The organism is Alteromonas gracilis (genome assembly GCF_043642145.1).
GTDB lineage: Bacteria > Pseudomonadota > Gammaproteobacteria > Enterobacterales > Alteromonadaceae > Alteromonas > Alteromonas gracilis_B.
This window is the reverse complement of the sequence record NZ_JBHZRZ010000004.1, coordinates 288,358-403,700: the sequence shown is the minus strand read 5'-3', so window position 1 is coordinate 403,700 and position 115,343 is coordinate 288,358. Positions and strand designations below refer to the sequence as shown.

General features: G+C 45.5%; 99 protein-coding genes (2 of these 99 only partly in view). 39 read left to right on the top strand and 60 right to left on the bottom strand.

What is annotated here, in order from left to right:
* Window positions 1-1,374, bottom strand: partial view of a ligase-associated DNA damage response DEXH box helicase gene (locus tag ACHUFN_RS11180; RefSeq protein WP_394222459.1) — the 5' portion only. The gene continues 1,119 nt to the left of window position 1, outside the view; the window shows 1,374 of its 2,493 coding nt (coding positions 1-1,374); its start codon is at window positions 1,372-1,374; its stop codon lies beyond the left edge, outside the window.
* A gap of 278 nt (window positions 1,375-1,652) precedes the next feature.
* Between ACHUFN_RS11180 and ACHUFN_RS11175 the strand changes: the two genes are divergently transcribed.
* The 3 genes from ACHUFN_RS11175 (at window position 1,653) to ACHUFN_RS11165 (ending at window position 5,414) form a co-directional block, all read left to right on the top strand.
* Entirely contained in the window at window positions 1,653-2,582 is a 930-nt protein-coding gene (locus tag ACHUFN_RS11175; protein ID WP_394222458.1) for a hypothetical protein, read from the top strand.
* Between the two features lie 157 nt (window positions 2,583-2,739).
* Window positions 2,740-3,747 (top strand): ligase-associated DNA damage response exonuclease, encoded by a 1,008-nt coding sequence (locus tag ACHUFN_RS11170; RefSeq protein WP_394222457.1) that lies wholly within the window; start codon window positions 2,740-2,742, stop codon window positions 3,745-3,747.
* Between the two features lie 26 nt (window positions 3,748-3,773).
* Window positions 3,774-5,414 (top strand): cisplatin damage response ATP-dependent DNA ligase, encoded by a 1,641-nt coding sequence (locus ACHUFN_RS11165; protein ID WP_394222456.1) that lies wholly within the window; start codon window positions 3,774-3,776, stop codon window positions 5,412-5,414.
* A 77-nt stretch (window positions 5,415-5,491) separates the two neighbouring features.
* Here ACHUFN_RS11165 and ACHUFN_RS11160 read toward each other — a convergent pair whose 3' ends face one another.
* A complete protein-coding gene (locus ACHUFN_RS11160; RefSeq protein WP_394222455.1) occupies window positions 5,492-6,460 on the bottom strand; it encodes a carbohydrate kinase family protein in 969 nt (322 codons plus the stop codon).
* Between the two features lie 272 nt (window positions 6,461-6,732).
* Between ACHUFN_RS11160 and ACHUFN_RS11155 the strand changes: the two genes are divergently transcribed.
* Window positions 6,733-7,905 carry an ROK family transcriptional regulator gene (locus ACHUFN_RS11155; protein WP_394222454.1) on the top strand — a complete coding sequence of 391 codons (1,173 nt, stop codon included), beginning with the start codon at window positions 6,733-6,735 and terminating at the stop codon, window positions 7,903-7,905.
* Window positions 7,906-7,949: 44 nt separating this feature from the next.
* Here the strand turns inward: ACHUFN_RS11155 and ACHUFN_RS11150 are convergent, their stop codons facing one another.
* A complete protein-coding gene (locus ACHUFN_RS11150; RefSeq protein WP_394222453.1) occupies window positions 7,950-8,741 on the bottom strand; it encodes a hypothetical protein in 792 nt (263 codons plus the stop codon).
* A gap of 125 nt (window positions 8,742-8,866) precedes the next feature.
* On the opposite strand from ACHUFN_RS11150, the gene ACHUFN_RS11145 reads away from it, so the two are divergent.
* Window positions 8,867-9,766: a LysR family transcriptional regulator gene (locus ACHUFN_RS11145; protein ID WP_394222452.1), complete on the top strand. Its 900-nt coding sequence runs from the start codon at window positions 8,867-8,869 to the stop codon at window positions 9,764-9,766.
* A 6-nt stretch (window positions 9,767-9,772) separates the two neighbouring features.
* On the opposite strand, the gene ACHUFN_RS11140 is transcribed toward ACHUFN_RS11145, so the two are convergent.
* The 6 genes from ACHUFN_RS11140 to ubiG form a co-directional block, all read right to left on the bottom strand.
* A complete protein-coding gene (locus ACHUFN_RS11140) occupies window positions 9,773-11,752 on the bottom strand; it encodes an alpha/beta hydrolase family protein (protein ID WP_394222451.1) in 1,980 nt (659 codons plus the stop codon).
* A gap of 102 nt (window positions 11,753-11,854) precedes the next feature.
* On the bottom strand, window positions 11,855-12,514 hold the full coding sequence (locus ACHUFN_RS11135; RefSeq protein WP_394222450.1) for a glutathione S-transferase family protein: 660 nt from the start codon (window positions 12,512-12,514) through the stop codon (window positions 11,855-11,857).
* Window positions 12,514-13,122: a glutathione S-transferase family protein gene (locus ACHUFN_RS11130; protein WP_394222449.1), complete on the bottom strand. Its 609-nt coding sequence runs from the start codon at window positions 13,120-13,122 to the stop codon at window positions 12,514-12,516. The genes ACHUFN_RS11135 and ACHUFN_RS11130 overlap by 1 nt, the downstream gene beginning before the upstream one ends.
* 136 nt (window positions 13,123-13,258) lie before the next feature.
* The gene (locus ACHUFN_RS11125) at window positions 13,259-14,236 is read right to left on the bottom strand and encodes a lipase secretion chaperone (protein ID WP_394222448.1); all 978 of its coding nucleotides are present in this window, start codon (window positions 14,234-14,236) and stop codon (window positions 13,259-13,261) included.
* Window positions 14,236-15,135, bottom strand: coding sequence for an esterase/lipase family protein (locus ACHUFN_RS11120; protein WP_394222492.1), 900 nt, complete (start codon window positions 15,133-15,135; stop codon window positions 14,236-14,238). Before ACHUFN_RS11120 ends, ACHUFN_RS11125 begins: the two co-directional genes overlap by 1 nt.
* A gap of 369 nt (window positions 15,136-15,504) precedes the next feature.
* Window positions 15,505-16,257 (bottom strand): bifunctional 2-polyprenyl-6-hydroxyphenol methylase/3-demethylubiquinol 3-O-methyltransferase UbiG, encoded by a 753-nt coding sequence (gene ubiG, locus ACHUFN_RS11115; RefSeq protein WP_394222447.1) that lies wholly within the window; start codon window positions 16,255-16,257, stop codon window positions 15,505-15,507.
* A gap of 178 nt (window positions 16,258-16,435) precedes the next feature.
* Here ubiG and ACHUFN_RS11110 point away from each other — a divergent pair, with 178 nt between their 5' ends.
* Window positions 16,436-16,795, top strand: coding sequence for a DUF2237 family protein (locus ACHUFN_RS11110; RefSeq protein WP_394222446.1), 360 nt, complete (start codon window positions 16,436-16,438; stop codon window positions 16,793-16,795).
* 168 nt (window positions 16,796-16,963) lie between these two features.
* Here the strand turns inward: ACHUFN_RS11110 and ACHUFN_RS11105 are convergent, their stop codons facing one another.
* From ACHUFN_RS11105 to ACHUFN_RS11040, 14 genes are all read right to left on the bottom strand, one after another.
* Window positions 16,964-18,397, bottom strand: a complete 1,434-nt coding sequence (locus ACHUFN_RS11105; RefSeq protein ID WP_394222444.1) for an aldehyde dehydrogenase family protein — start codon at window positions 18,395-18,397, stop codon at window positions 16,964-16,966.
* Between the two features lie 31 nt (window positions 18,398-18,428).
* Window positions 18,429-20,069, bottom strand: coding sequence for an acetolactate synthase large subunit (locus tag ACHUFN_RS11100; protein WP_394222443.1), 1,641 nt, complete (start codon window positions 20,067-20,069; stop codon window positions 18,429-18,431).
* Window positions 20,070-20,293: 224 nt separating this feature from the next.
* Window positions 20,294-20,701, bottom strand: a complete 408-nt coding sequence (locus ACHUFN_RS11095) for a DUF4112 domain-containing protein (RefSeq protein ID WP_394222442.1) — start codon at window positions 20,699-20,701, stop codon at window positions 20,294-20,296.
* Window positions 20,702-20,835: 134 nt separating this feature from the next.
* The gene (gene hemH, locus ACHUFN_RS11090) at window positions 20,836-21,915 is read right to left on the bottom strand and encodes a ferrochelatase (RefSeq protein ID WP_394222441.1); all 1,080 of its coding nucleotides are present in this window, start codon (window positions 21,913-21,915) and stop codon (window positions 20,836-20,838) included.
* 237 nt (window positions 21,916-22,152) lie between these two features.
* On the bottom strand, window positions 22,153-23,754 hold the full coding sequence (locus tag ACHUFN_RS11085; protein WP_394222440.1) for an AbgT family transporter: 1,602 nt from the start codon (window positions 23,752-23,754) through the stop codon (window positions 22,153-22,155).
* A 293-nt stretch (window positions 23,755-24,047) separates the two neighbouring features.
* Window positions 24,048-24,929, bottom strand: a complete 882-nt coding sequence (hflC, locus tag ACHUFN_RS11080) for a protease modulator HflC (RefSeq protein WP_394222439.1) — start codon at window positions 24,927-24,929, stop codon at window positions 24,048-24,050.
* Window positions 24,930-24,934: 5 nt separating this feature from the next.
* Window positions 24,935-26,086 carry an FtsH protease activity modulator HflK gene (gene hflK / locus ACHUFN_RS11075; protein ID WP_394222438.1) on the bottom strand — a complete coding sequence of 384 codons (1,152 nt, stop codon included), beginning with the start codon at window positions 26,084-26,086 and terminating at the stop codon, window positions 24,935-24,937.
* Between the two features lie 67 nt (window positions 26,087-26,153).
* Entirely contained in the window at window positions 26,154-27,443 is a 1,290-nt protein-coding gene (gene hflX / locus ACHUFN_RS11070) for a ribosome rescue GTPase HflX (RefSeq protein ID WP_394222437.1), read from the bottom strand.
* A 17-nt stretch (window positions 27,444-27,460) separates the two neighbouring features.
* On the bottom strand, window positions 27,461-27,709 hold the full coding sequence (gene hfq / locus ACHUFN_RS11065) for an RNA chaperone Hfq (protein ID WP_014951092.1): 249 nt from the start codon (window positions 27,707-27,709) through the stop codon (window positions 27,461-27,463).
* A 78-nt stretch (window positions 27,710-27,787) separates the two neighbouring features.
* On the bottom strand, window positions 27,788-28,681 hold the full coding sequence (gene miaA, locus ACHUFN_RS11060) for a tRNA (adenosine(37)-N6)-dimethylallyltransferase MiaA (protein ID WP_394222491.1): 894 nt from the start codon (window positions 28,679-28,681) through the stop codon (window positions 27,788-27,790).
* A gap of 43 nt (window positions 28,682-28,724) precedes the next feature.
* Window positions 28,725-30,578: a DNA mismatch repair endonuclease MutL gene (mutL, locus tag ACHUFN_RS11055; protein ID WP_394222436.1), complete on the bottom strand. Its 1,854-nt coding sequence runs from the start codon at window positions 30,576-30,578 to the stop codon at window positions 28,725-28,727.
* A gap of 95 nt (window positions 30,579-30,673) precedes the next feature.
* Window positions 30,674-32,023, bottom strand: coding sequence for an N-acetylmuramoyl-L-alanine amidase (locus tag ACHUFN_RS11050; RefSeq protein WP_394222435.1), 1,350 nt, complete (start codon window positions 32,021-32,023; stop codon window positions 30,674-30,676).
* Between the two features lie 85 nt (window positions 32,024-32,108).
* A complete protein-coding gene (gene tsaE / locus ACHUFN_RS11045; protein WP_394222434.1) occupies window positions 32,109-32,591 on the bottom strand; it encodes a tRNA (adenosine(37)-N6)-threonylcarbamoyltransferase complex ATPase subunit type 1 TsaE in 483 nt (160 codons plus the stop codon).
* 73 nt (window positions 32,592-32,664) lie between these two features.
* Window positions 32,665-34,164 carry an NAD(P)H-hydrate dehydratase gene (locus ACHUFN_RS11040; protein WP_394222433.1) on the bottom strand — a complete coding sequence of 500 codons (1,500 nt, stop codon included), beginning with the start codon at window positions 34,162-34,164 and terminating at the stop codon, window positions 32,665-32,667.
* A 6-nt stretch (window positions 34,165-34,170) separates the two neighbouring features.
* Here ACHUFN_RS11040 and queG point away from each other — a divergent pair, with 6 nt between their 5' ends.
* Window positions 34,171-35,313, top strand: coding sequence for a tRNA epoxyqueuosine(34) reductase QueG (gene queG / locus ACHUFN_RS11035; protein WP_394222432.1), 1,143 nt, complete (start codon window positions 34,171-34,173; stop codon window positions 35,311-35,313).
* Here the strand turns inward: queG and ACHUFN_RS11030 are convergent.
* The 3 genes from ACHUFN_RS11030 to nudC form a co-directional block, all read right to left on the bottom strand.
* Complete coding sequence (locus tag ACHUFN_RS11030; RefSeq protein WP_394222431.1) at window positions 35,310-35,921, bottom strand: hypothetical protein; 612 nt, start codon at window positions 35,919-35,921, stop codon at window positions 35,310-35,312. The two genes, queG and ACHUFN_RS11030, sit on opposite strands and share 4 nt — an antisense overlap.
* 24 nt (window positions 35,922-35,945) lie before the next feature.
* A complete protein-coding gene (gene hemE, locus ACHUFN_RS11025) occupies window positions 35,946-37,037 on the bottom strand; it encodes a uroporphyrinogen decarboxylase (RefSeq protein WP_394222430.1) in 1,092 nt (363 codons plus the stop codon).
* Window positions 37,038-37,305: 268 nt separating this feature from the next.
* Window positions 37,306-38,139, bottom strand: coding sequence for an NAD(+) diphosphatase (nudC, locus tag ACHUFN_RS11020; RefSeq protein WP_394222429.1), 834 nt, complete (start codon window positions 38,137-38,139; stop codon window positions 37,306-37,308).
* A gap of 160 nt (window positions 38,140-38,299) precedes the next feature.
* On the opposite strand from nudC, the gene rsd reads away from it, so the two are divergent.
* The 5 genes from rsd (at window position 38,300) to ACHUFN_RS10995 (ending at window position 41,456) form a co-directional block, all read left to right on the top strand.
* Window positions 38,300-38,764, top strand: a complete 465-nt coding sequence (gene rsd / locus ACHUFN_RS11015) for a sigma D regulator (protein WP_394222428.1) — start codon at window positions 38,300-38,302, stop codon at window positions 38,762-38,764.
* A 34-nt stretch (window positions 38,765-38,798) separates the two neighbouring features.
* Window positions 38,799-39,272, top strand: a complete 474-nt coding sequence (locus ACHUFN_RS11010) for a transcriptional repressor (protein ID WP_394222427.1) — start codon at window positions 38,799-38,801, stop codon at window positions 39,270-39,272.
* Window positions 39,262-39,726 carry a chemotaxis protein CheX gene (locus tag ACHUFN_RS11005; RefSeq protein WP_014951104.1) on the top strand — a complete coding sequence of 155 codons (465 nt, stop codon included), beginning with the start codon at window positions 39,262-39,264 and terminating at the stop codon, window positions 39,724-39,726. Before ACHUFN_RS11010 ends, ACHUFN_RS11005 begins: the two co-directional genes overlap by 11 nt.
* Window positions 39,716-40,153, top strand: coding sequence for a secondary thiamine-phosphate synthase enzyme YjbQ (locus ACHUFN_RS11000; protein ID WP_394222426.1), 438 nt, complete (start codon window positions 39,716-39,718; stop codon window positions 40,151-40,153). The genes ACHUFN_RS11005 and ACHUFN_RS11000 overlap by 11 nt, the downstream gene beginning before the upstream one ends.
* A 100-nt stretch (window positions 40,154-40,253) precedes the next feature.
* Window positions 40,254-41,456, top strand: coding sequence for an OmpA family protein (locus ACHUFN_RS10995; protein ID WP_394222425.1), 1,203 nt, complete (start codon window positions 40,254-40,256; stop codon window positions 41,454-41,456).
* A gap of 165 nt (window positions 41,457-41,621) precedes the next feature.
* Here the strand turns inward: ACHUFN_RS10995 and dnaB are convergent, their stop codons facing one another.
* The 5 genes from dnaB to ACHUFN_RS10970 all read right to left on the bottom strand — a co-directional run bounded on the left by dnaB (window position 41,622) and on the right by ACHUFN_RS10970 (window position 45,957).
* A complete protein-coding gene (dnaB, locus tag ACHUFN_RS10990; RefSeq protein WP_014999870.1) occupies window positions 41,622-43,007 on the bottom strand; it encodes a replicative DNA helicase in 1,386 nt (461 codons plus the stop codon).
* Window positions 43,008-43,121: 114 nt separating this feature from the next.
* The gene (locus tag ACHUFN_RS10985) at window positions 43,122-43,592 is read right to left on the bottom strand and encodes a hypothetical protein (protein ID WP_394222424.1); all 471 of its coding nucleotides are present in this window, start codon (window positions 43,590-43,592) and stop codon (window positions 43,122-43,124) included.
* A gap of 269 nt (window positions 43,593-43,861) precedes the next feature.
* A complete protein-coding gene (locus ACHUFN_RS10980) occupies window positions 43,862-44,863 on the bottom strand; it encodes a DUF4097 family beta strand repeat-containing protein (RefSeq protein WP_394222423.1) in 1,002 nt (333 codons plus the stop codon).
* Window positions 44,864-44,876: 13 nt separating this feature from the next.
* Window positions 44,877-45,389 carry a hypothetical protein gene (locus ACHUFN_RS10975; protein WP_394222490.1) on the bottom strand — a complete coding sequence of 171 codons (513 nt, stop codon included), beginning with the start codon at window positions 45,387-45,389 and terminating at the stop codon, window positions 44,877-44,879.
* Window positions 45,382-45,957 (bottom strand): RNA polymerase sigma factor, encoded by a 576-nt coding sequence (locus ACHUFN_RS10970; protein WP_394222422.1) that lies wholly within the window; start codon window positions 45,955-45,957, stop codon window positions 45,382-45,384. Before ACHUFN_RS10970 ends, ACHUFN_RS10975 begins: the two co-directional genes overlap by 8 nt.
* A gap of 111 nt (window positions 45,958-46,068) precedes the next feature.
* Between ACHUFN_RS10970 and ACHUFN_RS10965 the strand changes: the two genes are divergently transcribed.
* A complete protein-coding gene (locus tag ACHUFN_RS10965) occupies window positions 46,069-46,725 on the top strand; it encodes an MOSC domain-containing protein (RefSeq protein WP_394222421.1) in 657 nt (218 codons plus the stop codon).
* A 524-nt stretch (window positions 46,726-47,249) separates the two neighbouring features.
* Here ACHUFN_RS10965 and ACHUFN_RS10960 read toward each other — a convergent pair.
* From ACHUFN_RS10960 to rpsF, 6 genes are all read right to left on the bottom strand, one after another.
* Window positions 47,250-48,377 (bottom strand): MBL fold metallo-hydrolase, encoded by a 1,128-nt coding sequence (locus ACHUFN_RS10960; protein ID WP_394222420.1) that lies wholly within the window; start codon window positions 48,375-48,377, stop codon window positions 47,250-47,252.
* A gap of 303 nt (window positions 48,378-48,680) precedes the next feature.
* The gene (locus tag ACHUFN_RS10955; protein WP_394222419.1) at window positions 48,681-49,769 is read right to left on the bottom strand and encodes an efflux RND transporter periplasmic adaptor subunit; all 1,089 of its coding nucleotides are present in this window, start codon (window positions 49,767-49,769) and stop codon (window positions 48,681-48,683) included.
* Between the two features lie 13 nt (window positions 49,770-49,782).
* Window positions 49,783-52,935 (bottom strand): efflux RND transporter permease subunit, encoded by a 3,153-nt coding sequence (locus tag ACHUFN_RS10950; RefSeq protein WP_394222418.1) that lies wholly within the window; start codon window positions 52,933-52,935, stop codon window positions 49,783-49,785.
* 371 nt (window positions 52,936-53,306) lie between these two features.
* On the bottom strand, window positions 53,307-53,759 hold the full coding sequence (gene rplI, locus ACHUFN_RS10945) for a 50S ribosomal protein L9 (protein ID WP_394222417.1): 453 nt from the start codon (window positions 53,757-53,759) through the stop codon (window positions 53,307-53,309).
* A gap of 26 nt (window positions 53,760-53,785) precedes the next feature.
* Window positions 53,786-54,013: a 30S ribosomal protein S18 gene (gene rpsR, locus ACHUFN_RS10940; protein WP_012519954.1), complete on the bottom strand. Its 228-nt coding sequence runs from the start codon at window positions 54,011-54,013 to the stop codon at window positions 53,786-53,788.
* 11 nt (window positions 54,014-54,024) lie between these two features.
* On the bottom strand, window positions 54,025-54,426 hold the full coding sequence (rpsF, locus tag ACHUFN_RS10935) for a 30S ribosomal protein S6 (RefSeq protein WP_014951120.1): 402 nt from the start codon (window positions 54,424-54,426) through the stop codon (window positions 54,025-54,027).
* A 246-nt stretch (window positions 54,427-54,672) separates the two neighbouring features.
* Here rpsF and ACHUFN_RS10930 point away from each other — a divergent pair, with 246 nt between their 5' ends.
* The 3 genes from ACHUFN_RS10930 (at window position 54,673) to ACHUFN_RS10920 (ending at window position 57,279) form a co-directional block, all read left to right on the top strand.
* Window positions 54,673-54,960: a YebG family protein gene (locus ACHUFN_RS10930; protein WP_394222416.1), complete on the top strand. Its 288-nt coding sequence runs from the start codon at window positions 54,673-54,675 to the stop codon at window positions 54,958-54,960.
* Between the two features lie 223 nt (window positions 54,961-55,183).
* Window positions 55,184-55,948, top strand: coding sequence for an ABC transporter ATP-binding protein (locus tag ACHUFN_RS10925; protein ID WP_394222415.1), 765 nt, complete (start codon window positions 55,184-55,186; stop codon window positions 55,946-55,948).
* Window positions 55,948-57,279: an ABC transporter permease gene (locus tag ACHUFN_RS10920; protein WP_394222414.1), complete on the top strand. Its 1,332-nt coding sequence runs from the start codon at window positions 55,948-55,950 to the stop codon at window positions 57,277-57,279. Before ACHUFN_RS10925 ends, ACHUFN_RS10920 begins: the two co-directional genes overlap by 1 nt.
* 102 nt (window positions 57,280-57,381) lie before the next feature.
* Here ACHUFN_RS10920 and ACHUFN_RS10915 read toward each other — a convergent pair whose 3' ends face one another.
* The 3 genes from ACHUFN_RS10915 to ACHUFN_RS10905 all read right to left on the bottom strand — a co-directional run bounded on the left by ACHUFN_RS10915 (window position 57,382) and on the right by ACHUFN_RS10905 (window position 61,873).
* The gene (locus ACHUFN_RS10915; protein WP_394222413.1) at window positions 57,382-58,965 is read right to left on the bottom strand and encodes a methyl-accepting chemotaxis protein; all 1,584 of its coding nucleotides are present in this window, start codon (window positions 58,963-58,965) and stop codon (window positions 57,382-57,384) included.
* A gap of 587 nt (window positions 58,966-59,552) precedes the next feature.
* Window positions 59,553-60,635 (bottom strand): methyl-accepting chemotaxis protein, encoded by a 1,083-nt coding sequence (locus ACHUFN_RS10910; protein ID WP_394222412.1) that lies wholly within the window; start codon window positions 60,633-60,635, stop codon window positions 59,553-59,555.
* A 233-nt stretch (window positions 60,636-60,868) separates the two neighbouring features.
* Window positions 60,869-61,873, bottom strand: coding sequence for a YeiH family protein (locus ACHUFN_RS10905; protein ID WP_394222411.1), 1,005 nt, complete (start codon window positions 61,871-61,873; stop codon window positions 60,869-60,871).
* Between the two features lie 258 nt (window positions 61,874-62,131).
* On the opposite strand from ACHUFN_RS10905, the gene ACHUFN_RS10900 reads away from it, so the two are divergent.
* Window positions 62,132-62,884, top strand: a complete 753-nt coding sequence (locus ACHUFN_RS10900; protein ID WP_394222409.1) for a TSUP family transporter — start codon at window positions 62,132-62,134, stop codon at window positions 62,882-62,884.
* A 211-nt stretch (window positions 62,885-63,095) separates the two neighbouring features.
* Here ACHUFN_RS10900 and ACHUFN_RS10895 read toward each other — a convergent pair whose 3' ends face one another.
* From ACHUFN_RS10895 to ACHUFN_RS10870, 6 genes are all read right to left on the bottom strand, one after another.
* A complete protein-coding gene (locus ACHUFN_RS10895; RefSeq protein WP_394222408.1) occupies window positions 63,096-64,073 on the bottom strand; it encodes a cation diffusion facilitator family transporter in 978 nt (325 codons plus the stop codon).
* Between the two features lie 98 nt (window positions 64,074-64,171).
* The gene (locus tag ACHUFN_RS10890; RefSeq protein ID WP_394222407.1) at window positions 64,172-65,656 is read right to left on the bottom strand and encodes a tryptophan halogenase family protein; all 1,485 of its coding nucleotides are present in this window, start codon (window positions 65,654-65,656) and stop codon (window positions 64,172-64,174) included.
* Window positions 65,657-65,670: 14 nt separating this feature from the next.
* Window positions 65,671-66,699: a cupin-like domain-containing protein gene (locus tag ACHUFN_RS10885; protein ID WP_394222406.1), complete on the bottom strand. Its 1,029-nt coding sequence runs from the start codon at window positions 66,697-66,699 to the stop codon at window positions 65,671-65,673.
* Window positions 66,700-66,757: 58 nt separating this feature from the next.
* The gene (locus ACHUFN_RS10880; protein WP_394222405.1) at window positions 66,758-67,474 is read right to left on the bottom strand and encodes a SapC family protein; all 717 of its coding nucleotides are present in this window, start codon (window positions 67,472-67,474) and stop codon (window positions 66,758-66,760) included.
* A gap of 9 nt (window positions 67,475-67,483) precedes the next feature.
* Window positions 67,484-69,064, bottom strand: a complete 1,581-nt coding sequence (locus tag ACHUFN_RS10875) for a tryptophan halogenase family protein (RefSeq protein ID WP_394222404.1) — start codon at window positions 69,062-69,064, stop codon at window positions 67,484-67,486.
* A gap of 117 nt (window positions 69,065-69,181) precedes the next feature.
* Window positions 69,182-72,133 carry a TonB-dependent receptor gene (locus ACHUFN_RS10870; protein ID WP_394222403.1) on the bottom strand — a complete coding sequence of 984 codons (2,952 nt, stop codon included), beginning with the start codon at window positions 72,131-72,133 and terminating at the stop codon, window positions 69,182-69,184.
* A 608-nt stretch (window positions 72,134-72,741) separates the two neighbouring features.
* On the opposite strand from ACHUFN_RS10870, the gene ACHUFN_RS10865 reads away from it, so the two are divergent.
* The 5 genes from ACHUFN_RS10865 to ACHUFN_RS10845 all read left to right on the top strand — a co-directional run bounded on the left by ACHUFN_RS10865 (window position 72,742) and on the right by ACHUFN_RS10845 (window position 80,588).
* A complete protein-coding gene (locus ACHUFN_RS10865; protein ID WP_394222402.1) occupies window positions 72,742-75,423 on the top strand; it encodes a family 16 glycosylhydrolase in 2,682 nt (893 codons plus the stop codon).
* Between the two features lie 67 nt (window positions 75,424-75,490).
* Entirely contained in the window at window positions 75,491-78,442 is a 2,952-nt protein-coding gene (locus ACHUFN_RS10860; protein ID WP_394222401.1) for a TonB-dependent receptor, read from the top strand.
* 446 nt (window positions 78,443-78,888) lie between these two features.
* The gene (locus ACHUFN_RS10855) at window positions 78,889-79,563 is read left to right on the top strand and encodes a CsgG/HfaB family protein (protein ID WP_394222400.1); all 675 of its coding nucleotides are present in this window, start codon (window positions 78,889-78,891) and stop codon (window positions 79,561-79,563) included.
* A gap of 2 nt (window positions 79,564-79,565) precedes the next feature.
* A complete protein-coding gene (locus tag ACHUFN_RS10850; protein ID WP_394222398.1) occupies window positions 79,566-79,910 on the top strand; it encodes a DUF4810 domain-containing protein in 345 nt (114 codons plus the stop codon).
* Window positions 79,911-79,913: 3 nt separating this feature from the next.
* Window positions 79,914-80,588 (top strand): DUF799 domain-containing protein, encoded by a 675-nt coding sequence (locus tag ACHUFN_RS10845; RefSeq protein WP_394222397.1) that lies wholly within the window; start codon window positions 79,914-79,916, stop codon window positions 80,586-80,588.
* A gap of 91 nt (window positions 80,589-80,679) precedes the next feature.
* Here ACHUFN_RS10845 and ACHUFN_RS10840 read toward each other — a convergent pair whose 3' ends face one another.
* The gene (locus ACHUFN_RS10840) at window positions 80,680-83,232 is read right to left on the bottom strand and encodes a glycoside hydrolase family 3 protein (protein ID WP_394222396.1); all 2,553 of its coding nucleotides are present in this window, start codon (window positions 83,230-83,232) and stop codon (window positions 80,680-80,682) included.
* 12 nt (window positions 83,233-83,244) lie between these two features.
* Entirely contained in the window at window positions 83,245-84,507 is a 1,263-nt protein-coding gene (locus ACHUFN_RS10835) for a sugar MFS transporter (protein ID WP_394222395.1), read from the bottom strand.
* Window positions 84,508-84,713: 206 nt separating this feature from the next.
* Between ACHUFN_RS10835 and ACHUFN_RS10830 the strand changes: the two genes are divergently transcribed.
* Genes ACHUFN_RS10830 through ACHUFN_RS10820 form a run of 3 tightly spaced genes read left to right on the top strand, consistent with a single transcriptional unit; the run spans window position 84,714 to window position 88,668 of the window.
* Complete coding sequence (locus ACHUFN_RS10830) at window positions 84,714-86,072, top strand: GH1 family beta-glucosidase (protein ID WP_394222394.1); 1,359 nt, start codon at window positions 84,714-84,716, stop codon at window positions 86,070-86,072.
* A gap of 18 nt (window positions 86,073-86,090) precedes the next feature.
* Window positions 86,091-87,092, top strand: a complete 1,002-nt coding sequence (locus tag ACHUFN_RS10825; RefSeq protein ID WP_394222392.1) for a LacI family DNA-binding transcriptional regulator — start codon at window positions 86,091-86,093, stop codon at window positions 87,090-87,092.
* Between the two features lies 1 nt (window position 87,093).
* Window positions 87,094-88,668, top strand: coding sequence for a sugar porter family MFS transporter (locus ACHUFN_RS10820; RefSeq protein WP_394222391.1), 1,575 nt, complete (start codon window positions 87,094-87,096; stop codon window positions 88,666-88,668).
* Between the two features lie 80 nt (window positions 88,669-88,748).
* Here the strand turns inward: ACHUFN_RS10820 and ACHUFN_RS10815 are convergent, their stop codons facing one another.
* From ACHUFN_RS10815 to ACHUFN_RS10790, 6 genes are all read right to left on the bottom strand, one after another.
* The gene (locus ACHUFN_RS10815; RefSeq protein ID WP_394222390.1) at window positions 88,749-90,362 is read right to left on the bottom strand and encodes an ATP-binding cassette domain-containing protein; all 1,614 of its coding nucleotides are present in this window, start codon (window positions 90,360-90,362) and stop codon (window positions 88,749-88,751) included.
* Window positions 90,363-90,378: 16 nt separating this feature from the next.
* A complete protein-coding gene (locus ACHUFN_RS10810; RefSeq protein ID WP_394222389.1) occupies window positions 90,379-92,223 on the bottom strand; it encodes an ABC transporter ATP-binding protein/permease in 1,845 nt (614 codons plus the stop codon).
* 164 nt (window positions 92,224-92,387) lie between these two features.
* Window positions 92,388-92,501, bottom strand: coding sequence for a cytochrome bd-I oxidase subunit CydX (gene cydX, locus ACHUFN_RS10805; RefSeq protein WP_394222388.1), 114 nt, complete (start codon window positions 92,499-92,501; stop codon window positions 92,388-92,390).
* Between the two features lie 10 nt (window positions 92,502-92,511).
* Complete coding sequence (gene cydB, locus ACHUFN_RS10800; RefSeq protein WP_394222387.1) at window positions 92,512-93,648, bottom strand: cytochrome d ubiquinol oxidase subunit II; 1,137 nt, start codon at window positions 93,646-93,648, stop codon at window positions 92,512-92,514.
* Window positions 93,645-95,225 carry a cytochrome ubiquinol oxidase subunit I gene (locus tag ACHUFN_RS10795; protein WP_394222386.1) on the bottom strand — a complete coding sequence of 527 codons (1,581 nt, stop codon included), beginning with the start codon at window positions 95,223-95,225 and terminating at the stop codon, window positions 93,645-93,647. The genes cydB and ACHUFN_RS10795 overlap by 4 nt, the downstream gene beginning before the upstream one ends.
* 312 nt (window positions 95,226-95,537) lie before the next feature.
* Entirely contained in the window at window positions 95,538-96,200 is a 663-nt protein-coding gene (locus ACHUFN_RS10790; protein ID WP_394222385.1) for a Tll0287-like domain-containing protein, read from the bottom strand.
* Between the two features lie 154 nt (window positions 96,201-96,354).
* Between ACHUFN_RS10790 and ACHUFN_RS10785 the strand changes: the two genes are divergently transcribed.
* The 3 genes from ACHUFN_RS10785 to ACHUFN_RS10775 all read left to right on the top strand — a co-directional run bounded on the left by ACHUFN_RS10785 (window position 96,355) and on the right by ACHUFN_RS10775 (window position 100,332).
* Window positions 96,355-97,641: a sigma-54 interaction domain-containing protein gene (locus ACHUFN_RS10785; RefSeq protein WP_394222489.1), complete on the top strand. Its 1,287-nt coding sequence runs from the start codon at window positions 96,355-96,357 to the stop codon at window positions 97,639-97,641.
* A gap of 75 nt (window positions 97,642-97,716) precedes the next feature.
* Window positions 97,717-98,127 (top strand): hypothetical protein, encoded by a 411-nt coding sequence (locus tag ACHUFN_RS10780; protein ID WP_394222384.1) that lies wholly within the window; start codon window positions 97,717-97,719, stop codon window positions 98,125-98,127.
* 72 nt (window positions 98,128-98,199) lie between these two features.
* Window positions 98,200-100,332, top strand: a complete 2,133-nt coding sequence (locus ACHUFN_RS10775; RefSeq protein WP_394222383.1) for a TonB-dependent receptor plug domain-containing protein — start codon at window positions 98,200-98,202, stop codon at window positions 100,330-100,332.
* Between the two features lie 24 nt (window positions 100,333-100,356).
* Here the strand turns inward: ACHUFN_RS10775 and ACHUFN_RS10770 are convergent, their stop codons facing one another.
* Window positions 100,357-101,124: a sulfite exporter TauE/SafE family protein gene (locus tag ACHUFN_RS10770; protein WP_394222382.1), complete on the bottom strand. Its 768-nt coding sequence runs from the start codon at window positions 101,122-101,124 to the stop codon at window positions 100,357-100,359.
* Window positions 101,125-101,281: 157 nt separating this feature from the next.
* On the opposite strand from ACHUFN_RS10770, the gene ACHUFN_RS10765 reads away from it, so the two are divergent.
* The 7 genes from ACHUFN_RS10765 (at window position 101,282) to ACHUFN_RS10735 (ending at window position 106,706) form a co-directional block, all read left to right on the top strand.
* The gene (locus ACHUFN_RS10765; RefSeq protein WP_394222381.1) at window positions 101,282-101,728 is read left to right on the top strand and encodes a hypothetical protein; all 447 of its coding nucleotides are present in this window, start codon (window positions 101,282-101,284) and stop codon (window positions 101,726-101,728) included.
* A gap of 157 nt (window positions 101,729-101,885) precedes the next feature.
* A complete protein-coding gene (locus ACHUFN_RS10760; protein WP_394222380.1) occupies window positions 101,886-102,062 on the top strand; it encodes a hypothetical protein in 177 nt (58 codons plus the stop codon).
* Between the two features lie 299 nt (window positions 102,063-102,361).
* Window positions 102,362-102,784, top strand: coding sequence for a YybH family protein (locus ACHUFN_RS10755; protein WP_394222379.1), 423 nt, complete (start codon window positions 102,362-102,364; stop codon window positions 102,782-102,784).
* A gap of 140 nt (window positions 102,785-102,924) precedes the next feature.
* Complete coding sequence (locus tag ACHUFN_RS10750; RefSeq protein ID WP_394222378.1) at window positions 102,925-103,635, top strand: hydrolase; 711 nt, start codon at window positions 102,925-102,927, stop codon at window positions 103,633-103,635.
* Between the two features lie 64 nt (window positions 103,636-103,699).
* Entirely contained in the window at window positions 103,700-104,068 is a 369-nt protein-coding gene (locus ACHUFN_RS10745; protein ID WP_394222377.1) for a c-type cytochrome, read from the top strand.
* 10 nt (window positions 104,069-104,078) lie between these two features.
* A complete protein-coding gene (locus ACHUFN_RS10740; RefSeq protein ID WP_394222376.1) occupies window positions 104,079-105,839 on the top strand; it encodes an amidohydrolase in 1,761 nt (586 codons plus the stop codon).
* Between the two features lie 12 nt (window positions 105,840-105,851).
* Window positions 105,852-106,706 carry a pirin family protein gene (locus tag ACHUFN_RS10735; RefSeq protein ID WP_394222375.1) on the top strand — a complete coding sequence of 285 codons (855 nt, stop codon included), beginning with the start codon at window positions 105,852-105,854 and terminating at the stop codon, window positions 106,704-106,706.
* A 64-nt stretch (window positions 106,707-106,770) separates the two neighbouring features.
* Here the strand turns inward: ACHUFN_RS10735 and ACHUFN_RS10730 are convergent, their stop codons facing one another.
* Entirely contained in the window at window positions 106,771-108,165 is a 1,395-nt protein-coding gene (locus tag ACHUFN_RS10730; protein WP_394222374.1) for a 5-methyltetrahydrofolate--homocysteine methyltransferase, read from the bottom strand.
* Between the two features lie 45 nt (window positions 108,166-108,210).
* Window positions 108,211-110,631 carry a TonB-dependent receptor gene (locus ACHUFN_RS10725; RefSeq protein WP_394222373.1) on the bottom strand — a complete coding sequence of 807 codons (2,421 nt, stop codon included), beginning with the start codon at window positions 110,629-110,631 and terminating at the stop codon, window positions 108,211-108,213.
* A gap of 92 nt (window positions 110,632-110,723) precedes the next feature.
* Between ACHUFN_RS10725 and ACHUFN_RS10720 the strand changes: the two genes are divergently transcribed.
* The 4 genes from ACHUFN_RS10720 (at window position 110,724) to ACHUFN_RS10705 (ending at window position 113,762) form a co-directional block, all read left to right on the top strand.
* Window positions 110,724-111,362, top strand: a complete 639-nt coding sequence (locus ACHUFN_RS10720; RefSeq protein ID WP_394222372.1) for a ZrgA family zinc uptake protein — start codon at window positions 110,724-110,726, stop codon at window positions 111,360-111,362.
* Window positions 111,363-111,423: 61 nt separating this feature from the next.
* Entirely contained in the window at window positions 111,424-111,897 is a 474-nt protein-coding gene (locus tag ACHUFN_RS10715; protein ID WP_394222371.1) for a MerC domain-containing protein, read from the top strand.
* Between the two features lie 64 nt (window positions 111,898-111,961).
* Window positions 111,962-112,912, top strand: coding sequence for a GTP cyclohydrolase FolE2 (gene folE2 / locus ACHUFN_RS10710; protein WP_394222370.1), 951 nt, complete (start codon window positions 111,962-111,964; stop codon window positions 112,910-112,912).
* Window positions 112,913-112,964: 52 nt separating this feature from the next.
* The gene (locus ACHUFN_RS10705) at window positions 112,965-113,762 is read left to right on the top strand and encodes a 5'-nucleotidase, lipoprotein e(P4) family (RefSeq protein WP_394222369.1); all 798 of its coding nucleotides are present in this window, start codon (window positions 112,965-112,967) and stop codon (window positions 113,760-113,762) included.
* A gap of 20 nt (window positions 113,763-113,782) precedes the next feature.
* On the opposite strand, the gene ACHUFN_RS10700 is transcribed toward ACHUFN_RS10705, so the two are convergent.
* The 3 genes from ACHUFN_RS10700 to ACHUFN_RS10690 all read right to left on the bottom strand — a co-directional run.
* Window positions 113,783-114,481, bottom strand: coding sequence for a DUF3299 domain-containing protein (locus ACHUFN_RS10700; RefSeq protein ID WP_394222368.1), 699 nt, complete (start codon window positions 114,479-114,481; stop codon window positions 113,783-113,785).
* A gap of 119 nt (window positions 114,482-114,600) precedes the next feature.
* Window positions 114,601-115,047 carry a hypothetical protein gene (locus tag ACHUFN_RS10695; RefSeq protein WP_394222366.1) on the bottom strand — a complete coding sequence of 149 codons (447 nt, stop codon included), beginning with the start codon at window positions 115,045-115,047 and terminating at the stop codon, window positions 114,601-114,603.
* A 5-nt stretch (window positions 115,048-115,052) separates the two neighbouring features.
* Window positions 115,053-115,343, bottom strand: partial view of a DUF3299 domain-containing protein gene (locus ACHUFN_RS10690; protein WP_394222365.1) — the end only. The gene runs 291 nt beyond the window's last position; only the last 291 of its 582 coding nucleotides appear in the window; the start codon falls outside the window, past its right edge; the stop codon is at window positions 115,053-115,055.

Sequence of the window (115,343 nt, the reverse complement as noted above, 5' to 3'; positions counted from 1 at the left end):
CTGATAACGCTCGTAAGCATTAAGTGCACTGCCACCGTCTTGGGTAAACTGCCATAACTTATTAAAGTCACTTCTATCTAAGCCTTGGTAGGGCGTTGCTGTCAGTATCTCGCGATAAATATTATCTGGGCTGTCTGCTTTGCTACATAAGCAGTTTAAAATAAATTGAGGAACAATATCTAAAGCCCCAGGTTGAGGGCTTTCACCGTCTAATTCACCTTTATTGATGGCAGTTATTGCCGCTTGGCACTCCAATGCCTCAAATCGGTTTGCTGGCACCAGTAGTGCTTCACTGGGCTCATCTAGCCTATGGTTTGCTCGGCCTATGCGTTGCAATAAACGGCTCACGCCTTTTGGTGCGCCAACCTGAATGACTTTGTCTACATCTCCCCAGTCAATGCCCAGTTCTAACGCAGAGGTACATACAATTGCCCTTAGCATTCCACTTGCCATCATAGCTTCTGTTTTGCGGCGCTGCTCTTTACTTAAGCTGCCGTGATAAAGGGCAATAGGCAATGCCGCTTTATTCGCTTCCCAAAGCATTTGAAATAGAAGCTCTGACTGCGCGCGGGTGTTAACAAAAACCAAGGTGGTTTTCGCTTTTTCAATGGCGTGGTAGATATCGTCAATGGCATAGCGAGCCATAAACCCGCCAAAAGGCATACGGGCTTTCGAGTGCAGCATTTCAACTTTCGGTTTTTCGCCCGCTTTTACTTTAACAATATTCGCTTCACCGTCACTGCCAGCAAGCCATGCGCCCAAAGTTTCAGGAAACGCCACGGTGGCAGACAAACCAATGCGTTTGCAGATGGGCGAAAGCATGCTTAAACGGGCCAAAGCTAACGATAAAAAATCGCCTCGCTTATTGGCCATAAGGCTGTGAGTCTCGTCTATGATCACGCGCTTTAGCTTGCCAAATAACTTATCTGCATCAGCGTAGCTTAACATCAGCATCAGTGATTCTGGGGTGGTGAGCAGTATGTTGGGCGGCTTTTTACGCTGGCGCTGACGTTTGTGAGATGGCGTATCCCCGGTTCTTGTCTCGGCAGTAATTGGCAACCCCATTTCTTCTATTGGCTGTAGAAGGTTGCGATGAATATCCTGCGTTAATGCCTTAAGAGGTGAAATGTAAAGGGTATGAAGGCCAGTAAACCCGCCCTTTTTTTCTGTTCCTGAGTCACTATTCGCACTCAGCTCGCTAAGCTCTACAAGGCTAGGCAAGAAACCTGACAGCGTTTTACCCGCCCCTGTCGGCGCAATCAGTAACGTACAGCTGTGTTGGTCTTTTTCTACCAACATGGTGTGCTGATAGTCGCGCAGTTGCCAGCCCTTTAGCTCAAACCACTTAGCAAAGACCGAAGGAAGTGAAGTCATTTACCGTTCTTGTTGAAACTTTTAGCGTTTATACGGCAAAGCCATGGTTAGGTTTACAAAAGGCCCGTATGAAGTGCTGTGAAGGAAGATGTACCCGCGTAGTTTTTATGAAAAGAACAAATCAGACGAGGTGAATTACAGTTGCTCACCTAATACTAATTTACTAAGAACGTTGAATGCTTACTGACATTTACTTTTAAAAATTATGTCTATACTCAAAGCAATGTAAATCCAAATTGCTTGGAAATTCTTTAGGCAATACACGGGGTTTTGACACTTTGAAAAGAAGCTTCTTCCTAACGCTATTTTCTAAAATAACGACACTCGCTATTTTGACATTTTTAGTCGACGATGCCAGTGCCCTCACGCCATTTACTAAGACAAATCTCAATGCTGAAGCAATTAAAATAGTCAAAAGAAGCGAACTAGACTACCAATCACATGCATACTATTCCCAGCTTCTTGAACTCGCGTTAAGTAAAGCCAGTGGAGACCGCGAATCCTTCGCGTTAGTAGAGACTGAAGGAAACTTAGTTCAAGAGCGCGTGTTGAGGGAGTTAAGCCAGGGAGGGGAAATCGACGTATTCTGGACTGTGACATCTAAACTTCGCGAACAGCAAGCGATACCCGTAAGAGTTCCTTTGTTAAATGGCATTATGGGTTATCGCGTCTCTTTAATTCGCCAAGCCTCACTTGCAACCTTTAATAACATTCGCATTGGTCAACAGTTTAAGCGCCTCGTAGGGGGCCAAGGGCACGATTGGCCAGACTTTAAAATTCTAGAGCACAATGGGTTTCTTACATTAGGTACGAGCAACTACGACGTTATTATTGAGCTATTGAAAGTGGGACGAGTTGACTACTTTCCTCGCGCTTTACACGAAGCTGTCGTAGAGGCGGAGGCATTGAACAACAAAGCGATAATCATTGAGCCGAAATTTATAATGTACTACCCATCTTATATTTTCTTTTTTGTCTCTACATCCAAACCCGAACTAGCCCAGCGGATTGAAAAAGGCCTTCGAATCGCCAAACAAGACGGTAGTTTTGATTTGCTATTTGAAAGGTACATGGATTTCGATCGAATTAGCAATTATTTAAACCTATCCAACAGAGAGTTGATCATGCTTCATAATCCTCTGCTCTCTGAAGAAACACTCAATATACAATATTCAGAAATATTGGAACGGCTGCTACATAAGAAGTAACAATAGCCTTTGCCATTGCTGGTAGAGTGGAAATAGCTAGAAAGAGCGTGCTGAAACGCATATTGAGCAACATCCTTATCATAGCAAAAAGAAGTAAGTGGTCGCTTTTAGTAGGTAAATACGTAGTAGCACTATTATTGAATTGAAAGTAAGAGTAATGGCGCACCCATCAACGTGGCTAAAAGCTGACGATACAGGCCTTTATTGCGAACCGGGCGAATTCTATATTGACCCCATGAATGAAGTTGCTACGGCGCTGGTGACCCATGGTCATGCAGACCATGCGCGAGCCGGGCATCAACATGTTTATGCCAGTGCAGAAACGCTTGCCATCATGCAAACTCGCTACGGAAATGATATGGCGACGCATCAGCATCAGGTTGTCATTGGCGAGCCGTTAACATTCAATGATGTTACCGTTACCTTCTACCCTGCTGGGCACATTTTAGGCTCTACGCAAATCTTAATTGAATATGGCGGCTATAAAGTTGTGGTGTCTGGCGATTACAAACGCCGCCACGACCCTACTTGCCCCCCTTTTAAAATAGTGCCGTGCGACGTACTTATTACTGAAGCCACCTTCGGTCTACCCGTTTTTAAACATCCGCCCATTGAGCACGAGATTGACAAGCTACTTCATTCACTTCGGGTGTTTCCCGAGCGCTGTCATTTGGTTGGCGCATACGCGCTAGGTAAATGTCAACGCGTCATACTTGCATTACGCGAAGCAGGTTACAGCAAACCAATTTATTTGCATGGTGCACAGCTTAAACTTTGCGAGCTGTATCAGCGGCTAGGTATAGACTTAGGCAACCTTATTCCCGTTGCCGACGTTGCCGATAAAAAGTCGCTAGCTGGTGAAATTGTTATTGCACCGCCTTCAGCGCTGGCCGATAGGTGGTCGCGTAGCTTGCCAAACGTACGCCCCGTTATGGCATCTGGCTGGATGCAAATTCGCGCCCGAGCCAAACAGAGAAACGCCGAGCTGCCCCTAATCATTTCTGATCATTGTGATTGGCCTGAACTACTTCAAACGATAAAAGAAGTAAACCCAAAAGAAGTATGGGTAACCCACGGCAGAGAAGATGCCTTAATGTACCAAGCAGAAAAAATGGGCTTTAAAGCAAGAGCGTTGTCACTCGTAGGTTATGAAGAGGATGACTAGTTACTTCATAAGAGGGAATCAATAGTATGGAGGCATTTAGCCACCTGTTAGAGCAGCTGTACTATACCGCAGGTACAAAAGCCAAAGCGCAGCTTATCGCCGACTATATCGCGAACACGCCAGACCCAGACCGAGGTTGGGCGATTGCGGCTATGTCTGGCACTTTGCGCTTTGATTTTTTCAAGCGCAATACCGTGAAAAAGCTGATCACTGACCACACCGACCCTGCATTATTTTCTATGAGTTACGATTATGTGGGTGAAGTAAGCGAAACAGTTGCACACCTTTGGCCTTACAGCGAACCCGCACAGACGCTTCCCAGCCTTACGGAAATTGTGGAAACCTTTGCGTCGGTGAGCAAGCAAAAAGTATCGGAAACACTGGCCAATTACCTCACTATTATGACACCTGCTCAGCGCTGGGCTTTACTTAAGCTGGGAACACGAGGCTTGCGCATTGGCGTATCGGCCCGCTCAATTAAACAAATTCTGGCCGACTATGGCAATAAAGACATCAAAGAAATCGAAAAGCTGTGGCACGCGGTAACACCGCCTTATGTCGACATGCTCAGCTGGCTAGAAGGAACTGCTGAAAAACCAGATATCGAGAATGCGGTAACGTTTCATCCGGTTATGCTGTCGCACCCGATCGAAGATAGCGATATCGAGTCATTTAGCAGTAACGAATGGCAAATTGAAAACAAATACGACGGCATTCGTGTTCAGCTTGCACTAAACACCCAGGATGAAGATGTTGCTGAAAAATCGCTATTCTCTCGCACAGGTGACGATATTAGTCACTCATTTCCTGACTTGCTGGAATCGGTAGAAGGCAACATGGTGCTTGATGGCGAATTGTTGGTTATTCACAATGTGGCTAGCACGAGTGAAAGCACTGAAACAGCAGCAATCTCACACAAAAGCACACCGAATGTAGATACGTTTAATGCCCTTCAACAACGGCTGAATAAGAAAAAACCCAGTAAGGCACTGCAGGCTTCTTTGCCTGTAGGCTTAATTGTTTACGATGCACTCGTGCTTGAAGGTGAAAACTTAACGGAAAAAACGCTTGAGGAACGTCGCAGTAAACTCATCGCATGGTTCAGTCGTCATTCCCTTGGGCGCCTGTTTTTATCCGAAACGCTCTTTGCCTCATCACCTGAGAGCCTGCGCGCGCTGCATAAAACGGTGTGTCAAAATAGGGCGGTAGAAGGGTTGATGATTAAACGCCTAAACAGCAAATATGTACCGGGCAGGCCGAAAGGCCAATGGTTTAAATGGAAACGCGACCCGCTTGTAGTAGATGCCGTGATGATGTACGCACAACGAGGGCACGGCAAGCGCTCGAGCTTTTATTCCGACTACACATTTGGGGCATGGGAAGACAATCAACTGCTTCCTATTGGAAAAGCATATTCTGGGTTTACCGACGAAGAATTGAAGAAATTAGACAACTGGGTAAGACGCAATGCAATTGGCCGCTTTGGGCCTGTAAGAGAAGTAAAAAAAGAGTTGGTGCTTGAAGTCGCTTTCGATGCCGTACACCCTTCATCTCGGCACAAATCTGGTGTGGCACTGCGCTTTCCGCGTATTCACCGTATTCGCTGGGACAAACCAGCGAACCAGGCAGACACTCTCGAAAACGTTAAAAACTTAATAGAAAGCTAGCTCATGTTAAAGCTGAGCAATACCAGTCCGCATAGGTAAGCAAGCCCAGCGTCTTTAAACGAGGCGGGCATACTTCGCTATTGGTTTAGATCGGCATGTGTTGGCAGCGCACTAAATGCACCATATTGCGTAACGGTATGAGCGCCACAGCGAATGGCAAACGCTGTCGCTTCGCGCACATTGTCGGCATTATTTATCCAAGCGTTAAACTTGTCTGCGTTTTTAACGGCTGTTGAAAGAAAATAAAGGAAACCACCAATAAACGCGTCTCCTGCTGCGGTAGTGTCTACAACTTTCACTTTTGGTGACGTTAGCGTGCCTTCGAACGATTGAGTGACGTATTGAACCGGGCCGCCGCCATCAGTCACCAATACAATCTTAACACCGGCACTTAACCACTCCTGTATTTTCGCATCTGCATGCTCTTCGCCGTAAAGCGCATTCAGCTCCTCGCGACTTGCTTTTAAAACTGCGACACGCTTAGCTGCCTCATCTATTCGCGAAGGTGCATTTGCGGTGTCATCCCAAAACGCTGGGCGATAATTAATATCTAAACAAACTACGGCTCCGTTTTCTCTAGCCTTCTCTAAAATAAACATTGTGCCTGAAAGAAGGTCGGACTCAGACAAAGAGCCAGAACAAAAGTGAAGGGCAGAATCACTAGTAAACGAGATAGACGATAAGTCTTGCTGAGAAATGTGTTTATGAGCGGCATTGTCCACATAGAAGTCAAAAGAACGTTCGCCATCTTCATCTAAGTTTACAAAGGCTAACGCAGTATTTGCGTGAGGTGCGGTCCATACAAAATCAGTATTTACTTGGTAATGCGCAAGCATAGATTTCAGAAACGCTCCAAAGGTGTCGCCACCCACTTTAGATACCATAGCGCTATCGCCACCAAGTTGTGCAACAGCCACTGCAACGTTAGCAGGCGCACCACCAGCAAAAGGCTGGAAGGGTTTCATAGCTGGCATGTCGCCATCGTTAGGCATAGCACCTTGGCTCAACATATCAATAAGTACTTCACCTAAACATAGAATTTTCATAGCTGCCTCGCCTAACTAAGTTAAAAGATTGCGGTTTACACAGGTACACAACATTGTCGATAAATAAAATATCACCTGATTGATAGTAGTATTGTTTAAAGCACACATTAAATCAACTTAATTGATTTAATGTGTGCTTAGCGCTTTTTTCAAGGCTTACCATGCACTACAATCACAAAACCCTGCTTGCGCACAACGCCTCTTCTCAGATTTGCTACACAACGGGCATGTGATTACACTCAAGCTTCTGATAACCAAGAACTGACATTGCTTTGAATACTGAATTGGCCCATGCGTTGCCTTCTAAAGAGTCACCTACCTTGCTTGATAATCGCTCGGCAAATGAACGCGATATTCTTTCGCTTATTCGACAACACACTGCTCTACCCAAAGCCGAGATAGCGAAGCTAACTCGCTTATCAGCCCAATCCGCAACGGTAATAATCAATAAATTAGAAGCGGACGGTTTAGTAAAAAGGCTCACACCGATTAGAGGCGGTGCTGGCCAGCCAAAGGTGCCCTTTGGCCTAAATGAAAACGGCGCATTAAGTGTGGGCCTTAAGGTGGGGCGTCGCGGTTTCGATATGACCCTTATTGACTTAGCAGGTACTGTGCGTAACGCCGTACACGAAAAGTGCGCCTACCCTACCGTAACGAATTTACTCGCTTTTACGCAGCATGCCTTTACTCACCTAGTGGAGGGCTTAAGTAACGCGCAACAACAGCGCATAAGAGGGCTAGGTGTAGCAATGCCATTTGAAATATGGGGCTGGGCCGAAGAAGCCGGCGCGCCTTTAGAAGAACTCGAAAAGTGGAAAGCATTCAACCCCAAGCACACGTTTGGGCACCTGCTTAATCTTCCTGTATTTATGATAAACGATGGCGGTGCTGCCTGTAGCGGAGAAATGTGCTTTGGTAACACAAATGGCTACAACAGCTTTCTTTACTTATTTGTAGGGACGTTTTTAGGTGGCGGCCTTGTGATTAATAACCAATTGATTAATGGCAAGTCGGGCAACGCGGGGGCTGTTGGCTCGCTTCCCTTTTTTAACGGCAGCGTGCAGACGCAGTTAATTGAGCAATCTTCACTTTATCTGTTGGAGCGAAAGCTAAATGAAGCTGGGCTTGATGGAAAACAAATCTATGCATCACCCTCTCACTGGCTCTTTGATGAGCAACTCGTATTAGACTGGGTTAATGATACAGCTAAAGGCCTCGCATTTGCAGTACACTGCGCATCATGTCTACTCGACTTAGAGGGCGTGATTATAGACGGTGCAATACCACAGAAAACTAAACGCTTGCTAGTTGATAAAACGCTAAATGCGTTAACGCATTTAGACGGGCGAGGCATGGCCCCCGTAAGTGTGAGTGAAGGGCATGTTGGCGAAAAAGCGCAGTCTATCGGCAGTGCAAACTTGCCGCTTCAAGCCAACTATTATTAATTGCACTTGAAACGGCCGTATTTTTTTGTGCGCTTTTTGAAGCGTTATTGGGCGAAATCCTGCGTTTCGAAATAGACAAGATTGTGCGAGTCGCAATGAGTAAACTGGGCTTCAAGCGCCTGTGCGCTGGGCACAGCGTCTGCGTTCTTGCCCGTTTCTACACTTTCACAACCTTTTGCTATCACTAACGCATCAAATGACGGTCGCTCGGCAATGTGATGAATGAACAGGTGCGCATTTTCTAGCGCAATTTTATCCCATTGTTGGCTAGTGTTGATTTCAATGTACCCCGAGTCTTCATTTGATGGCTTGTACTGTTTAGCAAGGTGCCGCTTAAAACGCTGCTTTTTGAAAACGAAGGCGTCGTCATGCAACCATTTGCTTCCGCCTCGTTCGAAATGCCCTTTAAAAAATTGCGTTGCAACAGAAAAAGACTCGCCATCCACTAGCTTATTGAGATCAAACTGGGCTGGAAGCAAGGTCACCGTGTTTTTATGAAACGACGCGCCAGCATGATTGGAGGTTAAAAATTCAATCAAGGCATCGTTGTGTAAGCTCTCTACTTCATAAACAAGTTGGTAGTCGTGGGGTGAGTAGTATAGCGGTAGATGACTTGCAAAAAGCGCTTCGCCATCGGTAAACAGCACCATACCGTGCAGGCCTACGCGGCTGTGCGAAGTATGAGACAGACCGCTGTGCGCAACTGTATTGCCGCTATCGGCACTACCCGTGTCACTTTGCGTAATCGTGTTATCTGCGTGAGTTGTGCTTACTTCCGGCGCAGCGCTGATGGCGAACGCACTTAAACTAAACAAAACGAGAAAAGCGAACTTCATTAATTTTACCGTTTGTACTTACAAAAATAACCTCATCAATATTGGCATTTAAACCACCTACTTTTAAGCTACAATTAATAATCAATCATTTCCATTTAAGAAACAATAAAGCCTGCGGCCGACTTATGGACATTGAAGACGTAAGAAAATTTCTTGTGGTTGCAAAGTATGAAAATTTGCACCTTGCCTCGCAACACCTAGCGCTCACCACAGGCGCGTTATCGAAGGTGATAAAGCGCCTTGAAAACAAGCTTCAAACCCAGCTTTTTGATCGCGTTGGCAGGCACATACACCTAAACTTGCACGGTGAGAAATTTCAAACATATGCTACGCATATCGTTTACGAGGCTGACCAAGCAATCAGTGAGTTTAGAGGCGCTGCGGCACTGTCTAACGTATCTATTGCAGGGCCATCACTGCTGCTTAAGCGCTATTTACCATTGTTGTTACAGCAATTTAAAAACTCGAACTTTCATTTTCAAACTGATGCATGCTGGGAAGGGAAGGCACTTGAGAATGTCAGTAAAGGTCATAGCGATTTAGCTATCGTAACCTCGTTCGCTATGAGTGAACACGACACTAATGAAACACTCAACAGCATGCGGTTGGGCAAAACGAAGTATGTAGTTGTTGCCGCAGAAGCTCATCCTTTGTTTAACGCGTTTCCTACAGGAAAAGTCACAATCAACGCGCTTAAAACGTATGGGTTTGCATGCCCTGATGTATCGCCGTTTTGCGGAATTAAAAGAGGCGTGGGGTCAGATGGTTGGAGAGATAATGAAGCGCCACGCACTATCCGTTATAGGTGCAATGACTTCAGCACCCTTTTGGCGATTGTGGAAAGCGGGCTGGCGCTTGCTTATGTGCCTGACTTCGTGGCAACGAAATATAACCTTAAACCAATACAGGTCACAGACTACAAGGTTGAATACGAAGAAGCCTTTGAGCTTGTCTACAAACCCAGCATCGCATTTGGATGGCTTAATAGGTTTGTAGACGAGCTTGCCCGCTCTATTTCAAATTAGTACGCTCTACTTCAAGTTTGTACTGAGGAAGTCTAAAAGACCTTGATACAATTCTTGTCTATTACCTTCGTCATACACACCGTGACCCGCTTGGGAGTATTGTAGATATACAGGTGCATTTCTAAGACTGGTTAGTTTCTCAGATAGCGCTTCGGCGTTAATTTCTGGAACACGGCGGTCTTTTGAGCCATGTATAAGCATTACGTTTGCTTTAATTTCATCTGCATGGTTGATAGGTGAAAATTCGGCAAGCGCGGCTGGGTCAGAGCCAATCACTTTCTCAAGGTACGATTCACCGCCCCAAATTGTTGGAATATCACTTTCTGAGTGCATGTAGTTCAAATCGTAAATACCAACATAACCAACCGTGCATTGATACAGCTCGGGCTCTCTTACGGCTGCCATTAGGGCCGCATATCCACCGTAACTAGCGCCGTATGCACATACGCGATTACCGTCAACATAGCCTTGCTCAATCGACCATTTAACCGCGTCGTTCACGTCTTTGATCATTGCGCCGCCCCACTCGCGGTATCCCAATCTTTCAAAACGTTTGCCGTATCCGTCACTTCCTCTGAAATTCACGCGAAGCACAGCGTAACCGCGGTTAGCTAGCAACTGCGTTTCAGCATCGTAATCCCAGAAGTCTCGTGTTCCAGCCTGATGAGGTCCGCCGTGAATAACCACCACAAGCGGTGGCTTTTGTTCTGCCGATTTACCTGGCGGTAACGTGATGTAACCGTGAACCTGCTCACCGTCTTGTGTTGGAACGACGATAGGCTGCATTTTTACAAGCGTTCGAGGGTCAATCCACGAACTATTAGCCCAAATAAAGCGTGCGCCAAGCGTCTGGCTATCAAACAAATAGTACTCGCCCGGGTTCACGTCGCTAGACACATGAACAAGAAGAGTTTTCTCGTCTTTTGTTCGGCTAACTACCTTCACGGTTTGTCCTTTGAACGCATCGGTAAGCATCTTGTGAACATCACCAATTCGTGACTTTGTAGTTGCGTATACGTAGTCAGAGGTATTGGGGAAGGTTATCCCAACGGCAGGCATGCTATTTTTATCAAGTATATAATCTTCTATGTCGGTGGCGTGGTCTGAAAAAATACGTTTATATTCACCTGTTTCTAAGTTCAGTGAATAGAGTGTGTATATTTCTTCAGGGCCGTAACGACCTGATAGATATACAAATTTATTATCATCGCTTAGTCCTAGCGGGAATAGGCCTTCTACTTCTTCGAATGCTTTTTCTAGCGGTATCCACTCTGAATCATTATCTTTCCTATAAGCAGAATGCGCATTGTTATCTTCATCCATCCATGACATAAATCTAACCTCACCGCGGTTTGTAGCGAGCGCTCGGCTATGACCATGAGGTAGCACTTCAACTTTACGTTTTTTGCCAGTGAAGATATCAAGTTTGCTGATTACAGGTGCTCTTTTATGATCGTCATAATAGATGTTCCCCACTCTGCTCCATGGATATTCTGCTATAAGAATGTTTCTATCATCATCTTCTAGAAAACTTAAAATTTCTTGGCTAGCTAACTTAGAGTCTTTGGTCGAAAGGCGACTTCCGGTTCTTGCATCACTGGCGCGATATCCATACAGCAATTCTCTTTGCGAGCCATCAATATTCATGGCATACAATTCACCTGTTGGAACTGGGCTGTCTAGGTTTGTTTGCTTTTCTGCATACTCATACAAAATGCGCTCGTTACTTACCCAGTTAACGGTGTGAATAATATCTTTATTCGAAGGACGAATTCCGCCAACCACTTTCATGTCCTCTGTTTGCAGAATTGCGACTTGGATACGGCCGTCGTACTGCACTCGTGCAGCAATATGTTTTCCATCTGGGGAAAGACTGAGATTGAGGTAATCACCGTGTTTTATAAAATACTCGAGAGGTAAATGCTCGGAAGCGCGAGCAGTAAACACGGTAATGAAGAGCAAAACAGTAAAGAATAACCTGTTCATAGACATCCTTGTTTTCGTACTTTCAAAAATAAATATGTTTGTATAATTCGCGAGCGTTATACACTAAATCAGCGACAACGAAAACAGTAAATATCTAACATACTATTTTGTAACCACATTTTTTGCGCCTTTCAAAAGCGCTTCTTTATCAATTTTATTAGGAACTTCCACGCCTCGACGTGCCGCCGGCCTTGCTTCGATACTGTTTTTCCAACGAATGAGGTTGTCTAACCCTTCAATGCTAACGCCTGACCACTCGTAAGTTCTAACCCAGCACCAGTTAGCCATGTCGGCAATGCTGTATTCATCTACTAGAAACTCTCGGTTCTCCAAATGACCATCAAGCACGGTGAATAATCGGCGTACTTCATTCTGGTACCGCGCAATCGCTACGGGCATTTTTTCTTCCAAATAACGATGGAAAACATTGGCCTGCCCCATCATCGGGCCAATGCCCCCCATTTGAAACATCACCCACTGAATGACTTGGCTTTTTCGTTTTGCATCACTTGGCAGAAATAAACCCGTCTTCTCAGCCAAATAAATCATGATAGCGCCGGATTCAAAAACTATGTGCCCCTGCGCCTCTCTGTCTACAACAACAGGAATACGGCCGTTGGGATTCATTGCCAAGAACTCTGGCGTTTTCTGATCGCCGTTCATTAAATTGACGGCATGAGTTGTATACTCAAGCCCCATTTCTTCAAGCGCAACCGATGCTTTCCAACCATTAGGTGTTGCTGCTGTGTATAAGTCAATCATTAGGCTTTTGCACTCGCTCTATTACTAACTGCGTCATACCAGCGCGCTAAATTCACGTGCTCGTCTTTCATTCGAATTTTCACCACCCGCGCAAAGTCAATGGCACACAGCGCCGTTATATCAGCAATGGAAAACGCATCACCCGCAATATATTCTTTTACGCCAAGTCTGCGCTCTAAAATATTTAGGTACTTAGCGGCATTAATACCGGCCTCTTTTCCATATTCAGGGACTGGCGTCATACGGTCTTTAAAATAGCCAGTTGTATGTTGAAAGCACATGCCAATTTGCATCATGAAAGCCAACTCGACTTGGCGCTGCCACATAGAAATGGTCGCTTTTTCAATAGGTGATGTGCCCATTAGCGGCGGCTCAGGCTGCAAGGCTTCAAAGTATGTGCAAATAGCATCGGTTTCGGCAATGCAGGTGCCGTCTTCAAGCTCTAGAATAGGTATTTTCCCAAGCGGGTTTTTCGCTCGCATATCTGCGCTTAAATTCTCCCCTTTTTGTATGTCTACTTGAACGTAATCAACATCAATGCCTTTTTCAGCTAAAAAAATGCGTACTCTACGTGGGTTGGGTGCCGTTTTCGTTTCGTAAATTTTCATACTGTTTATCGCATGCCTTTTCGCACGGTTTTAATAAGAGGGTAAAACCTAGATTAGTAATAGCACTGAACGCTTTCAAATCACTCTGTATGTCGGTAGTACTATTCAGCGCTTTTATGGTTTGACCTGAAAAGACTTATTGCGCCATTAAAACCTTCAACCGTTTAACTTCATTTACCGTGAATTGTTGTAATTGATATTCGCTCAATGCGTCTTCAAATGCTTGGGGGGACAGTGCTTGTTTGGCTAAGTCGTCGTGAAAACGCTTGTAGTCTTCTACTTTCTGCTGCCATTTCGCTTGTTGTTCCCACGTTTGGGCAAAGCGATCTGCCACTTTAGTGCCAAACTCTGCGGCTATCGCGTTATAACGAGCGTTAAGACTACTATGCGTTTGCTTTATTTCATTAATACGATGCATATTCAGCGTAGGCTGGAATGCCTCACGTTCGGCCTGACTTCCCGCGTTTATCGACTCAACGATGAGGGCTTTACGCGTATCTCTAGAAAGCGTGCGCTCCTGTGCAACGGCTAATCTTGCCAATGCCGCTTCGTCAATTTGAGCCTCTTGGCTAAATAGATAGTGGTATTCGTTACTATTAAAAAAGGTTCGTCTTATCGATTCTCGCTCGTCCAGCTTATACGAAATATCTCGCAAATTATGGTTTGTAAGGTCAACGTCTAGCTCAATTGAAGACAGCGCAACTTTGTAGTCTACATATCGAGAAAATAAATCTTCTGCTATGCCAAAAGACTCCAGGGTAAATGTAGCTTTAGCATGCACACTATAAGCATCTTTAACCGATTGAGGGTTTTCTGAGGTACGTTCGAAAATAAACTGATCAAAGGTATCTTTTGTTGAATAGCTCAGCACAAAAGCTGGTAAATTACTTTCCTCTTCCGCTGGCTGAGCACGTTTAATGTTGCCTTTTTTCTCTTTATTTTCTGTTAGCTTAATCAAAGAACGTTCACTTTGCTTAACATCAGCATAGCTTTGATTGTCTTTTGTGCTTTCTTCTGCTTTACCGAAATACGCATACAAGGTAACGCTTAATACAAGGAGGGTGCTAAGCCCTCCCAACGCCACAAACTTGCGGCTTGTTTTACGTTGCTTCACTAAAGCCCCAGTCCCTTAAGTCTGTTTGCTTGGCGAACAAACACATCTACCGGGTCGGTTTCAAACCAGTGGCTAATACCAAAGCTTTGATTTACTTCATCAAGGTGATTCATTTTATAGTTGTCTTTAAGCACTTTGCCTAAATGAGAACTGCACGTTGCTACAAGTCCGTCGTTTGCTTCGCTAAACGCTGTGCCTGTAATTGCTAGAAACGGGTCTACTACATCCAGTGCGTTGGTATACGTTCTGCCGCCACTCCATGAGAAGTAGTGCACGCCATTGTCAGCGACCATTTTGCCATCGTTACGGCAGTATCCTGTTGGCAAGCCTTCTGGATACTTTTGGTTAAATGCGAGTGAGCCTGCAGTAGATAGAGAGTTTAGTGCAGCAATAGAATCAGTAGGCTTGTCTCTGGGGTCGGAACCAGATGCTATCTCGATGATGTTGGCAAACGCATCAACAACAATGCCTGCAGCCCCTTCCCCTACCGAATCTTCAGAGAACGCACTTCGTAATTGGTCTGCAACTTTGCTTCCCCAGTTAACGCCGCCAACCGAACTTACAGACGCCACTTTATCAGGCGCGACACTAGCAGCATATCGTGCGGTTGGGCCGCCATGGCTATGCCCGATAAGATTAACTTTTTCAGCACCAGACAATGCTAATACTTCGTCTATGTATGCTAAAAGCTGTTCGCCGCGCACTTCACTTGAGTTAGCGGGAGAAACTTCAGCGATATACACCTGCGCGCCATTGCGGCTAAGTTTATGGGGTACTTTGTAGAAGTAATCAACAAACAAAATATCTTCAAAACCGAATAGTCCGTGTACTAAAACAATAGGGTGTTTTGTTTTTGCATAGGTACTCGCAAGTACTTGGCTTGAGAAACCTAAGGTCATACTGAGTAAGGCAATAAGAGCAACAAAGGTAGTTAAACGTGTTTTCTTAAGTGGTAAATGTCGCTGCGGTGTAATTTTATTATGTGTGCGTCTTTGTTGAATAAGCTTAGTTAGATTCATCGTGTGTGTCCCATAATTATGGTTATATGTGGTCTGTGGTCAGACCTTTGTTATAATTATGTGAACACAATGTAAAGATCAAGCTTACTGCACAAATTTTAACAACGCGAACTCAAGCAATTGTCAGTTTTTACTGCTTAGTGAGTAAGTAATACGCTTTCAATTCATACGTTTAAGCTCAAATGTTGCGTATATCATCCAATACCATTTTTCACATTCATGCGCACAATAAACTGCACCTATAGTCACTTATTTGTTTTTCGAATACGTTTGAATGAAATTAACAGCAAGACTTGATGTGGTAAGCCATTCGCCTTTAAACGGGTTTAGCTTCATTCCAATTTGATGTTTAAGTGTAAATTCGTCACCCGCCCATTCATTGAGCTCTTTGGGTTTTACAAACTTCTTCCAGTCATGCGTGCCAATTGGCAAATAGCGCATAACATATTCTGCCCCCACTATAGCAATCACATAGCTTTTAAGCGTTCGGTTCAAGGTGGCTAAAATGAGCAGGCCACCAGGTTTCACTAAGCTTGCACACTCTTTTATGAGCTGCTGCTGGTCGGGTACGTGCTCAACAACTTCTGCATTTATCACTACGTCGAACTGTCGCTCCTCTTTAACCACCTCACTTGATAGCATGTGCCTATAGTTAACGTTAACCCCACTTTTTAACGCATGGCGCTTAGCAACCTCAACACTTACTGCGCTTGCATCAATCCCGGTAACATTTGCCCCTAATTTAGCTAGTGGCTCGCTGATTAGGCCTCCACCACTGCCAATATCAATCACCGACAAGGTTGAATAGTCAGGTGGTAGATTGCCCTTTCCAAAATGGTCCTCAATTTGTGCCTTAATGACATCTAGCCTGGCTCGATTAAAGTCTAATGCGGTTTTGTATTTTCCTTTTGGATCCCACCATGATTCTGCTAACGCATCAAAACGCGCTATTTCTTCCTCCGAGAAATTACTATCTCCTGTTTTTTTACTTTTATCGAGCACGATTATTTACCTTTAAACGTAGTTACCGTATTGCATTGTAGTTGACCCTTTATGCTAAGGGTCATAAGGTTAACAGCTAAAGCCAATGGCCTTTACTGGTCATTTTCGAGGTAATGTATGTTTTCACTTTGATAAAATATATTACTAGAAAGATACGTTGTAAGAGAGGGTTCTGATTTTGGCGAATGCAAAAAATGTTTATGGTCGCCCGCTGCAGCTGTGTTGCGGCAATACGGGGTTTACGCGTGAGGGGTTTTGCTATGTTCCAGATGCAGATGTAGGTAATCACAGTGTATGTGCTGTTGTGACCGATGAATTTCTCCAATTCTCGCTGCGCCAAGGTAACGACCTTATTACTCCATGGCCTAGTATGACGTTTCCGGGCTTACTAGACGGCGATAGATGGTGTTTATGTGCAGCTCGCTGGCTTCAAGCCTATGAAGCGGGCGTTGCGCCGAAGGTCCGCTTAGAAGCAACCCATGAAAAAGCACTAGATATCATTCCTTTGTCCCTTCTAGAAGAATACGCAGCAGATTAAACAACTTTTATCTTTCAAATGAATAGGTAGAAACTGTTACCCCAGTGAACACCTTGAACAAGGTTTCTTTTTCTGGCTTACAAAAAGGGCATGTTAAAACATGCCCTAGAATCACTAACCTTCGGCAAACACAAACATTGTCGTTTTGTACTTATCTAGCCACTGCCATTACTTTTGCGGTGTTCGAATTACCATAAGCCGCGTTTCCGACATGTCTTCAATAGCATAGCGAATGCCTTCACGACCAAGCCCAGAGTCTTTTACACCGCCATACGGCATATTATCAACTCGCCAGCTAGGCACATCGCCAATGACGACGCCACCCACATCAAGTACATCCCACGCTTTATGCGCTTTGTATATATCTCGGGTGAACACTCCGGCTTGCAGGCCATAGCGACTATTATTCACTTCCTTAAGGGCGTCATCATAGTTATCGAATGGTACGAGTATAGATAAAGGTCCAAAGGCTTCTTCCGCACTTGCGTCACAGTCTTTAGGCACGTTTTCCATCACGGTTGCCTCTAGCATCGCGCCCTCTCGTGTACCGCCGCATAGAATGGTTGCACCTCTGTCTTTCGCTTCTTCAATCCATCCTTGAAGACGCTCAGCCTCACCTTCTGAAATCATCGGCCCGATAAACGTATCTTCATCAGAAGGGTCACCAGACACTAGCGCCTTAACTTTTTCTACATAGCGAGACTTAAACTCATCGTATATTTTGCGATGCACTAAAAGACGCTGAACACTAATACAGCTTTGACCCGACTGATAATAAGCACCAACAATGACCCGTTCGATGGCATCTTCAATATCTGCATCTTCGTCAATGACGCACGCAGCATTTCCGCCGAGTTCTAACACGACAGGTTTTTTGCCTGCTTTAGCTTTTAGTGCCCAACCCACATCAGGCGAGCCGGTAAAGCTTAACAGTTTTAATCGCTCGTCTGTGGTGAATAGATCCGCACCGTCGCGGCTACACGGCAGAATTGAAAACGCACCTTTAGGTAAGTCTGTTTCTGCCAGTACTTCACCAATAATAAGTGCGCCAATAGGGGTACGCGACGCTGGTTTAAGCACAAATGTACAGCCAGCAGCAATGGCAGGCGCGACTTTATGGGCCGCTAAGTTGAGCGGAAAATTAAACGGTGAAATAAATGAGCAAGGGCCAATAGGTACTTTTTTCGTCATACCTTGATAACCTTTCGCTCGCGATGAAATTTCTAGGTTAACCACCTCACCGTTTATGCGAACCGATTCTTCTGCTGCAATTTTGAAAGTATCAATAAGGCGCGTAACTTCGCCCTTTGCATCTTTTATTGGCTTGCCTGCTTCAATGCATAAGGCTTGCGCTAGCTCATCAGCACGTTCGCTAAAACGCTTCACACAATGCTCTAACACGGCCTGTCGTTCGTAAGGCGCAAAGGCGGCCATTGCAGGCTGCGCTTTTTGTGCCGCGGCTATGGCTTTGTCGATGGTGTCTGCATCAGCCATTGCCACCTTGGTTGCCACATCGCCGGTGTATTTGTTTGTTACTTCCAAATCAGTATTCGCGTACTGTGGCTCGCTAGCTAAATAATAGGGGTAGCTATCCTTTAACATTATTCACTCCTTACCTTTAAAAATTGGCGGCTTAAAGCTTGGCACTCAGCGCTTTAATCGTGTGGTTTAACGTTTCGTCATTCATGCTGTAATCAACCGGGCAATCGATAATGTGCACACCTTTTGTATTCAAGCACTTATCTACCAAATGTATAAGCACATCGGTATCATCTACCCTCCATCCCTGAGCGCCGTAGCTCTGTGCATATTTCACAAAATTAGGATTTCCGTAATCTAAACCAAACTCATCAAACTTCATATTTGCTTGCTTCCACTTAATCATACCGTACGCATCGTCTCGCAGGATGATCACCACTAGGTCTAGCTTGAGCCGTACAGCGGTCTCAATTTCTTGACTGTTCATCATAAAACCACCGTCGCCACATACACTTAACACCGGGACGTCGGGGTTAACTAGCTTTGCCCCAATAGCGGAAGGAAGGCCGGCGCCCATTGTCGCTAGCGCATTGTCTAGTAACAGTGTATTTGGATGATAAGCGGGGTAATTTCTAGCAAACCAAATTTTGTAAATGCCGTTATCTAACGTAACTATGCCGTTTTCAGGCATAACTTTTCGAATATCACGCACCAGGCGCTCTGGCAAGATAGGAAACCGATTGTCATCTTCAGCTTCCGCGCGGTGCTCAACATAGGCTTTATGAACGTCTTTGTAGAAGTCTAGCTTCCAAGTATCTTGAGGAGTAATGCCTTCATTTATTTGCCATATACTATTGGCAATGTCTCCGACAACTTCTAGCTGAGGAAAATAAACAGGGTCTACTGCAGCTGAATCGAAGTTAACATGGATGACTTTCTTATCATTGTGATGCATAAAAAACGGCGGTTTTTCAACAACGTCATGACCTACGTTAATAATAAGGTCGGCTCGCTCTATTGCTCTGTGAACAAAATCGCCATCTGACAATGCCGTATTCCCTGCAAAGCGAGGATCACTTTCATTTAATACGCCCTTACCCATTTGCGTTGTGACAAAAGGAATACAGGTTTTATCAACAAACTCCCTTAACATTTTCGCGGTTAGCTTTCGATTAGCGCCTGCGCCAATAAGCAGCAATGGTGATTGCGCTTCTTCAATCACACTGATAGCCGCGTTAATGGCTTTATATTCCGCAATGGGGCGTCGAGCCAGACTGGGCGTTATGATTTTGGCACTGGTTTCTTCTGCTGCAATGTCTTCTGGCAACTCGATATGTACTGCACCCGGGCGTTCTTCATGCGCCAAACGAAACGCTTCACGCACTGTTGAAGGAATTCTGTCTCCACTTACAATTTGATTAGTAAACTTAGTGATGGGCCGCATCATATCCACGATATCGATAACCTGAAAACGACCTTGTTTACTAGTTTTGATAGGCTTTTGCCCGGTTATCATGAGCATTGGCATAGCGCCTAGCTGGGCGTAAGCGGCAGGCGTAACTAAGTTTGTTGCCCCAGGTCCAAGCGTGGAAAGACACACGCCTACTTTGCCGGTAAGCCTGCCATAGGTGGCAGCCATAAAACCCGCCCCTTGTTCGTGACGGGTAAGCACGAGCTTTATTGAAGATTCTCGCAACGACTCTAAAAGGTCGAGGTTTTCTTCGCCGGGAATGCCAAAAACGTATTCTACGCCTTCTGCTTCCAACGCTTTCACAAATAAGTCAGACGCTTTCATGTACTGCACGCTCCTTGTAGAGAGGTATTTCTATGGGTTTAGTAATTTGCTACGACTTCAGTATAGAAAACGATTGGTATTTTATGACTTAATTTATTGATTAAGAGGCGCAGTCGATTGCTACCTTGCACGATGTGGTTAAGCGGGGCCTTTGCGCCGCCGTAACTAAGCTATTCTAAAGACCTACGGGTTAGTGCCACTAGAGTGATAGAAGGTGTAGGCACTTAGCTATTCTCGCGCTCCCACTGAGCAAGTTTCTCTTGGGTGGCGGCATCGACATTTGCTTTGTTTTCGCTTATCCACCAGCGTTCCATTATACGCACGTTCTTTTGGTTCGCTTTATAGAATATATCTACAATGTCCCCAACAAACGGAACAAAGCCCAACCCAAAATCGATGGCCGAGTTTTTTACCATTTGCGCAATAAGAGCTTTTGGCATACCTAGCGATTTCCCCAGCCACACAATGCGCAATGACACAAACAACATTAGCGCGTCACCAGCCCCAGGGATAAGGCCAACAAGGGAATCTAGGCCGAATTTAATGGGAATAAAAGGAAGCTTGATAGCCGTGTCGAGCAAGTTTGCGAGTTTCTGTGCTTTAAGTAACGCTTTCGGTGCTTTTACATCCACGTTGTAATCTCCCTTTAAAAAGTTCGGTTAACCCTTGGGCTCCACTTTACCTGCATTGCGTTCTATTTCAGCGCACTGGTTTTCAAAGTGCTCTTTTCCAGAGCACTATTTGAGGTACGCTATTTTCCTAAACGTTATTTTTCAGCGCCTAGCGCTCTTGCCAAACCAGCGCGTAAGCCGTTGTCCGATTCTACCGTCCACCCGTGAAGATTTTCTTGCACTATGTCAAACAGCACATCAATGTGTTCTTTGTCGCTATTTAGCGCGGCGATATATTCGTAGCGCTCACCGCCTGCCTCCATAAAGTACTCGCGATTTTCCTCGCCAATTTCCTCAATGGTTTCCAGACAGTCAGCTGAAAAGCCAGGGCACATCACCTGTATGGATTTCACCCCTTTTTCAGGTAACGACTTTAACGTTTCATCAGTGTAAGGCTTTAACCATTCTTCTCGACCAAAACGAGATTGGAAAGTGGTCATATACTCATCGTGCGACAAGCCAAGCTTTTCAGCAAGCAAACGCGATGTTTTATGGCATTCACAATGATACGGGTCGCCGTTCATCAAATACCGCTTAGGAATGCCGTGATAAGACAAAATTAGCTTATCTGCCCTACCGTGAGCCTCCCAATGGGCCTTCACTTTATTAGCAAGAGCCATAATGAAATTGTCGCGATCATGGTAGTGGTTTACAAAGCGTAACTCGGGTAGCCAGCGGCGTGTGGTAAAGTCTTTTGCAATGGTATCGAAGGTTGAGCCTGTTGTTGAAGCGCTATATTGAGGATAAAGAGGCAGCACGACTAGCTTGCGTACGCCTTTTGCCAGCATGGCTTCTATGGTATCGCTTATAGCTGGGTTTCCATAGCGCATGGCAAAATCGACAACAACATCGTCACCATACTTCGCTTTACAACGCTCAGCAATCGCCGATGCTTGTGCTTTAGTTATCGCCATTAATGGCGAACCTTCTTCAGTCCACACTGTAGAGTAGGCTTCTGCAGAACGCTTTGGCCGAAAATTCAAAATAATACCGTTAAGTACAAACCACCAAATAGCCTTTGGCACTTCAACCACACGCGGATCAGAAAGAAATTCTTTAAGATACGGGCGCAAGGCCTGCTTGGTTGGTGCTTCTGGAGTGCCCAAGTTAGTAACCAGAACCCCAATTTTGTCAGGTTGACCGTGGCTAAAACCCTTGTTTGATTTGTATTTCATGTATTCATAGTCCAAAGAGTACTGCGCTATATCCGTATTATACTGAATTACCTTACATTGTGATCTTCAATGGTGCCAAAAAAGAGAGATTGTCTTCATAGATTTTAGGCATTAAAAAAAGCGGTAGCTGCTTAAGAGTAGATTTCAAAAACAGTTACCGCTTTTTGTTAGCCCCAGCTCAGGTTGCCGGGGTTATCTCATTAATAGATGGATGGATAAATTGGCCTTTATTTGAAACTAGGGTTGATAGTAAGTGGCCGCACCTGGACCTACCGGCATACCTAGTAAGAACACCCATATATAGAATAAAATAGTCCAACCCACGATGAATACCATTGAATAAGGCAGCATCATCGCGATGAGCGTCCCCATGCCCAAGTCTTTTTTGTATCGCGCCGCCATCGCCAAGATAAGGCCGAAATAGCTCATCATGGGGGCAATAACGTTAGTTACCGAGTCACCAATTCGGTAAGCAGCCTGAATAACTTCAGGTGCATATCCAATAAGCATTAACATAGGCACAAAGATAGGTGCAGTTACCGCCCATTGCGCAGACGCACTGCCTAGCGATAGGTTAACCACCCCACACATAAGAATGAACAGAATAAATACGGCTGGGCCATCTAAGCCCGCGGCTTGTAACAGTGCAGCACCTTTTACCGCCAGTACCGTGCCCAAGTTAGTCCATTTAAAGAACGCGACAAACTGCGCTGCAAAGAAAACCAAGGTGATGTAAAGCCCCATCGCTCCCATGCTTTTTGACATCGCATCGATAACGTCTTTATCATTTTTCATCGACTTCGTAACTTTGCCGTAAACAAAGCCAGGAATAGCAAAGGTAATAAAAATAAACGCGACAATACCTTTCAGGAACGGAGAGCCTGCTACTTCACCTGTTTCAGGGTGACGCAAAATACCATTTTCAGGCACAACCGTTAGCGCTAATATTGCGCAAACAGCGGCGAATGAAATGCCCGCCCAACGCAAACCTTTCTTTTCAAGGTCAGTTGGTGCGTCCATCGACTGCTTACCTAAGTCAATCGAGGCGTCAGCAGGGTCGAATTTACCCAGCCTTGGCTCCACAATTTTCTCTGTTACCAGCGCGCCCATAGTGGCTACCACAAAGGTGCTGATAAACATAAAATACCAGTTTACTTCTGGGCCAACCATGTAGTCTGGGTCTATCATGTGCGCAGCCGCTTCGGTAATACCCGACAATAGCGGGTCAACTGTACCCAATAACAGGTTTGCACTATAACCGGCAGAAACACCAGCAAACGCAGCAGCCAGACCGGCAAGCGGGTGACGCCCTAATGAGTGGAATATCATGGCTGCGAGGGGAATTAACACTACGTAACCAAGCTCTGAAGCCGTATTTGAAACAATACCCGCAAAGACGATAGCAAAGGTAACTGCACGCTTAGAAGCATTCATCACAAGCGCGCGCATTGCCGCTGACAGCAAACCAGAGTGCTCTGCAACCGACACCCCAAGTAACGCAACGAGTACGGTACCAAGCGGCGCAAAGCCGGTAAAGTTAGTCACTAGCCCTGTAACTATTCGCTGCAAACCTTCTGCGCTCATAAGCGATATGACTTCTATCATACCGTCTTCTTCACGTCCTTTTGCGCCCACTGGTCGCGGATCAGCCACCGCAATATCGAAATAACCTAATATTCCACTTAGCACCACAATAAACAGTGAAAGCAAGGCAAATAGTGTTACCGGATGTGGAAGTAAGTTTCCTAACCATTCCACTGTTGTGAGAAATCGCGAGAATAACCCACCTTGTCCGCCCCTATCATCGGCAGACACTGTATTCGTATTTTCCGTTGTCAAAATCTTCCCTCTGTCGTTTATTGACGTCTACTACATCAAAGTAAATGCTGGGAAGGCATCAACTTTGTACATAAATAGCGACGTGTTTTAATAGTATTCAGACGGTATTTTACCCGATTTAGTAAAATTTTGGCAGTATATAGGGTAAGTACGAGGTTAATCCCGTTTACACATATCCATAACTGCCCTGCTATTTTTTAGATATAGCGCATCATTTCAAACTGTTAGCTTGAAGAATGACACAAAAAAGCCAGTCTGAAGACTGGCTTTTGGATTTGAAAATCGATCGCTATTTAATTGCCTTTCGACTGATTCATATACTTAAAGAAGTCACTATCAGGTGCAATTACCATCACATCTTGCTTGCTGTTGAAGCTTTTTTTGTAGGCATCCATGCTGCGTAGGAAGCTGTAAAAGTCAGCGTTCTTTGAATACGAATCAGCATAAATTTGCGCTGCAATTGCATCACCTTCACCGCGCAGCTGACGAGCGTTACGCTCAGCGTCAGCAAGCATTACCGTAACTTTTGCGTCTATATTCGCCTTAATCACTTCCGCTTGCTCTTGACCTTCTGAACGGTGTTCACGAGCCACTGCTGCACGCTCAGCGCGCATACGCTGGAAGATTGAGTTACTGACCTCAGTCGGTAGGTTAATTTGCTTCACGCGCACATCAACAATTTCGATACCAAGTTCGTCTGAAGATGTAGATGCTTGCTCCATTGCCTGATTCATAAGCGCCGAGCGCTCACCAGAAACAATTTGCGCAATAGTTCGTGTACCAAACTCAGAACGAAGACCGTTGTTTACTTTCTGCTTAAGTAACGCTTCAGCTTGCAGCTTATTACCACCAGTTGACAGGTAGTAGCGTGCAAAATCATCGATGCGCCATTTAACATATGAGTCTACGATAAGGTCTTTTTTCTCACTCGTCACGAATCGATCAGGCGTGCCGTCAAGTGTTTGAATACGGGCATCTAGCACTCGTACCGAGTCAATGAACGGAAGTTTAAAGTGAAGACCTGGCTCAAACACCCTGGTTTCACCCGTGGCTTCGTCTCGTTGCACTTTACCAAACTGAATAACTATGGCTCGCTCGCCCTCTTTAACTGCGAACAGAGAACCTGATGCAAGCAGAACAAGAAGAACGAATGCTGCAATTAATAAATTCTTCATTATGCTTATCTCCCTTCTCTGAAGCTGTCACCACGCAAACCCGAAGTCGGCGATGAATTGCGACTTCTGCCGTTAGCATCTGTCACTGGTGCCTGAAGGCCTTCTAACGTGTTACGTGAGCGACTGTTAGTTGTCGACTGCTGACGCTCCATAATTTTATCTAGAGGCAAGTACATCATGTTGTTGCCGCCTTTGCTGTCCACCATAATTTTGCTGGTATTGCCCAACACTTCTTCCATGGTTTCCAGATAGATACGTTCACGAGTAACTTGAGGCGCGCGCTCGTATTGAGGAAGTAATTCTTCAAATCGTGCAACTTCACCCTGCGCTTCTAGCGTTACACGCTCTTTGTACGCTTGTGCCTCTTCGTTCATACGATTCACCTGACCACGTGCACGAGGCTCAATTTCTCTTGCATAGGCTTCAGCTTCACGAATGAAACGTTGCTCATCTTCTTGTGCAGCAATAGCATCATCGAACGCATCTTTTACTTGCTCTGGTGGACGAGCGTCACGGAAGTTCATATCAATGATAGAAACACCCATGTTGTAGGGTTCTATAATCGCTTGAAGCTCTTCCCATACTCGTTGACGCGTTACTTCACGACCATCTGTCAGTACGTCATCCATTTTAGAATGACCCACTACGTAACGAATAGCACTGTCTAGAGATTGGCTAAGGCTTTGCTCTGGACTTTCAACGGCGAATGTCCAGCGATATGGATCAACAACGCGAAATTGCATTTCCATTTGAACGCTTACTACGTTCTCGTCTTCCGTTAACATTGATCCAGAAGATGACTGATCACGAATTGACTGCACGTCAACAGGAATAACAGAGTCAATAAAAGTGGGGGCCCAGCGTAGACCTGGTTCTACTTGCTCATGATATTCACCGAAGCGAAGCACTACGCCGCGTTCTGCTTCACGAATAGTGTAAAAACCACTAATAAACCAAATAACGACAAGTAGGCCTACAAGAATACCAGCACCGATTCCGCCTAGGCTTTTGCCCGAGCCATCGCCGTTGCCACCTGATTTTCCAAACTTACCGAATAAGTTCTTAAACACATCGTCCAAATCTGGGGGACCTTGTTCCTTCCCACCGCGATTCTTCCACGGGTCGTTATTATTGCCACCCGGCTCATTCCAAGCCATGCTGATACTCCATAGATTACTGTTATATTTTTGAATTTCGCATGCTCAATTCAGTGACTAGCACTGATTAATGTCGCACAACATACTCTGATATTCCGTTTTCCAGACGCTTTTCTAGTCTGTTCCAATCAGCTGCGGGCATTCTTACGTTAACTACCCAATCGCCCTGACTGTCATATTCTTCACTAGCAATACAGTTTAGTTCGTACAACACACCGCGCAATCGACTTTGTGCAGGCGGAATTTTAAGTGTGTAATTTACCATACTTTTCCCTAAACACTCGGTCAAAGCTTGGCTTAACAATTCCGTCCCTTCGCCTGTCTGTGCAGATAACCACACTCTAACTGGCACGCCTTCGTCGTTTCTTTCTATACGGGGCTTTACGTCGTCTAGTTTATCAATCTTATTACAGATTAGTAATTGTTGAATGTCACCCGCTTCAATTTCTTCAAGAACATCATTCACTTCATCCATGGTTTCGCGATATTTAGCATCGGCAATGTCCACAACGTGAAGCAGTAAGTCAGCTTCTTGTGTCTCTTGAAGTGTCGCTTTAAATGCAGCTACTAGGTCGTGAGGAAGATGACGAATAAAACCTACTGTGTCGGCCAAGATAGCTGGGCCAACATCTTTTAACTCGATTTTACGTAGCGTGGGGTCTAACGTTGCAAACAACTGATCGGCAGCGTAAACGTGTGAGTCGGTAATGGTGTTAAACAGTGTCGATTTTCCCGCATTCGTATAGCCAACTAAGGATACCGTTGGAATTTCAGCGCGTTTACGAGAGCGACGTCCCTGCTCACGTTGTTTTTGCACTTTTTCCAATCGACGAAGAATGGCTTTTATACGACCACGAAGTAAACGACGGTCTGTTTCTAGCTGTGTCTCACCCGGACCGCGAAGACCGATACCACCTTTTTGACGCTCAAGGTGAGTCCATCCCCGGATAAGACGAGTTGAGATATGTCTCAACTGTGCTAGTTCAACCTGAAGCTTACCCTCGTGCGTTCTTGCGCGCTGCGCAAAAATATCGAGAATGAGCCCCGTTCTATCTAACACCCGGCATTTACACACTGCTTCTAAATTACGCTCCTGAGAAGGAGAAAGCGCGTGGTTGAAGATAACAACATTAGCATCGTGAGCTTTCACGGCCGTTGCTATTTCCTCTGCCTTACCTGAACCAACGAAAAACTTCGCATGAGGTGCACTGCGAGAAGTCGTAATGACGTCTACCGCATCCACCCCTGCAGAAGACACAAGTAACTCTAGCTCACTTAAGTCTTCTTTATTGTTCTCGTCGGAAAAATTTATATGAACAAGTACAGCCTGCTCACCGGCTTCATAACGGTCAAACAAGCGCGTTACCTTTTAAATTATTCACCTTTAGTATTTTCAGAGTCTCCTGCGCTAGGCATTGTGATAGCGCGTGCTGGAACAACAGTAGAGATTGCGTGCTTGTACACCATTTGGCTTACTGTGTTCTTCAGTAAAATGACGAACTGGTCGAATGATTCAACCTGCCCCTGAAGTTTAATTCCGTTTACCAGATAAATTGATACTGGTATACGTTCCTTACGCAAAGCGTTCAAGAATGGGTCTTGTAAAGATTGCCCTTTAGCCATTTGATATCCTTAGTTTTTATTATTTGTGGTAGCAATGTTACTACCACTGCACGTCTAATATATACCACACTCAAACACTTAAAGTGTGACTTTTGCTGTAATTTTAGTCAAATTATCGTTAGCAAATGTGTCCAACCAAGTAACATGCTCCCAACCTCTCAACCACGTGAGCTGGCGCTTAGCAAGTTGTCTTGTAGCAATGATGCCTTTTTCACGCATTTCAGCGTAGCTTAATTGGCCATCAAGGTACTGCCACATTTGCCTGTACCCTACAGAACGTATAGAAGGTAAATCCTCATGAAGATCACTACGTTCGTAGAGTTTTAATACTTCTTGCTCGAACCCTTGCTCAAGCATCATATCGAAGCGAGTCGCAATGCGTTCGTGCAAAACAGATCTGTCAGTTGGCGCAATAGCAAATTGTGCAATGTTGTAAGGGCATTTTTCACCCTCTTGTTGCTGCCAATGCGTCAACGTTTTACCGGTGCTTCTGTACACTTCCAGTGCACGAGTAATGCGCTGTGGATCATTGGGGTGAATTCTCTCACCACTAATTGGGTCTATGCCACGCAATTCATCGTGTAATTTAGACCAACCCAAGCGCTGCGCCTGCTGTGTTATTTCGTCCCGAATCTTTTCATCTGACTTAGGTAGTGGCGAAATTCCATTTATCAAGGCATTAAAGTACATCATTGTACCTCCAGCCAAAATTGGGACTTTACCGCGCCCTAAAATATCGCCAATAAGCGCATTGGTGTCGTTAACAAATTGCGACACCGAATAGCTTTCCACCGGGTCGATAATATCGATGAGGTGATGAATAGTCCCAGCGCGCTCTTCAAGCGAGGGCTTCGCCGTTCCGATATCCATACCTTTATACACTAAGGCGGAATCGACGCTTATCACTTCGCAATCGACCTTGGAAGCTATATCAAGTGCTAAACCCGTTTTGCCCGATGCTGTAGGGCCCATTATTGCTATTACAGGTAATGCAGAATTTATGCCATTGGACACCTTATTCTCCCCATACGTTTAGCACTAAATTTAAGGGGCGCACTGTAGCAAATTGCTCAATAATTTCCCATTGTTTAACTTCGTTTTGCTGATCCAACCAGTACCACAGCGCATTTAGCACTTCATCATCTAAAATTTGATCAGGCAACTCCAGCGCTTTTAGCACATCATCGAGGGTAGTTATTTGCGTATTCGGCTTCAGCGTGAGGAAGTACTCAAACCACTTTAACCACGGAAAATGCCTAGTGCCTGCCGGAACTTGCTGTAAGCGGCATTTACCCGCAACTCTATTAACTTCAAAGTGCGAGGCATTAAGTGTTGAAATAAGTTGTTCAGAGACGTCTTCAAGAGGAACTGCAACTGGCATTAACAGCGGCTGGCTATGTTGCGCTTTTAAAAATAGTTCTTTCAGCCAGAAACTTACAACCTTTTTCGCACAAAGTAGGTAAGCATTGTCTAGCTTAGGATAAATTCGACAATGCGATGTAAGATTCACATGCGCAAGGTTAGGAATTGGAGCGCTGTCACCGTCTATTGTGTTGCTGTTTGGCGTCATTAACGCATTGTAGCTCGATTGATATGCTGCACTTGGACCTCGACTCTGCCTTTGAGCATTACCACTGGTTCGCCCACTTCCAGCACCTCCCGAAGGTGTGGCGCTAGTGTGCCCTGAATATGGGCTGTGAGATTGCGAGGTGTGCTGCGAAGTATGTGCAGAAGGATATTGCGCGGTTTCATTTAACGCGCGTGTAGTATCGGGCGTTTGACTTTGAAGAGGCCTAATGTAATCGTGTTCAACCTCAGTATTCATAAAGCCTGTTGGGCGGCTTGCTTCAACGCCAGTTAAAGGCTGGTCATCTGTCATGGCATGTAGTGCGTCGCTTACCGTCTTACATATAAAGTCATGCACCAAGCGACCTTGCTGGAACCTCACTTCATGTTTAGCTGGATGCACATTAACGTCAACATCTTTCGGGTTAACTGTCAGATACACCACAAAACTTGGCTGCTCTATTACGCCCCAAACACTCTCATACGCTTGACGAATAGCATGCATGATAAGTTTGTCACGCATACCTCTGCCATTAACGAAACTGAACTGACAATCGTTGCTACTTCGCAGCATCGCTTCATTGCCTAGCCATGCATCAATTTGCAGGCCCTCATATTCCGTATTAATTTGCACCGCATTTTGAATAAACTTTTGCCCCACGACTGCGCCAATTCGCGTTGCTAAACTGCCTTGTCTGTCAGCAATAAATCGCCTTGCAACCTTGTCGTTATGTTTTAAAACAAACGACACCTTGGGGTAACTTAAGGCTATACGCTTGATCACCTCTTCAATATGCTGAAATTCCGTTTTTTCTGTGCGCAGGAATTTGCGACGTGCAGGGGTATTGTAAAACAGGTCGGCTACATCAATCGTCGTTCCAACGGGGTGAGCTGCAGGTTTTATATTTACCGCCATTTCTCGGCCTTCGCAGTATGCCTGCCAGGCCTCAGTTTGATATTCCGTCCGCGATGTAAGCGTTAATCGACTTACCGAGCTAATACTGGCAAGTGCTTCGCCTCGAAAGCCAAGAGAGAGAATTTGCTCTAAATCGTCTAGCGTAGTGATCTTGCTCGTCGCGTGGCGACTCAAGGCTAACTGCAATTCGTTTTTGGCTATTCCAGAGCCATTGTCTTTAATTCGAATGCGCTTGTGTCCGCCTTTTTCAATATCGACCTCTATTTTAGTGGCACCAGCATCTAGGCTATTTTCAAGCAGTTCTTTAACCACCGACGCAGGGCGTTCTACCACTTCACCTGCGGCAATCTGGTTGGCTAATTGAGGAGATAAAAGCTGTATAGGCAAAGGGCTACCCTATAAAATTAACTATATGGTTTAGTGGCGGTCGGAATGTGAGTACACCACAGCAAAGCAAGCAGTGTCTCTTGAAACAGTTGGGCCTATGTTCTAGGAATATTTAACACTTGCCCTACACGTACAATATCACTTGATAAATCGTTAGCAGCTTTAATACTACTCACTTTTACATTGTAGCGCTGTGCTAACAAAGAAAGAGATTCACCGCTTCTCACTTTATGCGTGCGGTTGTTCGCTTTCTCTTGCGCCCACAGTGTACCATCAGGGGGAACTTGCTTGAAGTAGCGCTTTGCTGCATTGAACATGGCATTTGCAAGACGTTCGCGATGTTTAGACCAGTTGAGGTTTTTCTCTTCTTGCGGGTTCGAAATAAAGCCTACCTCCACCAAAATTGATGGAATATCTGGCGCAGTCAACACAGCTAAACTTGCTGCTTGCGGTTTTCTTTTGTGAAGACTGGTTACCTGCTTTAATTCTTCTACCACTTTATTACCAAGGTCGTGGCTTGTGGCCATGCTGTGATCCATAGATAGGCCTAGAATAGTTTCAGTTAAGTATCGCTCGCTCGATTTATCGTTGATGACTTCAGCGGCACCGCCCAACAGCTCTGAATGGCGTTCTGATTTTTCTAACCAACGGCCTAGCTCAGTGTCGGCTCTTCGCATTGATAATACCCACACTGAGCCACCTCGTGGTTGTGGCTGACTAAACGCATCGGCATGAATTGAAATAAGAAGGTCGGCTTTTTTCTCTCTAGCAATTTCAGGACGTCGGTTAGGTGATACATAATAATCGTCTGCGCGGGTCATGATTGCGCGCATTCCTTTCTCACGATTTATCTTATCTTCTAGCTTCTTCGCAATGCTAAGCGTGATATGTTTTTCATACGTTCCTGCGGGGCCGATTGAGCCTGGGTCACGACCGCCGTGGCCTGCATCAATGGCGATAATAATGTCTCGGTCTCGCGCGTTGATTGAATCATCAATAACCACTGAGCCTGTTGACGCCGAGGCTGTTAGCATTGAAGGCGGCTTTGGTACGCTATCAGGCAAATCAATGACCAGTCGATGGCCATACGAACCGTCTGGTGTTATTGCAAATAATGAAGGTTTTGTAGACCTATTTAGTTCAACAACCACCCGTGCAGAGGATTTGTTTTTTGGTGTGGAATAGCGCAGTTTTTTAATTAAGTCACCGCTATTCTCTATACCTGATAGCTTGGTAGCGTTGCTAGTATTACTAAGATCGATAACTAAACGGAGCGGATTTTTCAGCGTAAAGTAGGTGAAGTCAGGTGCTGATTTCATATCGAAAACAACGCGAGTATTGTCCGGCGACGGCCAAATCCTGACCCCGTCGATGTTATTTTGCGCGCCGTGAGCCAACTGCACCACGAAACACAATAATAGTACCGAAACTATACTGCGCACCATAATTAGCCTTTGTATTGTTGTTATGTCGCTCTCGTCAACTTCGGAGCGGCTATTTGTTCAATTTCTCTAACACTTCTTTTGCGCGCTACACGCGCTTACACTGCTGGAGTAACTTAGCGCCATGGGCACTTTTGGCGTCTAAATTAAACTGTCTTCCAGATGGTGTAATATTTATACTAATCACTAAGTCAGGGGATGCCAAGTATTCCCCGCCTTTTTCAGACCATTCAATCAGTGCAATGGCACCCGAACCGAAATAATCTCTAATGCCCATAAACTCTAGTTCTTCAGGGTCAGCCAAGCGATAAAGGTCAAAGTGGTAAATATTGACGTCATTTAACTCATAAGGTTCAACCAATGTATAGGTTGGACTTTTAACGCTACCTGAATGACCTAAAGATTGGATAAAATAGCGACTAAAGGTTGTCTTTCCTGCACCTAAATCGCCATTTAAATAAATAACGGCATCGGTAGGTAGCTGACTTGAAACGGCTTGCGCTAAGTCTTTGGCAAGCTGCGCGGTATCTTCTAATTCATTAGCAAAAAAAGAGGTTTGCGGGTAAGACATCAACAATATTCCACAGTAATAAAAAGCCGAAAACACAGTAGATGCCTGCCCGTTTAAGACAAAACCACGCTAATTAGTGGTTTATGAGTGCTCGTACTGCGTCAAACAAATCACTCGCTATCATACCACGTTGACCATACAGTTGGGCAATATCATCACCCGCCTTAGCATGAAGTACTACGCCATATTTTGCGGCGATATCGGTTTCTACGCCCTGAGCGAGTAGTGCGCCTAATATTCCGCTTAGCACATCGCCGCTTCCTGCGGTGGCCATTCCAGGGTTTCCATGGCGGCAAACCCATGTTTTCTTTTCATTATCAATTAGCGTACCCGCGCCTTTAAGCACACAAACGGCATGATACCGCTGCGAGCACTGTCTTGCATAATTGAAACGATCGCTTTCTACATCGTCGATGGATACACCAAGTAGGCGTGCTGCCTCACCTGCATGCGGAGTTAAAATGCTGTCTGACAAGGTGTACGCTGTCGACTGTTTACATAATAAATTTAAAGCATCGGCATCAATGACCACCGGCTTGTTTTGACTTTGACAGTGCTTCATTGTGGTTTCAAATGCGCTCTCTGCCCAGTCGTCCTGCCCAAGACCCGGTCCAATGACTACGCACGTTGCCCACGCTAGTGCATCTTCTAAATTATAGTCGGTTACCATGAGTTCGGGGCGCCCTGCGCTAACCTGAACGACAGACGACTCATGCGTGTAGACGCGCACCATGCCTGCTCCGCTTCTCAGCGCCGCTTCACTCGCTAGGCGAATAGCCCCTGAAGTACCGCGGTTTCCGCCAATGCATAACAGCCGTCCATAGGTGCCTTTGTGGCTATTTATTTCTCGTGGCCCCATGCCTTTGAAATGGTCAATATTAAGCATGGTTACGCTGGCTTTCGCCAATGCATGAAATGCTTTGCCAATCCCCAAATCTGCATATACCAACTTACCGCACGACTGTTTTCCCGCGCCCGTTACTAGTCCGGGCTTAATACCCACAAATGTCACGGTGATATCGGCCTGAACGCAGCGACCTAAACTTTGCCCAGTATTGGCATCTAGCCCAGATGGTACATCAACGCTCACAACAGGTGTAGATGATGCATTAACTGCATCAATAACATCGGCAAATTCATTGCGAATATAGCTATTAATACCCGTTCCAAGAAGGGCATCAATCACCACGTCTGCTTTTTCCAACAAACTAGCATCAAACCCTTTGATGCTGCCGCCCGAGTCGAGCCAACGTTGCTGTGCTTTGCCCGCATCGCCCTCTAACGTGCGTTCAGGCTCTACCGCACACAAATGCACTTGCTTACCCGCTAGTTTCGCGTTTATCGCTGCAATATAACCGTCGCCCGCATTGTTACCCTGCCCCACGAGCACCAAATAAATGTCCGAGTTAGGCATTAGCTCTAAGCATTGCTTAAATACCACATCTCCCGCCCGCTGCATCAATGTGAACATATCACAGCCCGAGTCAGCGGCCGCTTGCGCTTCATTTTCCCTAACCTGATCGGCCCGAAATAGTTTGTATGATAAACTTGACGTTAGTTGAGTATCTAGCATAAGCAAATGTCCGAAATTAGTTCTATCGACCTTGTTGAATTAACCAACAATATCAAGGCTTGGGGTACAGCGCTAGGCTTTCAGCAGGTTGGCATCAGCGATATTGATCTACATCAGCATGAGGCCCGCCTGCAGGAATGGTTAGACAATGGGTATCACGGTGACATGGCCTTTATGGAAAGCCATGGGATGAAGCGTGCACGCCCGGATGAGCTTGTCCCGGGTACGTTGCGCGTTATTAGCGTACGCATGAATTACTTGCCGCCTGATGCTTCGTTTGCAAAACACTTAAAAGCCACAGAAGTTGGCTACATAAGTCGTTATGCTTTAGGTCGCGACTACCACAAGGTGTTGCGCAAGCGCTTGAAACAATTAGGTGAAAAGATCACTGCTTCTCTTGCGCATACCCAATACCGTCCCTTCGTCGATTCGGCACCTGTGCTGGAACACGCTATTGCGGAAAAAGCAGGTATTGGCTGGACTGGCAAACATAGTCTTACGCTAAATAAAGAAGCCGGCTCTTGGTTTTTCTTAGGCGAACTCTTTATTAATTTACCGCTGCCGGTCGACTCTCCAATTGAAGAAGGCTGCGGTAGCTGTACGGCGTGCTTAACGATATGTCCAACCAACGCCATTGTTGCACCTTACAAGGTAGACGCGCGCCGCTGTATTTCATACCTTACTATTGAGTCAGATAAAGACATTCCCGAAGCGTTAAGGCCAATGATGGGTAACCGCATTTATGGTTGCGATGATTGTCAGTTGGTTTGCCCTTGGAACCGCTTTGCCGACGTCACCAATGAAGAAGATTTTCATCCAAGACAAGTGCTTCACGGCCAGAGTCTGAATACGCTTTTCAGTTGGTCTGAAGAAACGTTTCTGCGCAATACAGAGGGCTCACCTATCAGGCGTATAGGCTTTGAAAAGTGGCAACGCAATATTGCCGTGGCTATGGGAAACGCGCCGTACAATGAAAAAAGCGTTTTTTTGTTAGAAGAACGGCTAGGCTGTGTCAGTGATTTGGTAGACCGACATATAAACTGGGCGCTTGACCGTCAAAAAGAAAAGCAGCGCGCTATTGAAGATAAAAACAGACAGCAAGAGCGGTTAATCAGAGTGATAGAAAAAGGTTTACCTAGGGATGCTTAACCCGCAGATGCCACTTCTTGTTTAGCGTTGGTCTGAACTTCACTGTTGTCTCGTATTCTCGCAGTGGGATGCGAAGGGGTCGCGAAAGAAACATTAAGCTTAAGGCCACGTTGCGCTACTTGCGTAGTTACAACAGGCGGGCCAAATTGCCACCATGGCTCTTGTTCCAGCGCTTCAATCATCAATGACAGTTCGCTTTCAGAACCGTCGTACTCGCCAGTAATAAGGCAACGCCCGTTTTCGCACTTTACTGAGTCCAAAATAAAGCGTTCATTATTCGGAGACAAAGCGAAAAATGTATTTAGCGAACCTTCCGTTTCAGAATAAAGCATTACCGGCGCGGCACCATCGTCGTTCAAAAATTGCACTGGACGCGTATCCACCGCATTCGCTTGAGTAAGATTTTCCTCACTTTCATTCGATATGAGCTTTGCGGCAGGTTTGATTACTTTCAATTCACTCGTTTCCGTGGCGCGAGAGCGCGCTAACACGTTGGTTAGTCGCTCTTTATCTGCGTTAGATTCGCTGAGCTGATGCTGGTAGCCAGAGAATTTATACCCTGCTATCAACGCAAACGCTACCAGCAACAACACAAGCCACGTTTTCATTGGACTTCCTTTATTGAAGTATGCTTACTTGTGATATTGCTTGCTAAGCTCGTGTACCGCATTGACGAACACACCTGCATTTTCAGGGGGCACATCTAAATGAATACCGTGACCTAAGTTAAATACGTGGCCACTACCTTCACCGTAACCTTCCAAAATCGTCGCCACTTCCTGCTCAATTCTTTGTGGTTGAGCATACAGCATTGAAGGGTCCATGTTACCTTGTAGCGCGACTTTGTCACCGATACGTGCACGTGCTTCTTTGATATCAATTGTCCAGTCTAGACCTACAGCATCGCAACCTGTCGCTGCAATAGATTCAAGCCACATACCGCCATTTTTCGTGAACAAGGTTACAGGTACTTTACGGCCTTCGTTTTCACGGGTTAGCCCACTTACGATACGCTCCATGTATTGAAGCGAAAATTCTTTATAGTCACGAGGAGATAACACGCCACCCCAGGTATCAAATACCATGACCGACTGCGCGCCTGCCGCGATCTGTGCATTTAAGTACTCAGTTACAGAGTCAGCGAGTTTTGCTAAAAGCGCGTGAAGCGTTGCTGGCTCGGCAAAAGCCATTTTCTTAATTTTGGTGAATGCTTTGCTAGAACCGCCCTCAATCATATAGGTGGCGAGTGTCCAAGGACTTCCAGAAAAGCCAATTAGCGGTACTTCACCTTTTAATTCACGGCGAATGGTGCGAACGGCATTCATTACATATTGCAATTCACCTTCTGGATCGGGAAGACCAATCTTATCCACATCCGCTTTACAGGTAATAGGGTTTTTAAAACGTGGACCTTCGCCAGTTTCAAAGTATAAGCCAAGCCCCATTGCATCTGGAATGGTAAGAATATCAGAAAACAAAATAGCCGCATCAAGAGGAAAACGACGTAAAGGTTGCAGCGTTACTTCACACGCCAGCTCTGCATTTTTACAAAGCGACATGAAATCGCCTGCCACTGCGCGAGTCGCTTTATACTCTGGAAGGTAGCGTCCGGCTTGTCGCATCATCCATACAGGTGTGACATCAACCGGCTGCTTAAGTAACGCACGTAAATAACGATCGTTCTTTAACGCGGGCTTATCAACACTGGGGAAATTTTGCGACATATAACTCACCTAAATTACTGAAGATATTAGAGCGCGAAAGTATATCAGTATTCTTACCTAAGGTGTGCTAAAACCTGTACTAAAAAATCAACGATTTAACGACAAATCGACGTACTGTCGATTATTAAAGACAAACATTACTTGATTATCACTTTAAAAAGTAACTTGCACTTAAAGTGAGTGTTTGCTATTACTATAAGCGTTAAAGAAAAGAAGCCCAACACGGGACCGTGCTAAACTTATTGAAACCCTGCTTCGGCAGGGTTTTTTATTTGTTGCCGATCAGAGACACTGTTTTTGCAATAAGCTGTCCAGCAATAGACACTTTTGGAGGAATGTTGGGAAGTTTATCTATTTCGAACCACTGTGCATCGTCTATTTCATCCTCCTGACAGCGAATCTCCCCTCCATCATACTCTGCAATAAATCCAACCATAAGAGAATGAGGAAATGGCCAAGGCTGGCTGTGGTAATAACGCAAGTTTTTTAGCTTAACCCCCACTTCTTCGAAGACCTCTCGATGCACGGCTTGCTCTAGGCTTTCACCGCTTTCCACAAAGCCCGCCAGGGTTGAATACATATTAGCTTCTCTATGACGAACGCCTTTTGCCAAGAGGATCTTTTCATTGTTATGGATAGCGACAATGATACAGGGCGATACTCTAGGATAGCTGCGGTGTTGACATCGGTGGCAATGCATAGCCATTTCCCAATCTACACGCTCGGTTTTGGCACCACACTGGCCACAATACTGATGAGTACGCAAGAAATGAATGTACTGCCACGCTCTGCCTATCACCGAAAACGCTATATCGTGTTCAGCGAAAAGTAATTGCCTAAGAGAAACGCGCTCCCAACCCGGTTCGTCTATATGTTCTGCGCCTAAATCAACAACGAAAACAGGCATGTCTCGCTGCGCCGTTTCGTTTAATGGTGGAAGCTGGTGAATGTCATCTACATAAGAGGCTAAAAACGGTATATCGCTTAAATAGGCGACAGGAATTGAGTCTGATGATTCTTGTATGACTATTTTTCCACGACTAAAAACCACCCATAACGCTTGCTGGGTTGTCAATTTCGTCTCATCTAGCTTTATCATCATAACGCAGTACTCCTGTCTATAAGGGCTTCATACTACACTAATCCACAGGGTAGTGATCGATACCGTACATTTTGTAAAGAACTTTTTCGCGCAAAATTTGTGTCGCTAGTGCACAGTGTTATACTAAAAATTATTGTCGCTAAACGGGTAGCACATCAAAATGTTGCAACAGTTAGAAAGCGTTAAATCAAGGTGGGGTGGAAAGAGCCAGGTCATCGACCGCTGGCTGATGGACAGGCAAGCTCTATTAGTTTCGTTCTGTGAGCTAGCAGGCATTACTAAGCACAGTGAAAGCTTACCTGACGCCGATGAGATTGCTAATTTTTGCAGTGCATTACTTGATTATCTTTCAGTAGGACATTTCGAAGTTTTCGACATTTTAGTGGAAAATGATAGCGAAGGTCTTGCGTTAAGAGACGAACTTTACCCCAGATTGACAAAAACCACTGACGCAGCACTCGCATTTAATGATACGTTTGCAGAAGCAGTAACGCCTGAGCAGGCCGCTGATTTCGATTTAGCGCTAGCCAAGCTCGGTGAAACATTAGAAGAGCGATTTGCCTTGGAAGATGAGTTGATAGCTCATGTGCACACAAAAAAACGTGATCCAGAAGTGACGCTTTAATATAACAATGAAAGTCGAGTTACGGTTATCATCAATGAATAAAACCACACTAATTCATAAGGCACGTGCTTATTGCGAGCAACGCGGTGCCCGATTCACACCGCTTAGAGAAAAGGTGTATGAAATTCTTGTTTCAAAACACGGCCCCATGGGTGCCTATGAACTGCTCGACTCATTAAAAGAAACTGAGTCTAGTGCCAAACCAGCGACAGTGTATCGCGCTCTAGATTTTCTTCTCGATTTTGGGTTTATTCACCGATTAGAGTCTACTAATGCTTTTGTCGCCTGCTACCATTTTGGATGCAGTCATCCCGTTCAGTTCCTAATTTGTGACAGTTGCGGTGATGTTGCTGAAATTCAATCTGAAGGGCTTAAAGAGACGCTTGATCATCAAGCAAAACAACACGGATTTAAGGTGTCGAAACAAACGATAGAGGCTCATGGCTTATGCGCCGAATGTCAACAAACGGAAGATCACACTGCCAAGGAGAGTGTACATGAATGCTGATTTTGTGAACCCGTTTATTGCTGGCTTATTGAACGTGCTAGAGACAATGGCACAAACTAAACTTACGCCAGGAAAGCCAAAACGCAAGCAAAGCGATATCGCAAAGGGCGACGTATCAGGTTTAATTGGCATGGTTGGCCCAGATGTTCGAGGCTCAATGTCTATTACATTCGATGAATCGTTAGCACTTACTATTATGGAAAGAATGGTAGGCGAACGACCAGAAAAACTGGATGCTGAAGTCGGCGACATGGTAGGCGAAGTCACTAACATGATATGCGGTAACGCAAAGCGCGACCTTGCAGAGCGCGGATACGAATTTGGTATGGCAACGCCTATCGTTGTGTCAGGAAAGCAACATACCATTAGCCATCAAGTCGACGGAGCAAAGATTATTCTTCCATTTATGTGCGACGAAGGGTTAGCACATTTGGAAATTTGTTTTGACAAATAATTTCTGGCAGTCTGAAAAAATTACATTAGACAGCTATCCAAGGGGGTTCCACCTCATCACTCAGCATGTGGAATCAGCCTTGCCAAGTATTCGTCGTGTTGAAGTCGGGCTTTTACACCTTTGGCTTCAGCACACCAGTGCAAGTTTGACTATAAACGAAAATGCTGATCCTACGGTGAGGCACGATATGGAAGCCTTCTTTAATCACAGCGTGAAAGAAGAACTTTCTTTTTTTAGACACACTTACGAAGGTAAAGATGATATGCCTGCCCACTTAAAATCAAGTATATTGGGCTGTCAACTTACCATCCCTGTCCAGCAAGGCAAACTTGCTCTTGGTACATGGCAGGGCATCATGCTTGGCGAACACCGAGATCATGGTGGAAGACGTACCATCATTGCCACATTACAAGGGATCGCAGCCTAGCCCATATTATAAATGGCACAGTCTGTGCAGGCGTTTACGCTTAGCACAACAACAAATTATCAAAAATCGATAATCACTCAACGTTAAACAGGATGTGACTATGAAACAACACTTCAAAATGGCAGCGCTATCTCTTGCTGTAATTTCATCTACCAGTGCTTTTGCTCAAGACTCTTCAGAACCAGCATACAAAAACTGGATTGGTTTGTCTGGCATGTACTACAACACCGATGATTCTCGTCCGCTAGCACTCACTGAAGGCGGCGTTTACGATGATGGTCAAGGTATCACTGGAGAGTACGGTTTCCGTTTCACACAAAGCTGGGCGGCGCGTATTGAAATTACGAAGTTAGATCTTGATTACGGCTCAAACCAAGAAGCTGACGGCGAAATGGTTGGTGTTGATGCACTATATTTCTTGCCAAACGATGTATGGTATCTATTTGGTGGTGTTAAGCGTCAAGCCGTAGGCGAGTCTACGACCCTTGGTAACATTGGTATTGGTAAGCACTGGGATATCCACGAAAGCGTTAAGTTAGTAACTGAAATTGCGACATATCACGACTTCGGCGAAGACTACAATGATTTCAGTGTTAAGGTTGGTCTTGCTATCCCATTTGGTAAATCAACACCTTCTGCACCTAGAGACAGCGACAACGATGGCGTTGTAGATGGTAAAGACCAGTGCCCAATGACACCAGCGGGTGTTCGTGTTGACGCGACTGGCTGTAGCATCGATGACGACAACGACGGCGTACTTAACAGTGTTGACCAGTGTCCTAACACGCCAGCCGGAACGCGCGTAGATGCAACAGGATGTGCGATCAAAGTTAAAGACTCTGACAACGACGGCGTTGAAGACAGCAAAGATATGTGCCCTGACACACCTGCTGGCGTAAAAGTTGACGCCAAAGGTTGTACAGTGTTTGATGAAGAGACAGTAGAAATTACACTACGCGTTCTATTCGACAACGAAAGTGCTGTGGTTAAAATGCCTAGAGATCCAGAAATTTCTGAATTCGCTGAATTCATGAAGCAGTATCCGTCAACAACTGCAGTAATCGAAGGTCACACGTCAGCACCAGGTACTGAAGCATACAACATGGACCTTTCTAAGCGTCGTGCTGCTAACTTCAAAGAAGTGATGGTAGACATGTACGGTATCGATGGTTCTCGTTTAGAGACAATCGGTTATGGTGAATCTCAGCTTCTAGACCCAGCTCAAAACGCTGAAGCGCACCGTGTAAACCGCCGTATTTCAGTAACAGTGAGAGACACTGTTAAAGTAGCTGAAGAAAAATAATTCATAACTAATGAATTGAAAAAGGCGCTGAAAGGCGCCTTTTTTATTGCTTAAATTTCAATCTTGTAAGTCAAACCTGAATAGGCGGTTAGTGTTAGTATTGAGAAATATGAAAGATACCGAAGGTTCTTGATGGCACCTCTTTGCAATTAGGTGAACCGTGCTTTAGTACTCGTCAGCAATAGCTGGGCCTGCGTAATTATCGAAACGCGAGAACTGCCCTTGGAAGGTCAATCGGCACGTCCCAATAGGGCCATTACGCTGTTTACCAATGATAATTTCTGCGATGCCTTTGTATTCACTGTTTTCGTGATACACCTCGTCACGGTAAATAAACATAATAAGGTCGGCATCCTGCTCGATTGAACCTGATTCACGAAGGTCAGAGTTAACCGGGCGTTTATCTGCACGCTGTTCTAGAGTACGGTTTAGCTGCGAAAGCGCCACAACGGGCACTTCAAGTTCTTTAGCCAACGCTTTCAGTGAGCGAGATATCTCCGCGATTTCAAGCGTACGATTATCGCTTAACGAGGGTACGCGCATCAGCTGAAGGTAATCCACCATAATAAGACTTATACCGCCGCGTTCACGGGCCAGCTTTCGAGCACGGCTTCGCACATCCATAGGCGTAAGACCTGACGAATCGTCTACGAAAAGACTGTCTTTGTCTTTAAGCATGGCCATGGTATTTGAGATACGCGCCCAATCTTCATCGTCTAACTGCGCGGTACGAATTTTGGTTTGATCCACTCGGCTAAGTGATGCCAGCATACGCATCATGATCTGTTCCGAGGGCATTTCAAGACTGAAAACAAGTACTGGCTTATCTTCCGCCATCATGGCGTTTTCAATCAAGTTCATGGCGAAGGTTGTTTTACCCATCGAAGGACGGGCTGCCACAATGATGAGGTCTGAAGGCTGCATACCGCTGGTCATTTTATCCAAGTCAGTAAAGCCTGTTGTGACACCGGTAACCTCTTTATTGGTCTTTACCAATTCCTCAAGACGGTCAATGGTTTTTCCTAGAATAGACTCAACATCACGAGGCCCTTCATTTTCTCCTGTGCGGCGCTCGGCAATTTCAAATACTTTGCTTTCCGCCAAGTCGAGAATATCTGCACTGTCTCTGCCTTCAGGGTTATAGCCCACTTCAGCAATTTCATGGGCAACGCCGATAAGTTCACGCGTGATTGCGCGCTCACTAATAATTTGCGCGTAAGACACCACGTTTGCAGAGCTTGGGGTATTTTTGGCAAGTTCCCCTAAGTAAGCGAAACCACCTGCGTCTTCTAGCTCGTCGTGTTTTTCCAGCTCTTCTGACACCGTAATAAGGTCAATGGGCTGACTACTGTTGAGCAAACGCGTAATTGCACGAAAGATAATTTGATGGGAGCGATTGTAGAAATCGTTATCGGTTACAAGCTCTGCGACCTTGTCCCAGCTCTCTGGGTCGATAAGCATGCTGCCTAAAACAGATTGCTCAGCCTCAATGCTATGAGGTGGAACCTTCAATTTCTCAACATTTTTATCGTTTTTAGACGCAGACGCCACGAATGAACCTATACCAATGCACAAAAGTCAGTTGGATATTATGCGCTTTTACTGCCCATCACTCAACAGACGAAGCAGCTCTTTTATCTCGAAAGCGCAAAAAGGCAGCAGTGTTTAAAGTGTTTTTTCTAGCTTTAAAAAGGTCCCGTCGACCATCGTGTATGTGTTGCTATTCTCTTGAAAGACAAGCGTAGAGCCAATGTTTGCTAGACCATCAACACAAGACAAACTGACCTCGGTAATGCTGTCTTCACTGAAGCCTAAGGAAGATGGTGTCGCTTTGAAAGCGCTGTAGAAATCGTCGTTACTGATACTCTTGGTTAAATAAATAGGTGACTCGCACACCGCTTGATCTAACTTTGCCAACTCCGGGGAATAGGTCATTGAGCGGCCCAGAAACTGTTCTGACGCTGATGAAGAATGCGCCGACACTCCAACGCTGTAAGCTTTAGTCACCACCCATGTCCCTTCATAATAGGCTGACTCTTGAACCGCGCAGCCTAACGTTAACGCGCATAATCCAAAGGCACCTATAATAAGGCTATGAAAGCGCCAAAACCTTTTGACGTGTCCTACAATACTCAATTTTCTCTCCATGCAAAAAAATAATAGAAAAAACAATTAGTTTAACGTGATAAACAAAGGTAAAGATCAACTGACTTATCACTGCAATGTTGACCGACTAGCGCACAATTTCGTTCTCTATAAACGTTAAATTGCGCCGTTTTAGCGACCAAACAAAAAAGCTGCAACTACGTGCAGCTTTTTTAAGAATTACCACATGCCTAATTAATAAATGTGGTCTAAATGGCATTTTTCAACCTAAACGCTCAATTGCGTTGTCTATAGCTTATTCACTTTTGGTCTATTTCAATGCGACCGTGCACGGTTGAGATGTCCACATTTGCTGCTCCACCATTGTGGATGAAGCGCAGCCATCTGCCTGGACCATACTTAGGCTTTTGCGCCTTTTCATCACTAACGTTGTTTACAATATTACCGCCTGCATGGGTTTCTATATCAAACTGTGCAGAAACACCGTCTTGAAATACAAATTCCATTGCTCCACCCACAGAATTCGCTTTTACGCTGCCGTTTTTATTAAGGCCTAAGCGTGCGTAAGTGCGTCCATTAACGGTGTTAATCTGCAATGCGTCGACCGCTTGTAATGCAACATCTATTCGGCCATTAACGGTTTCTACTGACACATCTGGGCTATTAGAGGTAATAGATAACTTACCATTCACAGAAGCAAAACTAACAGGAGTATCTCCTTCGTGCGATGCTTCAATTTCGCCATTCACCGTTTCCGCTTCTAATCGGCCTCTAACGTTTTCTAACATTATATCGCCATTCACCGACTCAACTTCAACGCGCTCACCAACATCTTTTAGCGTGACATCACCGTTTACCACTTCCACATCTACTGCTTTGGTAATGCCCTGAGCAACGATATCGGCATTGACAGCGGTGTAGTGAAGGTCACTCTCAGCAGGTACATATATAACTAAGTCGTCACCATCTCGACTTTTCTGGTACCAGCTTTTCGATTGACGTTTCACTTCAACGTGAATCACCACTACATCGCCACGTCTTTCAAAGATAAACTCTTCGGTTTGATCGCCCAATTCACCCGTAACTCGAACCTGTGATTTGTCCCATACTCTAATGTCAGCGTTACCATCAATATGTTCAATATCGATTTTTGGCGACGACGACGTATCAATAGTTTTATCTACTTTTTCTCCAGCAAAGGCTGCTGTGGTCATAGTGAGTAGCACGGCCGGTAGCAACACCTTTGCTGTTAAAGCGCGCTTAAGCGTGTGCGAACATGCATTTTTATTATCTGTAGTCATAGTTATACCCTTCTTAAATTTGCTGCCACTTTGGCGCGTGCACTCGCTCAATTAAGGCAATTTGCTGTTGATATACGTGATGCAGCATTTTGATTAATGCTGAGTTATCTGGATCGTCTTTCAGCGCAGCTTTAATAACATCTGCTGCGTCATCTAATTCTTTTAACTGTTCTTGCCAATCTTGCGTCAAAGCGGGTGTGCTTTCGTAGCTTGCAAGCAAACTGTTTACTTGCTGTTTTTGTTGCGTGCTCATGGCATCAATAAGCGCATAGCTATCGCTTCGACTTTCATCAGGTTTAAAAGCTAATGGGGCAGACAGCCACAGCACAGTTACTAAACACACACTTGCCGCTATCGCCATCCACTGCCTTGGTGTAACCTTCGATGATGATTCTTGCTCTTCTGCGCTTACGCTCTGCTGCGACGCAATACCTAGCTCGATACCACGCCAAAGATCACGCTCAGGCTGCTTTTCTTTATCAAGCCCAGAAATATGTTGAGCAAGCTTGTCGTCAAAATTACTCATCATTGACCCCCATAAAATCTTTCAATAATTGCTTAGCGCGAAAAAACTGCGCTTTGCTTGAGCCAACGGCCATATTTAACATGCTGGCTATGTCTTCATGTCGGTAACCTTCAAGCGCGTGCAGTACAAACACCATACGAGCCCTTTCAGGTAGACGGACAACTAATGCTTCTAAATCTATGTCTGTGCTATTTTGTTCAGCGGGCATTTCATTAATACCACTGCTTTCCAAGTTAAACATGCGCTGCACCCATCCTTTCTGCTTGCGTATGTAAGAAATAGTAATGTTCGCTGTAACGCTGTGTAACCATGTGGAAAACTGGCTTTGCCCGTCGAAGTTATCTAGCTTCTTCCACAGCTGTATAAAAACTTCTTGCGACGCGTCCTCTGCCATTCCCTTTTCACCTGTAAGCCGATAACACAACGCATAAACTCGACCGATATGCGTATCATAGAGCGACCTAAACGCTTGTTTATCGCCCCCTTTCGCTCTGGATATCAGTTCGTTTTCGCCTTTGTTACCAAACACCACATTGGCGTGTACAACACGTTGTTGTGTGTGTTCCATTCTTTTCTCTTTGTTATTTGTGGTGCTGATTAGCACTTGTTAGTGTTATAAGGTTAGTCGTACCCTATAGTAGAAAGGTTTAAATGCACAAAATTTTTTTTCGGAGATACCATGTCTAGCACCTTTACTGTTAATGCTCTGTTCGCTGGAAAACCGCAGCCGCTAGGTCCTCGTGGAGCACCTAGTAGCATTGTAAAAAGCGCTGTTGATTCATTAACGGTACATATAGACTGTACCGAAGAAGACGAGCAGGCCAACAAACGTCTTCACGGCGGCCCCGAAAAAGTGCTGCATCAATTCAATCCAACCAACTACCTAACGTTAAGAAAACATTTCCCAGAAGGGGATTTTTCATCAGGTAGCATTGGTGAAAACATTAGTGTGGACGGCATGGATGATGCCACCGTTTATATTGGCGATATCTGGAAGTTCGGTGACGTAGAGTTGCAAGTGAGTGCGCCGCGCGCGCCCTGCAATAAAATATCTCAACGTTTCGACATTCCCAATTTAGACCGATTTGTTGGCGAGCGTGGTATCACTGGCTGGTATTATCGCGTTGTCAAAACAGGAAAAATTAACGTTGGCGACCCAGTAACCCTGCTTCATCGCGAAGATAATACCGTAAATGTACACACACTGATGCAGTGCGCTCATACTAAAACTGACAGTGCCTTAGCAGACATGCTTGCTAAACTTGACGTACTTGATGATGAATGGCGCGAAAAATGCCGTAAAATTTCAAATAAAGCGAATAGTGGGAATAGGTAGCACCGTCGTACTCGTCATTAAAGCGATGAGATTCGTTGTCAAAAAGTGGGGTGACTTCATTTTCTAAACGACGGAGAATAGGCGCGAGCTTCGAGGGAGTATTCACATAAACCCAAAGCGCACACCTGTTTGAGTTACAAGAGACGTAATACCCCACCTCTTCTTCCGTATAAGACTGGAAGATTTGATTAAGTGCGCTATGCATTAAAGAATGCTGATAGGACTCAGAAAGTTGGTATTCCACATTAATTGTGCAATTGTCTATGCAGGTATTGTAAGGGGCAGGTTTTTGTAAGGGTTTCTCGTTAAGAAGGTAAGCCCACACCCCAAGATAACCACAGCAAACAACCGATAAGGCAATAAAAGCGACGCTTTTTAGTTCAGACATCTTCAATCCTTGAAAAATGACACCAGTACTTATGTGGGTAAAGAATAACCACACTGATGAAACTAGGCAAGTTAATTGATAAGCCAATCAATAAAAAGCGAAACAGCTGGTAAGCGGCCTAAGTAAAAACCACCCACTAAAATGACATGCTGTCGCCTTCATTCATGATAAGCCATGGCATAGATGGGTTAAGCTGTGCCTTCATGTGCAATAAACGAAACAGCGCCGAATGTGATGACTTATCTCCCATCATCCACGTTGCGTTTCCATAGCCCCAAGGTACCACCGCTTTGCAGCCCAAGTCCCTAGCAGCAATAATTGCATCCTCAGGAGTAGTATGTACTTTTCGATACCACCTTGGTGATGACTCGCTGAAGTAAGACGCGATAGGCAACAGACAAACATCAATCTCACCGAAACGCGCTTTAATATCTTTAAAGTGAGGGGAATAGCCGGTATCACCAGCGAAAAACAGCGTACTACCTTCATGTTCAAATATCCAGCCGCCCCATAGTGTCTCATCATTATCTTCATATAAATATGGCACCCAAATACGGCTGCTAAAATGATGCGCTGGCACAAAATGCACCGTGGTTTTCCCAATGCTAGAACTGGCATACCAGGCCATTTCATTTATGGTATATCCATCATCTGGAAAGTGTTCTGCAAACCCCAAAGGAACCAAATACGAAGGTTTAGGCCCTAACTCAGCAATATCAGCTTTATTGAAATGATCGTAATGGATATGGGAATACACCACCGCATCAGTCTGGGCAAGCTTTTCCTCACTAACGGCCGCTGGTGCGTTACGGTTAAAGCCTTCTGATAATCGAAAAGCCCAGTTCACGGGCCAATCAAACTGGCCAAACACTGGGTCGATAAGTACTTGCTCACCACTTGCTGTGTTTAGGATGAAGCTCGCGTGCCCTAGCCATTTTATTGAAAAGCCTGTGTTTAGCGTAACCTCTGGATTCTTGCCTATGAACAGACAATCTTGCATCTCACCTTCACAATCAATGTCAGGAGAAGCGGGGTAACAATTCTCTTCACAGGTAACAGGATAAGCTTTAAAGCCGTCATACAAATTGCTGAATCTGCCCTCATAGCCAGGTTCATCCGTAAATTTAACAACAGATTGTTCACCATTAATTTGGGTAACATGATTGGGTGTGGCGCACCCTGTAATAATGCTTGCTGCAATTGCCACTGACGTTAAAGGCACTACAACTACTTTCACCCATCCTTTCAAACTGCTTGTCATCATTACCTTCAAGATTAGCTTTACTTCCTGCTTATCGATTTATTTGTGCGTGCTGTGTGTAGCCATGCAAAGTGCGGGTGTTCCAAAAATCTTGGTCTTTACCAACATTACTCTTTAACACTTTGCATAACTTTTACGTTAAGCAGGCATTGCGAGTACTTTTACAATGATGCCTATTGTAGAACGTGAATAAATGAGTGCCACATAGAATTTGTAACAATTATGTCTAAGAAAGACGTTTCATAACCTGTAACTAACACCAATGTGTATAGCGAGTCTCTCTTAACAAATTGCTCCTCAATTCGCCTAATTCTTTGCTGTTAATGAATCGGGCGTGTTGTTGTACCGCACTTTCTGCCCTGCGCGTAATCGCTCAGCCCCTCTTACCACTACAGAACGCTTGGGGTTTACCTTACCAAATACTTCAATTCTATCGCCCATTCCAACGCCTGTGGTCACTTTGACTTGTTCGGCTTCATTGTTCTCGTTAAGTTGATAGATAAAGGTGCCCGACTTTCTAAGCACTAATGCATCGCGAGGAATGGTTACACCATCGTGCGTATCGCTACTAGGTAAAGCCACTCTTACTGCGCTGCCGATAGGAAAATCACCCGGGTTAATCGCAATTCTAAGCTCCATCATTCTAGATATACTGTTACCCACAGGCACAATGGCACGAATGGACTCTTCCACTTGGTTTACATTGTTGTGAACGCTCACATTCATGCCATTTTCAATATACGGCAGCACGTTTAACGGCGCTCTAACTTGCACTTCAACGCTATCAGGATTAACCACGCGAAGTAAGGTTTGCCCCACTCCTGTGTATTCCCCCGGCGACTGCAGCCTATCAACCACCAACGCCGTAAACGGCGCGCGAATGCTGCTTTGGGCAATTTGATACTCTGTGAATTCCAAGTCTAATTTGGCTTGTGCAAGCTCTTGCTTGGCGTTTTCTAAATCAGCTTCGACTTCCTCTAGCTCACCTCTGGACGTGTTTTGTTTAGCCTGTAAGTCTTGATAACGCGCTAAACGCTTTGTGAAAAGCTCAACCTGAGACTGCCATCTAGCCACATTTGACGCATTTTGATTACGGGTTATAACTAAACGCGTATCGTCAACTTTTACCAAAGGCTCACCGGCTTCAACCACATCGCCCACATCGGCCATCCATGTAATTCTGCCATCAACTTCAGAAGCAAGATTTGCATCAATTGCACTTAGCACCGTTCCAGGAACCCAAGTCAATTGAGATATTGCCTGCTCCCTCGCCTCGTCAATTTGCACCAACACCGGCGGCGGCTGGTTTTCTTCTTGTGCGTATGCACTTAGCGAAGCACTGGTTGTGAGTAAGGCACAAAAACTAAAGGCTATGGTGGAAGTAATTGCTTTCATGGTTATTTTTTCCTTACACATGGTCGTTATATTTATTTTGTTTCGCGGTTGGCGATGTGATTGGCGGGGCAATAGACGATTCAATCTTCGATAAAGTAGATTTTGCCGCAGAACGTGTTGCCGTCATGCGCAATAAAGTAGGCAATAGCAGTAAAGTGAATATGGTACTTACCGTCATTCCCCCCACAATAACGGCGGCTAGGCCGCGATAGATGACACTGCCAGCACCGGGTAATAGCAGTAATGGCAACATACCGAATATAGAAGTTAACGTGCTCATAAAGATAGGGCGTAAGCGAAGCGTAATAGCTTGCTCAACTGCCTCATCTCTAGACATCCCTTTTTGTTCTCCCAGTCGTGTTTGGTGAACCAACAAGATGGCATTATTTACAACAAGGCCTAGCAAAATAATAAAGCCAATCATGGTCAATAAGTCCATTGGCTGGAACGTGAAAGTATTCATGATGCGAATGGCTATCACACCACCGACTGTGGCCAAAGGAATTGAAAGTACTACGAGCACACTGTCTTTTAACGATTTAAACAGCCCTGCCATTAAAAGTAGTAACAACACCATGGCGAATAGGAAATTGTCAGCCATTGACGCAATAGCACCTTTAAGGCTATCTGCGCTACCGCCGTAGTTGATGGCGCCGTCGGTAGGCATCATTGCCATAATCGTTGGCTCAACTTCAGACGTGATCACCTCCATGGCTTCTTCAAGGCTCATGCCCTCGGGTGGATTAACATTAAGCGTTAATGTGCGACGTCCATCAATACGCTGTATTCGGCTTGGACCCACGGCGCGTTCAATTCCCACTAGCTCACCCAGTTGAACGACTTCGCCTGACGGCGTCATCACAGGTGTACTGTTTAAGTCTTCAGGGGTGTACCAAGGCGCAGAGCGGAAAATGATATTCATACGCTTGGTGCCATCGAAGTACTCGCCCACGTACATTCCATCGCCCATGGCACGAACTAAATTCCCCATGCTTCCTCTGTTTAACCCTACTTCCATCATGCGACTGTCGTTAGGGTAAAAGCGCAGCTCTGGTTCGGCTTGCTCTAAAGGAGGGTTCGAGCGTGCGTTGGCATTAGGGAATACTTCTCGTAACTTGTCTAACCCTGCCTGTGCAGCAATGCCAAGCATAGTCTGGTCGGTGCCTTGAAGATGAATATCAATCGACCGGCCGTTACCGAAGCCCCCAAATAAATTACCTTGCTGCGAGAAAGTTTGCGTATCCGGTAAATCTTTCAAGATTTCATCGCGCACAATAGTTTCAAGTTCTTTAACCTTGGACTGATCTTTAACGCGTACGCCCAACGTTCCGCCATTAGGCCAAGTAATAATGTAGTAATTCTTAAGTGCAGGCTGCTTTTCGCCATCCATGTACGGCTTTAGGCGCTCTACAATTATTGGCATCACTTCTTCGCTGATGAAGTTCTCGCTGGCACCGGCAGGTAAACTTAAAAAGGCATCCACTGCGTCGCGCTTTACAGGGGGAAGGTAATCCATTGAGGGCATAAGCAAAACGCTACCCGTAATAGGTACACCCATAAGCGTTATCACAAGAACAATGCGGCGAAGCGGTGTGCTAGAAAGCGACATAATTGTTCGAGTTATCTTGGCCCATACCCGCTGTAGGCTGTCTTTTGGCATGGAACCGCTAAGGTAGCGAGCAGCGACAACAGGTAATACGGTTACAGCGACAATTAACGACATGCACACCGCAATAGCAATGGTAAGTGCAAGGTCTGCAAAAAGCTGTCCTTCAACATCTTCTAAGAACATGACGGGAATAAATATGGCGACGGTTGTTGCCGTTGAAGCCATTAGCGCACCAAACACTTCTTTGGTACCGCGGTGCGCGCTATCCTCAATGCTGCCTTCTTTGTCTTGTGAACTATTTCGGGTTCGAACAATATTCTCAAGCACCACTATGGCTGCATCTAACACCATACCTACTGCAAAGGCTAGGCCTGCCAGTGAAATGATGTTTAACGAGCGCCCGGTAAGTTGAAGAACCACAAAGGTGCTGAGTAACGAGATAGGAATAGCGAGCGCAACAATCAGCGTAGCGCGTAACTGACGCATAAACAGCCACAAGACAGCGATGGCAAGTATGACACCAATAAACAGATTACTGGTAACCAGTTGAACTGCTCTGTAAATAAACACCGACGCATCAAAACTTTGCGCCATCACAAGCTGCTCTGGTGCTAAGTCTCGCTCGTTTATCTGCGCTACCTTGTCTTTTACGGCTTCCAGCGTAGCTAAGACATTCGCGTTATTTTGTCTGTCTACACGAATAGAGATTGCTGGGTTGCCGTTTTGCACGCTGTAATTAGCGCCATCCGCGCGGGTAATCTTTATCTCGGCAATATCATTTAACGTAATAGGGCTGCCGTCTCGCCATTCAAGAATCATTTCGCCCATTTGAGTAGGATCGTAGCGACCTTCAAAACGCAGGGTGTAGCGTCTTCTCCCCACATCCACAAAACCGCCAGAAATATCATTAGCACGACCCAGCTCATTGGCCACCGCCGTTAAGTCGATACCTAATTGTGCGGCTTTGAATGGATCGAAGACAATTTGAAACTCTTCTACACCACCAACACCGCTTTCCATACGCGCTCTTGCAACGCCTGGAATCGATTCAAGCTGTGGCTTAATAACATCGGTAAAAAAGGTAACGTATGTGTTTATTTCGTTGGGGTTACCAGGTAGACGCTGTAGAAAGAAGTAGGTCAGTGCAGGCGCATCACCGCCGCTTCCTGCCAGCATAATATTAGGCGACAGGGCGTCGCGAGGTAACGGCGGTACCCGATTCATGCGGCTGATCACTTCAATTAGCGTTTTCTGCATATCGGTTTCAAGACCAAACTCTAGGTTAATCCACGCTCCGCCTTGGTTTGCCCATGCATTCATCGACTCAAGACCAGGAATGCCTTGCAGCACTTCCTCTTGTGGCTCGATAATCTCTGACTCTATCTCTTGAGGAGACGCAGCGCGCCACGATGTCTGAATATTAATATTCGGTCGTTCAATATCGGGAAATAGCTGCACAGGTAAATTAAACAGGCTATATAAACCCAGAAATACCAGCAGCGTTATTCCAATACCCACCCCGGTCGCGTTTTTTATTGCTTGCTTTGTAATGTCCATAATATGGCACTTATGCTTTTTATTGTCTGGTCTACTATAGGTCGCACGAGTGACAGAAAAAGTTTAAAGCCACGACAATAAGATTTTCAGCGATTATTAACATTTCGTTTATAAAGCGTTTAAAAAACGTTATTTATCGCAGATGAATGGACTTGAAAAATGGGTTATTTGTCGGCGTTGGACATATTTAGTTACACCAATATATAAATAAGCATCGCGAGAGTGAATAAGGTTAAAGGCATTTACGCGCTGAAAAATAGGGCGATATGGAGAGTGAGTACAGTGGGGTAGAAGTAAATTTCGATATCAGATAGGAAACTTTAAGCAAAAAAAAGCCGCTCATTGAGCGGCTTTTTCAAATACGTCAGCGATTACGCTTCAGCAATGATGATCACTTTGATTGAAGTGATAACGTCAGAGTGAAGTTGTAAGTCGATGTCATACTCACCAGTTTCACGAAGAGTACCAGTAGGTAGTTTAACTTCTGCTTTTTGTACTTCAACGCCAGCTGCAGTGATTGCATCAGCGATATCACGAGTACCAACAGAGCCAAATAGTTTACCTTCGTCACCAGCAGGCGCTGCGATTGTAACTTCAGCAAGCTCAGCAATTTTCTCAGCGCGTGCGTTAGCAGCAGCTAGTTGCTCAGCAATTTTCGCTTCAAGCTCAGCACGACGTGCTTCGAACTTTTCAACGTTGTCTTTAGTTGCAGGAACCGCTTTACCCTGTGGGAAAAGGAAGTTACGAGCGTAACCAGACTTAACAGTCACTTGGTCGCCCAGGCCGCCAAGGTTGGCGATTTTATCTAGTAGGATGATATTCATCTTAGCTAACCCTTATATTCGCCAAATTACTTGTGTGAATCAGTGTACGGAAGCAACGCAAGGAAACGTGCGCGCTTGATCGCAGAAGACAGCTGACGCTGATATTTTGCGCTTGTACCAGTAATACGGCTAGGGACAATTTTACCGCTCTCAGTGATGTAGTTCTTAAGAGTAGCGATATCTTTGTAATCAATCTCAGTCACACCTTCTGCAGTGAAACGGCAGAACTTACGACGTCTGAAAAAACGAGCCATGGGTGATCTCCTTAAGCGTTGTCTTCAGTGGTTTCAGTTTTCTTTTCCGCGCGATCTTGGCGAGGAGCAGAATCGTCACGACGCTCACGACGAGGCTCTTCTTTCATCATTGGAGAAGGCTCAGTCACAGCAGTCTTAGTGCGCATTACCATGTTACGTAGGATCACGTCGTTGAAACGGAAAGCATTTTCCAATTCATCAACAGCTTCTGCAGATGCTTCAGCATTGATTAGTACGTAGTGGGCTTTGTGCAGCTTTTCAATTGGGTAAGCCAGTTGACGACGGCCCCAATCTTCTAAACGATGAATCTGACCACCGTCTTGCTTTAGGATTGTGGTATAACGCTCGATCATACCAGGTACTTGTTCACTCTGATCAGGGTGAACCATAAATACGATTTCGTAATGACGCATTATAGCTCCTTACGGTTGTAGCCTCGACAGTACAGCCGACTGTATGGAGACAAGGAACGAATTGGGATGGCTGTAAGGGCGCGCATTATACGCAGCTGTTGCTAATTGCACAAGCATTAATCACCTTTAAAACAGCGCGTTGCCCTTCCCTCGATTTATAAACTCGAACTTATAATTAAAATACTGTTTATTTATACAGTAAATTACTGTACAGTTTTTTTGTCTTTAATAAACAGGGGACCTACCATGGCCATTACCACACAGTATGTTGTTACGCACAAAGGGGTAGAAAAATTGGTAACTACCGACAAAAAAGAAGCCGATCAGTACGACAAAATGCTCGACGCAGCAGACAACCTTGCCGACTACATTCTTGCAAAAGGCGTCAAATTAGATGACAGCGTGGTAGAAGAACTCACGATTATGCTGTCTAAAAACAAAGATAAAATTAGCAAAATTTTTAAAGGTGCTACGGCAGAAAGCGTACTAGAAGACGAAAGCGCAGAAGTTGTAAAACTACAGGCTAACGGCTGATTGTTTAAACGCACCCCTTATTTACGTCGATGTGATTCATATTTAGCAAGAGCAACTGCCGCTTTGAAATGATGAGATCTGATAACATAGCTATACGAAGCAGTGTTATTTGATAACATAACTTTAAAGCGGTAATTTTTTCTTACTTGGTTTTTAGCTGGGTGAACAGACGGGTTACCTTTGCTAATGTGAATAAAAGACGTAAACACAGGTCGGGCGTAGCGTGAGTACAATCAATAACAACAACACTCCATCGCAGTTAAAAACTGCCATAGAAGTAAGCAATTTACAGTTTTCATACGCTAAGGAAAGCGCCCCCGTTATAGACATTGCAAGCTGGCAAGTGTCTCAAGGCGAGCATGTTTTTCTTTCAGGCCCTTCAGGTAGCGGAAAGAGCACGCTCCTGAATTTACTGTGCGGCACGCTCACACCAACCCGCGGCAGCATAGCCTTACTTGAGCAGCCTTTTTCCTCTTTATCGAATAGGCAGCGAGACAAGTTTAGGGCACGCAACATCGGCGTTGTATTCCAACAGTTTAACCTGATCCCTTATCTTTCCGTTGCGCAAAACATTAATGCCGCGGCTTATTTTGCCAGTGCCGACACAAGTAAGAAGGATAACGATGCCAAAATTCACCATTTATTAGACAGGCTTCAGTTACCTTCCCAAGTATTACATGCAAAAGCCGATGCACTCAGTATTGGACAACAGCAGCGCGTCGCCATAGCACGAGCACTTATTAATGACCCACAGCTGTTAGTAGTCGATGAGCCAACCTCGGCGCTAGACACAGATGCACGCGATAGCTTTATGTCGCTGTTAAAAGAAGTGGCAGCGCAAAGCACGATGATCTTTGTAAGCCACGATAAAGCGATGGAGAGCTACTTCGACCGCCACTGTAGTATTAATGATTTAAACCAAAGTTCGAATATAGAACAAGCAGACTCTAAATACGCCACAGCTGAACAAGCGCAAGGGAGAGGGTAATGCTAAGTACTATTGCCATAGAAAGCTTAAAGCGCAGAAAAACAACCGCATTGCTTACACTGCTCAGCATCACCATTAGCATTAGTTTGCTTCTATGTGTGGACATTATTCGAAGCCAAGTAAAGACCAGTTTTACGCGCACGGTTTCAGGTGTGGACCTAATTGTTGGCGCCCCAAGTGGCCAGCTAAACCTGCTATTGTCGTCGGTGTTTAACATAGGCACGCCAACAAAGGGAATTGAGTACAAAAGTATTGCATCGCTTAAATCTAATAAGCAGGTCTCGTGGATAATTCCCCTTTCATTGGGTGATACCCATAGAGGCTTTAGAGTTGTTGGCACCACCAACAGCTTTTTCGACCACTTTAAATACGGTGATATGCAGTCACTTGAACTGTCGGCAGGGACAGCCTTCGCTCAGCCTTTATCCACGGTAGTAGGCGCAGATATTGCGGCGTCGCTAGGCTACAAGGTAGGCGATAAGATAGTAATTTCCCACGGGTTAGGTAGTGTCTCGTTTAACAACCACGATGATCATCCTTTCACTATTTCGGGCGTTTTAGAGAAAACCGGTACTCCCGCAGATAAGGCTGTGTATGTCACTTTACAGGGGTTAGAAGAGGCGCACACTGGCCCAAAGCAACTGCGTACGTCAATGCTAGGCCGAAAGGCTAGCGATAAAAAAGACCATGAGCATGAGCATGAGCATGAGCATGAGCATGAGCATGAGCATGACGAAGATACCGCAGAACATCCAGCTTACAACAGCGAAGCGTTTACGCCTGAGTCAGTGTCTGTTGTGATGCTGGGCCTCAAACATCGCGTTACTGCACTGCAATTACAGTATCAAATAAACCAAAGTAAAAAAGAGCCCTTAATGGCTATACTGCCGGGCATGGCGCTTGCTGAGCTTTGGCAAATTATGGGGAACGTAGAAGCCTTGCTGCTGGGCCTTTCGGGCCTAATAGTTATTTGTGCGCTTATTGGCCTAGCTACCATGCTTTTAGCAACCATGCGAGAACGCTATCAAGAAATTGCGGTATTGCGCACTATAGGCGCAGGCCCCTTTACCTTGCTCTTGCTTATACAAATTGAAGCCATGCTGCTTGCCATCGTTAGTGCTGGGTTAAGTGTTGGGTTAGTGGCTGGAATAATGAACGCACTTAAACCTTGGTTAAGCAGTAGCTACGGTCTTTTCTTAAGTAGCCCGCTGTTCGGTCAAAGCAGCGTTATAATTATTGTGCTGATATTAGGGTGTACTTATTTAGTTTCGCTATTCCCAGCCGTTGCCGCATACAAACGAGCTCTGCATGCGGGGCTTAATACGAACTAATCAAGACCTAGGCCTATAGTGCTGTTTCGGGTTCAAAAGGCTTGTATCAAACCCACTGAAAAAGCACCGATAGGCAATTGCCTTCTGCTTACAGGGAGAGTATTACTCTCCCACTCGTTTATCAGTGCTGAAACGTAAAATAAGCTCGTGCACCTGATTTACTGTAGAGCGTAAATCATGACTTGCCGCTAGCGATGCTTCTGATGAACGCTGGGTTTCAGACGCGCCGTCGGCCACTTCTACCAACTGTTGGTTTATGTGCTCAGCCACTGTACTTTGCTCTTCAACGGCAGATGACATTTCAACCGTGGCATCCGCGATACCCTTAACAGCATTATTTATTTCAAACAGTGCACCCCGCGTTTCTTCTACAATGGCACTGCCGTGCTCAGCTGAGGCTAGACCTTCTGTCGAAACTCGTACTGCGCGGTCAGAGCGCTCAGCTAATTCAGTAATAATATTGTGAATTTTATCGGTAGATTCACGGGTTTTAGATGCCAGTGTACGCACCTCATCGGCAACCACGGCGAACCCTCTTCCCTGCTCTCCCGCTCTTGCCGCTTCAATTGCCGCGTTCAAAGCAAGCAGGTTTGTTTGCTCGGCAATCGTTGAGATAATATTGGCGGCTTCACCAATATCACTGGTCGATTGAGCAAGCTCGGTCACAGTGGTGGAGATTGACTCAACGGCTTCACGAAGTGCCACAATCGCCTGCATAGCCTGCTCTGCTTTTTGATTGCCTGTTTCTACATTTGAGGCTGCCGTTTTTGCACTTTTCGCGTTACTTTCTACGCGTTCCGCGACTTCCTGAATAGCTTGACTCATTTGTGTAACCGCAGAGGCTATTTGCTGAGTCGCCTGGTTTTGTTGAACCACTGCCGCGCTCGTATTTTCGGCTTGCTCATGCGTTGTATTTGCTATTTTTTCAAGACCTGATGAGGCGTCCTTAATTCGCGTAAGCGCCGTACGGTTTCGAGCAAGCTCACAGGCAAGCGCTAGTTTCACTTGGCTAATGTGCGTAGCGTCTGGGAAATATGTAAGCGCAACTGTTTCGTTAGCGTAACTTTCCGGGCTTATAGAAAGTACATCGCTCCAGTCTTTTTTTGACTTTACTTCTTGAGCAACCATTAAAACAATTGCTCCTAACAGTGTAATGCCAGCGGCCAAGGCACCGTGAGTCAGGCCAAGAGTGAGGACGGTTAAGGCACTGACTAAAATAGAAGGTGCCAAATGTGTCAGTGTCTTTGAAATACGAGCCGTTAAAGAAACGGCTGACTTACCCGCTTGCATTCTTGCATAAATACTCGATGCACGCTGTATCTCACCTTCTGACGCCGGGATGCGCACAGACTCATAGCCCACTATCGTTTTGTTTTCATAAACAGGGGTTACAAATGCCGACACCCAATAATGATCGCCATTTTTTCGTCTGTTTTTTACTACGCCTAACCAGCTTTTGCCTGATTCTAATGTGCGCCACATTTCTTTGAAAACTGGCGCAGGCATGTCAGGGTGGCGAATTAAATTGTGATTTTTGCCAATAAGCTCTTCGCGGCTATAACCACTTGTTTCTACGAATGCGCTATTGCAATGCTGTATAACACCGCGCCTATCTGTGGAAGAAATGAGGCGATGATGTTTAGGGAATTTATATTCTTTTTGGGTAACCGGCTGATTATTTCTCATCAGGGCCTTTCTCCATGTAAAAAAGCAGTCATCCGTTAGACAGTGAAAAAAATAAATCTCTTCTAAGACTAGAACATTAAAAAGCGCTGTCTAGGAGGAGCAAAAAATTAGCGAAAGACTATATTTTTTCAAACATTAAGAAAAGCACTTTATACTTTAGAATAATATACCAGGTGAATTACTTTGACAGCTTTAAACTCATTTGAGTGCTTGCGTAAGACGCGAATTTTTTGCTCGCCCCTTTTATAACAACCCTTTGCAAAGCCCTAATAAGAATTGAAGATCTTATGAACACCTTGCTATTGATAATGGTATCTATTGCGCGTAAAAAGTATTAAATTCAATACCTACACTTAAGCTTGCTTATTAACACTGTGCTTCCAAATTGATCGTTTGCAGAGACTTCATCGAGTCTGACGCGTTTTGTGACGCAGCAGCTTAACGCTAGTGAGGTTTTTAAGTGCAAGGAGCACTTTTGCATAGCTAAGTGAAGGGAAAGCAGCTTTTAAAATTTTATTGCAGGCGCTCAACAAAATTTGAGCGCCGCAGTGCACGTAGACTGTTTGCGATTGCTCGCAATTACTAGGTTAACCAACGAGTCGGTCAAGTAAAGTAAGTACTCGTTCGCTGGCTTGCTCCATTTCAATCAGTTTGGCGTCAGCTTCTGCATGATTGCCACTTTGCATGGCTTGCACAGCTTCAATACCGCAACGATGCACTTTAGCATGAGGGGCTTCAATTTCTCTAAACGTAGTTGTTTGGCCAATAGATTTATTTGCATTATCACTGTACCAATGACCCAAACGAGAGCTCGTGTGATCGCCAAGTTCAGACACAGACTTATTGCTATAACCGCATAGCGCTGCATAAATATCTGCTTTCCATACCACGTGATCAAGTTTTACGGTCTGAATAAACGTTGCAATGGCACCGTCGCTAATAGTCGACTTCATGCTTTCGCAGTGCTGCACCATAGCTTCGTAGCTACCGTTAAGCTGGTTGATGCCTGTTTCTAGCTGTTCATTATTACCACGTAGCTCGTTTACACCTGACACGGCTTTAGATGTGGACTGAATAATACCGTTAACAAGCTCAGACACTTCTGTCGCTGATTTATTGGTTTCGGTTGCCAGAGCACGAACTTCATCTGCAACAACGCTGAACCCTCGCCCTGCATCACCTGCACGCGCAGCTTCAATGGCGGCATTCAGTGCTAGTAAGTTAGTTTGGTCTGAAATACTGGTGATAGTAGTCACGAATTTATTGATATTGTCTGCTGTTGTCGATAGGCCAGAGATTCGCTCGCTCATGCTGCCCATTTGCACATTCAGTCCGCTCATATCTGAAACAATTTTGCTTAACGTAGCAGCCGAGTCGCTAAACAACTCGTTTATATTTGCCACCGATTGATTTTCAGCATCTATGCGCTCGTAGGTACTAAGTACCGTCTCACGTATACTTTCAAACTGACGCATTGAATCGACAATACACTTCATAACAACAGAATCGTTCGACGCGCCATGTTGACTGCTCGATGCTTCGATGGTGTTTAATAGATCGCTCTTTTCAGCTTCAAGGGCATCAATTTTCTCTAGCGCTTCTTGAACCCGTGTCTCTAGAAGGCGTACTTGTGATTCTTTTTCTTCGTATTTAGTGCGAGATACAAACATGTGTAATTACCGATATATTTTTTATAGAGATATTTTAATCAGAGTAACAGATATTTAGGCCACTTAACCATTAGTCTGAAGTAGCGTTCTAAAATGATTATCGGCAGGAAGCCAAAAAACTGATGCATTAAAATTCGATTGTTTATTTCAATCATAACTCTTGGGCAATAAATGTAATGCTAGCAGCACACGTTGCGAACGAGCATTACGCGCATACTGCAACATGCAAGTCACTACATCGTGTACAAATACCCAAGAATAACAAGGGCAATCCATAGCGTTTCTACCACAATCATCACAATTGGCAGTACACCGACCTCAGCGAGTTTGCCAAGGTTCGACTTCATTCCTATTGCCGTAATGGAAATTATCAAGAAGAAGCGCGAAACTTGCGTGCCTGCATCTACAATAAACTCAGGCAAAGTGACAAAACTATTGAGTAGCATCAACGCAATAAAACCCACTAAAAAAAGAGGCATTTTAGGCACTTGTGTACCATCGGGTTGGTTTTTGACTTTGTAGAAATGCCGAAAAACCATCATCATAGCCAGTACAACGGGCATCAGCATGGCCACCCGCACCAGTTTTGTAAGCGTTGCCATATCACCTGCGCTGTTTGACACAGAGTAACCCGCCCCTACCACTTGAGCCACGTCGTGAATAGTACCGCCCAAGAAGATGCCGGCTTCTGTGTCGTTCATGCCAAACTGCGCTACCACAATGGGATAAAGAACCATGGCAATGGTCGACATCGCGGTTACACCTATAACCGTGAGCAATGTGTCCCGTTCGTGGTTTTCACTTCTGGGGAGAATCGTGGAAATAGCGAGTGCCGCTGACGCCCCGCAAATAGCTACAGAGCCACCAGTTAGTGCACCAAAACGCTTTTGAAGACCAAACGCTTTAGCAAGACAAACGCCTAGCATTATTGTGGTAAGAATAGCCACTGCCAGCATAAGTGCCGTTTGCCACCCCAGAACGGCCAAATCGCCTAGTGCGATGCGAAGCCCAAGTAGCACCACTCCCACTCTAAGCAGGGTACTTGCCGAGAAATCAATGCCACAAGCGCAAGATGTTTCGTTTTGATACAAAAACGACACTGCCATGCCTAAAAGAAGTGCAAATAACATAGCCGGCGCATTGTAATGCTCGCTTAAAAAAAGTGCCGCCATACCTGTAATGGTAGCAACGCCCAATCCAGGCCAGATAATCTTACACCTTACCGCTAAGTCATTCATTTCTATTTATTGGCCAAATTAAACTCGCTAGGTAATATATCGCGTCGCTTCCATCTGCGCTCTACAATTCGCTGCTTTAATTTTTTGGCAACTGGTAGGAAACAGAGCTTAGTGGCAAACGTTGGACCGCTGAGTTTGTGATGGCATTCAGATTAAGACAGAAGCCATAACCTAAACGCTGAATTTTTTGTCATATCATAAATTAGAGTTGTAGCGCATTTTTGATATAAATCACATACATTGCAGGAATTAAACGAGATGCTTTTGGAAACACTGCTTCCCATGTTCGGGCTTTTAGGCCTTGCCACGTTATTGCAAACGTTAAGCGGGTTTGGTTTTGGCCTTATGGTTGTGTCGAGTTTCACCTTGTTTGGCATCTTACCTCTTACCGCCACTACATTTATGGTAAGTTTTTTAAGCCTGTTTAATTCTGTAAGCCTGGTAGCTAAAAATACAAATCAGATAAACAAGCGCGCGTTCACCGTGATATTGTTGAGCGGCATTCCCTTTATGGCCGTTGGATATGCGCTGTTGGAATACCTGTCTATGGGAATGGAAACCTGGCTAAACTTGCTGCTAGGCCTTGCAACTCTTAGCTGCTGTGGCCTGTTATTGGTAAAGCGCAAACGTGCAAAACCGTCGGGTCGCGCTTATGGTTTTTGTATTGCTGGCGCGTTAGGCGGGTTACTCGGCGGTCTTTTCTCTACTTTCGGCCCTCCCGTGGTGTTTCAGTGTTACCGCCAAACATGGCCAATCAACGAAATCCGAATTACGTTGCTCGCTGTGTTTAGCGTTACAGCACTTACACGTCTTGCCATCGTGCCTTTTGGCACACTACCATCGAAGGAAGTATTATTCTCGGCAGTTTTTGCTATTCCAGTCGTTCTCATCTTCACTCGACTTGGTCGTTTACTTGCAGCTCGCGTGCCTGCTGCATCGGTACGGTTACTGGCGTTAACCATGCTCGCGCTCAGCGGCGTTTCACTTATCATACAAAGCGCTATGGTTTGAACTTCTACATTCAACCGCAGCAAGATAAATTGCCATGACTGGCGAACTAGAACACTAATGACGTTTCTATAATCGTTTGAGGTAAAAGTTTGTTTCATTCTTTAAATGCAGATTGAAACCTAGTAACGAGCAACACGCTTTAAGTTAAAAGAGCGAGCAGGCGCCCCTCTTTTTTTTACAAATCACACGGTTTCAAGTGGGTGTTTATAGTTTATCTATATTCAACGTGCTCATGGTCGTGAGAGTGAGTGTGAGTGTGAAGATGGTCACTGTCATCTCTACATGGCTCACCGGGCAATTCGAATTCGATAGTAGTATGTGTAAGTCCAAACGGCGCAAGTCGCATTTGAACTTCTTCTTTTAATGAACGAAGCGTCTTATTGTCGAGTGCACAACTAATAACAACATGTGCAGTGAGTACATGCTGCTGTCCGTCAAGCGACCAAAAATGAACATGGTGAATTTCCTCAACATACTCCATAGCAAGTAGTGTACGACAGATAGCGTTGCGAGTTGCTATATCTGGCACAGCTTGTAGAAACAGTGACATGGTCTGAACTACGTACCGAATTACGTTTACCAATATGAACAGGGTAAACCCAATGGAGAGTATGGGATCAAGAATGGGCCATTCAACAAAGTGAAGTACAATAGCAACGACTAACACCGCCACCCACCCCATGGTGTCTTCAATTAAATGCCAATTGAGCACCTTCTCATTCATTGAGTGACCGCCGTGTAATTTATACGCAGCAAAGCCATTAACCATTATTCCAAGGATGGCTAACCCAATCATACCCTCTGTCATGGGCATTTCTGGATTAGATAAGCGGGGAATAGCCTCAGACAGCACCCAGATTGCGCCAATCACTAAGATAACCCCATTTATCATTGCGCCCATTAGACTTAAGCGCTTAAACCCATAGGTGTACTTCTCAGTAGACGCCTTGTGACCAAGCTTACTTAAACACCAGGCTAATCCGATTGAAAGCGAGTCACCTAAGTCGTGTACCGCGTCAGCCATTATTGCCACACTATTGGTAAGCCACCCACCAATGAATTCAATAATTGTAAAAACAAAATTGAGCCAAAATGCCCAGCCAATACGTGAAGAATCAGAGAAGTCCGTGCCTTCATGGTCACCGTGTAGATGACCTTGGTGGCTGGTATTGTGATGGTGGTGATGCATAGCGACAACTCTACAGTGTTTATATGTTGAGCTTAGCGCGATGGGTACGCAGGTGCGAATAAAATATTAGGCGCACCTGACTTACAGATTGAAAATAACTACTCGCAGAATCGGGTTATATAGTCTTGATGGGGAGGCAGTTTGGCAACCGTCTTCTCAATGCCCTGCTTAATACCATTGAGTAGGCTTTGTAGCTCTTGCCGGCTCATGGTATCAACAATGGGATGATAGCTTTCTGGCATTAACCCTTGTCCAATCATGACCTGCTGCCAAGAGTCATCAAACAATTCATTCCCCTCTCTAAATACGCGCCCCGTCTTCTTAAACAAATCAATGCGATGTTTAAGCGATGAAGGAATATCCATTTGACGACAATGACGCCAAAATGGCGTGTCCGTGCGGTTAGTCACGTGGTAATGCAAAATAATAAAGTCACGAATATGCTCTAAGTCGAAATCAGCTTGACGATTGAACTCGTCAATGTCTTCCTGCACAACCCCAGCGGTTGGAAACATGCGAAGAAAGCGCACGATCCCTTGCTGAATAAGGTGAATACTGGTCGACTCTAATGGCTCAAGAAAACCACTCGCCAGCCCAAGCGCAAGGCAGTTTCTGTTCCACTGTTTACGTCGTCTGCCTGTTCTAAAGTGAATCACACGAGGGTCATTTAACGGTTTGCCTTCCACATTACTCAACAGCTTCTCTACCACTTCTTCATCAGAAAAATAGTGACTGCAAAAAACCATGCCGTTGCCAACACGATTTTGTAAGGGAATTTTCCACTGCCACCCTGCTTCGTGGGCTGTGCAACGCGTGTAAGGTACTGGTTCACCAGTCGCCTCGGTTTGTACCGCTACTGCACTGTCGCACGGCAGCCAATGGGACCAATCTTCGTAACCTGTGTGTAATGCTTGCTCAATGAGTAGGCCTCTGAAACCTGTGCAGTCAATGAAGAAATCCCCTTCGACTGTTTCACCTGATGCCAACGTTAATGAGGTAATGAACCCATCGTTTTCTCGGGTGGTAACCGCTTTAATGGTCGAATCAATACGTCGAAGCCCTTCTTTTTCCGCCAAACTTCTAAGAAATGTCGCGTAACGACTCGCGTCGATATGGTAGGCGTAATTAAGACCGTTATTCGGTAAATGAGCAAATTTGTTGGCCTCTGCAGCTTGTCGTTCAAGACAGTAATCACCAAAATCTGTGGCGAGCCCTTCATTTAAGCCACGCAACCAAAAATGTTGAAATCCTGCTGCCCAACAGTCTTTTCCGGTCACACCGAACGCGTGCAGATAGGCGTGCTCTGCATCTCTCCAGTTTTCGAAGTTGATACCTAACTTGAATGTCGCATTGGTCGCAGCCATAAATTCCTGCTCATTTATTTTGAGCAGTTTATGGAAAAAAACGAGTGTTGGAATGGTGGCTTCGCCAACGCCCACGGTGCCGATTTCTGAACTTTCGATTAAGGTGACATCCACTTCTTTTCCCAGCAGCCTGGTAAAAGCAGCCGCAGCCATCCAGCCGGCAGTACCTCCTCCGGCAATCACTAAACGCTGTTTTCTTTTCGACTGTGTTGATTTCATGCCCAACCTCTAAATTAATACTTCAAATTATTAACCAGCCACGCTCTAAATTGGCGTGCGGTGTTTTCATCTATCTCGCCCAGCGGCCCTTGTTTCGACGGGGGTATGTGGTCAAAGCGTGCGGTATTGTCGTCGAAAACGTAATAGTCAAATAAGTCCCGCCATGCTTTTCGCTGGGGCGCGGGAAGCTGTTTTAACGTCAACAAAGCGTGATAAAGGATATTCTCAGAGCGCCCAATATAGGCTGCAATATCGCGCCACCAAAAATTGATAAGTAAATTTATCGACTCTGTGCCTTCGATGTGATGCCACCACATCGAGGGAATATAAAGCGCATCGCCAGGGCAAAGGTCAATGACCAACGCATTGCTTATCGCCTCTTTAAAGAGGGGGTACTTTTTGAAGTCAGGCTGATGAAAGTCAACCAAACTTATCGACTGCCCTGCAGGAGTAAAATGCAGAGGGCCAACATACAAATTTTTTGCTTGTGAAGGTGGAAACAAGGTTACACGCCGCTTGCCTGACGCCACGCAGATTAAATTATCGGGCGCATCATAATGCGCCGCTATTCTACTTTTATTGCCTATCCATAGGGTGCCAAGCGGGTCTAACGCATCTAACCCAATTTTATTGCCTGAAAGCAAGTTCGGCAGGCAGGTGTCAACTGTGGTCGACCCCACATAAAGCGTATCGGCCTCTGCGTTATTTTGCTCAGACAGAAGCTTGTCTAACGCCTTTTTGAAGGGCATTCTTGTGCGCGTAAAATTAAACCCAGACAGCGCGTCGTTGTAAAACATGCGGCCGTTTTCTTTGGCAGGTAGCTGTATTGCATCCACCACCGTACCTTTGTCGTAGCCAGCTAGATAACGGCAAAGTGCATCATTACCTAACTGTGCCGCCTTTACCAATGGCCACTCAGCGACAAGTTGTCGGATGGTAAGTGGTTTGTCGCACTCGCTTAATAATGCTGTTAAGCCTTTGTCGAGTAACAAAGAATCGTCTGCATTTATCATGTCGGGCGCGGGGCAATCGTGTTGCCACATATTATCCATCCTTAAACACGGCTATGTTAAAGCTAAGTACTTATTTTTGGCGCCGCCTTTACGCGCGCTCTTTTTTCAATGTTACCAAGGTGCGTAGCTGTGACATTGATGCCAACATCATGTATATCGTCGACAAAAATCCCTTTTGGTGTAGTTCGCCTAATGCATCGCTATGCAGCGATTTGAGCACATCTTCATTGATGGTATAAAATCCAGACAGGCGGCTTGTACCACTTCCGTCTAATTCGATATCGACGACAAACGACTCAATGAGCTTGTTGGCTTCTAACAGCTTAACGAACTCAGCATGAGTAGCTTGTGATTCGTGAAGTGTACTAAGTACATTTGCAATGTTGTCAATGTACTCGCTGTTTCCACCATGCGGTAAAAATACATCCACACAGTGGTTACTTTCTTCATTGACGACGCGCGGATCGTTCATATCCACGTAAATAGATAATTTTTCTTGGCCGTCTGTAGTGCTTCTTCCAATTAGAAATGGCCCTCTCTCGATGACCAGCGGGCGATAAGAAGCCCGCCATCTATGGTTATCTAGGAAAAGATTTTCCCCTTGCTCAAGACCCAGTAGCGCTACCATTTGATACTTGCCATCACCGTCTTTGGCAAATACTAGCGGATAATGCGCCTGCGCGTGTCGTGCCTCAGCGGGGAAAGCAGCCACACACATCTGACTAGCCTCAGGGGAAAGTGAAAAGTCTTGAATGACCTTGAGGTTTTTGTGTTCCACATTGTTAAGTAAAACGTGATTTGCCATTGTTTTCTCCTAGCTAAAACTCGAAGCTCGAATTGTATTAATTAGTTCACGATTGGTTGGCAGCATAGCAAGGTGCTTTTGAGATAATTTTTCATTTTCATTAACCGCTCGCTGTACCCGGCTCAACGTACTATCAGAGTATCGCGACAGGTTGATAGCAAACTGCTCAGGCGCTTTCATACCGTACAGAACATACATGTAACTTGCCGCTGGAAATAGTTCGTCAGCAAAGCAAAAGTCACTCATTGATACTGGTCTAAATTGCCACTGTAAAAGCCAGTCATTAAGCTGCTCAGAAGCATGATCTAAATCCGTCATGAATCGCCAGTAAGGCGAGTCTTGCCTATCACTCAGTACATAATGAAGCTTTAGAAAATCATGGATTCGCTCCCAACGACGCGAAAAGCTACGATTAAAACTTTTACTCACTGCTGGCATAAGCACCCTGTGATTTGGCAAATGCTCAGACAAAAATCGCGCAGACATTTCAACCATCACAAGTGCTGAGGCTTCAAGGGGTTCGACGAACCCAGCACTGGTACCTATGGCAACACAATTTTTAACCCATGCTGCTTTTCTGTAGCCTGGGCTGAAGGTTATTTTTCTGAAATCACTTTCTGATACCGCCTGGGTCTTAGGGCACGAGTGTAAATACTGTTTTAGCGTTTCTATTGCCGTATCATCATTGGCAAATTCACTGCTGTATACGCACCCTACGCCTTTTCTGTGCGGTAATCCTATATCCCAAACCCAGCCGTTTTTATGGGCTGTAGATATTGTCGCAGAAGCGATGTCGACTTCTTCATTTACATAAGCTGCCTGCACGGCAATTGCGCTATCATTTTTTAGGCTGCCTGAAACGTCTGTCATCGGAGAGTTAAAATGTTTACCGATGAGGGTGGCACTGAACCCTGTGCAATCGATAAAAAGATCGCCGTGAACATCGTGCGATTTACAGCGCAACTCAGTAATAAAGCCATCGGTGTCTTCTTCAACGTGTTCAATGTGGTCGCTAATATAGTTAACACCCAAGTTCTTAATGCAATGTGTTTTTAGCAACTCTGCAAATTTATGGGCATCAAGGTGGTAGCCGTAGTTCGCAACTGCAGCATAGGGTGGGGTTTGCAGCTGTTTGGGCGCCTTAGCAGCGTCGCACAATGATGTTTGTGTACTGAACCAATTCGAGAACGCGGGGCTTTGTGAATGGTCGGTTTGTGATAACCACCATGCCCCAACACTGCCTTCAAAAAAGCCTGCAGGTAAACTAAAGGGATGGTCGTAGACGTTTGAAGAGGTCGCCGTCTTCCAATTAACGAAGCGAGTGCCTTGTTTGAAAGATGCATCACAAGCCAAAAGCAACGTACGCTCGTCAATACCTATTTTACGAAGTGTATCGCGCATTGTCGGCCACGTGCCCTCACCCACGCCTAATATTCTTACATCTGGCGATTCAACAAGTGTGACCGTCACGTAATCGTTGTGTCTTACGTTGTGCTCTGACGCGAGAATTGCCGCGGTCAACCAGCCTGCCGCGCCGCCACCAGCGACGACGATAGACGTTACGGGTGCATGGAAATTAGTTTCCTTCATACTGCTTACCGACAATGGTGAAGTTTCAACCTAGTCAACACTACCTTATTTATCGCTTAGATAAAAATAGAGCGTTATGACAAGTGCCACAACGCTCCTTAAGTTACAGCTTTAACGTTAGAAGCTGTAACGGACACCAACATTGTAGCGTGGCTCAACATCATAAATGCCCATCAGCATATTTGGATGTCTACCGTGCGTTCTTTGGTATTCACCTGTCACGTTGATCCCTTCAACAAAAAGCTCAAGATTTTCGTTTACATTGTAGCGAACGTTTACGTCAATCTGATCATAAGCTTCGGTATAGGTTGGGTTACGCTCTCCATTACCGTCAACCGTTGCTGAGAGGAACTCATCACGCCAGTTCCAAGCCACGCGAATTTCCCATTCATCTTTTTCATAAAACAGTACCGCGTTCGCCGTGTCACTAAGACCAAGTAGTACGAACTGGTTTTGAACCCCTTCGCCCTTGTTGGTGTTGTAGTTATCGTAAGTTACGTCACCATCAACGGTGGTGTAGTTAACAATTACCCCAAAACCCGACTCGCCGAAAATGTGCTGTACCGCCATTTCAAAACCATCTACCGAGCGCGATGTATCTGAGTTAACAGCTTGCGTCACTGTGATAGGCAGAAGTGGATCTTCACCTCTTATGCCTTGCACCGGGTCACCGAAGTTATCTCTTAGGTACTGCAGCACCGCACCTGCATCATCTGTGCCTAGCGCAGCAACAGCCTCATCATAACGTGGACCACCAAACGGTGTAGGTAAATCAAAAATAGTGTCAACGAATGTATCCGTGCCAATAAAGTTATCTACCGTTTTGTCGAAATAACCAATAGACACATAGCTACCTTCGCCATAGTAGTATTCCGTCGAGAAGTCGATGTTGGTTGATTCGAACGGCAACAGATTAGGGTTACCCGCATTACCTGTACCACCGTTAAATCGCGCAAGCTGGTTGACGGTTAATCCACCTTGAATATCGCCGTATCCGGGGCGAGTAATAGTTTCACTGTATGACCCTCTAACAAACCAGTCTTCGCTCACTTCCATTTTAATGTCGATAGACGGTAGGAAGTGATCATAGCCACCTTCAAGTGTGGTAAAGGTTTCGCCGTCCATAACAGCGTTAAACTCATTCGCCCCCGACCACTGTATGGTGGTAAATTGCGGCACCAGTGCCGTTGACTCAACATCGGTATCTTCGTAACGAAGCCCAGCACTTATCCATACAGGTCTATCAGCGAAATCAAATTCCAAATTAGCCTGAAGGTACGCTGCTATTTGAGTTTCAGTAACACGGCGGTCAACTTGATAATTCGGGTCCATACACAAGCGTGTTCCGCAAGGACTTATTGTTTCACCATTGGCCGTGGCTATTGCGCTTATTGCCCCTATTAAATCCTGAATATTAGACGCATAGTAGAACGGCTCAAGGTCGGCTCCATTGCTTCCCAATACATCATCAAATCGACTCGGCAAGTCTTCTTGCATGAAGATGTCATCTGGGTAATCATCGGCAGTACCATACCCGCCCCAAGTATCACGTTGAGCAACTGAATACGCTGAACGGTTCTTTGACTCCATTGCGGTAATACCAAAATCGATACTGGTGATTACGCTATCGTCCAAATAGTAGTTACCGCGGAACTGTAGCTGGTCTATCTCAGATTTCATGTAGCTGTTTCTAAACGACGTACCCGAGGTAGACATACGCGCTGGATCAAGCCCGTTCACACCGTCTGCGTAGGTAATGTCCATAACAGGGAAATCTTGTGAATAGTCAACTTCGGTCAGCACTCTGTCAAAAGACACCGCACTCACTACGTTATCACTACCCAAGTCGTTTTGCGGGCCGGCTTCGGCAGTCGAAGAATGCACATCTAATTCTAGCGTCAGGTTATCTGAAGCTAACCACTCTACGTTAAAGCCCAGTGATTTATTTTCATTGAAGGTTGATGTATCGGAAGTACCTAAACCTATATCACAGCAGGTGGCATCAGCATAGATTACCGGGCCCATTACCGAACCGACGGTATTCGTACCAGGTGTATATTCACCATATGCTGGAATACCATTAAACCAAGTAGACAATTGCTGGCGTTGCGTATGCACTTCTAACTCTGAATAGGTGTAGTCCAGCGTTGTTGTAATATCTTCTGTAGGCGCATATTGAAGCGTCAGCTGGCCGTTGGTTCGAGTTCTGCTGAACTCATCAAAGTTGTAGGCTAAATTCCTAGGTACTGAGTACACGTCATTAGGCCCAGGAAGGTTTGTAAATGAGCCATCTCTAGGCAGTGAACCCCAGTCGCCACCATCACCTTGAATGGTATACCAACCGTTGCCTGTTTCAGCACTCGCTTGACCACCGTCACGCTCTTGATAAGAACCGATAATTTGAATGCCGAACTTATCGTCGTTAAAGGTCTCGCTATAAATACCGGAAATAAGCGGGGTAATAGAGTCGCCTGTTTCAGTTGACCCGTCCATCATACCTTTAGCGGTTACAGTTGCTTGTCTTCCCGGGTTTGACAGGGGTTTTGCCGTAACTAAGTTAACTGTAGAGCCAATTCCCCCAGTAGGCTGCGATGCAAGGCTCGTTTTATAAACTTCCACCGCTGACACGCCTTCGGAGGCCAAGTTAGCAAAATCATATGAGCGAGATGAAGACGCCGATGTCGCCTCGATATTAGCAGCAGGCATTTGACGGCCGTTTAGCGTAACTAAGTTATAGTCAGGACCAAAGCCCCTTACTGTAATTCTGCTACCTTCGCCCTGTGATCGGTCAATCGACACACCCGTTATACGTTGCAATGATTCTGCAAGGTTGGTGTCGGGAAACTTACCCATGTCCTCAGCAGAAATTGCATCAACAACGCCCGACGCTGCCTTCTTTGTCAGCATTGCTTTGGTTAAACTTTGTCTAATACCGCTAACTTCAATTACCTCGAAGTTTCCTGCTTCAAGTTCATTTTCGGTTTCTTGGGCTTGTATGCCTGGTGCAGCAAGTGTGCCTATTACCAATGACAAACTAGATGCGAGACGAGTTTTCTTAAATGTAGTCATGTGTATTCCAGCAGTGGTGTTCAGAAGGTTATCGAAAAGGTATGCGACTAAGTTAACCTTTGAATTACCTTTGATTTTAATTCAATACTAATAATTCAATACCTTGTAAGCGCTTACATTTAGCTTTGAAGCCTTTTGAAAGCGCTTACATTAAAACCATACGATCACAGCCGATGTAATGCAAGTGTTTAATGAATGTTAAATGTAGATAACATCGGTGAACGACCTGTAGCATCATGGCAATATTGCTCACAAATTTTTTCTGCAGTTTTAAAAGTAATAGCAAAAAATCGGTAAAGTACAACCCGCCTTTTGTAAATAAAAGGTTAATTTTATTACTACTTCATTAGCGCGCCAGAAAATAGAAAATTATTGATTTAACTCTTTAAAAACGATTCCTACAGCCTTGTGTACTAGTAGAGCTCCTCATGATAAGTTGTTAAAACCTTGCTTCTTATAATTGATCTTTTTACTCCGTTGAATTAACGTTACACAAATGTAAGCGCTTACAAAATAATCAACCTAAATTTGTAAGCGCTTACATTCGCTTTTTATATGGCATTTGCCACTACATAAAACCCAATTTATTTTGAGCAGGGCTGAAAACAATGACGAAAAAAGCATCTCAACTATCGCGGATAGCAGCCGCGATCTCGGTCGCTACCCTATTTGGCTGTGGAGGCGGAGAAACAACCTCTACCAATATCGATGTGGTTGACGCAACAGTTCCGGTTTCAGATTGGGAACTGGTATGGAGTGACGAATTCGACGGCGCCAGCATTGATGACGATAACTGGACGCACGAAGTAAATTGCGACGGTGGCGGCAACAATGAATCTCAGTGCTATACGGATAGCGAAGACAACTCGTATGTGTCAGACGGTAGCCTTAAAATTGTTGCGCTGCCGGCCGAAGAAGGTGCTCAAAAGCCTTACACATCAGCTCGACTCAACACCCGCTACAAAGCTGACTTCAAATATGGCCGCATAGAAATGCGCGCTAAGCTGCCATCAGGCCAAGGTAGTTGGCCAGCATTTTGGATGATGCCAACCGATGAAGTATATGGTGGCTGGCCACGCTCTGGTGAAATTGACATCATGGAAGCCGTGAACCTTAAAGCGCAAGATGCAGACGGGAATCCTGAAAACCACATTTATGGCACCCTGCATTACGGTCAAGAATGGCCAAATAACGATAGCTCAGGCCAAGCATACTCTTTACCAAGCGGCGCGAACCCTGCAGACGACTTTCATACCTACGCCGTTGAATGGCAAGAAGGTGAAATACGCTGGTATATGGACGGCTATTTGTATGCCACACAGCGTCGCTCACAAATTCGCTACAACGCCAACGGTGAGGCAACCGGCCTTACACATCGCGGTTGGTATGCTGAATATTACGACCAAGGCACAGGCGAGTTGACCACACACTGGGACAACGCTCCCTACGACCAAGAGTTTTACCTCATTCTAAACTTTGCAGTAGGCGGTGATTGGCCGGTAAATGTTAATGAAGCCGGTATTGATGCTGAAGCATTCGCAGAAGGTCAAACTTACGAGGTTGATTATATTCGCGTGTATGAGTGTGCGTCTGACCCAGACACGGGTAAAGGTTGTGAAACAGTACGTCCAGGTTACGACTCGCTAGATGACGCGCTAGTAGAAGGTGCTGCGCCTATTCCATCACCACCTTCGACAGGGATTGCACAAGACCTCACCATTTTTGACGGCGCACCTAACCCGAATTGGCCCGCGTGGGACTGTTGCGGAGGCACCACACCGGTATTAGTAGAAGATGCAGATGAAGGTCAGGTATACGAATTCACTTTCGGCGAAACGCCAACTGTCATGGGATTCATTAGCCGTGATTTGTTTATTACCGATCCAGAAGGTCAAGCCTCACCTTTTAATGCCTCTCCGATAGAAGATACGGGCAGTGTTAAGTTTGACTTGAAGGTGACTTCGCTTCCAGTAAACGCAACGACAAATTGGGTTTTTAAAATTGAAAGTTCAGAGGGAACTACCGCTGCCGAAGTTCCTTTAATGAGTGGTTATGTAGGCCCAGCTGATGTGGCAGGCGATATACCCGAGCAGGGTGTTTGGGAGTCTTATGAGTTCCCGCTTAGCGTGCTTGCACAAGCCGGTTTAGATACCAGCGCTATTGACGTAATTATGGTGTTTCCAGCATGGGATACCGGAAACGGTGCAGTTTATCGCATGGCAAATGTGGAGATATCTCAAGAAGGCGGTGCGACTTACCCTGAACTAGTAATTTTCGAAGATGCCCAAAACCCCAATTGGCCAATGTGGGATTGCTGTGGTGGTTCAACGCCAACGGAAGAAATGGACGATGAAGAACACGGCCTAACTGCAGAATTCCGTATTGGCGCAGAACCTACAGTAATGGGCTTTAATACGCGCTCTTCAGCAGGCGGTGGCGATACTCCATTTAATGCCACTGCGCTGACAGAAGGTGGTTTACTGCAATTCGAGATGCGGGTACTAAGCAACCCGCTTAATGCTGATGCTTCTTGGCTATTTAAAATTGAGTCTAGCGATGCATCTACAGCAGTAGAGCTGCCATTGACTGACAGTGTAGAAGGGCAAGCGCCAGTAGAGGGTGAGTGGCAAACATACACCTTTACCCTTTCCGATCTACAAGCCCGAGGGTTAGATGTCAGTGCGATTGATGTTGTCATGGTATTCCCTGCGTGGGGAGCCGGTGAAGGCGCGGTTTACCGCTTAGACAACGTGAAATTTTACCACCCAGACAGCGGCGCAGAGGCGCCAGCGACTGGCATTACTCTTTTTGCAGATACAGCGGCCGAGCAGTGGCGCATTTGGGATTGCTGCGGTGGCTCAACGCCAACCGAAGAAGTTGACGATGCTGAGCATGGAACAGTTGCAGAATTTCGTATTGGAGAAACTCCAACAGTCATGGGCATTATTGCCGACGATGGCCACGCATTTAACGCGTCTGCATTACTTGCAAATGGTGTTGTGCGCTTTGAAATGAAAGTAAGTGCAATGCCTCTTGATGCCTCAGCGCCTTGGTTATTTAAGATTGAATCTATTGGCGCATCAACTGCCGTTGAGCTTTCTTTGTCAGCTAGCGTTGAAGGCGTCGAGCCAGTTCAAGGCGAATGGCAAACCTATACCTTCCCGTTACAAACTCTTTTCGATGCTGGTCTAGATCTTAGTGCGATCAACGTCATCATGATGTTCCCAATGTGGGGGCAAGGTGAAGGTGCCGTGTATCGCGTTGATAACGTCGAAATTGCTGCTCAATAGCGTAGTACGCGTCGTCTAAGCAGCACTTAGACGACGCACGAATTTGATAAGAATTAGTAGAGCAACTATGAAAAACACACCATTTAAAAAAACCCAACTTGCCACATCGATGGCTTTGTTAATGGGCACCACGCTCGCTTTACCAACGTATGCGCAAGACACTGAATCTGCGACGCCCGCCGAAGGCGAAGTTGAAGTTATTCAAGTAAGCGGTATTCGCGGCAGCATGATCCGCTCAATGGATTTAAAACGCAGCTCTAACGGTGTAGTAGATGCCATTTCGGCAGAAGAGTTAGGTAAATTTCCCGATACCAATCTAGCTGAAGCACTGCAACGTATTACTGGTGTAACCATTAGCCGAAACAATGGCGAAGGTAGTCAGATTACAGTTCGTGGTTTTGGCCCAGAATTTAACCTGATTACCCTAAATGGCCGTCAAATGCCGGGCACCGGATTTACCCGTTCTTTTGATTTGGCTAACTTGTCATCAGAGGGTGTAAATACTCTTGAGCTTCACAAGACGGCCCGTGCAGAAAACCCAAGCGGCGGTCTAGGTGCAACGGTAAACATTATTACAATGAAGCCGCTTGCCCAGTCTGGTCAAAACGCCACTATTTCAGTAAAGGGTATTCACGACACATCAAATGAAGCCGGCGATGATGTTACCCCCGAAATTGCAGGTGTCTACAGCAACACCTTTGCCGACGACATGTTTGGTTTTGGCGTTTCGTTTTCACATCAAGAACGTGACTTTCAACAACAATCTGCAAACGTTCAGGGATGGCAGCGCGAGCTAAATAATGAGCTTCCCGATTTAGACCCGACGAATGTTGTAGATAATCGCACGAATATTACCGATGCGGCTTTCTTTCCTAGGGATATGAACTACGGCATTAATGACGTGCAGCGTGAAAGACAGAATGCGCAGGTAACATTCCAGTTCAGGCCTATCGATGCTTTCACTGCCACGGTCGATTACACGGCCAGTAGAGCAACTACAGGCTCCAACGCGGTGGGCTGGGGTATTTGGAACAACTTTGGCGCAAACATTAACGCTTACGAGCTTGATGAAAACGGCACCGCATTATTTGCGGATATTAGCGGCGACGATGGCTCTTTCACGGCAAGTCGCAATACAACACGAGTAGATGCACGCTCACTAGGGGTTAACTTTGACTGGATCATAAACGATGATTGGCAAGTTAGCTTAGACTACCACGACTCATATAACGAAACAGATAATGGTTTCGATGAAGGGCTAGGTAGCGCTGGACAAATCATCTTGGGTTCAAATCAGCTTGAATCAAAAATTTACGATTATCGTGAGGGCGATATTCCTCAGGTTTATGTGGACTGGAATAATGGCACTAACGAAGTTCTGCCAAGCGAAATTGACTCCAACTTTAGCCAATTTATCTATTCGCCAGGGCGCTCTGATATTGAACAGCTTCAGCTAGACGGAACCTGGTACAACTCGGCATTTGATATTCCTTTAGTGAAGATTGACTTTGGCTACGCGCGCACCGAACAGGCGCTATCCGGCTTTACAGCGTGGAGTGGATTACGCGGCGGCCCTGGTTTCAATCCATCGTTTACCGAAATTTTCCCAGACAGCATGTTTGTTCGCAATGACACGTCAGGCTTCTTAGATGCCTTCACTGGCGGCGGTGCGAGTATGAACCCTGGCTACTATTACACGTTTGATTTTGACGAAGCGCTTGCTCGACAGCTTCAGTTCATTACCGCGGATGTTGTGGGTGAAAACAATACGTATTCAATCGACCCTTTCTTTAGAGGCGCACCTGCAGTTAACAACGTAGAAGAAATTACTGACTCTATTTATGTTCAAACTGAGTGGGATTTTGAGCTGGGTGACTACTACGTTCAAATTAATGCCGGCCTTCGCTACGAAGAAACCGAAGTACCAAGCTCAGCGGAAGTACTCGTGCCGATACAAGTAAACTGGGTAGCCGCATCAGAGTGGATTACTCAGTTTGAGGATGAGCCTCAGCTACAAGACTTTACTGGCGAATACGATATTTTGCTTCCCATGTTTGATATTAAAATGGACATTACCGACGATATCGTTGCTAGATTCTCATGGGGTAAGTCAATTACTCGTGCGCCTATTGGACAACTTCAAGGTGGACTTTCTTTCACCGGCAGCCCAAAGATTGGCTCACGCACAGCCGATGCGGGTAATACTAGCCTACTCCCCTTTGAGTCGACCAACTTAGATTTGTCGTTTGAATGGTATTACGACGAAGCAAGTTATGCGTCAGTTGGGCTTTTTAGAAAGTCAGTTGATAACTACATTTTCAATGCTGCGCTTAACCGCCAGTTCGACGGATTGCGCGATATTTATGAAGGACCTCGTTGGAACGAAGCAGTCGCAGCCTTAACCGGTGCCGGCGTGCAGGCAACAGATAGCGCCGTTTATGATTATTTCGTAGAAAATGGTTATGCAGATGAGAACGGCGTTGTTACGCCTAATTCGGATGACCCGCTAATTACATGGCTTACAAGACAGCCAGACAATTCCGATAGCCCAAGAACGGTAGAAGGTATAGAGCTAGCCATTCAGCACACCTTTGGTGATACAGGCTTCGGCTTCGGTGCGAATGCGACATTGGTTGATGGCGACGTAGACTACGACCCATACTACTTTGGAGAAGAAGAAATCAATCCACTTGTAGGCATTAGTGACTCGGCCAACTTCCAAGTGTTTTACGAGAAAGACGGCCTATCGGTTAAAGTTACCTACGCATGGCGTTCAGACTATGTAGTTGGCATTGGGCAGGCGCAAGGCTCATCAGACAACCCTGCTACACAATTTGATACCTTCGGACAAGTCGATGCCAGCGTTAACTATGACGTAAATGAACACCTAACCGTGTTCCTAGAAGGCGTAAACATTAACGATGAAACCGAGCGTGGCTTCGGCCGCTTTGAAGAGCAGTTCTTGTTTGCTCGTCAATACGGACCGCGCTACACATTAGGTGCTAGATACACGTTCTAAGCTTTACGTGTCTTTAATGAAAGGGCCTTTTTAAAGGCCCTTTTTTATTGGCTCTTTCTTATTAGTTTAGAGGTTTAGTCGGTCACCGGTGTTCATCTGTCATAGTTCCGCCTTAAAGTGATTGGGTAATGTAAATGAGGGTCAAACCAAAAAACATGTTTAAGCAAATACTCACTCAGTCGGTGAATACTTCTTTATTAACAGATTCCTACGGTTTGTAACACTAAACAGATCGACCAACAATGAATCGAGCTCATTGTTTATGGTTAGTATTTTATTTCACCAAATTCACAAGTTACTCAAACCTCCATTGGCGTCCATCAAACGAAAAAAATACATAACTATTTCTAAATTAAGTCTCCCTATGACGTGTATTAGTGGTATAAAATCGCGGCGAGGAACACACTCCTCATTGATTCACACAGGATAAAGGGACTAACGTGAATATGATAAATAATAAAAAAATTCTATCAGCGGTATCACTGCTCGCCATTATCGGCGTTACCTCAGGATGCGCCACAACATCATCTCAAGTCGTTGAGACCCCGAAAGTAAATAGCTTTAATACTCAATACACTGGTGAAAAAAAGAAACTAGTTGTAGGCCAATTTGTTAATCGCTCTAGCTTTCAGAACGGTATTTTCTCGAATGGACAAGACCGTCTAGGCAGCCAAGCAAAAACAACGCTAATGAGTCATTTACAACACACTAATCGATTCAGCGTACTTGACAGAGACAATATGAACCTCCTAGCAGAGGAAGCACAACGCACTGGAACGAAACAAAATATTGCTGGTGCAAAGTTTGTCGTCACTGGAGACGTTACGGAATTCGGACGAAAAGCCATAGGCGATAGACAACTCTTTGGCATACTAGGCAAAGGTAAATCTCAAATCGCTTATGCGAAAGTAACGTTAAACGTGGTTGATGTAACGACTTCTGAAGTAGTTTATTCCGTAGCTGGTGCTGGTGAATACAGCCTTTCAGAGAGAGAAGTTATAGGTTTTGGGAGTACTGCGACCTATGATGCAACGCTTAACGGTAAGGTCCTTGATTTAGCGATTCGCGAGTCGGTAAACAACCTGGTCGATGGTATCGAATCTGGCGCGTGGAAGATTTAACAATGAAGAAAATTATAATAACCGCGGCCCTGGCTTTAGGCATTGTAGGGTGTAAAACTACCGAGCCACTTTACTATTACGGTGAATACAATACGGCAGTGTACAGCTACCTTAAAGGCGAAGAGACTACACTCGATGAACAAATTCAAGTGCTTGAACAAACTATTGAACTTGCCGCCGCTAATGGTAAAAACATAGCTCCAGGCATTCATGCGCACTTGGGCATGCTTTATTTCGAAAGTGGCAACGCACAACAAGGCGAGAACCACTTCCAGCAAGAAAAGCAATTATTTCCAGAGTCAACTCAATATATTGACTTCCTTCTTAATTCAGCAAAGGGAGCGTAATAAATGGTTACTCGTTTTTTAGCTATTTTTAGTTTAGTAAGCGTGCTTTCTGCCTGCGTAAGTATGCCTCCGGCACATGATTATACCGCATTTAAGGCATCTAACCCTGAATCGGTCATAATTCTACCGCCTTTAAACAATACCCCCGAAGTTATCGCGCCTTATAGTGTTATGACGCAACTAGCTACTCCAATTGCAGAGTCGGGTTTTTATGTATTCCCTGTTGCTATGGTTAATCAAACCTTCAACAACAATGGACTGACGCAAGCTGCTGATATTCAGGCGGTTCCAACTCAAAAACTTAAAGAAATTTTTGGTGCTGACACTGCGCTTTACGTGACAATTGATGACTACGGTACAAGCTATGTCGTTATTTCGAGTGAAACAAGAGTGACAGTGACTGCTTCACTTGTAGACCTTGAAACAGGTCAAATGCTTTGGACTGGCACTGCATCAGCGTCAAGTGCAGAACAGCAAAACTCAAATAGCGGTGGGCTTGTTGGTATGCTTGTACAAGCAGCGGTGAGCCAAATTTTTGAAACCATTACTGACAAAGGTTTTGAAATTGCAGCAATGACGTCTACAAGACTTCTATCTGCTGAAAGCTACAATGGTCTGTTATATGGCCCTCGTTCTCCTAAGTATGGGCAACCCGTACCTAGCGAAAAACAAAAATAAAAGCGTATAGCTTTATCAAAAACGTCGCCTCTGCTACCACGTTTAACTGGTTAGAGACGACGTTTTTTTAAGCGCTAGAAAATGACTTAGCTTAGTTTTGACAGCTAATACTCGCTGCTTTTGCCGCATCTGGCTTAATGTGAATATCTGCCATACTCAAGCTGGCTTTTCCTGCACTGCCTAGCTCAAATGGCACCACTAGACCTGTAAAGTCTATTCCCTCATCAACAAAGCACTTTAGGTCAATACTCACATTAGTCCATGTATCCACAGGTATCGCTTTTAGCTGCTCGCTAATATCAATTTGTGTAGAACAGCTTCCAGGTGCATCGCCTTCTCCTTCACAGTTCATACCTATGGTTACCGGTGAACTTATCTCAGAGTGACGGCTCACGTTGAAGCTAAGTGCGGCAGGCGTGAGTAGCTGCGCACTTAAGTCTTCACGGAAAAAGCTCTTGCTTGCAAAACGCATGGCAGCGAATTCAGTTCCGTCGAAGGTCACTTTGCGGGCATCTTCCTGCACTTCTTTATCTACGGTACGGTAGGTTAACGCGCCCACAGTATGCGTGCTTGCATTTACCGCTAGTGATTTATCGCCCGAGTATAGCCAAAGCACCCAAGGGGACTGCACAGCACCATTTAGAATTTGCATTGGCTGATTGCTGTCGGTGCTTACTTTAATTTCTGTATTCAGTGCGTCACTTAATACATTGTCATCACTAAACGTTAAGCCAAAACCATAGGGCAGCAATGGCGCGTAGGTTTCATCGCCTTTGTTAACAATTTGCTGAGGCTCAGATGGCCAAGAGAAAGATAGCTTACCCTTAAAGTCGTGCTCGCCAAATAACACATCTGCCACAGCGCCACCTTCTGAGCCCGGCAGCCATGCCGCAACGAATGCATCAGAGGCGTTAAGTTCGGCGTTTACCCACATAGGACGGCCGCTGATAAATACAGAAACCACTGGGATGCCCTGTGACTTTAATTTTTCAAGCAGGGCGAGGTCTTGCTTGGTGCCTTGTTGATAAATCAAGGTTTCTCTATCGCCATGACCTTCTGCGTAAGGCTCTTCACCAAATACCACAATAGCTACATCAGGCTTGGTATCAAAGTCGCCATTAACAGCTAGCTGAACTTCGCCGCCTGCGCTTTCAACGTGCGCTTTAATACCGTCATAGATAGAGGTGCCACCTGGGAAGTCGTCATTGGTATTGTTGGTGCCTTGCCACGTAATACTCCAACCGCCCGACTGTTTGCCAATGTTATCAGCACCATCGCCTGCTACTAATATGCGCTTGTTCGCCGAAAGCGGCAGGGTGTTATCTTTGTTTTTAAGCAGTACTAGCGACTCTCGTACCGCTTGGGCCGCTACTTCACGATGCTCAGCTTTACCAATTAGTGAGCGGTCACCTGATAACGGGCGATTCGCAGGACTAGGTTTGTCGAAAAGGCCAGCGCGTACTTTTACACGAAGAATTCGGCTTACCGCATCGTCGATGCGCGACATTGCAATAGTGCCCGCTTTTACTTGGGCAAGGGTATTGTCGTACAGCGCTTTCCAATCGTTCGGTACCATAAAGATATCAAGGCCTGCATTAATGGCCTGCGCACAGTCTTCGTTGTTACACCCTTTCACTTGGCCGTGACCATTCCAGTCACCCACAACAAATCCGTCGAAGCCCATTTGCTCTTTAAGCACATCTGTCAGCAAGTATTTGTGACCATGCAACTTTTCACCATGCCAGCTGTTAAATGACGCCATTACCGATTGCGCGCCTGCGGTAAGCCCGCCGACATAGCCTTGTGCATGAATATCAAATAACGCTTGTTCGCTGGCAATGTTGTCGCCTTGGTCGTCGCCGCCAACGGTGCCGCCATCGCCTACAAAGTGTTTAACCGTACTGATAACACGCTGATCGCTAAGAAAGTCTTTGTCCGCTGCTCCCTGCAGGCCCTTAACTACCGATGTTGCGTACTCCCTAACAATGGCTGGGTCTTCAGAATAACTCTCGTAGGTTCTACCCCAGCGGTCGTCACGCACCACGGCAACGGTTGGTGCAAACACCCAGTCAATACCAGTTGCCATCACTTCTTTAGCGGTGATATGCGCAATTTTTTCAACCAGTTCAGGATTATTAGCAGCACCTAAGCCAATGTTGTGTGGAAACAACGTAGCACCAATAACATTGTTGTGCCCGTGTACCGCGTCTGTTCCCCACATAGTAGGAATAGTTGAACCGTCTAGGCTGTCGTCGATAGACGCCTGATAAAGCTTCTCAGCAAGTGCTATCCAATCGTCTGGTGTTGCATGCTTGTCGTTGTTAGGAAACGCTCCACCACCGTTAAGATAAGAGCCAAAGCCGTATTTGCGCATATCTTCAACGTTGATATCGCGAATTTCAGGCTGGATCATCTGAGCAATTTTTTGCTCAAGGGTCATCGAAGATAAAATCTCTGAAACCTTCTTTTCAACTGCAGGGTCTGCCTTTACCTCAATATCAAGTTGGGGCCACACTGCGCTGGCTTTGCTCGGCTGATCTTTTATCCCGTCAACTGAAGATACATTTTCATCACTTGAACATGCACTGACTAAAACGCCAACTAATGCACCTGTGACAACTTTCGCGAGTAGACTTTTTCGCATTATTAATCCTTGTTACTTTTCAGTGGAATTAAATTGAGATACGCGACTACCCACAAGGCCGTAAAAAGCAATGTAAAGGTAGCAAGAAGCGGGAAGTAAGAATGACAGCGTCACACCAACAGAGTCTGCCAACACACCTTGCAGCAGCGGAACAATAGCGCCACCTACAATGGCTAAGCACAAAATACCTGAGCCTTGCGGTGTATCTTTACCCAATTGCTGCAGCGCTAAGCTAAAGATGGTGGGGAACATGATTGAGTTGAATAAGCCAACACCTAAAATACTCCAAAGAGCCACATCACCAGTACTCGAGAGCGACAGCAATATAAGCGCAATGGCCATACATGCATTAAATGCCAACACATAGCCACCCGAAATTTTTTGCATTATTACGGCGCCAATGAAACGCCCCACCATGGCACCGCCCCAGTAATACGCTAACAGCTTTGCTGCCCCCGCTTCACTTAAGCCACCAACTGCAGGACTGGCTAGATAATTTACCAACATGCTTCCAATGGCGACTTCAGCGCCCACGTACATAAATATGCCCACCGCACCTAAAACAAGGTGTTTGTGATGCCATGCGCCGCCTTTAAATACACCAGTATTTGCGCTGGTATGATGTAACTTTGGTAGTTTTAAATACAAAAAGACAAGTGCTAGCAACAGCAATGAAGCGGCAAGTATTAAATAAGGCACCTGAACGTCTGACGCACTTGGCACGCTACCGCCGTGCTCTCCTGTTGCACCGTAGATAAGATAAGAACCAAAAAACGGCGCTACGGTGGTGCCAAACGCGTTAAAGGCTTGGGTCATGGTTAGTCGTGAAGATGCGGTCTTGGGGTCACCAAGGGCGGTAACATACGGGTTTGCCGACACCTGAAGTATGGTAATTCCGGAAGCGAGTACAAAAAGCGCTAACAGAAAAATGCCATATATTTGGCTTGAAGCGGCAGGAAAGAACAATAAGCACCCTACGCAAGCTATTGATAAACCAAGTACAATACCTTTTTGATAGCCGATGCGCGATACCACCATGCCAGCAGGTAACGAAACAATGAAATAGGCGCTGAAGAAGCAAAACTGAATTAGCATTGCTTGGGTGAAGTTTAAGTTAAACGCACCTTTTAGATAAGGAATAAGGATGTCGTTCAAGCAAGTGATAAAACCCCACATGAAAAACAACGTAGTGAGTGAGATAAGTGCAAAACGGTGGCTGCCGCTTGACTCACCTTCAGGGGCGCTAGAAATATTAGACTGCACTGGTGTGTCCACGAATGACCTCTGTTGCTATTTTTTCATTTAATGATAAATTTACATTTGAAAGCGCTTACATATTAACATCTGATTTTTTTGTAAGCGCTTACATTAAGCAAATAATTACATGAAGCGTTGTCGAATTCAATGTAAATATGATGTTATTTGCTCTGTGCACGCCAGAGCTGATATAAAGATTTTGTTATAGTCAGGATATTTCCAAGATGCAAGAAATTAACCTTCCATCCACTTCAACAATGTTGTCAAAAGACTTTTTGTTTGGCGTGGCGACATCAAGTTTCCAAATAGAAGGAGACAGAAAAGGAAGAGTAGACTGCATATGGGACACGTTTTGCGAAAAAGAAGGTGCCATTTCAGATGCCACTAACGGCGATGTTGCTTGCAACCATGTAGAGCTTTGGAAGCGCGATGTCGAGCTTATTGATGCACTTGGCGTAGACGCATACCGTCTTTCAATTTCTTGGCCGCGGGTAATGAAAGAAGACGGTAGCGTAAATGAAGTGGGGTTGCGCTTTTATGTAAACCTTGTTGACGACCTCGTAAAACGCGGTATGAAAGTGTTTGTTACGCTGTACCATTGGGATTTGCCGCAATATCTTGAAGATAATGGCGGCTGGTTAAATCGCGATACCGCCTACGCATTCGAAAAATACGCAGAAGTGATTGCAAATGCACTTGGCGAAAGCGTGTATGCGTATGCCACGTTAAATGAGCCGTTTTGTTCGGCTTATCTAGGGTACGAAGCAGGTATCCACGCACCTGGAAAAACAGGTATTGCGAATGGGCGTAAAGCGGCGCACCACTTACTTCTTGCTCATGGACTAGCGCTACAAGTACTTAAGAAACACTGCCCGAACAGCCAAAACGGTATCGTACTTAACTTTAGTAACTGCCATACACCAAGTAACGCCCCCGACGACCTGCAAGCCGCAAAGCTTGCAGACGAATACCACAACCAATGGTATCTAAAGCCAATTATCGAAGGTAAATATCCTGACGTTATCGAAAAGCTCAGCGCTGATGATAGGCCCGATATCATCGAAGGTGATATGGAAATCATTGCACAACCCATCGACTATTTGGGCATCAATTACTACACTCGCACCGTGTACCAAAGTGATGGTAAAAGCTGGTTTGAAGTGGTTCCCCCTGCTACCTCTGAACTTACCGCCATGGGCTGGGAAATCACCCCGGATGCATTCACTGAACTGCTTGTTGACCTGCATCAGCGCTATACCCTACCGCCTATTTATATTACCGAGAACGGTGCGGCAATGGATGATGAGCTTGTTGACGGAGAAGTAAAGGACGACTCGCGCACGGCTTATTATCACACTCACTTGAATGCGGTAAACAATGCCATTGAACAGGGAGTTGATATTCGCGGTTATTTTGCGTGGAGTTTAATGGACAACTTCGAATGGGCGCTTGGCTATTCAAAGCGTTTCGGTATTGTTTATGTTGACTACGACACCCAAAAACGCACGCTAAAACAAAGTGCTCTGGCTTATTCAGAACTGGTGAAGAGCCGGATAAATCGGTACATTAGCGGTACCGAATAAGGACAAGTAACAAACCGTATGGCAACAATTTACCAAGTATCAGAAGCTGCAGGGGTTTCGCTAGCTACCGTTTCTCGCGTTATGAACGGCAACGCGAAAGTCAGCGACCGCACTCGTAAAAAAGTAGAGGACGCAATGGCATCATTGGGCTATCAACCGAACGCTATTGCCCAATCACTTGCATCAAACCGAACCAATAGCGTAGGTTTGTTAGTTTCAGAACTGCACGGCTCGTACTTCGGTGATTTAATGAGTACGGTAGAGCAGGTGCTTAAACAAAACGGAAAGCACGTCATTATTACCGCAGGCCACGTTGACGAAAAGCGCGAACACGAAGCGATTGAGTTTTTAAAAAGCCGACGCTGCGATGCACTCATTCTTCACGCCGAAGCAGTGTCTGACGGTTACTTGAAAACACTCTCAGACAGCAATATTCCTATTGTGGTGATAAACCGTAACGTGGATGGTCTTGAAGAAAACTGCTTTGTTGTAGATAACGAAAACGGCGGCTATATAGCCACAAAAGCCGCTTTAGAAGCGGGTCATAAGCAAATTGCCTATATCAGCGGCCCGCAATTCAAAAAGGACGCTAGCGACCGTTTGGCTGGCCACAAAAGAGCGCTACAAGAAGCGAACATTGCTTTTGAAGAAAACAGCATGTTCGAGGGTGATTTCCATGAATCTTCTGGCCAAGCGGGCATGCAACAGCTTCAAGATACGTTTCCTGGTTTCACCGCGTTGGTTTGTGCAAACGACGAAATGGCGTCTGGCGCCATGACTGCGGCAAGGGAATTCGGCTATGACATTCCCTCACAACTTTCTATCATTGGTTTCGATAACGTGCTCTTTTCACGCTACCTTTATCCAAAGCTCACCACCATTGAGAACCCGATTCACGCAATGGGAGAAATGGCGGCGTATTGGGTATTGCAGCATGTCTACGATATTAAAAGCCCCATTCCTATTGAACACCTATTCGTGCCAGAGATGGTAAAAAGAGACACCCTAGGCAGCGTATAGGATGATTAGAGCGCTGCCCCCCTCTTTGTATTACACGCTAATTGTCTCGTTAGGAGGATTTATTTTTGGCTTCGATGCCAGTGTAATTGCAGGGGCAAACGGCTTTATTGATATAGAGTTCGATTTAAGCGACTGGCAACAGGGCTTTGTCGTAAGTTCACCCACGTTAGGTGCGCTCATTGCAATGCTGTTTGCTGGCGGCATAAGCGATGCTATCGGCAGGCGAAAAGCGCTGATCCTTGTCGCATTTCTCTATTTACTCTCCTCTATTGGCTCGGCTTTAGCGCCAAACTTTGAAACCTTAGTGCTTTCACGTTTTATAGGTGGCATTGCGTTTTGTTCACTCATTATCGCTCCGTTGTATATCTCTGAAATAAGCGCGCCGGAAAACAGAGGCAAAATGGTGTCGGTGAATCAGCTTAATATTGTGCTGGGTTTTGCTCTGTCTTACTTCACGAACTACTACTTGCTTCAACTAAGCAACAGCGGGCAAACTTGGGTGATAGACTGGCATTTAGATACGCAATTATGGCGTTACATGCTGGGTCTTGAAGCCATTCCCGCGGCGCTTTGGTTTGGCTTGCTTTTCACCATTCCTCGCAGCCCGCGATGGCTGGTACTAAAAGGCCAACATAGCGAAGCTGAGCAAGTCATAAACCGTTTATTCGACAAAGCGCAAGCCCAAACGCTAGTAGAAGATATATCATCATCACTTAAAGAAAAATCTTGGCCATTGCGAGAGCGCTTACACTTTTTGAAAGCTAAAGCCATGCGCTTTCCTTTAATGATAGGTCTCATTATTGCGGTGGCGCAGCAGATAACGGGCATTAACGTTATCTTTTTCTACGCGCCCACCATATTTGAACAAAGTGGCGTAGGCACTAACGCCGCCTTTATGCAGGCAGTGTGGATAGGTTTGGTTAACGTAGCGTTCACCGTGGTGGCTATGCTCACCATTGATAAGTGGGGCAGAAAGCCGTTGCTACTTATTGGGTTGACTGGCGTAGTGATCAGCATGTCTATTTGCTCAATTGGATTTAAACAAGCGACTTACCAAGTTCAGCCGTCTGCCGTTAATAGTATTCAACAAGAGTCTCCAAACGCAGCAAGTAAGCTGCTACCGCTAACTAGCGAAACTTTCCATTCCGACGTAGCGTTCAAACACGCGCTTCAAAATGTGCTTTCAGCCAGTGAATACAAAGCCTATCAACAGTCGCTGCTTACTAGCAGCATTAACATGAATGCTACGCTCGTTCTATTTGGTATTATTGCATTCGTGGCATCCTTTGCTATGTCTCTTGGCCCTGTAATGTGGGCCATGCTGGCTGAAATCTTTCCCAATCAAACCCGTGCATTAGCTATCTCGTTAGTTGGTATGGTGAATTCGCTTACCAGCTTTTTGGTACAAGTGATTTTTCCGTGGGAACTGGCGAATTTTGGTGCTGCTGCCACCTTCGCGATATACGGCGGCTTTGCGCTACTTAGCTTGATTTTAGTGGCCAAGCTCTTCCCTGAAACCAAGGGAAGAACGTTAGAAGAAATCACGGCAGATTTTGAACAGAGTGCAAAACGCTAAGGCTGCACTTTAGCTTGATTTCCGATGAACGGCAGCTTCATTTTCGGTAGGCGGTGGCTTCAACACCAACATACAGCGGTTTATAGCAAAGATGCCGCGCCTAGTTCTTTCGAAGCGCTTTGAATACTTGCCTCTCCTAACTGTATGGTAGAAACCACATTTAACGCGTTGGGTGTAACATGAGAGGCAATAAGTACCAGCTTGTTTGTAGAATAACTGTTTAACACCTCACAAACCCTTTGCTGGGTATGTATATCTAAGCCTTCAAAAGGCTCATCAATAAGTAGCACGTTGGCGTTGGTGTTAGTACTGGTCAATAAGGCGCGGGCCAAAGCCAGCCGCTTACGCTCTCCGCCTGATAGCGTTCTACCCGCTTTGCCCACCCAAGACGTCAGTGGTAACAGCTCATTTAGCCCCAATTTATCCAGTAAGCTAAACATCTCATCTTGATCAATATTAGCACCCGCAGGGTTTAGGTTCATTACCACACTACCAGAGAGTACAATGGGCTCTTGCTCAACATACCGCCAGTTAGTTATTAGCCCCTCAGGCACGCTTACGCCGTCAATTACTCTTTGCCCTGTTGCAGGCAGCAACCCAGCAATTGACTGTAGCAAAGATGATTTCCCACACCCTGACGGCCCACAAATACAGACAATTCCCTTAGCTGGAAGTGTTGCGTTAACAAGGTTCATGCGCCGGCTATTAGCGCCGAACTTTGATAGTGTTAGTGACTGGGTAACGTCCTTTTTTCCAGCCACAGTAATAGGCGTGGTTTTAAGCTTTTTAAGCGCACTCACACTTTGCTTATATTGCGCGAACTTTGAAATGCTGTGAAATGCTGCCCCGGCCCAGTCAGGTGAAGCCAGTAATATCATGGGCACTACAATGGCAATAGGCAAAAACACAAGGTCAGAAATCGGGCTAAATACTCCCGACATGACGGTTATAACCGCAACAAATGCCCCGCCTTGAAACCACCATGCCGTACGCTGCGCTTTTTGTTTCTGCGCAATTTGGTAATGCCATACTTTAGCGGCACTAGGTACACGCTGTTTTTCATGCGCACTCATATCGTTTGACGCATGATTAAAAGTACCATGCAGCGCGTTATCCAAATGCCAAATAGCACTGTTATTAAAGAAGTCGGCTGTTTGCTGGCGAAACACTTTGTTTTGGTGTGTCGCACGCTTGGCAATGGTTAACGCGCCTACCCCTTGTAACACCACCGCGCCTAACCATATGGCAAAAAGGCCAATCACAAACGAAGCTCCCGGGAAGTTAAGCCATATGGCAACCCCACAAAGGCTAGCAAATATAAAAACAACACTGGAAAGCGGCGCTATCCAAGCAACCCATCGGCTAGCAAGCTCTTCTGTATGCTGAGATAACGCTTCGGTAGTAAATGCTTTATCACTTATTTGATTGTTTTCGAGTTGGCTAAAAACAAGCAATCGAACCCCAGCTATACGCGCCAGTAAGTCGTTGTGACCAACCCACATACTGGCGTAGCCAGAAGCAATACGAAGTAACGCCAACGCGCGAATAACCACCGCGGGTATAACATAGTTAAACCCAATGGGTGCAATGGCACTGACCGCAATAAACCATGAAGCAATAACGAGAATGGTTATTCCTGCCCCACCGTGAAGTAATGCAAGCAGCAAGGTAAGGTAAGCCGGTTTACGATTCATTTAACGCTTGCTCCTTTTACTTTGATTTTGTTGCAAAACGGGTGGTGTTTACTTTGGCACTCATGGGTTGGCAATCAGCGCTTTCGCTTAGTGCGGCATCGCTTGCAAAGTTGTTCCTAGCAACCGTCCAGAATTGATCAAACCAGTTTACAGGGAGCGCTTTGTGAGAAGCCCAAACTAAGGTTTTGTCTTTTCCTAAATGCTGAATAAGGCGTGCTAACCTAGCGTGCTGTGCGTCGGGTAAATGGGCAGTGGGCTCGTCGAGTAACCAGGTATCACAGTCACGTAATAATGCCCTCGCCAACGATAGCCGTTGCGCTTCACCGCCTGAAAGCAGCGGATAGTCTGTCATCACTGTGTCTAGCCCATGTGGCAATAGCGACAGCCAATATTCAAGCTCTACGGCTTGAATTGCCTTTAAAAGCTCGTGGTCTGAAAACGTTTCGCTTAAGCATAAATTTTCACGCACGGAGCCTGGTGTGATCACAGGGTGCTGGGTTATCCAAATGACCCGTTCATTAAGTTTATGTGTGGCAGGCCTTTGACCCGCCAGCGCCTCTAGCAACAGTGTTTTGCCCGCCCCAGAGCTTCCGCTAAGCAAGACCTTATCGCCTTTTGACAGTTTAAGAGAGTCAGCGCTGAGCAGCGCCGATGAAGCTTCTGCACTCAAAGCGTTACTAGAAAGTAAGGTATTAGACGACGTGCCATAAGACAGGCTGCTGTTAGTTGCAAGGTGAGAGTGCGGCGCATTTATGTCGAAGACTTCAAAGTTTTCGGCATTTAACAAGACTAATGGGTCAGCTGGATCCTTTTCAGATTGGGCTGAGCTAGGCGATGCAGATTTGTCTTTATCGTTTTGAAGAGGCTGACTAAACAAGGGCGCAAGCTCACATTGCGCCGCTTCGGCCTGCGCTTTTTGATGATAAACCTGACCCAGCTTTTTCATTTCACTAAGGAGCAAGGGCACGGTAAGCAGAATCCACAAGCCTTGCTGCAGCGTTATTGGCGGACCAATGTTTAATTCTCCTAGCAAAGAAAAGCCGATAAAAACAGCGATTAATGCAACAGCAAGCGTTGCAAAAAAATCGAGTACGCTATTAGATAAAAACGCCACGCTTACCACTTTCATAGTGCGAGTATTCAAGTTCTCGCTGGCTTCTTTAAGTAACGCAGTTTGCTTTTGATGAGCCTGATAATTAGCCAACATGGGCAGTGCCGTTAGTCGGTCGGTAAATAAACTTCCTAACCGTTCAAGGGCAATAAAATGCTTGCGATGAAGCGCTGCCGCGCCTTTACCTACAATCACCATAAAAAGCGGCACTACGGGTAACGTAACAAGCACCCCAAACCCAATAACAGGGTTTACGTAGAAAATAACGGCTAAAGCAAGTAATGGCACCAGTACAGCAATGGTTTGCTGTACGCGGTATTCAAGAGCCCAGTCGGTAAAGGCCTGTAAATGCTGTAGCCACAATGTTTGCCAATAATACACAGAATGCTGGCGTACAAGCGCATGCTGGCGCGTTATAAAAACCTGCTGTAAATGCTGCTCAAGCTTGTTGAGCACATTAACTTTGGCCTTGCTAGACAGCGCATTAAAAACGCCCTGCAACAACCAACAAAGTGCCAAGCAAACAGAAAGACCTATTAGGTCTTGTTGCGTGGCAGGCACCTTATTCACAACCCAGTTATGAGCGATATGCGAAAAAAAGTAAAAGCCGATTATCAAAGAAAAAAGCGACAAACACTTAACTAAGACCTGCGCCATAAGTGATGTACGCAAGCCAAGCGACTGCGCCTTATCAATCTTATTGCACCACGCGCTAAGCGTTTGCCGGTTGGGAACTTTTTCTGTACTCACGTTTTTAAACTCTTATCTCGAATCACTTAAAAGGCAAAATCCCTTTCTCACCTTTTCGCTTTGCCGAAGGGCTAGCTGCAAGAACCCTCAGCGGCACGGATGCCGCTGCGGAGCCCCCATGGATGGGTTTACGGCGTGTTCTTGCTGCCAGCCCGCCTCCTAGGTCATTCCAGCTCTTCGGGTCTATCCATATTTTCTGTCGACTCCAACCACATGGCATTAATAATGCCGAAGGAACAAGCCAGTAATACGCCTAAAATCCACGCGAAATACCACATAGTTTTCTCCTTAATAAATGGTGTGAGATTGGTCGAGATCTTCGTTCTTAATTCTGCCGCGCATAACGTAAAAGCTGTAGGCGGTGTAGCTAAGCACAATAGGCACAAAGATACAGGCAACAATAAACATCACGTTCAGTGTCATGTGGCTAGACGTTGCATCCCAAACCGTTAGGCTCGCCTCGGGCATGGTGACGCTTGGCATTAAGAACGGGAACATTGAAAAGCCCGCAGTTAAAATTACGCCAGCAATAAATAATGCACTTGAAACAAACGCCATTCCCGCGTTGCCTTTCTTTGAAAAGAAAGAACAGGCTAGGCCAGCTACAACGCCCAATATCGGCGCTAACGCCATTAGTGGGTATTTGCTGTAGTTATTCATCCACGCCCCCGCTTCTATCGCGACCTCTTTCTTAAGCGGGTTAGACGTAGCAATGGTGTCGACTGACGATGTAATCACAAAGCCATCAAGCCCAAATGCTACCCAAAGGCCTGCAAAAACGAATAGCGTAACGCCAACTAAGCTGAGTACTACCGATACTGCGCGAGCGCGAACTTCAATAAAGCCGTCGGTTTTCATTTGTAGCCACGTTGCGCCGTGATTTAACAACATAGCCACAGACAACAGCCCTGCCACCAAAGCAAAAGGCGTTAAAAGACCAAAGAACGAGCCGGTGTAAGTTGATTTAAGCGTGCTATCCAGTTCAAAGGGTACGCCGAGCAACAAATTGCCAAATGCCACGCCAAAAATAAGCGCGGGTATAATGCCACCTGCAAACAATGCCCAATCCCACGCTTTTCGCCACTGAGGGTTTGGCAGTTTACTGCGATAATCAAAGCCAATTGGGCGCATCCAAAGTGCAATAAGAGTAAGGGCTAATGCAAGGTAGAAGCCCGAGAACGCTGTGGCATAAATCATTGGCCACGCCGCAAAGATAGCGCCACCCGCGGTGATAAACCAAACTTGGTTACCGTCCCAGTGCGGCCCTACCGTATTTATCATTACGCGGCGCTCTTTGTCGTTTTTACCAATAAGCGTAAGCAGTGCACCTACCCCTAAATCAAAACCGTCAGTCACAGCGAAGCCAATTAACAAAACGCCAACCAAGCACCACCAAATCACTCTTAGTAGTTCATAATCAATCATGCTTTTGCTCCTTGCTCGTCAAGGTCAATAAGATCAAACTCGGTTTCAGGCTGTTCATCGCTAGGCGGAACAGGGCCTTTTTTGGCAAATTTCTTCATTAAGTAGAAACCAATAATGAACATAACCGTGTAGAAAGCGCTGTACGCTACCAGCGTTATAACTACATCGCTTACGGCAAGGTTAGACACCGACGTATGTACCGGAAGTACTTCGGCAATTGACCATGGCTGGCGGCCGTATTCAGCAACAAACCACCCTGCTTCACAGGCAATCCAAGGTAGTGGCAGCCCGTAAAGCGCGCTTTTAAGTAGCCAACGAGGTTTGGTAATTTTGTGTTTGGTGCTGTAATAAAAAGCACATAAGAATAGGGCAAGCATGATGAAGCCAGCCGCAACCATTAAACGGAAGCTCCAAAATAGTGGGGCAACCGATGGAATGCTGTAGTCCACGGCTTGTTGAAGAGCGGCCTCAGTCGGGTTTGAAACGTTTTCAGTGAACGGTTCTAACAGCATGGCATAGCCTAAGCTGTCTTTATGGGAATCAAATGCGGCGCGCTGCTCGGCAGTTGCAGTACCGTTTCTTACCTCATCAAGCACTTCATACGCTTTAATACCGCTTAAAATGCGCTCGCGATTTTCTTCTTTTAAGTCCTTTATTCCCTTCACTTCCTCTGTAAGTGAACGCGTAGCAATGATGCCCATTGCCCAAGGTATTTGAAGGGCGTATTCCGTTTCCTGCTTTTCATCATTCGGTAGCCCGAAAACGGTAAATGGCGCAGGCGCAGGGTGCGTTTCGTACTCGGCCTCAACCGCCGCTAGTTTCACTTTTTGCACATCACCAAGCTCATAACCACTTTCATCACCTAGCACAATTACTGACAGTGTTGATGCCAAGCCAAAACTAGCCGCAATGGCGAATGAGCGACGTGCAAAAGCAATATGCTTATGGTTAAGTAAGTAGTAGCTTGAAATGGCAAGCACAAACATTGCGCCTGTGACATAACCCGCTGACACAGTGTGAACAAACTTAACCTGTGCTACGGGGTTAAAGATAACCTCAGCGAAGCTGGTCATTTCCATGCGCATGGCTTCAAAATTAAATTCAGCTCCTACCGGGTATTGCATCCAGCCATTGGCAATTAATATCCACAGCGCAGAAAAGTTAGAGCCAATCGCCACTAGCCATGTGGTCATAAGGTGCTTCACTTTCGACATTTTGTCCCAGCCGAAGAAGAACAAACCCACAAAGGTAGATTCTAAGAAGAAAGCCATTAACCCTTCGATAGCCAGCGGCGCACCGAAAATGTCGCCAACGTAATGCGAATAGTAAGACCAGTTCATACCAAACTGGAATTCCATGGTTAAGCCTGTCGCTACGCCAATGGCAAAGTTAATTCCAAACAGCTTTCCCCAAAACTGGGTCATTTGCTTGTAAATTTCTTTACCTGTCATTACGTAAACCGACTCCATAATGGCAAGTAAAAAGCTAAGCCCCAAAGTTAGAGGTACAAATATAAAGTGGAACATTGCAGTTAATGCAAATTGCCACCGCGATAGTTCAATTAACATATCGCTCATGGGTTATCTCCCTTGTATTTCGTGTGCGCGCTAAGCGCTTAGCAGAAAAAATCGTTTTAATTCAGTGAAGAACACATGAATATTTCGCAAGGCATGAGCACGGTTTGCGCCATTCATCGGTAATGTGACGTTATAAGCGCGCACGCCAATGAAAAGCGGTATTTCGTACTGTGCAGATAAATTATTCCATGAGAGAAGAAGAGGATTATTGATCCAACGCAACGATTAAAGGTGAATCAGATGCCATTTTTGTCACGTTAGTGACAAAAATGACACTAATAGAAAACGTATAGCGCGGAGAGAAAAGCGTTTTCAAAGGGAAGATTTGGGCGTATATGACAGCGTAAATGCCCCACGTAAATCGCCTAGCTCAAACCCTGTCGCTTGGTCGTTAGGATAGTGTTTAAGAATGGTCTGTTTTACCGATGGCGTAATACTGCCTCCGTGGCAAGCCATACAAACTTGACCCTGTTCAATAGCCATCATGTACCTAAATTCGCCGCTTTCACTATTGTATTGATAAGTTTCTATTGGCCTTTTGGGGTTAGCATTGTCTTGCGTTTCGGTACTTAAAAGCTGTGAAAACAAAACCAACTGCTCACGCTCCCAGCTATCTGGCGCATTGTCAGGGTTTCTCACTTTTAAGGCAGTGCGTCCTACTGTCCACCCATTCTGGCTTAGCGTTTCTGCTATAGGGCCTGCTGCTATCTGGCATTCGTTTACCCCTGCTTCTAACCCACCTGATTGAATGGCTTGCTGTAGCTTTGCTTTTAATGCCCCGCCAAGGGCTTTTGCGTGCATGCGTGCCTCTTTCACTTTTGCTTGCGTCACCATTTTATCGCTGATGGTTCCTTCAACATGCTTGGCACTAGAGCTACCTTCATTGACATTACTAGCGTTAACGGCAGGTTGAGCAGCAAGAGTAGTGCAAACTAATGCCAAGCTTAACGTCACTGATAGAGCGCTTTGTTTCATTTTATCCCCTCCTTTACGAGGCTAGCTTTATTTGATGTATTGTCATTTGTCTCAAACAGTGAACAAGCTTTATGCCAATATGATAAGTTGTCACCATTAAATTAGAACTACCTAATATTGGGCTGATGTTATGAATATATCCATCGTACAAGCAATGATAGATGCGATAGACAAACCCGCAATTTTCATTAACCCAAACTATGTTATTGAAGCGGTTAACGCGCCTTACAAAAACACCTATCCGGTAGACATAAAACTTGGCTACAGTACCTGCCACTACGTTTCTCATCGCAATAATAAACCCTGCGATCAGTGTGGTGAGCATTGCCCAATGCAAGAAAGTAAAAAAACGGGAAGGGCTGCCAGCGTAGTACATGTGCATACCACCAGCGAAGGCCAAAGCTACTGCGACATATTAATGCGCCCAATTTACGGCAGTGCTGGGGAATTACTTGGGTATTTAGAAGTTTTGGATAAACTGTCGTTTGCGTCAAACAGACCTTCGGCTGGAAAAATGGTTGGCGAATCTGACGCGTTTAAAAAAATGCTTAACAAAATAAATCGCGCTGCCAACTCAGACATTTCAGTGCTGCTGTTTGGTGAAACAGGCACGGGAAAAGAATTGGTTTCACAAGCCCTTCACTCAAGCAGTCATCGCGCTAACAAGCCATTTGTAGTTATTGAATGCACGGGGTTGTCAGACACCCTTCTTGAAAGCGAGCTATTTGGCTATGAAAAGGGCGCATTCACAGGCGCAACAGCGAGCAAAAAAGGTCTTGTTGAAGCCGCCGAGGGCGGCACGCTATTTTTCGATGAAGTGGGTGATATACCGCTTTCAACGCAGGTGAAATTACTGCGACTGTTTGAAACACAAACCTATCGCCCCGTGGGAAGTGTAGTAACCAAAAAGGCCAATTTCCGCTTGGTATGTGCGTCGCATAAAGACTTAAAACGCATGGTTGAAAAAGGTGAATTTAGACAAGATCTTTACTACCGCATTGCCGGCTTCCCTATCGCTCTGCCCCCGCTAAGAGAAAGACAGTCAGATATTGCGCTAATAGCAGCGCACTTTTTGGCGTTATCAACGCAGAAAAAGCGGTTTCATAAAACCGCGTTAGAAAAGCTAAACAACTACGCGTTCCCGGGTAACATTCGTGAACTGAGAAACATTGTCGATCAGGCTATTTTACTGTCTGATGAAGCGACCATTTATGCATCGGATTTACCTGAGCTAGACACGCCTGAAAGTGCTAATTCTCACAAAAGTAGTGAACGCTTCAACCGAGTTATGTCGTTAGATGACTTGGAGAGTGAATACCTTAAAAAGGTGTATGCGGATTTTACCGGCGATACTCAACAGCTTGCTGATGCGCTGGGCATAAGCACGCGAACGCTTTTTAGGAAACTAAAAAAGGCCAAGGTTAGCAGCGATGAAAAATAGTAAATAGAAACCGCTAGGTAGATATTCGGCTCAACAGTAGGCTATTATGAAAAGGCGCTAACAAAATAAATAAGCATGTCGACAACACGCCTAGTAACGCTCACAATTTGCCTTTGTATGCTACTGCAAAATGCATTAGCACTTGGCCTTGCAGCACATTCCATGCAGCAAGCACGTACACTTGTGGGTGAAGACATCGAGCTTATTTGTACGGGCAAAACCATGCGCTACATATCGCTAAGCGCTACCGAGCTTGAAGGTAAATTCGTTTTTGTTAGCCCTGAACTAATTAAAGCCCCAGCGCAGTCTATTGACTGTACTAACGGTACGCTGGCAGACCTTCCTCAGTTCGATCACGCGTTAAATACTGCACTGCCGATTCTGTCCTTTATGCGGTATCGCGCACTCGTCGCACGCCTTGCGGCAAAACCTTTTACAGACTTCGCCTATGCGGCGCCACTAAGTCGGGCACCACCTCACGCATAACATTTTTTAAAAACACATTACACGTGCCTGTTTTTTACAGCGCACTACACTCGTTTTTTAAATGGAATTGTTATGAAGCATTCTTTAATTGCACTGGCGATCATTGCTGCCAGTGTGCCTACACACGTACTGGCAAGAACATCCGAAATAAATACATCAAAGGTAAACGATAACGCTTCTACAGAAGTGATTACGGTAATTGGCTCACCACTTACTCATAGTATGCAAGAAATAGAGCAAGAAACTGTGAGTGCTGCCACCAATATAGATGCAGATTTTGGCGATCAGCTGGCCAAACTACCTGGCGTTTCCATTGCTCGAAACGGCCCAGTCACCGGGTTAATTCAGTATCGCGGATTGTTTGGCGACAGAGTTGCCGTAAACATTGATGGGGTTGATATTGCCGGAGCAGGGCCAAATGCCATGGACTCGCCGCTATCTCACGTACTCCCCGAGCCCGGTCTTACGGCAACACTCTATCGCGGCATTGTACCCGTAAGCGCCGGGGTACAAACCTTAGGTGGTAAGCTTCGCATCTCTTCCGATGCCTCTACGCTGTTTAACTTAAGCCGCAGTTTTATTGGTGGTGTAAACGCCAGCATTGTTTCCCCCGGTAGTGGTCAGCAGTATCAGGGCAATGTGCTATACAAGGGCGAGAACGCGTTCATTAGCGGCGCATTTACTCACCAACAGCGCGATGAGCGCGAATCAGGTAATAATGCGTTGATCCCTAACAGCCACTATCAAAGAAACGGTGGCAAGTTCAGAGCCGGTTATCAGTGGGGAAATCATCAACTTGATATCAACTATCAACAGCTTAATACCAACGAAAGCGGCACGCCTGCCTTGGCAATGGACATTGGTTTCATTGATGCAGCGTGGTATCGCTTAGGCTATCGTTACAATGTAAGCGAAAGCGAATACCTAACTTTTAGCTGGTTTGGCAACAGTAATCAGCACGCCATGGATAACTTTTCTCAACGCAGCGCTATGTCGCCAGCCATGGCGAGGGAGAATAATGCCGACTCGATCGCTCAGGGAATGGACGCGACCTATACCATGCCTTATTGGAACGGCGACCTAAAAATAGGGGCTTATTGGCATCAAAGCCGCAATAACTCCACGATTACTAACCCAAACAACGCCATGTTCTTCGTTGACAACTTTACCAATGTAGAGCGAAACACCGCCAGTGTATATGCAGAGTGGGAGTTAGAAAAAGATGCATATTCATCAACAATTGGGGCGCGATATACCCGTGTAAATATGGATAGCGGCCTAGCTGGCTCTAATATGGTCATGATGAACCCAGCAATAGCAACACTGGTAAACAACTTCAATACAACGCAGCGTGATGAAACCTACAATATGTTAGACGTTGCGGCTACCACCCGTTTTCACGTTAATGACCATACTGACATTGTGTTTGGAGTATCTCAAAAAAATCGTGCACCAACCTATTTTGAACGCTATACATGGTTACCTCTTGGTATATCTGGCGGCATGGCAGATGGATTCAACTACATCGGCAACCTTGATTTAGACAACGAAACTGCACGTCAAATTGACGTGGGCGTAGATTACGTTGTAAAAGGTTGGTCTATCTCGCCTCGCTTGTTTTATCAGGATATTGAAGACTTCATTACAGGTTCGCCCAGTACAAATATGGCAGCAAATAGGGTGTCAAATATGATGGCAGGCACAACACCATTTCAATGGACTAATACAGATGCCATTATTAAAGGCGCCGACCTTACCCTAACGGGGCAATTACGCGACAACTTAAGCGTTAACGCTGTGGCCAGTATTCAGCATGGCAATCGTGATGATATTGATGACGCATTATTCCGTATTGCCCCCGAGCAGCTGATCACCACCATTCAGTGGGATACTCACGTTATGAATACCCCATTTGCTTTGCAAGTAACATCTGAGTTAACTGGCGCACAAAACCATGTATCGGCGTTACAAAATGAGCGAACCACGTCTGGCTATGGGCTTTTACACCTTACGGGGTTTCTAACACTGTTAGATAACACGCAATCAAACCTTCAAATTACCGCGACTATTCACAACCTTTTCGACAAGCAGTATGCACCGCATACTGCAGGGGTTAATCGCGTAATGAATACCGGTGTAGAAGTGGGTGAGCGAGTACCTGCAGCAGGACGAGAGTGGCATTTATCGCTGAGCTATCGGTTCTAATTGGCTTACGCTCAGTAATGTAAACTACAACAAACTAGAAAGCGCCTGCCATAGCAGGCGCAAAGCCAACAGTGTCACCACAATTTTAAACGCCAGCATAAACTTTTCAGCAGGTACGCGCTTCAATACTTTTAAACCGAAGAAAGTACCCAAGGCTCCACTGGCTATCATAATAATGATAAACCCTGCCCACTGCGCGAACGAGAAGCCGACAAAAGTGAAAACAAAAGCCTTAAGGCCATGTTGCAGTGTCATGCAACTGGCGAAAGTACCGGTTATTTGCATTTTGCTGTAGTTATTTCTATGCACAAACGCAGCAACCAGTGGACCTGTGGCACCCACGAACATAGACACTAACGTAGTCACTAAGCCAGCCAATGTTCTACCTGCGGGTTTCATTTCCTGCGCTTTAGGCTTACCACCCCACACTAGGAACAAAATGAATGCTGCCACTGCAAATTGAATAAAAACAAGCGGTAACTGAATAACAATGAAAGACGCGAGAACGGCACCTAAAACCGCTCCAATGGAAAACCACCTTAACATTGTCCAGTCAATATACTTTGCCGTCATAAGGGCGCGGTTTCCGTTAGAGCCCAGCTGTACAAGCCCGTGCACTGGAATAAGTGCCTCAACGGGTAGCAACCCAGCCATAAGCGCTAGCAATAAAACGCCACCACCAATACCCAATGTGGCGGTTAATAACGATGTAAAAAAAGAGGCTGTCACTAGCATAATTATTGCAGAGTCAGACAACACCCCTTGCGCAATTAACTCATCGAAAAACAGCATAAATTTACACCTTTAAAACAAATAAAAAACAGCTTTAAAACATTAGAAAAACTTATCCGAAAAAGCAATAATACTCAATTGAACAATTGGTTTCACTGGCTAAAATGCACGCAAAATTTGACTAATATTTGATTAATTAACTCTTTTAGGAATTGTCATGCTTAAAGCCCTACTACCTGTTCTTGCACTTACTACTTTGCTACCTACTGCAAACGCTTTTGAATTCGAACCAAGCAACAACTCTGCTGTTACAAAAGCTTGCTTAGCTGCAATTGAACCAGGTACAAGTGTAGAACAAGCGCTTCGCCAAAACGCGCTTCACACTGTAAGCAAAAGCGAAGTGCTTTGTAACGATAAGCCAATTGCTGACTTCGTTCGTGAATACAAAGTTGACGACGCTTCTAATAAAATAATTAATGCAAAATTTGCTTCTAGCAATGAATCTACAGAGACTAAAATTTGTATTGCCGCTGCAACGTCAAATACTAAGTTTCAAGAAACTACAGAACGCCTATCTTCAACAGCGTCACTATCTGAAATTCAGTGTAACGGTATGACACTTAGCAAATTTGCTAAACAGTACAACAAATCGTTCAACGGCTAAATATTATTCGCAGCTATAAAGCTGCTTTCTAAAAAACGGGCATTTTCATGCCCGTTTTTTTGTTAATTGTAGTCTGCCATTTAAGAGAAGGCGCACCGCTGATCGGTTCAGCACTTTTTATCGTTTAAAAAACGCACTGAACTACGAGTCGAACATCATGCCTTCAATAAACTATTTAAACAAAGCCCTGCGCATAATTAGTGACGAACAAAGTACAAAAGACGCCAAGCTCGTAGCCAAGCAAATTCTTTACAACAGCGGCTTTACTGACAAAGATATCTACGAATGCTTAAAGCAGGGTTCGGTAATTCGCATCACCATTTTCGAAGCATGAACCTTTACTTACCCCAAGCAAAATTACGTATATATATTCCCCGAAAAACCCATTGACTTTGTTATTGGTGCGCAGGATACTCAAGTTATCAAACACTCATTAGCAGCACTATGTTTCTAAACGCTATGCTTAAAAACAGCCTGATTCATACTGCTTATTCAGCGTCAGCGCTGATTATTATTCTCGCTATTCTAAAGAATGGGCGGGTTAGCTAGTGCGTAAATAGAATTCACTAAACCCGCCGCAAAGGCGGGTTTTTTATTGGCTCGTCTTGCGGTAAAAATAACGGAACGACAGCCATGAACAATCCAATATCTCACGTGTTACAACAGTTGCATGACGCAGTAAACCGGGGCGATCAAGACGCTTTAGCCCAATGTTATGCTAGCGATGCAAAAGTGATCGCTACCCCTATGCACAGTTCAACACAAGATCAGGTTACTAAAGACCATGCTTCTCAGCGTGACTGTGTTAACGCATTACTTAAATTTCAAAAGAAATTTATGCCTGACCATTTTGTAACGACAGGTGACGAACGAGTTATTCAAGCCGGCGACGTAGCGCTAGTGGTTGCCAAGCTTTACCTTGTTCCCAAAGCAACGCCTAACGCTTTACCCTGCGAGGGCAAGCGTGCCGTGTATGTTATGCAAAGAGGTGCGACTGGTGAATGGCGTTGCGTCATCGATAACTTCTTCGGTACTGATCTACTAGATTTCGCCTAGTATTTCTAACCTTAATTAATTCTAAAATATAGAACAATAAGCTGGAATATTACGCATATTAAATTAACAAAAACGAACATAAGATTTACCTTGAGGTTTACGAAGTACTCACGACAAACTTAATTCAAGAGGAAATCACGATGTTCAATATTAAAAAATCAATGGCAGCACTTGTTACTGGCTTAACCCTACTTGTTCCATCTGTGCATGCAGGTGAGCCAGCCAAGAGCCTTCTAACCCCTGACAACCACACAGTCATTCTTATTGATCACCAGCCTCAAATGGCATTTGCGACACGTTCTCATTCCATCGAAGACGTGCGCAACAACGTTACAGGTCTAGCAAAATCTGCAAAGGCGTTTAACGTACCCACTATTCTGACAACCGTAGCTGAAAAGTCATTCAGCGGCCCGCTTTTCCCTGAACTAAAAGCAGTATTTCCAGAGCAAACGCCTATAGACCGCACTACAATGAACACGTGGGAAGATAAGCGAGTTACCGACAAAGTTAAAAAGTTTAAGAAGAATAAAATTGTTATTGCTGCACTTTGGACAGAAGTATGTGGTGTAGGGCCGGTGCTGTCTGCCATTGAAGAAGGCTATGAAGTGTACTTTGTTACCGACGCATCAGGCGGAGTATCTAAAGAAGCGCACGACATGGCGGTACAACGCATGATTCAGGCAGGTGCCCAACCAATTACTTGGTTGCAATACCTTTTAGAACTTCAACGTGATTGGGCTCGCACTGAAAGCTATGTAGACGTGACAAACATCGCAAAAGAACATGCAGGGGGATACGGCCTAGGCCTTATCTATGCAACCGAAATGTTTAACGCCAAAGAAGGCCAATAGCCTTTGACGCGACGGGTCAACGTGGCCTGTCGCTCTAACACCGTTACTGCATGAGGAGTTCAACATGAGAGCTTTACACCCACTTGTAGCGCCATTGACTGCGCTTCATATCGCAACACTTTCTTTCAGCGTTAGCGCTAATATTGATAGCGCGCAATACGAAAAAGGCCAAACACTTTCACAATACTGTATGGGGTGTCACGGTGAAACGGGCATTGCCAGCATTGAAAGTAATCCTAACTTGGCCGGTCAAAACAAAAAATACCTTGTTTACGCACTTAAAGCTTATCGCGATGGCAACAGAAAAGGCGGTATGGCCAGCATTATGCGCCCCAATGCATCAGGGCTTAGCGATGACGACATTGACGCCCTAGCCACTTATTTTGCAGCCCAGCGGGTTAAGCAAACCACTAGCCAAGGAAGTAATAACTAGGAGCTATCTCATGAATTCATTATTGTCACGTTTTTCGATTGTTGCCTTATTGTTTGGCGCTAGCCAGGCAATGGCTGCCCCAGACCTAGTCGTTGTAAATGCAAAAATCACAAATTCGAGCGGCCAAACCTATACGGCGCTTAGTGTAGAAAACGGCAAATTTAGCGCCTTCTCTCAAGATGCCCAACAGCTGCTAGCAGACGCAGATAGTGCCACTCAAGTAATCGATGCAGAAGGACAGCGGCTCATCGCTGGTATTAACGATTCGCATATGCACGTAACCCGTGGCGGCCGCTTCTATAATTTAGAAACCCGCTGGGAAGGTTTAAAAAGCCTAAAAGAAGGTTTGGCCATGCTTGAAGCTCAAGCAAAACGCACGCCCAAGGGGCAATGGGTAAGAGTCATCGGTGGTTTCAGCCCCTATCAATTTGAAGAGAAGCGCTTGCCCACGCCACAAGAACTCACCGACATCGCGCCTGATACGCCTATTTTTGTACTTCACTTATATTCAAGCAGCGTATTGAATAAGAAAGGGCTTGAAGTACTGGGAATAGACAAAGACACCCAAGCACCTGACGGAAGTGTGATAGAGCGAGATGCTAACGGCAACCCCACAGGTGTTTTACTTGCTCAACCAAACCCAATGATTTTGTATAAAACCATTGCCGCGCTGCCTCAGTTAAGCGCAAGTGAGCAGTTAAACTCCAGTCGACAGTTTTATCGCAAATTACTTAGCCTAGGTGTTACCAGCGTGGTTGACGCAGGTGGTGGTGGCCACACCTTTCCTGAAGATTATGCGGCAAGTGAAACTCTCGCAACGCGCGGGGAGCTTCCTATACGTGTTTCCAACTACCTGTTCCCGCAAGTTCCCAATAAAGAAATGGTGAGTTTTGCAACGTGGATGAGCAAGTACGAAGCAAATCAAAACCAGCATATTCACTTAGACAATGGCTATGTGATTGAAGGCGGTGGCGAGCTACTTACTTATAAAGCGTCAGACTATGAAAACTTTCGTGCACCGCGACCTGAATTGCCGAGTGAAGCAGAAGATGCATTAGAAGAGGTGATTAGGCTTCATTTATTGCAGCAGTGGCCGTTTAGACTCCATGCCACTTATAATCAATCTATAACCCGTATATTAAATGTGCTTGAACACATTCATACAACACAGCCTGTTGATAGCGTACGCTGGATTATCGACCACGCCGAGACAGTTTCTGATGAAAATCTTTCGCGCATTAAAGCTTTAGGCGGCTCGATTGCGGTGCAAGGTCGCATGGCCTTTGCCGGTGAAGACTTCGTTGAGCGATATGGCGCAGAACAAGCCAAACGCACGCCTCCTATAAAACAAATGCTTGATAAGGGGATAACAGTGGGCTTAGGCACAGACGGCACTCGCGTTTCTAGTTTTAACCCTTGGGCAACCTTTTATTGGGCGGTGAGTGGCAAAACGGTTGGTGGCTTTGATTTAAAAGCAAGTAAGCTAGATAGGCTGACAGTACTTAAACTGTTCACCCAGGGCAGCGCAGCACTATCTGGTGAGGAACAGTTAAAGGGTCAATTAAAGCCCGGGTTTTATGCTGACTTTGCTATTCTTAACCATGACATCTTAACGGTAAGTGAAGAAGCATTGTTAAACACGCAGTCACAGCTAACGGTGGTAGATGGTAACGTTGTCTTTGCTGACCAAAAACAGTACCCCAAATTCGCCAAACCAACGGCGTCTGCCGAACCTGCGTGGTCACCGGTTAACTTCACCCATCAACGTTAATTGAGAAACATCATGGCAAAACGAATTTCATCTCACAAAAAAGATTTAGGCGGTTTCTCAGTAAGTCGCATTATTCCCCATGTCGATGCTAGGAGCATTGGCCCCTTTGTATTTGTTGACCACATGGGGCCTGCACACTTTCCAGCAGGTACTGGTATTAATGTGCGCCCTCATCCGCACATAGGGCTTGCCACAATCAGCTATTTGATGGAAGGCAGCATGTTGCATCGCGATAGTCTTGGGACAATTCAGGAAATACAACCCGGCGACGTAAACTGGATGACGGCCGGCAAAGGGATTGTTCACTCGGAACGGGAAACCATAGAAACCCGAGGCAGTGACCATGTGCTAAACGGTTTGCAGTGCTGGATAGCGCTTCCCGAAGATAAGGCAGACATGGAGCCAAGCTTTATCCATGTTAATAAAGCCAAACTTCCCTATATTCATCGTGAAAAAGTACTGATGCGGTTAATTGCGGGTGAAGCTTACGGCTATACATCACCAGTAAAGACATACTCTCACATGTTTTACTTAGACGTGATAACAGAAGAGGGCGCTGTGATTGAGCGCCCCTGTGGCGACTCTCAAACGGCTTGTTACGTAATTTCTGGCAAGGTAAAACTTGGTGACGAAATCTTTAGCGCTGGCGAGTTTGTCCTTCTTGATGACGAAAGCGAAGTAGAAACCATAGAAAATAGCCGCTATTTTCTTTTGGGCGGCGAGAAAATGGCAAAACAACCTATTCTGCGTTGGAATTTCTTAGCGTATTCTCGCGAAAAAATTGAAGAAGCGGAAAAGCGTTGGGAAAAGGGCCTGTTCCCCACCATTCCAGGAGACGATAGAGAGTTCATCCCACTGCCTAAATAGGTGCGCTTAAAACAAAAAGAGCAGGCGATGCCTGCTCTTTTTTCACTGTATAACCCATTCGCTTTTAATGGACGTGATCTTCATGCTCATGTGCTTCAGCAATACCCAACCACACGGCTCTCGCAGGTTCGAAATCAAGCTCTAGCAATGTTTCAGTAGTTTCACTTTCAAGGTCTACCGCTAAAATTGCTTGCGCAACCGGGTCTACAACAAAAAGTACTTCCTCATGCTGTGACGCTGACATGCTGAAAGACTGACCGTCAGCAAGGTTTTCTGCGTTCGCGCTAGCGACATCAATTTTGTGAGCGAATTCCCAGTGAGCATCGCCTTCTTCCTCATGCTCTTCAAGTAACGTTACAAAGCCTTTGTCATCTAAAATGGCAAAATACTCACCGCCCATAGAAAAACCGTAAGAAACAGCGTGAGCGTCGGCCGCAGGTTGCCAGTCAATTACACTCATTGTGCTAGTGATTGGCGACACATTCGCTAGAATTGCGCTGCCACCGCCATGATGCGACGCAATACCGATAAACGCTTCTGAGTGCTCATGACCATACATTGTACCAATGCGCAGGTCGTTCAGACCTTCGATATTTTCAACAAATGAGCTGGTGAAGACTTCATCAACCTCATTTAAAATAAGTACACCGTCGCTACAACCGAACGCAACGGCTAGCTCGTTTTGCGCTGCACCGTGTAAACTGGCACACTCACCATCGAAACGCTGCTCTTCTTCGTATTCACCGTCGTGCCAGTGAAACACCGCTACGCTGTCGGGTAAAATAGGATTGCTAGAACGGGTTTCTGCGTCATCACGACGAACGCTGCTAATTAGCATATCACCGCGAGGTTCAGCTACACCGTGCATATTAACGGTGAATTCTAAGGTTGGAACGTCGCTAGTTTCACTGGCAATTTGCATGTCAGTAACTACCTTCACTCCAGCTGGCATACTGGTGTCTGCGTTGCCGTCATAGAAAACTGCTAGCTGGCCGTCATGAGCAACTACGTGAGTAGGCTGGCTACCTTCTAGCGTAAAGTCAGAGAAACTGGGTGCTTCTTCATAATCGTGTAAGTGTTCAACGTGGTCTTCACGCCATAAGCCACCATCAAGGAACTCCGTTAAACCATTCGAACGGCTGTTGATAACAGCAAAACGATAGTCTGCTGATGCGCTTACACTACTTCCATCAAAAGTAGTGGTGAAGGTATCAAGTACGCTGTTGTCGTCAAGGTCGAACACCGTTAGCGTGTTCGACGCTGCATCTGAGACGACTAGTCGGCCTTCGCTTTCAATTTCAAATTCTGAGTCATGGTCATGATCATCGCCGTGATCGTGGTCATGATCATCATCCGGTGCCTCAATTGGGTCCAGCTCAACAATGTTAGTTTCTGCGTCGCCACAACCGGCAAGAATTAGTGCACTTGCGATGGCAGTAAGAACTAGCCTATTTTTCATTTTTGTATCCCTTTTTATAATTCGTTTTTTATCAATAAGTTAAACTTAGAAATAACCACGTACACCAAAGGCAAAGTTTCTACCCGGGCGTGGTGCAATGTCTTTTAAGAATGAAGTGTGAACGCGCGCTTCTTGGTCCGTCAGGTTTTCACCGCTTAGGTACACCGACAAATCAATGTCTCCCATTGGAATATCGTAGGTAATGCTGGCGTCAACGAGGGTGTAACCGTCGGTTTCAGTTTCGAACGATGAGATATCATCTTGTTTGGCGAAGTACGTAATATCCAGATCGGCGCGAAGACGGTCTAAGGTGTATTGAACGTGAGAGCCAACTCGCATTGGCGATGTACGCGGAAGCGCACCACCATCTTTAAGGCGCGCTTTTACATAGTCTGCAAAGAAATCAAGCTTAAGGTTGTCAGTGGTTTGCCATGCAACTTGAACTTCAAAACCGTGTAAAATGGCGTCGGCCGAACTGAATAGATAAACCGGCAGTTCATCGCTGTGTTCATCATGACCGTCGCCACCGTGCTCGCCCGAATGTTCATCGCCGTGGTCGTGATCGTGCCCGCTTTCAGCGAATAGTCCCGTACCGTCTTGGAAATAATAGTTGTCTACTTGGTTGTAGAACGCGTTGAATACAAAGCCAACGTCACCCTGTGTTTTTCTGAAAGTAAGGTCAATGTTGTTCGCAGTTTCTAAGTCGATTGGGGTTTGAGAAAGTACGAATTCGCCGTCATTAGAAAGGTCGAAAAGCGCACCTATTTCATAAGTTCGCGTCCCAATATGCGGGCCGAATGACAGTAGTTCAGAAGCTGATGGCGCACGCTCTGAGCGCGACAACGACACACCTACATTGTAGCTTTCATTGATGGTGTACACCGCGCCAGCAGATAAAGATACAGGCGTAAACTCTTGCTCAACATCAAACTGTCGAATGAACTCACCTCCACCGTGGTCATGGTCGTGTTCATCGCCATGATCGTGCTCTTCGCCTTCATGCTCTTCACCTTCATGCTCTTCATCGTCATGTTCGTGTGCATCTAAGTCAGGAAGTAAAACACTGGCTGCATCAAGGGTTACACGTTCAGCTCTTGCGCCTAATTGAATAAGCAAATCGCCAAAGTGACGCTCTTCCATAAGTGCTAAAGCAAACATTTCCATTTCAGAAGGCGGTGTGAACGCTTCTTCACCCTGCGCAAACACGTCACTTCCTTTGTAGTGCAGGCTTAAGCCACCGTGCCAGCCAGCTATCGGCGTATGCAGAAGCTCTACGCGAACCTCGTCGGTTTGGTTGCTAAATGTTGTGCCCGTGAAACCACCTTCAATTTCAGCATGCTCGTAGTCTGTAGACCCTGCTCTAAAGTGAACGCTTTGAAGAAAGCGGTTTTGGAAATTGTATTCACCTAAAAGCTGGTATTTGGTTTGTTCAAGGTCTGCAAAAACTGATGACACACCGCCATGGCTGTGACCGGGAATGCCGTATTCACGGTCAAACTGCTCAACCGAGATACCCACGTAACCTTGCTCAAAAAGATAGCTGGTACCAAACGTAAATCCACTAGACTCTTCGTTGCTGTTTTCAACAACGCGCTCGCCATCTGGATCGTCAATATCTGGCGCTACAGGCGTTTCATAATCATTAGCGTCACGGTAAAAACCATCAGCGTAAAACGCAAAGTTATCAACACCGGTAGTGACGTTAAACGTACCTAATTTTTGGTCGTTTACCGTTTGTGTTTCTAGTAAGAATTCGCCACGGGTTTCTGCAGATGTAGGTACACGCTGGTCTACCACATTAACCACACCACCAATTGCGCCGCTGCCAAAAAACAGGGTCGCAGGACCGCGTAACACCTCAATTTGTGTCGCTGTAGACGCTTCACTTGCAACCGCATGGTCAGGGCCTACTCGAGATACGTCACTGACGTCTAAACCGTTTTGCGTAATTAATACACGCGGGCCGCTCAAACCACGAATTACTGGGGTACTTGCCACATTACCGTGAAAGTTTGTTTGAACACCTGGCAGCGTTTCTAACGTATCGCCTAACGTGGCCGCCTGCTGACGACGTAAGGTTTCACCCGTCAATACGCTTACCGGCGTTGCCGACTCCATGACCGACATATGCATTGGCGTGGCAAGTACGTCTACCACCTCAATCGCGCTGCGCGCTAGCACAAACGTCTCTTTGTTGGCAGCGTCAGATTGCGCTCGTGTGTCTTCATGCAAATGGGCAAAGCCCGGCGCGAAAATATGCAGCGAGTAGTCGCCGTCTTTTACATCTGAAAAAATGAACTCACCCAGCTCGTTAGTGCTGGTCACACGCTTTAGCGATTCAATTTCAACCGTTGCATTGGCAACAGGCTTTCCAGCAGCATTGGTTACTGTGCCAGAAATGGTTTGCGCTAATAGCGACGCAGGCATTAACAGCGATAAGCCTAATGCCAATCGAGACAGTTTCATTATTTGAACCTCTGAAATTTTGTGTAATGTGATAATGTATCAGGAATGCTTTTATGGTATGTTATATTGTAACGATGGCGCAAGAGGTAAAAATGAATATCATTTCTGTTACGTGGGAAAAATCTAAAAAAGCAATGAGAATTTCTTCGGCTTTAACGCTGGCCTTTGCAGGAATGGGCGCGGTACAGGCTGCTCCTCATGCTCACGGTGAAGGCAAGCTGCAAATTCTACAAGCTGGGAAAGATTGGCAATTTGTTTTACAGCTTCCAGCAGCAGATGTTCTGGGTTTTGAATATGCCCCCTCCACGGCGAGTGAGAAAAAGCGTTTAACCGACACCCAGCATACCTTGCTTCAATTTAACGATATTTTTGACCTTAGCAGCTCGTGTAATGTCATTGATACTACGCTTGAAAGCCCTTGGTCAAATGAACAGAGCGAGCATGACGAGCATGACGAGCATGACGAGCATGACGAGCATGACGAGCATGACGAGCATGACGAGCATGACGAGCATGAAAGTGAACACGAAGACGGTGAGCATCACAACACGCATTCAGACTTTCGTGTGGCTTATTTACTTAGCTGTCAGAGCCCTTTAAAAAATGTGGAAATGAAGGGGTTCAGCCTTTGGCCTAGCTTGCAGCACGTAAATGCCATTTGGGTGACCAACAATGGGCAAGGCGCGCTTGAGATAAGCCCCAGCCAACCATCGTTAACATTAAACAACTAAGCAACTCTTTTTAAGCTAAGGTGCGCCTGCAACGTGCACCTTCGTAACTCTTGGAATCACTATGAATTCGATTACTCAAGGAAGCATAATGCCAAAAGTGCAGTTCATTTCAGATAAGCTCGCTATGCTGCTTTCGTCGCTTTGCGTAATACACTGCTTATTAACGCCCATGTTAATTATTGCTCTACCCTCGTTAGCCAGTGTAACCATACTGAATGACGAGACTTTCCATCAAATCTTGCTGTTTTTCGTATTGCCTATTGGCGCTACCGCCCTTTTCTTGGGCTACGGTCACCACAAAAACAAATGGGTAGCAGCAGCTGGCACCTTGGGTCTTGTATTGCTCAGCAGCCCTTTACTTGTTGAATGGGCAGGGCTAGGTCACGAAGTATTAGGCGAGCACGGTGAAGTGCTAATTACCGTCATTGCCTCTTTTATTGTTGTAGGTGCACACATTGCCAATTACAGGCTAAGAAAAAGCGTGCAAAAACCTGCCTGCAACAAGCGTGAAGTTTCTCAAGTTCAGTCATTCTAGTTTCATTTTTTCATCAAGCGCGCATACCTTTGCCTCTCGCTGCAAAGCTGCAAAAGCGGCGCGCTTGAATTTTCGTTCAGAGGTTATTTTGTCTAGTTTCAACCAAAAAGACACTGGGCTTCCAGATGTAACTACAGAACAATCTTCTTCATCACTTCCTTCAATCGACAGCGTTGGCATGCAAAACATCGCAATACCTTTGCATGTTTTAGGGAAGCGAGGAGAGCATTTAGCCAGTCAAGCGAAAGTCGATGTTACCGTAAGCCTAGATCACCCAAACGCCAAAGGCATACACATGTCTCGCCTGTATAACTTGTTACAGCGATACTTAAGCAATCAAGATTTACATAAATCAGCGCTGGCATCACTAATGGGCGCGCTTATTGAGTCGCAAGATGGGTTAAGTTACACCGCTCAGCTCAACTTACACTTTAACCTGACTGTGTCGCGCCCTGCCCTTATCAGCCAAATGTCAGGGTATCAAGAGTATCCAGCGTCACTTTTGATTACGCGCACAAGTGACGAGTATAAAGCGACACTTAAGTTAAGGGTGCCCTACTCTAGTACCTGCCCTTGTTCGGCATCGCTGTCGCGCAAGGCCTTGTCTGAAGCATTTGTGCAGGAATTTGAAGGCAAATCGTTAGCCGTTGACGATATTGGCGATTGGCTTGCCTCTAAGCAGGCAAGCATTGCAACCGCTCATGCTCAACGCTCTTTTGCCGATATAACATTAACATTGGCAAACAACGGTATTCCCGACTTCATCGGCATTATCGATTTGGTTGAAAATGCATTAGGCACGCCGCTGCAAACTGCTGTTAAGCGCGAAGATGAGCAAGCATTCGCTAAGCGCAACGCCGAAAACTTAATGTTCGTAGAAGATTCGGTAAGGCGACTACATGCCGCGTTAAGTACGTATTATCAAGCGACGTATTTTCGTGTAAAAGTAGAACATCAAGAAAGTCTGCATGCACATGACGCAATTGCTGAAATTTCAGGCTCGGTAAATCGATAGCGTTCTACGCGTTTAAAGCAAGCAGGAAAAAAGACTAAAAAGGAAAATAACATTGTTATCTCTAAAAGAACTTTTCGATAACAGCAAAATAGTTTGCCTTGGAGCAGCGGTAACTGTCACTGCAGCTTGCTCTTCAACGCTTTCTACCTCGCTTACTGGTGAGCGTACATATTCGCTTTCAAACGCAGTAATTTACCAAACCAGCAGCAAAGAGTACCCCGTTCTTTCTCGTTTCGTCTACCAGCAAGCCACAGAAGCGCTTCCTGATAGCTTTGCAAGCGGCGACGTTATAGTGATGGACGTAGACGAGACGGTATTAGACAACAGTAACTATCAAAAAGAACGTGAAAGTCAGGGATTAGGCTATTCTTCTGAAAGCTGGGCTGCGTGGGTGAAGCGCGAAGAGGCCACCTTGGTGCCTGGCGTGGCAGCGTTTATTGATGAAGTTGTCGCGCGAAACGGTAGAGTGGCGCTCATCACAAACCGCAATAAGCAACTTGACAGTCACACGTGGCAAAACCTTTTAGCGCAAGGCCTTCCACTTACCACCAACAATACCTGTGTTGTTGGCCGTAGCGCCGAAGATAAAAAGGCTGTTGGTCAAAAAGGTATAGTCAACGACAAAGATTTGCGCAGAATGCAGCTCACTGAAGGCAAGATTACTTGTTCGAATGTGCAAGAAAACTCGACATCCTCATGGGCCACGCCTCATACTATCATCATGCAAATTGGCGACAACATTGAAGATGTTGGCGGCGTAACGCAAGAGTCGGCTAATGTTGACGAACTCATGCCTCGCCTTGGCACCGAGATTTTCATTCTGCCAAATCCCATGTATGGGTCTTGGTAGTAAAAAAGCTGCATTAAGTATTACCGAATGGCGCTTTCAATATGAAAAGCGTCATTTTCAGATAGCCCTTCCTGAGAAGCTGAATACGGTTTTATTGTTACAACATCAAGCAAATACGCCGATGTGCCTTGAGGGTCTTCGAACAGCCCCGTAGAAAACTTGCCTGAGAAAGTATAAGCCTGCTGAATATCAATTCCACTAATTCCACCTTGTTCCTGTGTATTATTTAGCGCAACAAAGACAATTTGATTGGGCGGAGGTGGCGGATAATGAATACATGCGCCAAAGTAAGGCACAATAAAAAACGACGTTATTTCGCGCTTTACGTTAGCCTCTATGGGGACAATAAACCCACTAATTGTCACGTATTCACCGTTAAACGTATCCACGGTATTTACCGACACAAGCGCCTGCTGATATTCATCGTCAAATGTACGTTGAATCGACTGAAATACTTGCTCATGAAGCGGAAGGTTCTGTTGGGCGCTTTGTGCAGCTTGAGTTTTCCCCAACAGCGCTTTTTCAGCATCGGGTAACAATGCATCCCAGGAAAGAGGCAAGTATTGGTGTTCTTCACTAATGCGCGAGCTGTCTTCGTAAATTGCCGTATCATTGAATTGAAACGAGTTAACTAAGCTTTCAAGCTTATCCGTTAGCCCCAAGCCAACTAAAACGCCTAGTGTAATAAAAACAAATAATACAATTGCAGTACGCTTCACGTTCGCTCCTAGCTTTTTCCTTCGTTCAACTTCCCATTACCCAGTTTGCATGACTACGCATTTTCAACAGTTTGGGTTGTGCCAGCAGAAAGGTTACATTAATAACGCGGAGTGAAGGGTTAACTGGCTAGAATTTTTATTTTGCGTGTGTAAGTCACTGGCACATTCTTTTTCAGCGCATAAACCTTCAGCACAAGCTCGTGTTTGCCCTCTTCTAATGCTTGAAAGCTTATGGCTTGCTCACCTTTTGCTGACTTAAGCGTAAAACGCTCTGCAGAAAGTAACGTAACGCCGCTACTGGCAATTACATCTACACTCACTTCTTTATAGTTTGCCGGAATAGTAAAACGCAGCGGCACAGCAGCTTCTTCATTCGTAGCTACTTCGCGCTTTCTATCTATATTAAGTGAAATAAGCGGTTCTTTCGCTGCCGCTAGATGCTGCTGCATCATAGGGTGCTGAAAGCCGAACTGCATATTACCCATACCTGCGTGAAGGTCACATGCAGCACCATTAAAGCTGACTAGGCTCAATAAACTGGTTGCCGCTATTAATGCCTTTTTCATCGTTTTCACTCCTCGTAAAGCGCAAAGCTATCTAGCACTAATGAGTAAGCTGACGTACCTAATGCGCTTTCGTGGTTATCAATTTTTACCGTACCTTCAAACCAATAGGGGTCGTACAAGTTCTCGACAGCAATGCCCTCTTTGTACTCTACGTACAAGATTTGATTGGGCGGCGGTGGGGGCATATGCAAACACGCACCAAAATACGGAACCACAAAAAACGCCGTGGCTTCCTGCTCGTCGTTTTGCTCTAGTGGAACAATAAACCCTGGAATGCGAATCGCTTTCCCGTCAAA

What these genes read in the sequence shown, in the direction of transcription:
- ACHUFN_RS10980 (WP_394222423.1), bottom strand. Translation starts at nt 44,863, where the DNA reads ATGACTACAGATAATAAAAATGCATGTTCGCACACGCTTAAGCGCGCT.
- ACHUFN_RS10880 (WP_394222405.1), bottom strand. Translation starts at nt 67,474, where the DNA reads ATGGCAAATCACGTTTTACTTAACAATGTGGAACACAAAAACCTCAAG.
- ACHUFN_RS11030 (WP_394222431.1), bottom strand. Translation starts at nt 35,921, where the DNA reads ATGAAAACGTGGCTTGTGTTGTTGCTGGTAGCGTTTGCGTTGATAGCA.
- cydX (WP_394222388.1), bottom strand. Translation starts at nt 92,501, where the DNA reads ATGTGGTATTTCGCGTGGATTTTAGGCGTATTACTGGCTTGTTCCTTC.
- hfq (WP_014951092.1), bottom strand. Translation starts at nt 27,709, where the DNA reads ATGGCTAAAGGGCAATCTTTACAAGACCCATTCTTGAACGCTTTGCGT.
- ACHUFN_RS10995 (WP_394222425.1), top strand. Translation starts at nt 40,254, where the DNA reads ATGAAACAACACTTCAAAATGGCAGCGCTATCTCTTGCTGTAATTTCA.
- ACHUFN_RS11120 (WP_394222492.1), bottom strand. Translation starts at nt 15,135, where the DNA reads ATGACCTTAGGTTTCTCAAGCCAAGTACTTGCGAGTACCTATGCAAAA.
- ACHUFN_RS10735 (WP_394222375.1), top strand. Translation starts at nt 105,852, where the DNA reads ATGGCAAAACGAATTTCATCTCACAAAAAAGATTTAGGCGGTTTCTCA.
- ACHUFN_RS10845 (WP_394222397.1), top strand. Translation starts at nt 79,914, where the DNA reads ATGGTTACTCGTTTTTTAGCTATTTTTAGTTTAGTAAGCGTGCTTTCT.
- ACHUFN_RS10720 (WP_394222372.1), top strand. Translation starts at nt 110,724, where the DNA reads ATGAATATCATTTCTGTTACGTGGGAAAAATCTAAAAAAGCAATGAGA.
- ACHUFN_RS10905 (WP_394222411.1), bottom strand. Translation starts at nt 61,873, where the DNA reads ATGAATGACTTAGCGGTAAGGTGTAAGATTATCTGGCCTGGATTGGGC.
- ACHUFN_RS10815 (WP_394222390.1), bottom strand. Translation starts at nt 90,362, where the DNA reads ATGAATCGTAAACCGGCTTACCTTACCTTGCTGCTTGCATTACTTCAC.
- ACHUFN_RS11010 (WP_394222427.1), top strand. Translation starts at nt 38,799, where the DNA reads ATGAATAAAACCACACTAATTCATAAGGCACGTGCTTATTGCGAGCAA.
- ACHUFN_RS10785 (WP_394222489.1), top strand. Translation starts at nt 96,355, where the DNA reads ATGATAGATGCGATAGACAAACCCGCAATTTTCATTAACCCAAACTAT.
- ACHUFN_RS11135 (WP_394222450.1), bottom strand. Translation starts at nt 12,514, where the DNA reads ATGATTGACTTATACACAGCAGCAACACCTAATGGTTGGAAAGCATCG.
- ACHUFN_RS11100 (WP_394222443.1), bottom strand. Translation starts at nt 20,069, where the DNA reads ATGAAAGCGTCTGACTTATTTGTGAAAGCGTTGGAAGCAGAAGGCGTA.
- hemH (WP_394222441.1), bottom strand. Translation starts at nt 21,915, where the DNA reads ATGAAATACAAATCAAACAAGGGTTTTAGCCACGGTCAACCTGACAAA.
- ACHUFN_RS11145 (WP_394222452.1), top strand. Translation starts at nt 8,867, where the DNA reads ATGGACATTGAAGACGTAAGAAAATTTCTTGTGGTTGCAAAGTATGAA.
- ACHUFN_RS11165 (WP_394222456.1), top strand. Translation starts at nt 3,774, where the DNA reads ATGGAGGCATTTAGCCACCTGTTAGAGCAGCTGTACTATACCGCAGGT.
- rsd (WP_394222428.1), top strand. Translation starts at nt 38,300, where the DNA reads ATGTTGCAACAGTTAGAAAGCGTTAAATCAAGGTGGGGTGGAAAGAGC.
- ACHUFN_RS10920 (WP_394222414.1), top strand. Translation starts at nt 55,948, where the DNA reads ATGCTAAGTACTATTGCCATAGAAAGCTTAAAGCGCAGAAAAACAACC.
- ACHUFN_RS10755 (WP_394222379.1), top strand. Translation starts at nt 102,362, where the DNA reads ATGAACAATCCAATATCTCACGTGTTACAACAGTTGCATGACGCAGTA.
- ACHUFN_RS11040 (WP_394222433.1), bottom strand. Translation starts at nt 34,164, where the DNA reads ATGCTAGATACTCAACTAACGTCAAGTTTATCATACAAACTATTTCGG.
- ACHUFN_RS10850 (WP_394222398.1), top strand. Translation starts at nt 79,566, where the DNA reads ATGAAGAAAATTATAATAACCGCGGCCCTGGCTTTAGGCATTGTAGGG.
- ACHUFN_RS10950 (WP_394222418.1), bottom strand. Translation starts at nt 52,935, where the DNA reads ATGGACATTACAAAGCAAGCAATAAAAAACGCGACCGGGGTGGGTATT.
- cydB (WP_394222387.1), bottom strand. Translation starts at nt 93,648, where the DNA reads ATGATTGATTATGAACTACTAAGAGTGATTTGGTGGTGCTTGGTTGGC.
- rpsR (WP_012519954.1), bottom strand. Translation starts at nt 54,013, where the DNA reads ATGGCTCGTTTTTTCAGACGTCGTAAGTTCTGCCGTTTCACTGCAGAA.
- ACHUFN_RS10725 (WP_394222373.1), bottom strand. Translation starts at nt 110,631, where the DNA reads ATGAAACTGTCTCGATTGGCATTAGGCTTATCGCTGTTAATGCCTGCG.
- hflK (WP_394222438.1), bottom strand. Translation starts at nt 26,086, where the DNA reads ATGGCTTGGAATGAGCCGGGTGGCAATAATAACGACCCGTGGAAGAAT.
- ACHUFN_RS10895 (WP_394222408.1), bottom strand. Translation starts at nt 64,073, where the DNA reads ATGCATCACCACCATCACAATACCAGCCACCAAGGTCATCTACACGGT.
- ACHUFN_RS10865 (WP_394222402.1), top strand. Translation starts at nt 72,742, where the DNA reads ATGACGAAAAAAGCATCTCAACTATCGCGGATAGCAGCCGCGATCTCG.
- hflC (WP_394222439.1), bottom strand. Translation starts at nt 24,929, where the DNA reads ATGAAGAATTTATTAATTGCAGCATTCGTTCTTCTTGTTCTGCTTGCA.
- ACHUFN_RS10890 (WP_394222407.1), bottom strand. Translation starts at nt 65,656, where the DNA reads ATGAAATCAACACAGTCGAAAAGAAAACAGCGTTTAGTGATTGCCGGA.
- rplI (WP_394222417.1), bottom strand. Translation starts at nt 53,759, where the DNA reads ATGAATATCATCCTACTAGATAAAATCGCCAACCTTGGCGGCCTGGGC.
- ACHUFN_RS11160 (WP_394222455.1), bottom strand. Translation starts at nt 6,460, where the DNA reads ATGAAAATTCTATGTTTAGGTGAAGTACTTATTGATATGTTGAGCCAA.
- miaA (WP_394222491.1), bottom strand. Translation starts at nt 28,681, where the DNA reads ATGGGCCCTACAGCATCGGGCAAAACGGGTTTAGCACTTGATATAGCT.
- ACHUFN_RS10765 (WP_394222381.1), top strand. Translation starts at nt 101,282, where the DNA reads ATGCTTAAAGCCCTACTACCTGTTCTTGCACTTACTACTTTGCTACCT.
- ACHUFN_RS10930 (WP_394222416.1), top strand. Translation starts at nt 54,673, where the DNA reads ATGGCCATTACCACACAGTATGTTGTTACGCACAAAGGGGTAGAAAAA.
- ACHUFN_RS10695 (WP_394222366.1), bottom strand. Translation starts at nt 115,047, where the DNA reads ATGAAAAAGGCATTAATAGCGGCAACCAGTTTATTGAGCCTAGTCAGC.
- ACHUFN_RS10840 (WP_394222396.1), bottom strand. Translation starts at nt 83,232, where the DNA reads ATGCGAAAAAGTCTACTCGCGAAAGTTGTCACAGGTGCATTAGTTGGC.
- hemE (WP_394222430.1), bottom strand. Translation starts at nt 37,037, where the DNA reads ATGTCGCAAAATTTCCCCAGTGTTGATAAGCCCGCGTTAAAGAACGAT.
- ACHUFN_RS10975 (WP_394222490.1), bottom strand. Translation starts at nt 45,389, where the DNA reads ATGAGTAATTTTGACGACAAGCTTGCTCAACATATTTCTGGGCTTGAT.
- ACHUFN_RS10730 (WP_394222374.1), bottom strand. Translation starts at nt 108,165, where the DNA reads ATGAAAAATAGGCTAGTTCTTACTGCCATCGCAAGTGCACTAATTCTT.
- ACHUFN_RS11130 (WP_394222449.1), bottom strand. Translation starts at nt 13,122, where the DNA reads ATGAAAATTTACGAAACGAAAACGGCACCCAACCCACGTAGAGTACGC.
- ACHUFN_RS11005 (WP_014951104.1), top strand. Translation starts at nt 39,262, where the DNA reads ATGAATGCTGATTTTGTGAACCCGTTTATTGCTGGCTTATTGAACGTG.
- tsaE (WP_394222434.1), bottom strand. Translation starts at nt 32,591, where the DNA reads ATGTCTTACCCGCAAACCTCTTTTTTTGCTAATGAATTAGAAGATACC.
- ACHUFN_RS10960 (WP_394222420.1), bottom strand. Translation starts at nt 48,377, where the DNA reads ATGATGACAAGCAGTTTGAAAGGATGGGTGAAAGTAGTTGTAGTGCCT.
- ACHUFN_RS11105 (WP_394222444.1), bottom strand. Translation starts at nt 18,397, where the DNA reads ATGTTAAAGGATAGCTACCCCTATTATTTAGCTAGCGAGCCACAGTAC.
- ACHUFN_RS11050 (WP_394222435.1), bottom strand. Translation starts at nt 32,023, where the DNA reads ATGGTGCGCAGTATAGTTTCGGTACTATTATTGTGTTTCGTGGTGCAG.
- ACHUFN_RS10910 (WP_394222412.1), bottom strand. Translation starts at nt 60,635, where the DNA reads ATGTTTGTATCTCGCACTAAATACGAAGAAAAAGAATCACAAGTACGC.
- ACHUFN_RS10860 (WP_394222401.1), top strand. Translation starts at nt 75,491, where the DNA reads ATGAAAAACACACCATTTAAAAAAACCCAACTTGCCACATCGATGGCT.
- ACHUFN_RS10795 (WP_394222386.1), bottom strand. Translation starts at nt 95,225, where the DNA reads ATGAGCGATATGTTAATTGAACTATCGCGGTGGCAATTTGCATTAACT.
- ACHUFN_RS10770 (WP_394222382.1), bottom strand. Translation starts at nt 101,124, where the DNA reads ATGCTGTTTTTCGATGAGTTAATTGCGCAAGGGGTGTTGTCTGACTCT.
- ACHUFN_RS10750 (WP_394222378.1), top strand. Translation starts at nt 102,925, where the DNA reads ATGTTCAATATTAAAAAATCAATGGCAGCACTTGTTACTGGCTTAACC.
- ACHUFN_RS11140 (WP_394222451.1), bottom strand. Translation starts at nt 11,752, where the DNA reads ATGAACAGGTTATTCTTTACTGTTTTGCTCTTCATTACCGTGTTTACT.
- queG (WP_394222432.1), top strand. Translation starts at nt 34,171, where the DNA reads ATGTCCGAAATTAGTTCTATCGACCTTGTTGAATTAACCAACAATATC.
- ACHUFN_RS11150 (WP_394222453.1), bottom strand. Translation starts at nt 8,741, where the DNA reads ATGAAGTTCGCTTTTCTCGTTTTGTTTAGTTTAAGTGCGTTCGCCATC.
- ACHUFN_RS10820 (WP_394222391.1), top strand. Translation starts at nt 87,094, where the DNA reads ATGATTAGAGCGCTGCCCCCCTCTTTGTATTACACGCTAATTGTCTCG.
- ACHUFN_RS10760 (WP_394222380.1), top strand. Translation starts at nt 101,886, where the DNA reads ATGCCTTCAATAAACTATTTAAACAAAGCCCTGCGCATAATTAGTGAC.
- ACHUFN_RS10955 (WP_394222419.1), bottom strand. Translation starts at nt 49,769, where the DNA reads ATGAAAGCAATTACTTCCACCATAGCCTTTAGTTTTTGTGCCTTACTC.
- ACHUFN_RS10855 (WP_394222400.1), top strand. Translation starts at nt 78,889, where the DNA reads ATGATAAATAATAAAAAAATTCTATCAGCGGTATCACTGCTCGCCATT.
- ACHUFN_RS10780 (WP_394222384.1), top strand. Translation starts at nt 97,717, where the DNA reads ATGTCGACAACACGCCTAGTAACGCTCACAATTTGCCTTTGTATGCTA.
- ACHUFN_RS10740 (WP_394222376.1), top strand. Translation starts at nt 104,079, where the DNA reads ATGAATTCATTATTGTCACGTTTTTCGATTGTTGCCTTATTGTTTGGC.
- ACHUFN_RS10915 (WP_394222413.1), bottom strand. Translation starts at nt 58,965, where the DNA reads ATGAGAAATAATCAGCCGGTTACCCAAAAAGAATATAAATTCCCTAAA.
- ACHUFN_RS10830 (WP_394222394.1), top strand. Translation starts at nt 84,714, where the DNA reads ATGCAAGAAATTAACCTTCCATCCACTTCAACAATGTTGTCAAAAGAC.
- ACHUFN_RS10900 (WP_394222409.1), top strand. Translation starts at nt 62,132, where the DNA reads ATGCTTTTGGAAACACTGCTTCCCATGTTCGGGCTTTTAGGCCTTGCC.
- ACHUFN_RS10715 (WP_394222371.1), top strand. Translation starts at nt 111,424, where the DNA reads ATGAATTCGATTACTCAAGGAAGCATAATGCCAAAAGTGCAGTTCATT.
- ACHUFN_RS11170 (WP_394222457.1), top strand. Translation starts at nt 2,740, where the DNA reads ATGGCGCACCCATCAACGTGGCTAAAAGCTGACGATACAGGCCTTTAT.
- ACHUFN_RS10970 (WP_394222422.1), bottom strand. Translation starts at nt 45,957, where the DNA reads ATGGAACACACACAACAACGTGTTGTACACGCCAATGTGGTGTTTGGT.
- ACHUFN_RS10790 (WP_394222385.1), bottom strand. Translation starts at nt 96,200, where the DNA reads ATGAAACAAAGCGCTCTATCAGTGACGTTAAGCTTGGCATTAGTTTGC.
- rpsF (WP_014951120.1), bottom strand. Translation starts at nt 54,426, where the DNA reads ATGCGTCATTACGAAATCGTATTTATGGTTCACCCTGATCAGAGTGAA.
- ACHUFN_RS10870 (WP_394222403.1), bottom strand. Translation starts at nt 72,133, where the DNA reads ATGACTACATTTAAGAAAACTCGTCTCGCATCTAGTTTGTCATTGGTA.
- ACHUFN_RS10825 (WP_394222392.1), top strand. Translation starts at nt 86,091, where the DNA reads ATGGCAACAATTTACCAAGTATCAGAAGCTGCAGGGGTTTCGCTAGCT.
- ACHUFN_RS10875 (WP_394222404.1), bottom strand. Translation starts at nt 69,064, where the DNA reads ATGAAGGAAACTAATTTCCATGCACCCGTAACGTCTATCGTCGTCGCT.
- ACHUFN_RS10775 (WP_394222383.1), top strand. Translation starts at nt 98,200, where the DNA reads ATGAAGCATTCTTTAATTGCACTGGCGATCATTGCTGCCAGTGTGCCT.
- nudC (WP_394222429.1), bottom strand. Translation starts at nt 38,139, where the DNA reads ATGATGATAAAGCTAGATGAGACGAAATTGACAACCCAGCAAGCGTTA.
- ACHUFN_RS10745 (WP_394222377.1), top strand. Translation starts at nt 103,700, where the DNA reads ATGAGAGCTTTACACCCACTTGTAGCGCCATTGACTGCGCTTCATATC.
- ACHUFN_RS10885 (WP_394222406.1), bottom strand. Translation starts at nt 66,699, where the DNA reads ATGTGGCAACACGATTGCCCCGCGCCCGACATGATAAATGCAGACGAT.
- ACHUFN_RS10965 (WP_394222421.1), top strand. Translation starts at nt 46,069, where the DNA reads ATGTCTAGCACCTTTACTGTTAATGCTCTGTTCGCTGGAAAACCGCAG.